A 115,343-nucleotide genomic window follows, 5' to 3' on the forward strand; every position below is an offset into this window, starting at 1 on the left:
ACCCGACAGCGGCCAGATGCGGACGCTGAGGTCGTAGCTGACGCTGACCAGCGTGCGGCCATCGGCCGTAAACGCCACGCCGTTGACGTTCTGCGTATGCTCATCGAGCACGCGCGGCGTGCCGCCTCCGAGCGGCCAGAGCCGCACCGTGTGATCCCACGAGGCCGACGCGAGCGTCGCGCCATCAGGCGATACGGCGAGCGCCACGATCGGCGCCGTGTGGCCTTCGAGCACCGCGTCGGGCTCTGCCTTGCCAAAGGTCCATATGGCGATGCGACCGTCAGCGCCGGCGGTCGCTGCGCGTCCGTCCCCGAGCAGCGCGACCGCGTTGATCGCGTCGGAATGGAAACGAAGCACCTGCTCGGCGGCATTGCGCGTCATCGACCAGCGGATCGCGGTTGAATCGAAACTGCCGGAGATCGCGCTTTGGCCATCGGCCGAGATCGCCAGCGCCCGAACCGGCCCGCCATGCCCGCGCAGTTGCGCGACGGCGGCCGTTGCGCCGATCGGCAACGCGATCAGCACGGCCGCAAGCGCCAGAAGCGCCGACCGGCCTGCCTTGCGACGTGAAGCTTTCGCCGAATCGCTGGATGCCATTCCTGCCGGCCCTCAGCGTACGCCCGGCCTGTCGCGGTCGAGCCCCTTGGCCTGCAGATCGTCGAGGTAGTCCTGAAAGCGCCGCTCGGCATTCTCACCGAGATTGCGCAAAAATGCCCAGGAGTAGATGCCGGTCGCGTGCATGTCGTCGAACCCTATTCTGACGGCATAGTTGCCGACAGGATCGACCGAAAGAATGGTGACATTGCGTTTGCCGCCGACGGTCTTGCGCTCGGCCTCGGAATGCCCCTGCACTTCGGCCGACGGGCTGGTCACCCGAAGCAATTCGGCGGAGAGATCGAATGTGCGCCCATCGTCAAAGGCAACGCGCAACGTGCGGCGATCCTTCGGCAGGCGAATTTCAACCGGCCACGCCAGCGTGACGTCAGGCACGCCCACCGCCGGCGTCAGCCCGGTCCGATCAGATTATGGCCGGGATCGCTGACCCTGGCGCCCGTGGTCGTAAAGGCGACGGAGCTCGACTGCTGAATGTTGTTGAGCACCATCGCGACGCCGACAGCAGCGACGATGGCGAACGCCAGAGCCGCAATAAAGGATCTCATGTCACTTCCTCACGTTTTGCTTGCCCTGACCGGACTATTCGGCCGGTACTGCGCGGGCCGTGCTATCCGATGGAGCTTCGCCCTTTGCCTGCTGTTCCTTGACCCAGATCGCGTGATGCTCCTTGGCCCAGTTGAGATCGACCTCACCGGTTCCCATTGCATCAAACGCCCCCTCCATGCCGATCGAGCCGATATAGATGTGCGCCAGCATGGCGGCGATGAAGAGCATGGCGATCACGGCGTGGATCACGGTCCAGAACTGGAGCGCCGTGACGTTACCCGGCAGATACGGGAATAGCAGGAACCAGCCTGACACCGACATCAGCACGCCGCCGATGATCACGATCCAGAAAATTCCCTTTTGACCGGCATTGAAGCGCTTGGCTGGCGTGTGGTGCCCTCCCTTTGAGAAAAGACCGCCACCCTGCTTGATCCACTCAATGTCCAGCTTTCCAGGGATATTATCCTTGATCCAGATCACGAACATGATCGCAAGACCCAGCATGAATGGGAATGCCAGGTAGTTGTGCGCGAGCTTGGCCCAGGCCGACATCGCCGCAAACGCGTCCGGGCCGAACAGCGGCAGGACCAGGGTGCGTCCGAAGCTGACGTTCAGACCCGAGAGCGCCAGGATGATGAAACAGCTTGCCGTCAGCCAGTGGATGAAGCGTTCGAAGCTGGCAAACCGCAGCATCGTCTTGCCCGAAAACCCGTCCTCGACGCGAATTCGGCCGCGCACCATCAGGAAGATCGCGAGCGCAGCCAGCATTCCGAGAATGGAGATGCCGCCGATCCAGGGCAGCTTGCTGCGCTGGAAGTCGCGCCAGTCGCGCCCCGCAGGCTGGATCAGATTGGCCGCAGTTCTGTCGGGGATCGATACGCGCCCGGTGATCTTGTCGCCTTCCTTCAGCGCGTTCAGAAGCTTCTCTTCCTGAACGGCCTCGGCGGTCGGCTTGAAGGAAATCTGTGCGGCCGCGGGATGCGCGAATACGAACAACAGCGCGAGCGCGGCAAGCAGCGGCTTGAGAACCGCGAATTTGAGATTTGAAAGAGAGCCTGGCATTTGCACAACGCCTTTCGGTTATCGGAATTACCCTGATGCCGCCGCGCCGAAGCGCGGCGGCCGTTGCATCAGCCGGTCGGTGAATCGCTGTAGGCGGTCTTCCAGCCCCACATGCCGGAGCCATAGCCGCGCTTCATCACCCGCTCCTTGTAGATCTCGGCGATGATCGCGCCGTCCCCGGCAAGCAGTGATTTGGTCGAGCACATCTCGGCACAAATCGGCAGCTTGCCTTCGGCCAGGCGGTTGGCGCCGTATTTGGCGTATTCGGCCGGCGTGGAGTCGGCTTCCGGTCCGCCCGCGCAATAGGTGCACTTGTCCATCTTGCCGCGCGAACCGAAGTTGCCGACCTTCGGATATTGCGGCGCGCCGAACGGACAGGCGTAGAAGCAGTAGCCGCACCCGATGCACAGATCCTTGGAGTGCAGCACGACGCCGTCGGCCGTGGTGTAGAAGCACGACACCGGGCAGACCGCGGCGCACGGCGCATCCGTGCAATGCATGCAGGCCATGGAGACCGAGCGTTCGCCGGGCTTGCCGTCATTGATGGTGACGACGCGACGGCGATTGATGCCCCACGGCACTTCATGTTCGTTCTTGCAGGCCGTCACGCAGGCATTGCACTCGATGCAACGGTCGGCATCACAAAGAAATTTGACGCGAGCCATGATCTATTCTCCTCTCACGCCGCTTGGATCTGGCACAGGGTCACCTTGCCCTCGTGCATGCCGGTGACCGGGTCGTAGCCGTAGGACGTGATCGTGTTGACGCTTTCGCCGAGCACGATCGGGTCTGAGCCCTTCGGATATTTGCCGCGTTGGTCGACGCCCTGGAACCAGCCGGAGAAGTGGAATGGCATGAAAGCCACCCCCTTGCCGACGCGGTCGGTGACCAGCGCCTTGACGCGGGCCTTCGAGCTGTTTTCCGGACCGTAAACCCAAACCCAGCCGCCATCCTTGATGCCGCGCTCGGCGGCATCCGAGGTGTTGACCTCCACGAACATGTCCTGCTGCAATTCCGCGAGCCATTTGTTGGATCGGGTTTCTTCGCCGCCGCCTTCGTATTCAACGAGGCGTCCCGAAGTCAGGATGATCGGGAATTGCTTGGCGAGCCCCTTCTCCACCGCGGCCTTCTGGATCGAGAAGCCCACATTGGCCATGCGGAACTGACGCCCGTCCGGACGCGTCGGATATTTCGCGACGAGATCGGGCCGCGCCGTGTAGATCGGCTCGCGATGCACCGGCACGGGATCCGGCAGATTCCACGCCACCGCGCGGGCCTTGCCGTTACCATACGCCATCACGCCATGCTCCAGCGTGACGCGAATGATGCCGCCCGACAGATCGACCGCCCAGCCGACGCCGTCAGGATTGTTGCCGCCGATCTTGTTGATGGTCGCAAGCTCGTCCGCGGTCAGGTCCTTGTCCCAACCGAGCTTCTTGAGCACGCCATAGGTGAACTCGGGATAGCCGTCGGTGAGCTCCGACCCCTTGCTGTAGGAGCCTTCGGACAACAGGTTGACCTTCTTCACCGAGCCGTCCGGCTGCTTCTCCTCGTAGACCACGCCGAAGCGCGCGCGGAACGTGCCGCCGCCATCCTTGGCGTGCAGGTTGGTGTTGTAGAGCGTATGCGTGCCCGGATGCCGGATCTGCGGCGTGCCCCAGCACGGCCACGGCAGGCCGTAATAGTCGCCGCCGATCTCCGGCTCGTCGGCCTTGGCGCGCAGGGTCACCAGGTCGAACTTGCCCTGGTTCTTCATGTGCGCCTTCAGCCGCTCCGGCGACTGGCCGGAATAGCCGGTCGAGAAGCCGCCGCGGTTGATTTCGCGGAGCAGGTCTTCGGCAGACGGATGATTGTTTTCCACCTTGATGTTCTTGAACATCGGATCCGCGAAGCCGAGCTTCTTGGAGAGCAGGTAGATGATCTCGTAGTCGTCCTTCGATTCGAAGATCGGCTTGACGATCTGCTCGCCCCACTGCAGCGAACGGTTGGACGCCGTGCGCGAGCCGGAAGTTTCGAACTGGGTGCAGGCCGGCAGCAGGTAGGTGCCGTTCTTGCGCTCGGAGATGGCGGCAAAGGTTGTCGGATGCGGATCGGCGACCACGAGCAGCTCGAGCTTCTCGAGACCCTTCACCATTTCCGTCATGCGCGGCACGGTATTGCCGCCGTGCCCCATGATGACCACGCCCTTCACGGCGTCGCGCTGATCGACGTCATCAGGGTTGGAGAGCGTCGCATCGAACCAGCGGGTCCACGGGATGCCCGGCAGCTCCATGTTCTGCTTGCGGGTGCGCGCCGGACGGCCCGCCTTCGCCGGGACTTCGTCGAAGCGCGACTGCAGGTAGTCGTATTCGACCTCCCAGACCCGCGCCCAGTGCTTCCAGGCACCTTCGACCAGCCCGTAATAGAGCGGCAGCGTCACGATATCGAGGCCGATATCTGTCGCGCCCTGCACGTTGCAATGGCCGCGGAAGATGTTGGCGCCACTGCCGAAGCCGCCGACATTGCCCGTCGCCAGCAGCAGGTTGCAGTAGGCGCGGACGTTGGCGGTGCCGACCGTGTGCTGCGTGCCGCCCATGCACCAGACGAAGGCCGACGGCTTCTGCTTGGCGAAGGTCTCGGCGACCTTCTTCAACTGCTCGCCCGGAATGCCGGTGACGCGCTCGACCTCTTCCGGCGTCCACTTCGCGACTTCGGCGCGGATCTGGTCCATGCCGTACACGCGCTGCTTGATGAATTCCTTATCTTCCCAGCCATTGTTGAAGATGTGGTGCAACATGCCCCAGATGACCGCGATGTCGGTGCCGCCGCGGAAGCGGACATATTCGGTGGCATGCGCCGCGGTGCGGGTGAAGCGCGGATCGAGCACGAACACGTTGGCGCGGTTCAGCTCCTTGCCGGAAAGGATGTGCTGCAACGAAACCGGGTGGGCTTCGGCGGCGTTCGATCCCATGAAGACGATGGTCTTCGAGTTGCGCATGTCGTTGTAGGAATTCGTCATCGCGCCGTAGCCCCAGGTATTGGCGACGCCGGCGACGGTGGTCGAATGACAGATGCGGGCCTGGTGGTCGATCGAATTGGTGCCCCAGAACGCCGCGAACTTGCGGAACAGATAGCCGCCCTCGTTTGAGAACTTCGCAGAGCCGAGCAGATAGACCGAATCGGCGCCCGACTTGGCACGGATCTCGAGCATCTTGTCGCCGATCTCGTTGATGGCCTGGTCCCACGAGATCTTCTGCCACTCGCCATTGACCAGCTTCATCGGATATTTCAGCCGGCGGTCGCCATGGACGAGTTCGCGCACGGCTGCGCCCTTGGCGCAATGCGAGCCGCGGTTGATCGGGCTGTCCCACGCCGGCTCCTGGCCGACCCAGACGCCGTTCTGCACTTCGGCGATCACGGTGCAACCGACCGAGCAATGCGTGCAGATGTTCTTTCTGATTTCGGTCGGCGCGCCGACCTTCTCAGGCCCCGCCTGCGCCTTGCGCACCGAGCCGAGCGGCATCAGGCCGATCGCGGCGCCCGCGCCGGCCGCCAAACCGGACCGCCGCAGAAACGTACGGCGGTCGAGAACTCCCGACGCGAGGCCGGCGGCGATACCCTGCAAACGCGCCTTGCCCGCGGATCCGTCTCTTCGCTTCATCAACATGTGCGTGGTCCCATCAGTAGCGGTTGACGCGATAGAAATTCTTGACGTGATCGCTTTCCTTGTAGCGCGCCTTGACGCGCTCGGCCTGCGACTCGTCCGCAGCCGCCTCGCTGCCCGCAAGCGGCACAACGGCTGCTGCAGCGACCGCCGAACCGCCCATCAGAAACAGGCTGCGCCGATCCACTCCAGTGGTCCGTGACTTACCGTCAGATGGCTTGCTCATTGCGTTCTCCCCTTGTCACGTTGCCTCTTCGCCGTCACTCGGACAGCGTGAAGGCCTCAGATTCCAATTCCATGAAGACACGGCCGGTGCGGCCGACGGCGCGGTAGAAGCGCGCCGATTGCAACATTTCCAGATCGGCGAACATCCGCGCCGCCCACGGCTTGAGATGACGCTCGAAAAAGCGCGCCTGCTCGGCGAACTCGGCTTCGAAGTCGCCGCGTGCGAGGCCCGCCATGACCTCGAGCAGGATAGCGATATGGTCTTCCGGCTCCCGCGAGGTGCCCGCGCGCTCGATTCCGAGCGCACGCAGATCCTCGCGCACCCGCGCCAGCGGACGCTCGTGAAGAAAGCCGGTCAGATAGTAGGAGGCATAGGGCAGCAGTTCGCCGCGGCCGAGCCCGATGAAGAGATCGAAGAACTCCTTGCTGACGGCGCGATCATCCGTCGCCGCAGCGGCAGATGCGAGTTCGACATGCGCCATGCCGAGATCGGATCCGTCGCCCTTCAGCGTTGCAACCCGTTGCAGCGTTTCCGCATCCGGCGCCTTGCCGAGCAGCAACGACAACAGCCCGTATTCCGCGGCACGCAGTTGATCGATCTCGTCGATTTCGGATTTCGATGTCACCTGATCCTCGGACGATCCGTAGAGATCGGGACGCAGAGCGAAACGGTCCACCTGCGTCAGCGTCTCGACCGCGAGAACCCGCTCGGCGGGAATACGCGACCATGCGGAAACGGAAGGCTGCGCAATGCCGAGCCCTCGCGCCAGCGACCCGACGCCGCCTGCTGCCTTGATTGCTAGTTCCAGCCCGGCATCACGCATGGTGCTACCGAATTCTCCCCGCCCGCCTGTGTGCCTCTTATTCAGGCACACACTTTAGAACTGGAATTATTCCAGGGAGAAAATTAGTAGCATAGGCCTCGCCTATGTCCGCAATACTTTTGTCTAAACGATTGGTTTTGCTGTGCCATGACGTCGCAGCGGCTGCTGCGGTGCAGCAGGTCTCGTCGACCCGGGCTCGTGGGTCGACGCGGGTTCCTCGACATGGTTTTTCGCCTTTGCAGCGCCTTCCATTTCCGCTGCCGCTCCCTCAGACCGTCTCAGAGACCCCTCCGGGAGGTCCTTCTGCGGTTTGGCTGGCAGGTCGCTTTCGAACGGGTCCACCGCAGAACCTGCCACCTCGGTTCCGGAATTTGCGTCGGAACTGGTTGTTTCGGCCCTGGGTTCGCCCATGATTTGCGCGACCAGCCGCGCCACGTCGACGCCTGCGCCGAGCTCGCCGCCGCCGGGCACTCCGCCCGGCGTGTTCCAGTCATAGGCATATTCGAGCGCCGGGCTGACATAGTTGCGAATCGCGGGATCCAGCGCCCAGGATTTTCGCAAAGCCGCATTCCGCAGATGTTCGGGAACGCCTTTGCGAAGGAAGGCGGTAATATCGCTGGTCTCCGTCAGTTCCTCGAGGTTTGGCAGCGTCGAAAGATCGAACTCCGGCACAACCTCTTCGGGCTGCGCTGAAGGTGGAGCTGACGAATCGCCGCTTTCGGCAGCCGGCGTATCCCGCTTCGGCTCGGTCTGCTTGGCTTCCTGCTTGCGCTGCGACCATCGCGCCAGAAAGCCCTTGTCCCGATCGGCTTCGTCCGGCCCACTCATTTGCGACCCATCTTCTCGTCCGGCCCGCCGCCCGGCACGCGCGGCCGATCGCCGCTGGCGCGATCCCGCTTGCGCTTGTGAAACACGCGCTCGACATGGAATCGATCGACGAAGGCGGCAATCCATGACGCGATCTCAGGCGGCATCGGCACGGTGCCGATCACGTCGCAGCCGCTTTCGAACATCGCCTCCCCTTCGGTCGGGTCGGCGGTCACTTTCGTCAGCTCAAGCTCAGGGCCACCGTCCTGGCGCCGCAACGCGACCCAGATTCGCGGCTCGCCGTCGGCAAGGTTGTCGCGATAATTCGCCGTCTCCGAGCTGAACAGATCGATGCTGGCCGAGCCCGCGTAATAAATCGTCGCATCGGCTTCGGTGGACAGCGCAGTCCAGGGTGCGGTCGCGGGTACCTCATCCAGGATCATTGCCGGCGACCACAACTGGTCGATCCAGGGATTGTCGATCGAACGGCGCCGCACCACCACGCCGACCTCGCGGGATGCTTCCGTCATCGCCATGTCCCATCCTCCATTCGGTGGATCATGTGGCATTCGCGGCCGCGGCCAGCGGCAACCCCGCGACCAGATTTTGCGGCTTTAGTCTCACAACCTTGTCCGCGCCCATGGCGAGGATGAGGTAGACCGGCTTGTCGCCAACCCTCTCGTCCACCAGCCGCGTATCTTCGAATCTCAGGCGCATCAGCGCTACGATGCGTTCGGCAATACCGCCCTCCAGCCGCTCGCCGCGCCACAGCGCATTGCCGATCCGCGTCGCCTCGCTGTCGAGGCCGATGAACCAGCGCCAGTCGCGATCCTCGATCGCGGCGATGGTTTCGACGCTGACGGCGATGCCGAGCAGATGAGCGATCCACCGCTCGATGACACGGCAAAGCCCGGCCCGCGCTTTCTTGTTGCCGCCGATGTTCATCACCATCGCATGCGCATCCGACCGCGACCAGTAGGTCCAGGCGTTTTCGTCGTCCATGACGTCCATCTCGCCGAACGACTTCGGCTGCTGCAGCATGGCCGTGAGCGGCGATGAATGCAGGTCGTGCTGGGCATGCTGCTCCGCTTCGATGACTTCCGCATCGGCCAGCAGCAACGTGCCTTCGTGAACGGCGGCCAGTTGGCCGCGATAGAACAGCTCCGCGGCACGCAACATATAAGGGTCGTTGCAGCCTTCGAGCGCGTTGCGCAGGATCAGGTGGCACAATTGCGACAGAAAGATCGGCGGCAGATCGCCGGCCCCCTTGCGGGCGAGCGCGACATAGACCGCCTCCAGCGACGGCGCCGCCATCAGCCGGTCGCGGAAATTCATCATGAAGGACCAGTTTTCGCGCGCATCGGCATCGGCGAGCGCGGCGATATCTGCGTTCGAGACCGGGCGCAGCGGATCGGCCATCAGACTCGCATGCAGATGGCGCTCGGCCTCGCAGGCATCGGCCGGCGGCATCAATTCGGGCCGCGCCAGATAGGCCATGATGAGTTCGGGCGTCGCGACCAGTCCGCCGTGATCGGCGCGGCGCGTGAGATGATGGCCTGAGGCGACCCAAAATTCTCTCATGTACGATCCGTCGTCCTGGCGTCGGTCCTGATCAGCCCGAGAAGATCGACCTCTTCGGCAGGTTCAACATCGCCTTCGACTTCATGGAAGGTAAAGGCGCTGGCATGGGCGTGCAACCGGTCGGCATCCGCGGCAGCCGGGCGGGCTTTAAGGGTACGAAAGCGTTCGCGGATTTCGCCGTTTTCGATGCTGCGCTGAACGGCAAGCAGCGTCTGCGGCGGATGTTCGCACAAGGAAGCTGCGAACGCGATCTCTTCCTCGGCGGCAAGACGCGCGGCATCCGCATCGGGCGCCCCGAATTTCTCCAGCAACTGGCTTGCAAGCCGCCCGATCATCGCCTCCCGTTCCGCTTCGCTCGCTTCGGTGACGACGGCAAGGGTCGACCATCCGAGACTGTCGATCCCGAGAAAGCCGGAACGCAGCGCCACACGCTGCTTTTGGCCGAGCGTGGCTGGATCCCGGTTCCAAAAAACGAACGCGCCGGAAACCGCCCATTCCCCGGGTTCCGCCGCCCGTTCGAAGACGAAGGTATCTGACGGGTCCAGCCTGATGGTTCGCGGAAATTTCAGCATGTCCGCCTCATCCGAATTTCGGACCGCGCGCCTGCGGATCATACCAACTGGCTCTTGCCAGCGCATCCACAAGACTGCTCCGCTCCGGCGCTCCGCCGCCGGCCGGCATGCTGACCAGAAGATCGCCGTTAACGTCGATGCCCCGGCGCTCGCCGGCCTTCCTCTTGGGAAGCCGCTCCAGATAATCCCGCGCGATCGCCTCGAAGCCGCGCTCTTTCCAGCTATCGAACGCGGTCATCAGGTGCCTGGTGAAGCTTTCGATGATCGCATCGGTATCGACCATCTCGAAACCTTCGCTCAGCAGGGACACGCCCGAGGCCGCCTGCACTTCCGGAACATGCGCCATGGCGGCCGCGCGCAGGATCACGCCGAAAACGAGCCACGACGGTGTGTCGTCTTCGGTGCATTCAACGGGCCAGCCGAGCCGCCCGCCGCCAAGTAATCCCGCGTCAAACCGGATCGCGTCGGGCCAGTCGAAACTGACCTCTCGTTCCGGCGGACAATGAGCCGCAATCGCATCCGCCAGCGCATTCATGCCGGCAAAGAACGCCCGCCGCGCCGACCTGAGCGGCTCGTCGGGTTCAAGCACCACCGCGAACTCGACCAGATCGTAGCGGCGTACCCATACCAGCGTTCCGGCCCCCGCCTCCGCCGCGATCTCGCGAGCATGGGCAAAGGCGTCGCCGAGCTCGCGCAACGCGACCAAAGTATAACCGGGTGGCAAATCGAGCGTCTGTTCCATATCTCTTGGACGAACGATCACGAGCGGCTAATCCCTAATTGCTCCACGAGCCGCTTGTGTATGCTATTCCGTGCAAGTTGGCCACGCGAGCGGCCTTTGTATCTTGCAGATATCCATCCGAGCGGTTACCGCAGAACCGTAGGATGAAGCAACAACCCGCTTGATGCTCCGGGTTCAAGGTATTTCAAAATGAGTGCGGCGAAGTCGCGCCTCCTGATTTGCAGTTGCGAGAAGACCATGCCGCTCGATGCGGATGCGATCGGTCGCGGCTGCACGGGCAAGATCACGCAGGCAAACCAGCTTTGCGGGCTCGACCTCGACCGCTTCAAGGAGGCGCTCGCCGAGGGCGCGCCCATTACGGTTGCCTGCACCCAGGAAGCGCCGCTGTTTCGGGAAGTGGCGGAGAACACCCCGCAAGCACAGCTCACCTTCGTCAACATCCGCGAAACCGGCGGCTGGTCGAAGGATGCCGCGGCGGCCGGTCCGAAAGCAGCCGCACTGATTGCTGCGGCGGGCGAAGACATGCCGCCGCTCTCGCTGGTGACGCTCGAGAGCAGCGGCGTTGCCCTGATCTACGGCCGCGACGAAATCGCCATCGAGGCGGCGCAGCGTCTCGCCGATCGTTTGGACATTACCGTGCTGCTGACAAAGCCCGGCGATGTGATCCCACGCCGCACGAATGAATTTCCGGTGCTCAAAGGCACGATCCGCAACGCCCGCGGCCATCTCGGCCAGTTCGAGCTTGCGATCGACGACTACGCGCTACCATTGCCCTCCTCGCGCGCAAAGCTCTTGTTCGGATCCTCGCGCAATGGCGCGACCTCGACCTGCGATCTGATCCTCGATCTCTCCGGCGGCACACCGCTGTTCCCCGCGCATGAACTACGCCCCGGCTATCTGCGCGCCGATCCGCGCGACAAGGCCGCCGTCGAGCGCGCGATCGCGGATGCCAGCGGCCTGGTCGGCACCTTCGACAAGCCGCGCTTTGTCAATTTCGAGCCGTCGCTCTGCGCGCATTCCCGATCGTCCATTACCGGATGCACGCGCTGTCTTGACCTCTGTCCGACCGGCGCGATCACGCCGAACGGGAACGCGGTTGCGATCGATGCCAATGTCTGCGCCGGCTGCGGCTCCTGCGCGTCGGTATGTCCGACTGGTGCTGCGTCCTATGCATTGCCGAGCGCGGACGCGCTGATGCGGCGGCTGCGAACGCTGCTGCAGACCTACCGCAAGGCCGGCGGCAGCGACGCCGTGGTCTTGTTTCATGACGGCGAGCATGGCGAGGACATCATCGATGCGCTGGCGCGGTTCGGCGAGGGCTTGCCGGCCAACGTACTGCCGCTGCGCGTCAACGAAGTAACGCAGGTCGGACCGGAGACCATCGCTTCCGTCTTCGCCTATGGCGGCAGCGGCGTCGCGTTGCTAACGCGAGCCAAACCCCGCCACGACATCACGGCGCTTCGCCGCGCGGTCGAGACGTCCGATCGGATCATTGCCGCGTTGGGTTTCGGTGCCGGGATCATCCAGATCATCGAGACTGACGATCCGGACCAACTGCGCGCCATGCTGGATGCTGCCCCTCGCGGGATAGCAACGCAAAAGCCGGCCGGCTTTGTGCCGCGCGGTGCGAAACGCGGCGTGCTCGAAACGACTTTTCGCGAGCTGTACCTCGCGGCCCCCACGCCCGTCGAGGCCGTGCCGCTGGCGCCAGGCGCTCCCTTCGGCACCGTGAACCTGAATGTCGAAGGCTGCACGCTCTGCCATGCCTGCGTCACCGCCTGCCCGACTGGCGCGCTATCAGATAACCCCGATCGCGCGATGCTGCGCTTTACCGAAAGCCTCTGCGTGCAGTGCGGGCTCTGCCAATCCACCTGCCCGGAAAAGGTCATCAGCATCGAACCGCGTCTCGACTTCCAGGCCTGGAACACGCCGCAGCGCGTGCTGAAGGAGGAAGAGCCGTTCAACTGCATTGCTTGCGGCAAACCGTTCGGCACCAAGAGCTCGATCGATCGCGTGCTGGCCAAGCTCGGCGGCGAGCGGCACTGGATGTTCCAGGGCGCCAACGCCAGGCGCCTCGACGTCATCAAGATGTGTGCGGATTGCCGCGTCGAAGCGGTAGTGAACGAGAGTTTCGACCCGCATGCGGTGCCGCAGCGCCCGCCGGTCATGTCGACCGAAGATTATCTGCGCGCGCGCGAAGTGAAGAAGGACGATCCGCTTGGATCGTGAGCAGCAAGTGTCCGCCACCCCTTCAGATCTCAAGGCCCGCGCGACGTCGAAGGCATCAGGCATTCCCGGCGTCAAGCACGTCATCGCCGTCGCCTCCGGCAAGGGCGGCGTCGGAAAGTCCACTACCTCGTGCAATCTCGCGCTCGGCTTCGCCGCGCTCGGGCTGAGAACCGGCATTCTCGATGCTGACATCTACGGTCCGTCGCAACAAAAACTGTTCGGACTGCGCGGCAAGCCGCGGCAACTCGGCCCCCGCATGCTGGAGCCGTTGGAGCGCTTCGGCGTCAAGGTGATGTCGATCGGCTTTCTGGTCGAGGAAGACAACGCCATGATCTGGCGCGGGCCGATGGTGATCTCGGCGATCACGCAGATGCTGCGCGAAGTCGCATGGGACGACCTCGATATTCTCGTCGTCGACCTGCCGCCCGGCACCGGCGACGCGCAGCTCACCATGGCGCAACAGGCGCCGCTCGCCGGCGCGATCATCGTCTCGACGCCACAGGACCTCGCGCTGATCGACGCGCGGCGCGGCATCGCCATGTTTCAGAAGGTGAGCATTCCGATCCTGGGCCTGATCGAGAACATGTCGAGCTTCTGCTGCCCGACCTGCAACCACGTCACACCGATCTTCGGCCACGGCGGCGCGCGGGCGGAAGCCGAACGCCGCGGCGTTCCCTATCTCGGCGAGATACCGCTGGATATGCAGATTCGCCAGACCTCCGACGATGGCCGGCCGATCGTCGCCGTCGAGCCCGACGGCGTTCACGCCAAGCATTATGTGAGTATTGCGCGTGAAGTCTGGACCGCGATCGTAACCGGCGCGGCGCACCGGCCACCGCCGCGCATCGTCATCGAATAGGCGCAGCCTGGCAGCTCACGGGCTCATAAAGGTCGCGTCGATCCGCTCTGCGCCGCCGGCAAGGCCGAGCGCATGCAATTCGTCGCGATACAGATCGACGATGAGAATCGACAGCACCACGAAAAGAACGGTGGCGACCAACACCAGAACCCGCGAGACCGTTGTATCGGTTGCCTCGCGTTGCGCGGCCGTCCGATCCCGAGATCTGCTCCAGAGCGGTGCCATGAGAGCCAGCAAGGCATAGAGCATTGCGATCTCTCCTCTCTGCGTCGCGCTTCCGAAGCGTAAACCGGCCGCAGACCAATGTCGACAATTGTCCGGTACGAGATCGCCTGCAAGCAGGTGTAGCGGGAGACGCGTGCGCTGACTAACGCGCCTCTTCGAAGCCGCCGAGTACAGCCGTGAGATTGGCGCCGAGAATATCCGAGAGATAACCGCCCTCCTGAACGAAAACCGTCGGCAGGCCGAGCCGGGCGATCGCGGCGCCGATGCGACGGAAGCCGGCCGTGGTGACCGCAAGACCGGCGAGCGGATCGTGCTCCGAGGCATCTAGGCCGAGCGCTACCACCAGCGCGCCGGGCGCAAACGCGCGGATGGTTTTTTCGGCGTCGCCGAGCGCCCTGATGTAATCGTCATCCCCGGTGCCCTTCGGCAGCGGGATATTCAAATTGGCGCCGAGGCCTGGACCGGCGCCGCGCTCATGCGCATATCCCCACACGAACGGATAGAAGAAGACGGGATCGGCGTGGATCGACACCGTCAGCACGTCGGAGCGCTCGTAGAAGATGCCCTGCGTGCCGTTGCCGTGATGCACGTCGACGTCGAGGATTGCGACGCGCTCATGCTGCAGCCGAAGCTGCGCCGCTGCCACCGCGCTGTTATTGAAGAAACAGAAGCCGCCCGACATGTCCGCATAGGCGTGATGGCCCGGCGGCCGGCACAGCGCATAGACAGCGTCTTCGCCGTCCATGACGAGTTGCGCCGCAGTCGTGGCGACATCGGTGGCGGCACAGGCGGCGGCGTAGGTGCCCTTGCCGATCGGAGCTGCCGTATCCGCCGCGTGCCAGCCGAGGCGGCCGACGATATGGGTTGGGTATGTGGCGCCGTAGCGAACCGGGTGGATGTTGGCGATCATCTCCGAACCGGAATCGCCGAGTGCGACCCAGGCGTCCCAGGCTTCCTCCAGAAAACGCAGATATTCCACGCTGTGAACGCGCGCCCGCGGGCCCTGGCCGAACACCGTCGGCTCGACGAGGCTGTGCTTGCCGGCCTTAAGTCCCGCCAGCAACCGGTCGGCACGCTCGGGCTGCTCGGTGGTGCGCTTGATCACGCCGCGCACCAGGAAGAATTGCGGATCGTGGCTTCGATGCAGTTCGGTGTAGACGGCCTTCACGCGGACACTCCGTTGGTTGGAAACAGGATGCTGCTCGGCTCGGCGGCATTGCCGAGCGGCGTGAGCTCTCGCACCAGCCTGCCGACTTCGCGCCAGGCGTGGCCGATATGGTAGTCGACATGCGCGGTGATGCGCTCGGGATGACCGGCTTCGATCGCCGCCAGCAGCGGCTCGTGGGTTCGCGCGATCTCATGCGGGTCGTCGTAAAGGCGGCCGATCAGGCCGATGACCATGCGCAGCTCTGCTGCGAGATCATCGAACAATCGCAAAAGGCGGCGGTTATCGGCGATTTCAAAAATCAGCCGGTGAAAGCGATAATCCTCTTCCACCTGCCGGGCCGGATCGTCGAGATCGGCGGTCCGGTGCAGAACATCAATTTGCCGCCGTAACATATCGCGCGACTCCGGAGTGAGCCGCCGCGCCGCCAGCACACTGGCGTGCCGTTCGATGCACAGACGCAGATCGTAGATCTCGTCGATATTTCTGATTTCGAGTTTGCGGACGAAAAAGCCGCGTCGCGGGCTCGCGACCAGCAGCCCCTGTTTCTCCAGAAGGCGCGCCGCCTCGCGCACAGGCGCACGGCTGACGCCTAATTCCCGGGCAACCCCTGCCTCCACAACTTTGGAACCAGGAGGCAGCCGCCCCTGAACAATGGCCTGCATCAAAATTCGAGCGATCTGGCCGACCAGATCGCTGTCCGCAAGTGCCGGTAATCCAACCGGAAGAGACATAGGCCGCATCGGCTAAACCCGCGCCAGTCCGTGGTTATTTTTTAATCGTCGATTGTCGACACTTTAATCTTGCCCAGATGCTGCCCCGCACGCAAGCTGAAAAACTTGAAAATGGACAAGGCGGAAATGACAAGCGCAGCCCACCACACCCCGAAGGCCTGGCCGGCGGTGGATGACCAGACCCAGCAAATCCGGATCGACCTCGCGGCGGCCTACCGGCTGATTCACCGGCTCGGTCTCGACGACAGTATCTACACCCACATCTCCGTCCGCCTTCCCGGCCGGCAGGACCGTTTTCTCATCAACCCCTACGGCCTGCGCTTCGAGGAAGTCACGGCGTCCAACCTGGTGACGGTCGACCTCGACGGAAACGTTATCGACGATCCCACAGGGCTCGGCATCAACCCGGCCGGTTTCACCATTCACAGTGCGATCCATGCCGCGCGCCATGATGCCATCTGCGTCCTGCACACGCACACGGTCGCGGGCATCGCCGTTGCCTGCCAGAAGCAGGGGTTACTGCCGCTCAATCAATGGTCGCTGCAGTTTACTGATGGCCTCGCCTATCACGACTACGAAGGCATCGCGCTCGATCTCGACGAGCGGTCGCGCCTGGTCGCCAATCTCGGCGACAAGTTCGTGATGGTGTTGCGCAACCACGGCATGCTGACCTGCGGGCGCTCCGTCGCCGAAGCCTTCAAGCTGATGCACAATCTGGAGCGCTCCTGCCGCGCCCAACTGGCAATCCAGTCATCGGGTGCCGAGGTCATCGAACTATCCGCAGCCGTCGCCCGCAAGACGGCCGGCCAATACGCAAGCTTCTACGACGCGATCGAAACAAATGGCGTGCCCGACAGCGAATGGGCCGCCTTCAAGCGGATGCTCGAGCGGACCGATCCCGACTTTGCGAACTGACGGACCCGCCCTCGCCGAAGTGAGAGCGCCAAATCCTTTTTTCTTTAAAACGAGGTATGCGATGTCCAAGCGTAAGATTTTGATGAGCTTTGCTGCGATGTGCATGCTGAGCACCGCGGCGGTGGCCGAGGGGCCGAAAGCAGGCGGCGTTGTCAACGCCGTGATCCAGCCCGAGCCACCGAGCCTGATGATGGGTCTGGTGCAAAACGGCCCGACGCAGATGGTGGCCGGCAATATCTATGAAGGCCTCTTGCGCTACAGCCCCAAGCTCGATCCCCTTCCCGGCCTCGCCGAAAGCTGGTCGATCAGTGAGGACGGCAAGGTCTACACGTTCAAGCTCGTGAAGGGCGTGACCTGGCATGACGGCAAGCCGTTCACCTCGGCCGACGTGCTGTTCTCGATCGAATTCCTGAAGCAGACCCACGCACGTGCCCGCGGCAATCTCGTGCAGCTCGAAAAAGTGGAAGCGCCGGACGAATCCACCGTTGTCTTCACGCTGAAGCAGCCGTTCGGCCCCTTCATCGGCATTTTCGAGGTCGGCTCGCTGCCGATGATCCCGAAGCACATCTATGAAGGCACCGACTTCAAGACTAATCCGGCCAACAACACCCCTGTTGGTACCGGCCCCTTCATGTTTAGGGAATGGCAGAAGGGCTCGTTCATCCGCCTCGTCAAGAATCCGAACTACCACGTCAAGGGCAAGCCCAACATCGACGAGATCTATTGGCACGTCATTCCGGACGCCGCCGCGCGCTCGGTCGCCTATGAGACCGGCAAGGTCGACGTGCTGCCGGGCGGCTCGGTGGAGAATTTCGACGTGCCGCGCTTGAGCAAGTTGAAGAACACCTGCGTCACCGGGGCGGGCTGGGAATTCTTCAGCCCGCATTCCTGGCTCTGGCTCAACAACCGCTCAGGTCCAACAGCGAACAAGAAATTCCGCCAGGCGCTGATGTTTGCGATCGATCGCAACATGGCCAAGGACGTGGTCTGGAACGGCCTCGGCAGGATCGCGACCGGTCCGTCAGGCTCGGCGATCAAGTACTACACGAGTGCGGTACCGAAATACGACTACGATCCGGCCAAGGCCAAGGCCCTGCTCAAGGAATCCGGCTATAAGGGCGAGAAGCTTCGCATGCTGCCGCTGCCCTATGGCGAGACGTGGCAGCGCTGGGCCGAGATGGTCCGCCAGAACCTGCAGGACGTCGGGATCAACGTCGAGATGATCGCGACCGACGTCCCCGGCTGGAATCAGAAAGTCAGCGAGTGGGACTACGACATCGCGTTCACTTATCTCTACCAGTACGGCGATCCCGCGCTTGGCGTCGGCCGCAACTATGTCTCGAGCCAGATCGCCAAGGGCTCGCCGTTCAACAACGTCGAAGGCTATTCCAATCCCGAGATCGACAAGCTGTTCGCCGACGGCGCGGTCGCCTTCCCCGATTCAGCGCGTGAAGAGATCTATGCCAAGGCGCAGAAGATCCTCGTCGAGGACGTACCGGTCGCTTGGATGCTCGAGCTGCAATTCCCCACCATCACCCGCTGCAGCGTCAAGAACCTGATCACGACCGGCATCGGCGTCAACGACGGTTTCCGCGACGCCTGGATCGAGAAGTAATCGCCGCCTCGTCGGGTGTCAGGGTCTCAATCCTGACGCCCGGGGTACCCGCGCCTCCAACGCAAGCGACAGCCCATGATCTCCTTCATCGCCCAGCGGATCGCGAAAGCTATCGTCGTTCTTCTCGCGCTTGTCGTCATGAACTTTTTCCTGATCCGGATGGCGCCGGGCGATCCGGCGGTGGTGATGGCGGGCGAAGCCGGCGCGGGCGACCAGCTCTTCATCGCCCAGCTCCGCGAGAAGTTCGGCCTCGACCAGCCGCTGCCGGTGCAACTATTCCTGTATGTCAAAGGCATCGTCAGCCTCGATCTCGGATTTTCGTTTCGCCAGCAGATGCCGGTCTCGAAGCTGATCCTCGATCGCCTGCCGGCGACGCTGTTGCTGACGGGCACCGCATTCGCCATCTCGCTCGCGCTTGGGATCCTGTTCGGCGCATTGGCCGCGCGCTTTGCTGGCACCTGGGCGGATACCGCGATCACGGTCGCAGCGCTGATCTTCTACGCCACCCCGCTGTTCTGGGTCGCGCTGATGGCGATCCTGTTGTTTTCGGTCACGATGGATTGGCTGCCGAGTTTTGGTTACGAGACGGTCGGCGCAGGCTACACCGGCCTTGCGCATGTCCTCGACGTCGCCGCCCATCTGATCCTGCCGGCGACGACGATCGGGCTGTTCTTCATGGCGACCTACGCCCGCATGACGCGCGCGTCGATGCTGGAGGTTAGCCGGCTCGACTTCGTCAAGACCGCGCGCGCCAAGGGCCTGTCTGATACCGTGATCCAGCGCCGTCACGTGCTGCGCAACGCGCTGTTGCCGGTTGTCACTTTGGCCGGCCTGCAGGCCGGCACGCTGGTCGGCGGCGCCGTGCTGACCGAAACCGTGTTCGCCTGGCCCGGCATCGGCCGACTGATGTACGAGGCGCTACTGCAGCGCGACTACAATCTGTTGCTCGGCGTCTTCGTCGTCTGCTCGGCCATGGTGCTGGCCTTCAACCTGATCACGGACCTCGTCTATCGCTCCGTCGATCCCCGCATCGAGTTCGCCGCATGAAACAGGTTTCGCGAATGCTGTTGCGCAATCCCGGCGGCATGATCGGCATCATGATCCTCATCGTTGCGGTGACTGTCGCCCTGATTGGCCCGCTGCTGTTTCCGACCTCGCCGTGGCGCATGGTGCAGCGGCCGTTCCTGCCGCCGTTCACGCTTGCCGGCTTTCCGCTCGGCACCGATGCGCTCGGCCGCGACGTGATGGCCGGCATCATCTATGGCGCGCGCGTCTCGCTGCTGGTCGGCCTGATCTCGACGCTGGCCTCGCTCGCGGTCGGCATTCCGCTCGGCGCGGTGGCCGGATACTTCGGCGGCAAGATCGACGATGCCCTGATGCGGTTCACCGAGTTCTTCCAGACCGTTCCGAGCTTTGCACTGGCGATCGTGCTCGTCGCGATCATGCAACCGTCCATCGTCTCGATCGTGGCGGCGATTGCCATCGTGAGCTGGCCGCCGGTAGCGCGGCTGGTGCGCGGCGAAGTGCTGTCGCTGCGCACGCGCGAATACGTCCAGGCGGCCGTGGTGACCGGCCAGACCAATTGGTGGATCATCTGGCGCGAGATCCTGCCCAACGCGCTGTCGCCCGTCATCGTGCTGGCCTCGCTGATGGTTGCAACCGCGATCCTCCTGGAGTCCTCGCTCTCCTTCCTCGGCCTCGGCGACCCCAACCTGATGTCGTGGGGCTACATGGTTGGCGCCGGCCGCACCGTGATCCGTCAGGCCTGGTGGATCACGGTATTCCCCGGCATCGCCATTCTGGTTTCGGTGCTGGCGCTGAACCTGATCGGCGAAGGCCTCAACGACGCGCTCAACCCTCGCCTCGCCAAGGGAGGGCGCTGAGCATGACCGTCGTCGTCAAGAACCTGAAGCTGGCGCTGCCGCCGGGCGGCGACCGTGCCCACGCCGTGGACGACGTTTCGTTCGATCTCACCGCCGGAAAAATCCTCTGCGTGGTCGGTGAATCCGGCTCCGGCAAATCGATGTGCGCCCATGCGCTGATGGGACTGCTGCCGGATACGGTGACGGCGGAATCCGGAGAGATTCTGTTCGAGGGAAAGAACCTCTTGGCGCTCAGCCCGGCGGAATGGCTGGCGTTCCGCGGCCGCGGCATCGCGATGGTGTTCCAGGAGCCGATGACGGCACTCAATCCATTGATGCGCATCGGCGAGCAGATCGCCGAGATGTTCGAGGCGCATGGCCTATTGACGCCGAAGGAGCGGCAGCAGAAAGCCTTCGCCTTGATCCGCGAAGTCGGCCTGCCCGATCCTGAGCGCGCGGTGCGCGCCTATCCCCATCAACTGTCCGGCGGCCAGCGCCAGCGCGCGATGATCGCGATGGCGCTGGCGCTCGAGCCGGCCGTACTGGTCGCCGACGAGCCGACGACGGCGCTCGATGTCACGACGCAGGCGCAGATCCTCAAACTGATCCGCGACCTGCAGCGCCGCCGCAACATGGCGGTGATGTTCATCACCCACGATTTCGGCGTCGTCGCCGAGATTGCCGATCGCGTGGTCGTGCTTCAGCACGGCAAGGTCGTCGAGCAAGGCACTGCCGACGATGTGCTGCTCCGCGCGCAACATCCCTATACCCGTGCGCTGCTCGCCGCCGTTCCCACGCTGCAGCCGCCGCAGCGGGCGCTTCTGCTCGACCGCAGCAAGGCGGTGGAAGTGATCGGCCTCGGCAAAACCTATGTCAGCGGCGGCGGCTGGTTCCGCAGCGAGCGCCGCGTGCAGGCGGCCAAGGACGTCAGCTTCGACATTTTTCGCGGCGAGACGCTCGGCCTGGTCGGCGAATCCGGTTCGGGAAAATCGTCCGTCGCCCGGCTCGTGATGCGCCTGATCGAACCGGACGCCGGCACCGTGCGTATTGGCGACGTCGATCTCACCCGGATCGGCGGCAAGGCTTTGCGCGAGCAGCGCCGCCGCATCCAGATGGTGTTTCAGGATCCGTTCGCTTCCCTCAATCCGCGCCGCAAAGTCGGCAACATCATCACCGATGGGCCGATTGCGCATGGCGTCGATCCAGCGGTAGCGCGAAAACGCGCCGGCGAGTTGCTCAGCCTCGTCGGGCTCAATGCGGGCGCGATGGAACGATTTCCGCACGAATTCTCCGGCGGGCAGCGCCAGCGCATCGGAATTGCGCGGGCGCTCGCGCTCGACCCGGAAATCCTGGTCGCCGACGAGGCCGTTTCGGCTCTCGACGTCTCCGTTCAGGCGCAGGTCTTGGACCTCCTGGAAGATCTGAAGGCCCGCCTTGGCCTGTCGATGCTGTTCATTACTCACGACCTGCGCGGGGCCGCGCAGATCTGCGACCGCATCGCCGTGATGCAGCAAGGCGCGATCGTCGAGCTCAAATCCGCATCGCTCCTGTTCGCGGCCCCCGAGCACGCCTACACGCGCGAGCTGCTTTCCGCGGTACCCGGGCAAACGTCGTCTTCCAAGGCCGCATGAACAAGGCCGCTTGAACGATGCGTTGTGTTCTCGTCAGCAAGAGCCTCGATCTCCGCTGCTATCTCGGCCCGCAATTCATGCGCGCCGCAGAACGCATCGAAATCGTCAGCCACCCCCACGATGGTTCGGCAACGGACGTGCGGCTGGCGGTGGCCTGGCATCCGCCCGACGACGCCTTCGAGCGCTACCCCAACCTGCAGGCGGTGTGCTCGATCGGCGCCGGCGTCGACAACATTTTGGCGTGTCCCAGCCTGCGGCCCGACGTGGACGTGATCCGTGTCGTCGATCCGGCGCAGGCGCAGATGATGTCGGGCTTTGTTGCCTGGCACGTGATCGGCCATCAGCGGCGCTTTGCAACCTATCAGGCACAGCAGCGTGAGGAACGCTGGCAGCGTCTCGGCCAGCGCCGGGCGCAGGACGTGGCGGTCGGCATTTTGGGTTTTGGCGAAATCGGCCGCCGCGTCGCCGCCGACCTCGCTTTGCTCGGTTTTCCGGTGATGGCGTGGAGCCGGACTGCGAAGCCGACGCCGCAGGGCGTGCGCAGCTTCCAAGGCGCCGCGGGCCTCGATGCCATGCTCGGCCAGACGGAGGTTCTCGTAAACCTGCTGCCGCTGACGCCGGAGACAAAAGGCATTCTCAACCGCAAGACATTCGCCCGAATGTATCGCGGCGGCTACCTGATCCAGGTCGGACGCGGCGAGCATCTGGTCGAAGCCGACCTGCTCGCTGCGCTGAAGGACGGGCAATTGGCCGGCGCTGCGCTCGACGTCTTCGCAACCGAGCCACTGGCGCCGCGCCATCCGTTCTGGCGGCATCCCCGCATCGTCGTCACACCGCACGATGCCTGCGAGGTGAGCGTGGAAGCGATCGGCGCGACGTTTCGCGCGACGGCGGAAGCGATACGGGCCGGCCGCCGGCCGCCGCACTCCATCGATCGCGAACGGGGCTATTGAGGACCTGTTCGTCCAGCGCCTCGATCGGGCGCTGACAGCGTTAGACGTGATTTCGGAGCAGCAAAGGACGCCCGCGCCTCAAGCGCCGGCGGACGGCAGGCTGGCGGCGGCAATGGCCACGATCTGTGAAAGCCGGCGCCCGATCCGGGAGGACGCCCTGCTCAGCAATGAACGAACCTGTCGCATCTCTTCGTCTTTCCCTGTGCGCCGGGGGCAAGGCGCACAGGGAAAATGGTCCCAAGCGGCAAACCAGTCGAGACGTCAGGGAAAATAGCAATGCCCGCTTCGTCCGGAGGCCGTCCGGCAGTGGAATTATTGCCGCGATCGACCCGCCGGCGGATGAAATTTTCTCCCCGTATTCTGACGTCAGAGCCCGGTGATTCCGCTATCGACCGCCAGCGCAGCCTCTGGCGCCCCGAGAAACCGTCGCAGCGACGCCAGAACCACATCGAGCCGGTCATGGTGCAACCAGTGCCCGGCGCCCGCGATCTTCTCCAGTTCGGCGCTCTTGAAGTGCGCGAGCAGGCCGGCGGCTTCGGGATCGGACAAAAAGCTTTCGTCGCCCCACATCAACAGCGTTGGACAGGTGATGCGCGTCCACAAGGCAACGTAGTCCTCCGGCGACAGCCGGTATGGCGCCCGCGCCCGCTGATAATGATCGAACTTCCAGCGATAGAGTCCGTCGGCGCCTTTCCGAACGCCATAGCTGGCAAGATGGAGCGCCAACGCCGATGTCAGCCGCTTGTTGCGCGTCGACAACCGCTTCGCCGCCTCCTCGATCGTCCGGAACGTGCTCTCTTGATGCTCCGAGATGCGGTCGAGCTGGTCGATCCAGCGCGACATCTGCTCGTGAATCGGCGCAGGCTGCGAGCCCGACAGGAAAGCGCCATCCAGCACGATGAGGCGCGAAACCTTTTCCGGATAGGTGCCGGCATAGGCCAATGCGACCATGCCGCCCATCGAATGACCGACAAACGCCGCGTCCTGCAGCCCCGCAAACTGCATCAGCCGGGTCATGTCATAGACGTTGTCCGTCAGGCTGTAGCTGCTTCCTTTCGCCCATTCGGAATCACCGTGGCCGCGCAGGTCCGGCGCCATGATATGGAAATGCGGCTGCAATTCGCGCGCGATCGCATCCCAATTGCGGCAATGATCGAGCCCGCCATGGACCAGGATCAGAGGCGGCGCGGATTCATTGCCCCAGTCGACATAATGCAACTGTAGCCCCTGGGACTCGTAAAAGCGGTCTTCCGGCTCGGCCATCGTGGATCGTCCCTCGCGGAGGTGATGGCCTATTTCGGCGCAAATCCGAACGTCCGCTCGAAGCGCTTGGCGTAGTCGGGCCACACCTCGGGATTGACGATGCGCGGCGGCCGCTTGCCGTCGAGCGCATCGAGAATTTGTTCGGCGGCGATCCGGCCCATGTTGATGCGCGCTTCCCTGGTCACGCCGGCCGTGTGCGGGCTCGCCAGCACATTGTCGAACTGCAGCAGCGGGTGCTCCGGCGGGGGCGGCTCCTTGTCCCAGACGTCGAGGCCGGCTCCAGCAATGCGTTTGTCGCGCAACGCCTCGTACAGCGCCTCCTCATCGTGAATGAAGCCGCGCGCCGTGGTGATGAAGAAGGCGTGCGGTTGCATCAGCGCGAACTCGCGGGCGCCGATCATGCGGCGATTGTCCTTGGTCAGGGGACAGGAGATAGAGACGAAATCCGAGCGGCGCATCAGATCGTGAAGCTCGACCTTTTCGCCACCGCGGGCGGCGATTTCTTCCGCGGTCAGATAGGGATCGTAAGCGATCACCTTCATATGCAAAAGGCCGTTGCAGAGCTCGGCGATACGGCGGCCGACATTGCCGATCCCGACGATGCCCACCGTCTTGCCCTGCACTTCGTTGCCGATCAGCGCGTTCCGATTGACATTGGCCTGGCGGCGCAGCGCGCGGTCGGATTCGAGGATGCGCTTGGACAGCGTCAGCATCATCCCCAGCGCATGTTCGGCGACCGAATTGGCGTTGCCGCCGGACTGGTTGACGACGAGCACGCCGGCCGCTGTGCAGGCGTCAACGTCGACGGGATCGAAGCCCGCGCCGTTCGAGGAGACGATCAGGAGGTTCGGCGCCCGCCGCAACAAATCCTGGTCGACATGGAAATGCCTGGCGATTTCGTCGCGCGCCGCTCCGACCTGATAGGCATGTGCCGCCGACAATATCGGCGCTGCGATGGCATCCGGGGTTTCGTTCTCAAGCCGATCGAGCCGCACGTCGGCGCGGGCTCTCAGGATATCGATATAGATCTCGTGGGCGAGATATTTGACGTAGAACACGCGCTTGTTGTTGACGGTCATGTTTCTTGGCAACTTTCAGTTCGGGAAACCGTAGAGTTTGGCGGGATTGGCGACGAGGATGCGGTGCTGCGTCGCCATATCAGGCGTCCACGTCTGAAACAACTCGAGCAGATGCCCGGCGTCGGGCATTTCGCCCTCGACACGCGGATGCGGCCAGTCGCCGCCCCACACCAGCCGCTCCGGATTGGCCTTCACCAGCGCTTCATGAAACGGCCGCGCATCGGGGTAATCAGGCGCGTTCTGGCTGAGGCGATGCGCGCCCGACAGCTTGGCCCAGCACCAGCCTTCGCCGACGCAGCGAAGCAAACTCTGAAAACCTTCGGTGCCGGTACCGGCGCGGGCGTCGGTGCGGCCCATATGGTCGATCACGACCGGCAGCCGCAGCGTTTTCAGTAGCGGTATCGTCTGCGGCAAATCCTTGACGTCGATCCACAACTGCAGATGCCAGCCGAGTTCGGCCATGAGCGGCGCAAGTTTCTCCGCTTCGCTCAACGGAACGCCGCCGCGATAATGCAACTGCCCACCGCGAAAGAAGTGATTGAAGCGCAAGCCACGGACGCCCAGCGCATTCCACGCGCGCAGATCGCCTGGCGATATTTCGGCGTCGGCCACCGCGACGCCGCGCAGGCGCTGCGGTTGCCGCTTCAGCGCGTCGAGCATCGCCGAATTGTCGCGGCCGTGCGCACTGCCCTGCACCAGCACGCCGCGCGCAAAGCCGATCGCATCGAGCATGCCGAGGTATTTTTCCAGCGGCGCGTCCGGCGGCGTGTAGCTGCGATCGTCCGCATAGGGGAAACGATCCGCCGGTCCGAACACATGGGCGTGCGTGTCGCAGGCGCCTGGCGGCAACGGCACGCGCGGACGGGTGACTTCGCGTGGCGGCAGGCAGGCGGGAATTATTGGAGGCGCCACGGTGTTATTCCGCTTTCATTCCGGCGGCCTTGATGATCGGCCCCCATTTCTCGTAGTCGGCACGGATTTTGGCGTCGAATTGTTGCGGCGTACTGCCGATCGGCTGGGCGCCGAGCTTGGCCAGCCGCTGCTTGACGGCGTCCGTATTCAGCGCCGCGACGAAATCCTGCGAGAGTTTGGCCAGCACATCGGATGGCATTCCGGCCGGTCCGAGCAGGCCCCACCAGACGCCGGTGTCATAGCCCGGCACAGTCTCGGACATCGCGGGTACGTCAGGCAGGAACGGCGCGCGGGCAGCCGTGGTAACCGCGAGCGCGCGAAGCGTGCCGGCCTGGAGCTGTCCGACCGATTCCGGACCGTTGTTGAACGACATCGGAACCTGTCCGCCGAGCAGATCATTGATCGCAGGCGCGCCGCCCTTGTAGGGGATGGCGGTGAGATCGACCTTGGCCAGGTTTTTCAAGAGCTCGCCGGCGAGATGCGTCGACGTACCGTTACCGGCATGCGCAAACGACAGGCTTCCAGGTTTGGCTTTTGCCGCCGCTATCATCTCGGCCAGCGTCTTAAAGGGAGAGTCCGCTCTCACCAGCAGGATATTGGGTGACGACGCCAGCAGCGAGATCGGCGTGAAATCCTTGAACGTGTCATAGGGGATCTTGGAATACAGGAACGGATTGGTGGCGTGGCCGCTCGCCACCATGATCAGGGTGTAACCATCAGGCGGAGCGGTTGCGACCGCCTGCGAGGCAATCACGCCACCGGCACCCGGACGGTTCTCCACCACAACCGACTGCCCCCATTGCTTGGAGACGACATCGCCAAGCGTGCGCGTCAGGACATCGACGCCGCCACCGGCGGGATAAGGCACGAAAACATGCACGGGCCTGGACGGAAACGTCTGGGCGAATGCGCCGCCGCATACGACATGCATGGCCGCCGCAACAGCAGCGATCCGGAACCACCTGCCCATAGCGTCCCCTCCCGATATTTTTCTTACTTATCTCACATCGTCGCATGCCGAGTGTAGCGCCGCGCGGCGCAGAGCCGGATACGATCGGGACATGTTGACAATCCCGCCGATGACGTCAAGTTTCGCCGCTCCAGGGATGAGCGCGAACGAAAGACGTCGCGGGCTAAGGAGACTAAAATGGCGGTAGCAGAGGAAAAAACCTCGCCCGAAACCTCTGAGAAGAGCTGGCACGGTATCGTGCTGCAATCCCTCAAGCGCAACGATATCCGCCTCGTCCCCTACGTGCCCGACCGTGTCCTGACGACGCTGATCAAGAACCTGCACGCCGATCCCTTCTTCACGACCTTCCCCGCGGCACGCGAAGAGGAAGCGGTCGGCATCGTCTCCGGCGCCTGGATGGGCGGCATGCGCGGCGCGGTGCTGATGCAGACTTCGGGATTCGCCACTCTGGCAAACGTGCTGGCGTCGCTGGCGATCCCCTATCAGATCCCGCTGATCATGTTCGTGTCCGAACGCGGCACGCTCGGCGAATTCAACTACGGCCAGTCGCTGGTGTGCCGCACCATGCGGCCGGTGCTGGACTCCCTTGCGATGGAGCATCACACCGCGACAAGGCTCGACGAGTTCGAATTCATCGTTGACCGCTCCATCAAGCAGGCCATCAGCACACAGGCGCCGGTGGCGCTGATCCTCTCGCCGCTTCTGACCGGCGGCAAAGTCTTCGACAAGTGAGCGACTCATGAACAGCGCCAACGATACCCCTGCCCGCAATACCAAGGTCATGAACCGCTTCGACCTCACCTCGCGGCTGATTGCGAAGTTGAAGAACGAGGAAGCCGTGATCGGCGGCATCGGCAACACCAATTTCGACCTGTGGGCCGCCGGCCACCGGCCGCAGAATTTCTACATGCTCGGCAGCATGGGTCTCGCCTTCCCGATCGCGCTCGGCGTCGCGCTCGCGCAACCGAATCGACGCGTGTTCGCGCTGGAGGGGGACGGCTCGCTGTTGATGCAACTGGGATCGCTCTCGACGATCGCGACATTGGCGCCCAAAAATCTCACCATGATCGTGATGGACAACGGCATCTACCAGATCACCGGCGCACAACCGACGCCGGGTGCCGCCGTGGCCGACATCGTCGCCATCGCGGTCGCGAGCGGCCTCGCCAACAGCGCCTGGGCGGCGGACGAGGAGGACTTCGAGCGCCTGATCGAGCAGTCCATGTCGGCCGCGGGCCCGGCGCTGATCGGCGTGCGCATCGACGACAAGCCAGGCGTCGGCACCACCCGCCGCGATCCCGTACAGATCCGGGAGCGCTTCATGCACGGTATGGGCGTACGGGAGCCGCTCTGAGGGGCGATTAACCACAGACATCGCCAATGCCGTGTGCATGGGATGGCCGGCACGGAAATCGTGCTATGCCATTCCGATGACGATCATCCTTCGACTATTCGCCTGGGGCCTTGCCGCGGCAATCGCCTTCGCAACACTCGGTCCGGCGGAACAACGGCCGCATTCAAACCTCGGGCAGAACGGGGAGCATGCGCTTGCCTTTGTGCTGCTCGGACTCGCCTTCGGATTAGCCCACACGCGCAACCGGTTGCACACGGCGGCCTTCGTCATCGCTTACACCGGCCTGGTCGAGATCCTGCAGCTCTGGGCGCCTGGCCGGCACGCCCGCCTGGAAGACTTTGTGGTCGACGCGCTGGCGGCATCCGTCGGGCTTGCGGCTAGTATGGTTCTCGACTGGAAGATCAGGCGATCGCGCCATAGCGCATCCTGACAAGAAAAATCCTCGCGGGACGATCGCCCGCGAGGATGGCTCAGTAAGAGCTGCGTTCTTTAGTCGAGGATCCTGACGATCCTGCGCGTGCGCGGCTCCACGATCACGCGGCGATCGTTGACCACCGCATAGCGGTATTCGGTGTATCGCGGCACCGGACGCAGTTGGACGGTCGGCGGCAGCGGCTCGCCCACCACCACCTGCTCACGAACCACGACAGAACGGTCTCGCGGGACCGAATTGATCACGGCGTTCGGAATTTCCACGGCCGCGCCGAGCGCAGCACCCACCGTGCCGCCGACGATCGCGCCGACCGGGCCACCGACTTCAGCGCCCGCGGCGGCGCCGTCCGCGGCGCCTTGCGCGGTTGTCGATTGAGCGAATGCCGCGCCAGAGGTCAGCAACGAAGCCGCAATCAGTGAAACGGCCAAACGACTATTCATCACATTCTCCAGTAAATTGATGACGCGTCTCAACCACCGGAGGCGTGAGAAGGTTCCGGTTCCAATGCGGCAGCAAAAAGGGCCGCGCCGAAATTTCGGCGCGGTTCCAGTCACAGGGAGAAACAGAGATCAGGCTTGCGCGATTTCGTGGCTTGCCATCATTTCCAGCGCGCGCACCATTCCCGAATGGTCCCATGCCTTGCCGCCATGCGCGGTGCAGGCGCTGAACAATTGCTGGGCTAGCGCCGTGCTCGGCAAGGAAAGGCCAAGCGCTCGCGCGCCCTCCAGCGCCAGGTTGAGATCCTTCTGGTGCAGCTCGATACGAAAGCCCGGATCGAAGTTGCGCTTCACCATGCGCTCGCCATGCACCTCGAGAATTCGTGACGATGCGAAGCCGCCCATCAGCGCCTTGCGCACCAGCGCCGGATCCGCGCCGGCCTTCGATGCAAACAATAGCGCCTCGCCGACCGCCTCGATCGTCAGCGCGACGACGATCTGGTTGGCGACCTTGGTGGTCTGCCCGTCGCCATTGGCGCCGACGAGGGTGACGTTCTTGCCCATCTTGTCGAACACCGGCTTCATCGCGTTGAACGCGCGCTCCGGTCCGCCGACCATGATGGTGAGGCTCGCCGCCTTGGCGCCCACCTCGCCACCGGAGACTGGTGCGTCGAGATAATCGGCGCCGAGCGCCTCCACCTTCTTGGCAAACTCCTTGGTGGCGAGCGGCGAGATCGAACTCATGTCGACAACGATCTGCCCCTTGGAGAGCCCCTCGGCGACGCCGCCCGGCCCGAACAGGACCGCCTCCACATGCGGCGTATCAGGCACCATGATAATGACAACGTCGGCCTTCTCGGCGACTTCCTTGCCCGATTTGCAGACCTCGCCGCCTGCTGCAACAAGCTCTGGTGCAATGGGTCCGACATCGTGCAGGAACAGGCGATGGCCGGCGGCCTGGAGATGGCCCGCCATCGGGCGCCCCATGGTGCCGAGGCCGATAAAGCCGATATCGATCATTTCAACTCCCCTTACTTCGTTTCTTGTTTAGGTATCGGCCGTCAGCGCCGCGTGCCAACCAAGGCCCTCGACCGTCGTCGTCCTCGGCTTGTATTCGCAGCCGATCCAGCCGCGATAACCAATAGCGTCGAGATGGCGGAACAGGAAGGGATAGTTGATCTCGCCGGTGCCCGGTTCATTGCGGCCGGGATTATCGGCGAGTTGCACATGGGCGATGCGCGGCAGATGCTTTTGCAGGCTTCGCGCGATGTCGCCTTCCATCACCTGCATGTGGTAGATGTCGTATTGCACGAACAGATTGCTCGAGCGCACATCGGCCATGAGCTGAAGCGCCTGTGCGGTCTTGTTCAGGAAAAAGCCGGGGATGTCGATGGTGTTGATCGGCTCGATCAGGAGTTTGATCTCCTGCTTGGCGAGCGCATCCGCCGCAAAGCGCAGATTGCCGATCAATGTCTCGTTGAGATCGGTCGCATCAGCATCGTCAGGCGTGATGCCGACCAGGCAATTGAGCTGGCGGCAATCGAGCGCCTTGGCGTAATCGATGGCGCGTCCGACGCCGTCGCGAAATTCGTCGACGCGATCAGGCAGGATGGCGATGCCGCGCTCGCCGGCTGCCCAGTTGCCGGCGGGGAGATTGTGCAGCACCTGGGTCAGGCCGTGCTGGTGCAACTGCTCGCGCAGATCGGCCTTCTCGAAATCATACGGGAATAGATATTCGACCCCGTTGAATCCTGCCGCCTTGGCGGCCGCAAAGCGATCGAGGAACGGCTGCTCGCCGAACAGCATGGTGAGATTGGCGGCAAATTTCGGCACGATTCATTCTCCTCGCGTTAAACTAGCCTTAGTGCGTCATAAGTCCCTCATGGTGAGGAGCGCGAAGCGCGTCTCGAACCATGAGGCCCGTCTGTGGCCTACATCCTTCGAGACGCCCGCTCTGCGGGCTCCTCAGGATGAGGGGATGAGCAGCTATGACGCAGTGGAACTATGCCGGCAGCAGCTTGCCGGCTTGCGGCGCGCTCGGTTTGGCCGGCGTGTCGTCCAGCGGCAGATCGAGCACTTCCTCGAATTCGACGATGTTGTCGATCTCGGTGCCCATCGAGATGTTGGTGACCCGCTCGAGAATGAACTCGACCACGACAGGCACCTTGAATTCCGCCATCCATTCGCGTGCGGTGGCGAACGCCGCCTGCGCATGGTTCGGATCGGTGACGCGGATCGCCTTGCAGCCGAGCCCCTCGGCGACCGTGACATGGTCCACGCCATAGACCCCGATCTCGGGTGCGTTGATGTTCTCGAAGGAAAGCTGGACGTGATAGTCCATGTCGAACCCGCGCTGCGCCTGGCGGATCAGCCCGAGATAGGAGTTGTTCACGACGACGTGGATGTAGGGCAGCTTGAACTGCGCGCCTACCGCAAGCTCCTCGATCAGGAACTGGAAATCGTAATCGCCCGACAGCGCGACGATCTGGCGCGACGGATCGGCCGCACGCACGCCCAGCGCCGCCGGCAATGTCCAGCCGAGCGGGCCGGCCTGCCCCGCATTGATCCAGTTGCGCGGGCCGTAGACACCGAGGAATTGCGCGCCGGCGATCTGCGACAATCCGATCACGCTGACGTAGCAGGTATCGCGTCCGAACGCCTTGCTCATCTCCTCATAGACACGCTGCGGCTTGATCGGCATGTCGTCGAAATGGCTCCTGCGCAGCATCGTGCGCTTGCGGTCCTGGCATGCCGCCGGCCATGCCTGCCGCTCCCTCAGCTTACCGGCCTTGCGCCACTCTCTGGCGACCGAGACGAACAATTCCAGCGCCGCCTTGGCGTCGGAGACGATGCCGAAATCGGGATTGAACACGCGTCCGATCTGCGTCGGCTCGATATCGACATGCACAAATTTGCGGCCCTTGGTGTAGGTCTCGATCGAGCCGGTGTGCCGGTTGGCCCAGCGGTTGCCGATGCCGAGCACGAAGTCGGACTGCAGCATGGTCGCGTTGCCGTAGCGGTGGCTGGTCTGCAAGCCGACCATGCCTGCCATCAGCACGTGATCGTCGGGAATAGCGCCCCACCCCATCAGCGTCGGCACCACCGGAACGTTGACCGTCTCGGCGAACTGGACCAGCAGCTCGGACGCGTCGGCATTGATGACGCCGCCGCCCGCCACGATCAGCGGCCGCTCCGCCGCATTGAGCATCTCAAGCGCCTTCTCGATCTGCTTGCGGGTCGCCGTGGGCTTGTAGACCGGCAGCGGCTCATAGGTCTCGTCGTCGAATTCGATCTCCGCAAGCTGCACGTCTAGCGGCAGGTCGATCAGCACCGGCCCCGGACGCCCGGAACGCATGATGTGAAACGCCTGGCTGAACACGCGCGGCACCAGCGCCGGCTCGCGCACGGTGACCGCCCATTTCGTCACCGGCTTGGCAATCGATTCGATATCGATTGCCTGAAAGTCTTCCTTGTAGAGCCGCGCCCGCGGCGCCTGCCCGGTGATGCACAGGATCGGGATCGAATCCGCGATCGCCGAATAAAGCCCGGTGATCATGTCGGTGCCGGCCGGACCCGAGGTACCGATGCAGACGCCGATATTGCCCGCCTTGGCGCGGGTATAACCCTCGGCCATGTGCGAAGCGCCCTCGACATGGCGCGCCAGGATGTGCCCGATCGAGCCGCGCTTCTTCAGCGCGGAGTAAAGCGGATTGATCGCGGCGCCCGGAACGCCGAAGGCGATGGTCACGCCTTCCTTCTCCAGGATCCGCACAGCTGCATCGATCGCCCGCATCTTCGCCATGTCGCGCCTCGCTCAAACAGTGTTGGCTCTGGCGGCGATCTTCGTGGCGACGAGACGCAATCTCAACGCGGGCGATTTTATTTCCCGCGGAGTGGGAGGGAGTTAGAAAATACGCGACAAATCAGGCGCTTGGTTCACGAACGTGGTGGAAAGCCTGTGAGGCCGCCGTTGCGAGAAGGATTTACGTCCGGAACTCAGTCCAGATTCTTCCGCTTCAACTTCATTTGCATATCGAACTTGAGGTCATATTTCTTGCCGTCTGCGCAGACGGCGTCATCGACCTCAAACTGCTGGTCGTCTTCATCCATCTCGAACTTGCCCCCTGAACATCCCTCGACCTGAACCGCAGCGACAAGCTTCGCGCGCTCGTCTTCGGTGACCGCGCGATCGGCGAGCGCAGGAAGCGCCGATAGGACCAGTATCGCCGTTGATGTGATCAATCGCATATCAAGCCCTCCCGAGATCCGCTCCGACCAGCCAATTGAATGCCTGCGGCCGGCAATGGTTCCGGCTTTCAGCCAATTCGCACCGCCGAACCCCAGGCAGAATTATTGCACAAGGCCTTCAACTCCCAGTAGACTGCGCTGGCGCCACCGATAAAAAGGACGTGCGACGATGACCGATGTCCCCATGAACGCCGGTGCTCAATCTATCGCCGCCGAACCGAGCCTTCGTAGGGTCATGGGCCCCTGGCTGCTCTTGCTGTTCATCGTCGGCGATATTCTCGGCACCGGAATCTATGCGCTCACAGGCCAGGTGGCGAAGCAGGTCGGCGGTGTCGTATGGCTGCCTTTTGTGGTTGCGTTTGTGGTCGCCCTTGTGACCGCGTTCAGCTATCTCGAGCTGGTCACGAAATATCCGAGGGCTGCGGGCGCGGCCCTCTACACTCACAAGGCTTTTGGCATCCATTTTGTCACGTTCATCGTTGCATTTGCGGTGATGTGCTCAGGTATCACCTCGGCATCGACCGCTTCCCGGGCTTTCGCCGCGAACATGTCGAACGCAATGGGCCTCAACCTATCGGCCTTTGCCATCACGATTACCGGTCTCGCTTTCATGGCAGTCGTTGCTGCAGTCAATTTCCGCGGTGTTGGCGAAAGTCTGAAAGCTAATGTCGTTCTCACCTGTGTGGAGCTGACGGGACTGCTGATCATCATCGTGATCGGCCTTTGGGCGATCGGGTTGGGCCAGGGCGATGTCTCGCGTGTCATTCAGTTTCGTTCGACCGCTGACGGCGGCATGTTCTGGCCGGTGATTGCCGCGACCACGCTCGCATTCTTTGCCATGGTAGGCTTCGAGGATTCGGTCAACATGGCCGAGGAATGCAAGGATCCAAGCCGTCACTTTCCAAAGGTGCTGCTTGTAGGCCTTGTGATTACCTGTCTCATCTATGTCCTTGTCTCGGTCTCGGCAATCACCCTGGTGGCGCCGGAGCAATTGGGCGAAGGCGAAACACCGCTTCTGAAGGTCGTCCAACAGGGCGCGCCAAATTTTCCGATTTGGATCTTTGGATTCATCACGATGTTTGCCGTGGCCAATACCGCTCTCATCAATATGCTCATGGCCAGCCGCCTTGTGTATGGCATGAGCCGCGAGCATGTGCTTCCGCCAGCTCTCGGGAGAGTACACAGGATGCGGCGGACGCCCTATGTCGCCATCGGCTTCACGACCTTGCTGGCGTTTGCCCTGATCACGTTCGTCGGTGAGGTGCCGGCACTCGGAGGCACCACCGCGCTTCTTTTGCTATGCGTTTTCACGGTGGTTAACGTTGCGGTGCTGGTGCTTCGGCGCGATTCTGTAAGTCATCAGCACTTTCGCACGCCGACCATTCTGCCGATCCTGGGCGCTGTGTTTTGCGCTTTCCTCGCCAGTCCCTGGACCGGCCGTGACCCCGTTCAGTACCGGGTCGCCGGTGTCCTGATCGGAGTGGGCATCGTTCTGTGGCTCATCACGATCATGCTCAACCGGATGACCGGGATAGCGAGAATAGAGCCGGATATGGAACATTTAGGTCGCGGCGGGCCCATCAACTAGAGCGTTTTCCAGCGAAGTGGACACCGGTTCGCGTCAAGAAAACGCATCAAAACAAGAATCTAGAGCCCGGTTCTGATTCAATCAGAACCGACGGGCTCTAGACGAGGCTCAGTTCATCCGCAGTTCCGTAATGTGCCGCGAATCGGGGCTGAGCTCACCACGCTCGACGCGCTTGACGATATCGGTCAGCGCGGCGTTTGCGGTGCAGGCGATGCCGAGCTTCTCGCCCTCGCGCACGACAAAGCCGTTGAGGAACTCGATCTCCGTGCGACGGCCCTTCTGCATGTCCTGACCCATCGACGGGCGCTGCTGGGAAGACGTGCGCTTGCTGTCCTTGAAGCGCTGCTCGTCGCAGATGCGCATCGCTTCCTCGTCGCCCTCACCGGCCCGCGCGATCATCTCCGGCGGCAGATGCAATATCTCTTCAAGCTGATAGCCGTGCGCCTGCCCGACGCGGATCGCTTCGCTGCCGAGCCGGGTGGAGAACCGGCGCAGCGGATCGCTTTGCAGGATTTCGGCGCCCGGCAAGCCGGTGCAGGCCGAGAGCCCGTTGCCCATGACGTTGGCGACCAGCTTCGACCAGCGCTCGCCCCAGAGATTCTCCGTCACCTTGGCGCTGTCGGAATAGCCGACCAGGCGGCAGACTTCCTCCGCCCGCGGTGTGATACGGCCGTGCACCTCGCCGGCGCGAAACACCGTGTGCGCCGCCCCGCCCTTGCCGGCGCCGCGGTGGATGTGGCCGGGCTCCGGCAGGTTCACCGTGATGCTGCTGGCAATGCAGCCCAGCGTCTTGCCCCAGCCGACGATGCCGGCAATCGTCTCCTCGTTCATGCAGTTCTGCAGCGATACCACGTACCCGTCCGGCGCCAGATATTGCTGGATCAGCATGGTGGCCCAGGCGGTGTCGTAGGATTTCATGCAGACGAAGGCGATGTCGATCGGCCTCTCCTTGGCGAGCCGCTGCGCGTCCGTGACGTGGAGCGCGTGCACGGGCACCGAGAATTCCGCGACATCCATGGCGTGGGTGACGCGCAGCCCGTGCTTCCTCATATGCTCGACATGCTCGGGCCAGGGATCGATGAACGTAACGTCCTCGCCCGCCTGCACCATATGGGCGCCGGCATACCCGCCGACGGCGCCCGCTCCGACGATCGCGATCTTCCGGCCCATGCTTTCTCCCCTTGCATTTTCTTGCGTTGAATTGTTCAGCTTCCCGGGCAAATGTCCACGGCCGGTCAAATTGGCATCCGGCATATTCTTCTGTACGTATTCTTTACGTACTTCATCTGGTCTGCGTAGGAACGAATGCCGTAGCAGTAGCCAACCAGCAGCATCCGGACGTTGCGATTTCTTGAGCGTCCTCGTGGCCGTCTGTAGGCGGTTATGTCAGGTTGAAAACGATCATGCACCCTGGAGTTTGTCGGCCGACGCAAAATGCGGGCGCGACCCCACGGCTTCATGGGGGACGATCCGATCGGTTGCACAACGTATGATGTCGTAGCATTCACAGGTAGCTTCCTCGAGCCGCGCCCTGTCGATTTCGACCAAGCCCCGCCGAGCGGATCTGATGGCGCCTAAGGCGCGGAGTTTTGCAATCACCTGCGTCACGGTCGTTCGTCGGACCCCGAGCAACTGCGAAAGCGTCCCCTGCGTTAATGATAGGATGTTGTTGTCCTCCGTTCGATCGTGGAGGTGAAGCAGCCACCGGGCCATGCGGGCCTCGACCGAGTGCAGTCCGTTGCAGGCTGAGACGTGCTGGAACTGCATGAGTATCGACCTCGTGTGCGCCTCGACCACATGTCTGATGGCGCCGCTCTCCATGTAGGCTGCATGAAACCGCGACACGGAGATTTGCGATGCGGTGCCGCCCACCCGCACGACCGCGGTCACGGACGACAAGAAAGAGGGTCCCAGCACCGATAATGCGCCGATCGCTCCCTCGCGCCCGATTACCGCGGTTGCAATGGTTTCGCCGTTCGGAAGGCCGAGCATGAAGGAGATGGCCCCGCTATGGGGAAAGTAAACATGTTGGCGTCGATCTCCCGCTCGTATCACCACGGCGCCCTGTTCAAGCGACACCTTCTGGAGATGAGGGGCGAGCAACGCGAGGTCTGCCGGCGGCAACGCGGTGAGGAGACGATTACCGGCGCTCGCCGGACGTCCCATCACGAGAGACTTCCTCCGTCAGAAGAACACGCAGCTCTCCTGGAAAGTCTTTGGCAGGAACGCCTTCTGCGCTGCGCCGACACTAACTCCACTTTCATCCGGCTCTGAACTGCCTTCTTGGATACGATACTTGCTGGGTACCTTAACGTGCCGCGCCGGTAAAGGTAAGGCGAACCCTTGACGGGCGTCGCAGGTGATCGGGGAACCGCTCGGACACTACCCTCAGGACCGCTGGTGAGTTCCGCCAAGCGGCCTGCCACCGGTTCTGGATGCGCGCTCCCTTGGATGAAGGAAAGTCCCTGCAAAGACCGCTTCGAAGCTATTGTTTTCTTGCTTCGAAAATCGTTTCCGTCCCGTTTTGTTCACGGTCGTTTCAGCCAGCCCTCGCCGCCGGCATCACGCCGCCGAGCGCCACCGTCAACTCCGCCGCCACTTCCCGCACCGTCTGGCCGAGCGACGGCAGGCGTTCGTCGGTCAGCCGGCTGGTCATGCCGGAGACGGAGATTGCAGCCAGCGGCTCGGCGCAGTCGTTGTAGACCACGGCGGCGATGCAGCGCAGGCCCATGCAGGCCTCCTCGTCGTCGATCGCAAAACCCTGGCGGCGGATTTTTTCGAGTTCCTTGAACAAATCGCTCGGCCGCACGATCGATTTTTCGGTCAGCCGCGGCATGCCGTGATGATGGATGATCGCGCTGACGTCCTCGTTGGAATAGGTCGCCAGCACCGCCTTGCCGACGCCGGAGGCGACCATCGCGACGCGACCGCCGACCTTGGTCAGCGAACGCATGATTTCGCGGCTTTCCATACGGGTCAGCACGATGATGAATTCGTCGTCGACGACGGCGAGATTCGCTGTCTCCCGCGTCAGGTCGCGCAGCTTGCGCAAATAAGGCATCGCCTGTGCCGTGAAATTGCGGCGGCGGGCGAAGGTTGCTCCCACCGTGAAGGCGCGCGTACCGACATGCCATTTCGATTCGGTGCGATCGAACTGCACGAAGCGGCGGCTTTCCAGCGTCCCGAGCAGGCGATGCACGGTGGAGGTGGAAAGGCCGGTGCGGATGGCGAGATCGCTCAGGCGATAGCCTTCGTCGTCTTCAGCAAGCGTTTCAATGATGGAGAGTGCGCGATCGACGGACTGGACGCCGCCGTCACGGGCGTTCTCGTCCTGGTCCGCACCGGATTTCGGCTCGATCGCCTTGCGCCGGATCACGTCTCTCTTCATCGCGACCTGCATCCATCCGTCGGTTGGATCAATACCGCGTATCCGTGGCCTCGTGGTTCGAGACGCGCGGCTTCGCCGCGCTCCTCACCATGAGGGTTTCAGACCTCATCCTGAGGAGCCACGCGCAAGCGTGGCGTCTCGAAGGATGAAGCCACGGAAAATGCTCTAGCGCGTAGATCGGCAAGTTCCGTTTCTAATAATTCGTCAGATGAAAATGCCGCTTCGGAGAGCTTCCGAAGCGGCATTTATCGTTGATAAGCTCAGAGCAAGCCCGCGCCGCGCGCCCACTTGTACTTGGCCCCTAACACCTCGACCGGCAGTTCGGTCGAATAGGCATAGGCCGGGATGCCGTTCTGGTAGAGATATTCGGCGGCCTCCTCGACCTCGACGTCGCCGGCGAGCGAGGCGACGATCGGCTTCACAAAGCCCTTGGCCTCCATCTCCTTCTTCACCTCGACCATGTTGCGGGCGAATACCATCGGCGGCGTCACGATCGTGTGCCAGTAGCCGAGGATCAGCGAATGGATGCGCTCATCCGACAGGCCGAGCTTCACGGTGTTGACATAGGTGATCGGCGGCTCACCGCCGGTGATATCCACAGGATTTCCGGCCGCGCCGAACGGTGGGATGAATTTTCGGAACGCCGCGTCGAGATCCGGCGGCATCTGCATCAGTGACAGGCCGTTATCCACACAGGAGTCCGATAGCAGCACGCCCGAACCACCGGCACCGGTGATGATCAGCACGTTTTCGCCCTTCGGCGTCGGCAACACCGGCACGCCGCGCGCAAACTCGAGCAATTGCCGCAAGGACCGGGCGCGGATCACGCCCGATTGCTTGAACACGTCCTCGTAGATCTTATCGTTGCCGGCGAGCGCGCCCGTGTGCGACGAGGCCGCCTTGGCGCCGGCCGAGGTGCGGCCCGCCTTCAGCACCACCACCGGCTTCTTCTTGGAGACGCGCTTGGCGGCTTCCGCAAAGGCGCGGCCGTCCTTCAGGTCCTCGCAGTGCTGGGCGATCAGGTTGGTGTTGGGGTCCTGCTCGAAGAACGCCAGCAGATCGTCCTCGTCGATGTCGGACTTGTTGCCGAGACCGACGATCGCCGACACACCCATTTTCGCCGAGCGCGAAAAACCGATGATCGCCATGCCGATGCCGCCGGACTGCGACGACAAAGCCGCATGGCCCTTGACGTCGTAGGCGGTGCAGAACGTCGCGCAGAGATTCGACCACGTATAGTAGAAGCCGTAGATGTTCGGCCCCATCAGGCGGACGTTGTACTTCTTGCCGACCTCGACGATTTCGGCCTGCAATTCAGGCGCGCCGGCTTCGGCAAAGCCCGACGGAATCAGCACGGCGCCTGGAATTTTCTTTTCGCCGCATTCGGCGAGTGCGCCTGCGACGAACTTCGCAGGGATCGCGAACACCGCTGTGTCGATCACGCCCGGCACGTCCTTGACGCTCTTGTAGGCCTTATAGCCCAGGATGTCGGCGGCCTTCGGGTGGATCGGATAGATCTCGCCCTTGTAGCCGCCGTTGATCAGGTTCTTCATGACGGAGTTGCCGATCTTGCCGTCCTCGGCGGAGGCGCCGATCACGGCAACGCCCTTCGGCTGCATGATGCGGTTCATCGCAGTGACGATTTCTTCGGTCGGGCGCGGCGCCGGACGCGGCTTGTAATCGAAATCGACGACGATGCGCACGTCGGCTGCAATCGCATCTTTCTTGGTGGCGAATACCGGATTGAGATCGAGTTCGACGATTTCGGGAAAATCGCTGACGAGCTGCGAGACCTTGACGATGACGTCAGCCAGCGCATCGCGGCTGACCGGATCGCCACCGCGCACGCCCTTCAGCATGTCATGGGCCTGGATGCCGTCGAGCATCGACAGCGCATCGTCCTTGGTCGCGGGCGCGAGGCGGAAGGTGATGTCTTTCAGCACCTCGACCAGCACGCCGCCGAGGCCGAAGGCGACAAGCTTGCCGAACGAACCATCGGTAATGGAGCCGACGATGACCTCGGTGCCGCCCGCCAGCATCTGCTGGACCTGGATGCCCTCGATCTTGGCATCGGCCTTGTACTTCTTCGCATTGGCGAGAATGGTGTCATAGGCCTTCTCGGCATCGGCCGCGGTCTTCACCCCGACCATGACGCCGCCGGCTTCGGTCTTGTGGAGAATGTCCGGCGAGACGATCTTCATCACCACCGGGAAGCCCATGCTGGATGCGATCTTGGATGCATCAGCGGCAGACTTGGCCACGCCCTCTTTGGGAACCGGGATGCCATAGGCATCGCACACCACCTTGCCCTCCGGCGCGGTAAGGCTCGTGCGCTTCTCGGCTTTCACCGTATCGAGCACCCGGCGGACAGCCTCTTGGGCGCTGGGCTCGGCGATCTTGCGGGCCGCATCTGCAGAATTTGACATTGGCTTCCTCCTAGGGCTAGTTTTATGGCATTTGGTATGCCAGAGATTAGATTGTCAAGACAAACTATCGCGCGGAAACAGCGAAAACACGGGCATCTTGACATCCTGGTATTTGGTATGCCAAAAATCTTCGGGTGTTTCTTCTGCTAAGAAGACGTCTCCAAAACAGGGAGGAGACGAGTCGTGCCCGCACGTAAACAAACCAAGGCGCCGCCTGTCATGGCTGAGGCAGATATCGCAATCGTTCGGATTGCGCCTGAGACGAGCTTCAAGAACAAGGCCTACGAGGCCTTGAAGGAAGCTATTCTCAAGATGGATATCTATGCGACTCCCGAGCAAGTGATGCTCGACGAGCGCGCGCTGTCCGAACGCCTCGGCGTCAGCCGTACCCCTATTCGCGAAGCCATCGCGATGCTCGAACAGGATGGCTTCGTCAAGACCGTGCCGCGTCGCGGCATCGTCGTGGTCCGCCGCACCAAGACCGAGATCGTCGACATGATCCGCGCCTGGGCCGCACTCGAGAGCATGGCCGCGCGCCTGATCACGACCACCGCGCGCAAGAAGGACATCACCGCGCTGCGCGATTTCTTCAAGGATTTTGGCAAAGACCGGCTGCCGCAGGATCATGTCGAGGAATACTCCAAGGCGAACATCGCGTTCCATCAGGCGCTGATCTCGCTTTCGGAATCGCCGGTGCTGGTCGATCTGACCAACGATCTCCTCCTGCATGTGCGCGGCTATCGGCAATTGACCATCGGACGGAAAGACCGCACCGCGACCTCGCTGCCCGAACATCTTGGCATCATCGAAGCGCTGGAGGCACGCGATACCGAACTCGCCGAGAAGCGCGCACGCGACCACACGCTGGGCCTTGCCGCCTACGTCGAAGCGCACGGGCAGGAACTTTTTAGCTAGACGAACCTTCGCACCAGAAGACGACGAAAAATCGTCCGAACCAAAACGATCAGGGAGATGAAGCCCATGCTGAATACCGCGACCAAGTCCGAAGCACCGGGCACCGAGCAAGAGCTGACGGATGGCTTTCATCTCGTCATCGATGCGCTCAAGCTCAACGGCATCAATACTATCTATGGTGTGCCGGGCATCCCGATCACCGACCTCGGACGCATGATGCAGGCCGCGGGCATGCGCGTATTGTCGTTCCGCCACGAGCAGAACGCCGGCTATGCGGCCTCGATCGCCGGCTTTCTCACCAAAAAACCGGGCGTCTGCCTCACGGTCTCGGCGCCCGGCTTTCTCAACGGCCTCACCGCGCTGGCCCACGCCACGACCAACTGCTTCCCGATGATCCTGATCTCGGGTTCCTCCGAGCGCGAGATCGTCGACCTGCAGCAGGGCGACTATGAAGAGATGGACCAGCTTGCGATCGCCAAGCCGCTCTGCAAGGCAGCATTCCGCGTGCTGCATGCCGCCGACATCGGCATCGGTCTCGCCCGCGCGATCCGCGCCGCGGTGTCGGGACGTCCGGGCGGCGTCTATCTCGACCTGCCGGCGAAGCTTTTCGGCCAGGTGATGGACGCCGGCGCCGGCGCGAAGTCGCTGGTGAAGGTGATCGACGCAGCCCCCGCCCAGATCCCTGCCCCGTCGGCCGTCAAGCGCGCGCTCGACGTGTTCAAGGGCGCCAAGCGCCCCCTCATCATTCTCGGCAAGGGCGCGGCTTACGCGCAGGCCGACAACGAGATCCGCGCCTTTGTCGAAAAGACCGGCGCGCCGTTCCTGCAGATGAGCATGGCCAAGGGCCTGCTGCCGGATACGCATGCGCAGTCGGCCGGTGCCGCGCGCTCGACCGTGCTGAAGGACGCCGACGTCGTGATGCTGATCGGCGCCCGCCTCAACTGGCTGTTGTCGCACGGCAAGGGCAAGACCTGGGGCGACGCGCCGAAGAAATTCATCCAGGTCGACATCGAGCCGAAGGAGATGGATTCCAATGTCGAGATCGCGGCCCCCGTGGTCGGCGATATCGGCTCCTGCGTATCCGCTCTGCTCGAGGGCATGGGCGGCAACTGGCCGGCCGCGCCGGCCGACTGGGTCTCGACCGTCAACAAGAAGCGTGACGACAACGTCGCCAAGATGGCGCCGAAGCTGATGAGCAACGCTTCCCCGATGGATTATCACGGCGCACTCGGCGCACTGCGCACAATCATCAAGGAGCGGCCGGATGCCATCCTCGTCAACGAAGGCGCCAACACGCTCGACCTCGCCCGCGGCGTCATCGACATGTACAAGCCGCGCAAGCGGCTCGACGTCGGCACCTGGGGCGTGATGGGCATCGGCATGGGCTATTCGATTGCGGCCGCGGTCGAAACCGGCAAGCCGGTGCTCGCGGTCGAAGGCGACTCGGCGTTCGGCTTCTCCGGCATGGAGATCGAGACCATCTGCCGCTACCAGCTTCCGGTCTGCATCGTCATCTTCAACAATGACGGCATCTACCGCGGCACCGACGTCAATACGGGCGGTTCAGATCCGGCGACGACGGTGTTCGTCAAGGGTTCGCGCTACGACAAGATGATGGAAGCCTTCGGCGGCGTCGGCATCAACGCCACCTCGCCCGACGAATTGAAGCGTGCCGTTAACGCGGCGATGGATTCCGGCAAGCCGACGCTGATCAACGCCGTGATCGATCCGGCGGCAGGCTCGGAGAGCGGCCGCATCGGCAACCTCAATCCGCAGAGCGTCCTGAAAAAGAAGTAACCGACTTCCATCCATTCAATCTGCATCACGCAGTACAGACACAGTACGGAGCAATAACGATGACAAAGGCGCTCACGGGCGTTCGAATTCTCGATTTCACCCACGTTCAGTCGGGTCCGACCTGCACGCAATTGCTGGCGTGGTTCGGCGCCGACGTGATCAAGGTCGAGCGCCCCGGCGTCGGCGACATCACGCGCGGCCAGTTGCAGGACATCCCGAACGTGGACAGCCTGTATTTCACCATGCTGAACCACAACAAGCGTTCGATCACGCTCGACACCAAGAACCCGAAGGGCAAGGAAGTCCTCACCGCGCTGATCAAGAGCTGCGACGTGCTGGTGGAAAACTTCGGCCCCGGCGTGCTCGACCGCATGGGCTTCCCCTGGGAGAAGATCCACAGCCTCAACCCGAAGATGATCGTGGCCTCGATCAAGGGCTTTGGCCCCGGCCCCTACGAAGACTGCAAGGTGTATGAGAACGTAGCCCAGTGCACCGGCGGCGCCGCCTCGACCACCGGCTTCCGCGACGGTTTGCCGCTCGTCACCGGCGCGCAGATCGGCGACAGCGGCACCGGCTTGCATCTGGCGCTCGGCATCGTCACCGCGCTCTATCAGCGCACGCACTCGGGCAAAGGCCAGCGCGTTACCGCAGCGATGCAGGACGGCGTATTGAATCTTGCGCGCGTAAAGCTGCGCGACCAGCAGCGCCTCGCCCATGGCCCGCTGAAGGAATACAGCCAGTATGGCGAAGGCATTCCGTTCGGCGACGCCGTGCCGCGCGCCGGCAACGATTCCGGCGGCGGTCAGCCCGGCCGCATCGTCAAGTGCAAAGGCTGGGAGACCGATCCCAACGCCTACCTCTATTTCATCACCCAGGCGCCGGTGTGGGAGAAGATCTGCGACGTGATCGGCGAACCGGGCTGGAAGACCCATCCCGATTACGCCAAGCCGCCTGCCCGACTGTCGCGCCTCAACGAGATTTTTGCGCGCATCGAACAATGGACCATGACCAAGACCAAGTTCGAGGCGATGGAAATCCTCAACAAGGACGATATCCCGTGCGGCCCGATCCTTTCGATGAAGGAGATCATCGAGGACCAGTCGCTGCGCGCCACCGGCACCGTGGTCGAGGTCGATCACCCGACCCGCGGCAAGTACATCTCGGTCGGCAACCCGATCAAACTGTCGGACTCACCGAGCGAAGTGACCCGCTCGCCGCTGCTCGGCGAGCACACCGACGAAATCCTGCGCCAGGTGCTCGGCTTCACCGATCACCAGGTCGCCGAAATCCACGACTCCGGCGCGCTTGAGCCGCCGCGGAAGCAGGCGGCGGAATAGCGACGCCATCCGAACAGCACGAAAGGCCGCCGGTTTTCGGCGGCCTTTTCATTTGGGCGAGAGGAAGTCAGGTTGAATCGCTACGGCGGCCACCCGCTGCAGCTCTCCCGGCCAATGAGAGTCACCTCCGCAATGCAATAGCGCAGGCGAAAGCCAGCGCCCCGCCGAAGGCTAAAGTGCAAAAAGCCAGCCCCCACGATACAGAAGCGGGCGTCATGTCAAGCGCCATGCCGAACACAATGGGCGACACGGACCCCGCCCCAACGCCCAAGATTGATCGCAGGCCAAGCGCCCGGCCCAGTTGCGATGCCGGTACTGCGTCAGTCATGGCGGACGAAAGCACCGACGAGTCGCCAATGATCGCGAAGCCGTAGATCCCGACCACAGCAAGCAGCAGCGCGACATTTAGCTCATTCAGCCAGCCTACGACGAGGGAACACACGGCACCCACCAACGCGAAGCCCACCAGGACCGGTTTCGCGCCGAAGCGATCGGCTGCGTACCCGGACAGGAAAGAGCCAAAGAAGCCCGAAACGTGGAGCGTGACCGCTATCCAAAGGCCAATCTCCACGCCGGTCATTCGACCTTGTGATAGCAACGACGCGGTCAGGAACGCAGGGATCCATGCCCACGCTCCGAGCAGCTCCCACGTATGTCCAATATATCCGAGGGTAAGTAGCCGAGCCTGACGCTTCCAAGGACTGTCAGACGACGTCTTGCCCGGGTCAATTTGCACGACCTGATCGCGTGCATTCCAAGTGGCGGCGATGCTGAGCGCCGAGCCTACAACCGCGACGCCGGCTGTTACGGCAAAAGCCAGTCGGTAGTCTGCGGTCGCAAGCATCGCGTTCGCAAGAACGATGGACAGCACGTAGCCGGCCGACATGCCTGCGAGGACCCACCCGACGGCCGAAGCCTTGCGATCCGGTGGCGCGTTGGTTGAAACAAGCATGATGGCAGGTGTGTAGGTGGCCCCCTGCGCCAGCCCCAGAAGCGCCATGCATACAAGCGCACTCTCGAAGGATCGTGCGAACGCAGCAAAGAGGAGAGCGGACGCAGCGCACGAAATAGCTGCCCAGGCGAACACGCTCTTTGCGCCGAACCTGTCACACAGAAAGGAGACGACGAGTAAGGAGACGGCAAACGAAGCTGTAAATGCACCCTGAACCAAACCGGCCCGGGTTGCTGTCATTTGCCAAACGTCCATGAGCCAACTCAGACACGCGGGATAAGTCATGAATACCGCGGTCGTGCATGCCCGAGCCAGGACAAGCAACGGCATGTTCACGGAAGACGGTGGCCCCGGCCGGAACGGTTCGGGTTCATAGGTCATGGATGCTTAAAGCCGAACGGCCCGGTCAGGATCAATTGTGAGTTTCGCGGCTCTCGCTCGCCGCTGAACAAACCGACGAGATCCTCCGCCAGGTGCTCGGCTTCACCGATCACCAGGTCGCCGAAAATCCACGATTCCGGCGCGCTCGATCCACCGCGCAAGCAGGCGGCGGAGTAAGCGGCCTGGGATTCTGGAATGCAACGGCCGCCGGTTTCCGGCGGCCTTTTTCATTCTGGAGTGCCAGCACATCGACCCCGTTGCTGCAATGCAAACGCCCGATTGCTGCCATGCAAACAAGGCCGTTGCCGGTGGTATCTGGTATACATAACTTGTTCCCGTATCACGAAAGCGGAGCTGCTCCGCTACTTCAGAAAGGGGACATCCATGTCCAAGACTGCATCCATCGGCCTCCTGCCCTCCCCCACCCTGTTCGGCCGCCTGATGGCTTCCATCGATCGTCTGCTGATCGCGAGCAGCCGCATTGCGGTCCGCAACGGCGACCTCCCCCCTTTCGGGCTCTGATGCTTCTACAATAAGGGCTTTTTTGCGCGATACTTCGCGAAGACCCACAGCAATCATCGGTTGTATTTCGATCAACGGCCCCGGTTTCCGGGGCCGTTTTCGTTATCCACTCACCGATTGCCTGTTTGGGCGCCACCTGCGACAAATTGGCCTAGGCTTCTATCAAAACCAAAAACCATTTGCGTTGTGGCATATCATATACAACAATTCTTAGAACGCTCATACCAGAACAAGGGCGCATACTAGGGGGGAGCTAGGCCGTGCAGTCCGCAAGGGACAGCGAAGGCGATATCGCAAGGAACAGGCAGCGTGAGCGCGCCTTCCCCTCTTCTTGCGCGTCTCAGACTCACAATTGGCCGAAAGGAGCGGATGCCGCCCGATCAGGCCCCTCGTACAATTCGAACCTGCGGGAGTCGCGTTGAGGCAACCATTGCGGCGCGACGATCATGGGTGCATGAAGACCCGAACGTTTGATCGGGGATGAACTTAATAAGCCGGCAAAGAACGGCGTAACCACAGTTCGACGGGAGTGAAACACATGAGGCGTTCTACACAACTTGCGTTAGGGACGATTGCAGCGCTGTGCGCAAGCAGCGTCACGGCTCCTGCAATTGCAGCGTGGGAACCGGTGCGGCCTGTCGAATTTATTATTCCCGCCGGCACAGGCGGCGGCGCCGATCAGATGGCGCGCACGATCCAGGGCATCGTCACCAAGCACAATCTGATGAAGCAGCCGCTGGTCGTCATTAACAAGTCCGGCGGCGCCGGCGGCGAAGGCTTCCTCGACGTCAAGGGATCGGGCGGAAATCCGCACAAGATCATCATCACGCTCTCCAATCTCTTCACCACTCCGCTTGCCACCGGAATTCCGTTTAGCTGGAAAGATCTCACTCCGGTCGCGATGCTGGCACTGGATGAATTTGTGCTGTGGGTGAACGCCGACAAGCCGTACAAGACGGCGAAGGAGTACATCGATGCCGTGAAGGCCGCGCCCGCCGGCTCGATCAAGATGGGCGGCACCGGCTCGAAGCAGGAAGATCAGATCATCACCGTCGCCGTGGAAAAAGCCGTCAGCACCAAGTTCACCTACATTCCCTACAAGGGCGGCGGCGAAGTCGCCGTTCAACTCGTCGGCAACCACGTCGATTCGACCGTCAACAATCCGATCGAGGCGGTCGCGCAATGGCGCGGCGGCAAGCTGCGCCCCCTCTGCGTTTTTGATGCAAAGCCGATGGCCTACGACGAGCCGATCGCGGACGGCAAGGCCTGGAAGGACATTCCGACCTGTAAGTCGGCAGGTCTCGACATGGAATATCTGATGCTGCGCGGCATCTTCATGGCGCCCAGGGCCACCAAGGACCAGGTCGAGTATTATGTCGAACTGTTCAAGAAAGTTCGCGCCACTCCTGAGTGGCAGGAATTCATGAAGAGCGGCGCCTTCAACACGACCTTCCTGACCGGCGCAGAATACGCCAAATGGGTCGAGGCCGAGGACAAGCGTCATCAGGCTCTGATGAAAGAGGCCGGTTTCCTCGCTCCGAGCAACTGACCGAGAAGCACTTATCGATTGGGGTAGCAACGCAGACGGCGGGCTCGGTTTCCGCGGGCTTGATTGCGCATGGAGTTTCGATGACAACAGGCAGTTCGAGCAACACCGGCCCGACCCACAAGCTCGTGGAAGCAGGCGTCACCCTACTGATCGCTCTGTTCGGAGTGATCGTGATCGCTGGCAGCCTCAAGGCGGGGATCAATTGGGGCGCTGAGGGCCCCCGCGCCGGGTTCTTCCCGTTCTATATCGGGCTCTTCATCGTCGCTTCCAGCGGGATCAATCTGTGGCACGGGCTGCGCGAAGACAATGACGGGCTGTTCGCGGAATGGGGACAGCTTCGTCAGGTTCTGAGCGTGGTCATTCCCACCGCCATTTATGTCGGCTCGATGCCGTTCATCGGGCTGTACGTCGCTTCGATGATCTTCATCGCATGGTTCATGCGATGGCTGGGCAAATACAACTGGATCACCGTCCTGGCGGTGGCAATCGGCATGCCCCTCGTCACCTATTTGATTTTCGAGCGCTGGTTCATGGTCCCGCTGCCAAAGGGACCCGTGGAAGAGTGGCTCGACCTGTAAACAACGACGCACAGTCAGGATTGGATTATCGGGATGGAAGAACTCGTCAATCTTTTTCACGGCTTTGCGGTCGCACTGCAGCCGTACAATATCATGCTGATGGTTATCGGCATCGTGCTCGGTGTCATCATCGGCGTGCTGCCGGGACTGGGCGGCGCCAATGGCGTCGCCATCCTGCTGCCGCTGACATTCAGCATGTCGCCGACGTCGGCCATCATCATGTTGTCCTGTATTTACTGGGGCGCGCTGTTCGGCGGAGCGATCACCTCGATTCTCTTCAACATACCGGGCGAACCATGGTCGGTGGCCACGACGTTCGACGGCTATCCGATGGCGCAGCAGGGCAAGGCCGGCGAGGCACTGACCGCCGCCTTCACCTCCTCCTTCGTCGGCGCGCTGTTCGCCGTGGTCATGATCACGCTGGTCGCTCCCCTGGTCGCCAGCTTTGCGCTGCAATTCGGGCCTGCGGAAAAGTTCGCGGTGTATTTCCTCGCATTCTGCAGCTTCGTGGGCCTGAGCAAGGAGCCGCCGTTCAAGACCATTGCGGCCATGATGATCGGCTTTGCGCTCGCCGCGGTCGGACTTGATTCCATCACCGGGCAGTTGCGGCTGACGTTCGGCGTCACCCACCTGCTCAACGGCTTCGACTTCCTGATCGCCGTGATCGGACTGTTCGGCATCGGCGAAATCCTGCTGACGATGGAAGAAGGGCTGGCCTTCCGCGGCGGCAACGCCAAGATCAACTTGCGCGTGGTGCTCCAGACCTGGAAGGAACTGCCCGCATACTGGATGACCTCGCTGCGTTCCTGCTTCATCGGCTGCTGGATGGGCATCACGCCGGCGGGTGCAACGCCAGCCTCGTTCATGAGCTACGGCATTGCCAAGCGCGTCGCGAAGAAAGGCAACAATTTCGGCAAGGGCGAGATCGAAGGCGTCGTTGCGCCGGAGACCGCGGCGCACGCCGCGGGTACGGCGGCCCTGCTGCCGATGCTCTCGCTCGGCGTGCCGGGCTCTCCGACGGCTGCAGTGTTGCTCGGCGGCCTCTTGATCTGGGGCCTGCAGCCCGGACCGATGCTGTTTGTCGAACAGAAGGAATTCGTCTGGGGCCTGATCGCCTCGATGTATCTCGGCAATATTGTCGGCCTGCTCGTCGTGCTCACCTGCGTACCGATTTTCGCAGCTATCCTGCGCGTGCCTTTCAGCATCATTGCACCCCTTATTCTGGTGCTATGCGCGATCGGTGCCTATTCGGTCCATAGCAGCACGTTTGACGTCATGCTGATGCTGGTGTTCGGCGTGATCGGTTATCTGCTCAAGAAGTGCAACTATCCCCTCGCCCCGCTGGTGCTGGCGATCGTGCTCGGCGACAAGGCCGAAGAGGCCTTCCGCCAATCGCTTCTGGGATCCCAGGGCTCGTTTGGGGTGTTCCTTTCCAATCCGCTGGTCAGCACGATCATGATCCTGGGATTGATCGCGCTGTTTTGGTCGGTCATCCAGGAAGGATATAGCCGCCTGCGATCCGCGGCGACCGCATGATTAAGCTCTAAGCAAAGCAATAGCTTAAGACGCTTCCGACGATTGGGCCGCGCAACCGCGCGGCCCTTTTTGTTTGTGCAGCTTTTTCACCGGCGCGGGGAATTCTTAGAACACCTGCAATTTTTCCCTTGTCTACTGGCATAACATATACCACACTCGCGCCGAGCTGTCGGGCAACGATAGAACAGCAGCCCTTTGGAGGAAAAATGACGGATACAGTGCACGGAGCAGCCCCCGTCGCGGAGGCGCGAGTGAGCGATGCCTATCGCTGGACTCAATTGGCCATCGGCGTCGCCGCGATGGTGATGATCGCGAACTACCAATATGGTTGGACGTTCTTCGTCCCCGACATCCAGCAGAAATTCGGATGGGATCGCGCCTCGATCCAGTGGGCATTTACGCTGTTCGTGCTGTTCGAGACCTGGCTGGTGCCAGTCGAGGGATGGTTCGTCGACAAATACGGCCCGCGCCTCGTCGTTCTGATCGGCGGCATCCTCTGCGCCATCGGATGGGCGATCAACGCCCATGCGACCACGCTCAACGGCTTCTATCTCGGCATGATCATCGCAGGCATCGGCGCGGGTGGCGTGTACGGCACCTGCGTCGGCAACGCGCTGAAATGGTTTCCCGACAAGCGCGGCCTTGCCGCCGGCATCACCGCTGCCGGTTTCGGCGCGGGCTCGGCGCTGACGGTTGCGCCGATCCAGGCGATGATCAAGGACTCCGGCTTCCAGACCACCTTCCTCTATTTCGGTCTCGGCCAAGGCATCATCATCGTCATTCTCGCCTTCCTGATGTTCTCGCCGAAGGCGGGACAGGTGCCGACGGTGCAGAACAGCAACGTGATCCAGACCCGGCGCAACTATCAACCCACCGAAGTGATCCGTCAGCCGATCTTCTGGCTGATGTATTTCATGTTCGTGATCGTCGGCGCCGGCGGATTGATGGTGACCGCCAACCTCAAGCCGATCGCCGTCGACTGGAAGGTCGACAGCGTGCCGGTGACGCTGATGGCGGTGACGATGACGGCCGTGACGTTCGCAGCCACTATCGATCGCGTCCTCAACGGTCTGACGCGTCCGTTCTTCGGCTGGATTTCGGACATGATCGGCCGTGAGAACACGATGTTCATCGCCTTCGGCATGGAGGGCATCGGCATCTGGGGCCTCTACATGCTGGGCCACGACCCCGTCTGGTTCGTGCTACTGTCGGGCTTCGTGTTCTTCGCCTGGGGCGAGATCTACTCCCTCTTCCCATCGACCTGCACCGACACCTTCGGCGCAAAGTTCGCCGCCACCAATGCCGGCCTGCTCTACACGGCAAAGGGCACCGCGGCGCTGTTGGTGCCGGTGGCGAACTACATGCAGCAATCGTCAGGCACCTGGGACACCGTGTTCATCGTCGCGGCCGGCGCGAATATCCTGGCCTCGCTGCTGGCGATCGCTGTGCTAAAACCCTGGCGCAAGATGGTGGTCGCCAAATCGCAGATTGCCGCCTGATCCCAAGATATCGACTGCACGAACAAGGCGCGCTCACCCTCCGGGGTGGGCGCGTTTTCTTTTGGCGATCAGGAGCTCTGGCATACCTGACGCCCATCTGAGGCCGACAAATCCGGGGCCCCTCTTCCTGGAGTGTCACGGCGCCACGCCAGAAACGTCAATAATACTGCCTATTTATCGCGATTTCGACTGCGAGAATTCCACGTTCCGCGTGTTGACAATTGGCATTATGTATACCAGACTTGGGATCAATAATTCACCCAAGGAGGTTGCCATGCAAGTCGGAGATATCCTGCGCAAGAAAGCCGCCCGTGTCGCAACGGTCCGCATGAACGAGACCGTCGCCATTGCCGCGCAACTGATGCGCTCCGGCAATATCAGCGCGCTGGTCGTCAAGGATGTCGTCCGCACCGAAGGCAACACGGCGGTCGGCATGTTCACCGAGCGCGACGTGGTTCGCGCGATTGCCGAACATGGCGCGGCCGGCGTGAACATGCGCGTCTCGCAATTCATTTCGGTGCAGCAGCTCGTCTCCTGCACCTCCGCGGATACGCTCGAGCATGTCCGTCACCTCATGAGCAAGCATCACATCCGCCACGTGCCGGTGATCGACAATTACAGCCTGATCGGCGTCATCAGCATTCGCGACATCACGACCGCATTCGACGACGAAGCAACGCCCTACAAGCTGGTCGCGTCGGCCTGACCGGCCGCTTCGAACTCCGCCGGCATTTTCTGGGCGCACTCCCAGGGAAGCCGGCGGTATCGCACCGAAAAATTCGGCTTAACTCCTGTCGCAAAGCAGGCGCTTGCAAATTGCGCCGGAGGTGTGGCGCGCCGGAAAGCAACATCTGTGGGGGGCGCATGGCGCGTAACATTCTGATCCTTGGAGCCTCGTATGGCTCATTGCTGGCGACAAAGCTTTTGATGGCGGGTCACAACGTGACCCTGGTTTGCCGGAAGCAGACGGCAGAACTCATCAATCGCGACGGCACCGAAGTTCGCATCAAGCTGCGCGACGAGGCGGCGCACCGGCCGATCTTCTCGCGCGACCTGCCCGGGATCCTGGACGCGGTCGAGCCCGCCGGCGTCGATCCTTCCCGTTATGATCTGGTTGGTCTTGCCATGCAGGAGCCGCAATACACCAACCATGCGATCCTGGCTCTGATGATCAAGATCGCCGAGGCGAAGCTGCCTTGCCTTTCGATCATGAACATGCCGCCCTTGCCCTATCTCAAACGGATCCCGACGCTTGCGAAAATGGAGCTGGAGGAGGCCTATACCAACGCCGCGGTATGGGAACGATTCGAGCCGGGCCTGGTGTCGCTCTGCTCCCCCGATCCGCAGGCCTTCCGTCCACCGGAAGAGGCGGCGAATGTTCTTCATGTCGGCCTGCCGACAAATTTCAAGGCAGCGTCATTTGCGGATGAGAAACATAACTTGCTGCTTCGGGAGCTGGAAGCCGACGTCGATGCAGTGAGGCTGGATGGCCAGGACGTTCCGGTGAAGCTCAAAGTGTTCGATTCGATGTTCGTCCCTCTGGCCAAATGGTCGATGCTGTTGACGGGGAATTACCGCTGCATCACGCCGCAGGAGCCGCAATCGATCCGCGACGCGGTGCACGGCGATATCAATCTCTCGCAGTCGATCTACGACCATGTCGATGCCATCGCCCAGCGTCTGGGCGCCGATCCCACCGATCAGGTACCTTTCGAGAAATACGCCAAAGCAGCCGAAAGCCTTCTCAAGCCCTCGTCGGCGGCCCGGGCGGTCGCTGGCGGCGCGCCTTCCATCGAGCGCGTCGACCTGCTGGTGAAGCTGATTTCGCATCAGCTTGGCGTACCCAATGCTGAAATCGACCGCACGGTCCAGATCGTCAATCAGAAACTGAATGAGAGCGTCGTGGCGGAAGCATCCGACGCGCCGCGAGGTGCTCCAATCTCAGTGACGTAGGGCCCGATCGGTTCTGATGAAGGGGCTCTAGTCTCTTATTTCGACGTTTTCTTTACGCGAACGGTCCCTGCTTCGCTCAAAACGCGCTCGATCATTGGCCGCCGACAGGCCAATTCGAGCCCATCCCCGCATTGCGCACGGGTCCGCCGCCGCGGCGCGGGATGGACGTTTAGCAACAGTTAAGACTTTTGCGCAAATGATAGACAACCAGCGCAACATTCTAGATCGCCGCAAGAATTGCGAGCGGACCTCAGGCCCCTTTTATGAGGGATTAGCATGAGAACGCTTCTCATTGGTGTTCTGGCTGCGACCCTGGTTGGCTGTAGCTGCCTTTTACCGCCGCAAGCAAGCATGGAGGCGTGCACGGACACGAGTGGGTCCGGCTGTCTCAACGGGATGGCGGCCAGTCGGCCGATTGAACCGGCGCCTACGTCATCCAAGACCAATTCCGCGACAACAAAAGCCAAGTCCACGATCGCGACGAAGACGGAAAAGCCGTCGGTTGCCGACGTCCGCGACAGGCCTCAGCCCGCTGAGAAAAGGACGAAATCCACCACGATCGAAGCGAAAGTCGAAGCTCCTGGTCGGCCCGCCGAGACGTCCGATCCGGTCATGATCAAGGCGAAGACCACGATTGCGGCGAAGTTGGAGGATCCGGCGTCCGCCGAGTTCGGTGAGATGAAACGGGCCATCCGCAAAAATACGCTTGGGAAGTCTATCGACACCATTTGCGGCCGTGTCAAAGGAAAAGACGCGTCGGGCGAAGATACCGGAGATAGGCCGTTTCTGTATCTCGTAATGGAAGATGAAGCATACGTCGTCAATGGCTCCGCGAATTCGGCGGCGGCGAGTGCATATCGTAATATTTGCAGCTAGCCTGGAACAACAGAACCGCTGCCAAGATCTATTGCGACGGACCAGAAGGTCCGTCACGACGTTGCGAACGAACTCGAAGCTCGGAAGCAACGTCGCGATCAGCAGCAATTCGCTGCAGAGTGTGTGGGGCAGATCCTGCTCCATGGAAAATGGAAATCAAAACTGGTGGAGACAGCTAACCTCTGACTTCGGGGACATCATGGACGATTTTTCTAATCCCGCGGAACTGGCCTTGGCATCACAAAATTCGCCGGTGCTCGTGATCATCGAGCAACATGTCCTGGCGCGTACGTGCATCCTCAATATCCTCAAGAGAGAACTCACTGGATTCGAGATCGTCGAGATGGCAACGACTAGTGGCCTGAACTGGCTATCGGGCAGAGACATCCGCTTGATTGCGCTGAATATCGGGCACAAGCAGATCACTGATCCTTCGATCGAGGAGAGCCTCGCCCTCCTTGCAGAAACCTGCCCGAAAGCCTCCGTTGCTGTGTTGTCAAACCGCGACGACGATGCGACGGCTTCGGCCGCGATGCAACGCGGAGTGCGCGGTTTCTTTCCGACATCGATCCCGGTCGAACTCGCTATTGCCGGATTACGCCTGGTCCTTGCCGGTGGGGTCTACCGACCGTTACCGATCGTGGGGCAAAACGGAGCATCGAGCCACAAGGCGATATCGGGATGCCCCGATACGTCCGAGCTATTCGGAACTAACGAGGGCAACGGCGACACCAGGATTGTGCCGGAGAAGGCGATGGTCGACCTTACGCCGCGCGAACAACATGTGCTCGAGGCGCTGCAGCTTGGCCTTCCGAACAAGTTGATTGCCGTCAGGCTCAACCTATCGGAAAACACCGTAAAAATGCATATTCAACGTATCATGCGAAAATGCTCCGCGCATAACCGCACCGAGGCGGTCGTTCGCTGGAGCCGGCGAGCCAACGGTCATGCCTAGAGCATGATGATTTTTGGTTAGATCGATTTGGCCGCAGACGCGCTTCACCTCTCCCGCTTGCGGGGGAGGTCGGCGCGAAGCGCCGGGTGGGGGCTCTCTCCACTCGGGCAGTGTCGCCCGCGGAGACACCCCCACCCCAGCCCTCCCCCGCAAGCGCAGGGCTGTCCGGGGAAAATCAGCCATAGCAGAACTCCATCTGGTCTGGGGATGGTGATTTGCGACGGCTGGGATTGATGGGCGGGGGCTTGTCGATGGTGGCGATGGATCGACGGCTGAACAGGAACTGGCTGACGAGTTCAGCCAGCCTGAGCGGGAGCATGGCGATGGAGTTGGCACGCGCGGCGATGCGCAGCAGCAGGTAAGCAATCATTGCCGCGAGGACCTGCAGGCGGACCGCATTGTCGCTGGTGCCGAGGAATTTGCGGATGTCGAGGTGCTGCTTGATCCATCGGAACAGCAGCTCGATTTGCCAGCGGCTCTTATAGAGGGCGGCGATCTCGACGGCGGTTCGGGCAAGATCGTTGGTCAGAAGCGTGATCACGCCGCCGGTCTCGCGCCTGACCTTGATCCGCCGCAGTGGGATGGGCAGTCGGGAGTCGCCCTTGCTGGTGAGCTTTACCTCGTCATCGGCGATGATCTTGAAGCCATCGCCGTTGCGCTTGCGAATGGTTCGCCCCTTGGTCTTGCGAAGACGCATGGTCGTCTTCGGCCGAGTAACGAAGAAGGCCTTGCGATCATTGATCTTCTGCCACCAGTCGAAACGGCAATATCCCTTGTCGAACACGTAGGTTGTGCCAGCCTGGATAGGAACCTGACGACCGACCTCGATGTCATTGACGTTCGCAGCCGTCACCTCGACGCAGCTCGGGACATCGGCGAGGTGATCGTAGACGACGTGCAGCTTCATCCCGCGAATCCGGCCGTTCCACCTCGCCCAATTGCAAACCTTGCCCAGCGGGACCGGACTGGCGTCGATCAGGCGAACCATCGCCATCCCTTCGCGCCGGATCTGCCGGCCTGCCATCGCCGACAAGGTCGCAAAGGTTTGAGCAAAAATGCCGACCGGACGGCGCATTGGCGTCCGACAGCGTCGAGCGGGACAGCTTGCCGGTCCCCAGATGATAGTGGTGCTGAGGATTGGCGTTGAAGCCTGTCACCACCCCGCGCAAACTGTCGCTGCCGCTCAGTTGCGCGTAGATCAGCGCGACCAGATGATCCCAGCTCTTGAACGACTTGTCGTAGGCGTCCCCATCCAAACGATCCACAGTCGTTTGAAACTGCCGCCGATTGATCGGTTCAAGCAGCCTTCCAAAAATGCTATCGCCAAATCGCATGCTCGGCCTTCTGTGTCTCGACAACCAGAAAACGCCGATTTGCCTCGGTCTCGCCGAGCATGCACCGCGACATAGTGAATCATTCCCCGGACAGCCCTGCCGCAAGCGGGAGAGGGAGTGCACCTTCTTCGTGGTCGCTATCAAGCCAAATTTCATCATGCTCTGGCTCACGCGTGCGATCATCTTGAGACGTGCGATCATCTTGAGAGCTGCCCGAGCTCGCCGTTCGGGTCGCAGCTTAGTCCTCACGGAACGCGCCGTGGAAGCTGTCGAGCAGAGGCCTGAGAGCGTAGAGCGCCACGGTGCCGCGACCCGTCTTGATGAATACCTGGGCCGGCATTCCCGGAATGATCTGGACACTATCGATCCCGGCGCCGACCAGATCCTGAACTCGAATCTTCGCTGCGTAGTACGGCTGATCAGTGCGCTTATCGATTAGACGGTCGGCAGAAACGTGCGTCACAGTCCCATGGAGCCGTGGTACGCGGCGCTGATTGTAGGGCAGAAGATTCACCTCGGCGCTCAGTCCGGGACGGACCACATCGATGTCTTCGGGCCTGACGCGCGCAATCACGATGAGCCGATCCTGCCGGGGAACCAGATCCATGAGAGGTGCCCCGGCGCCGATAACGCCGCCTGGCGTATGGATCTTCAGGTCGGTTACCACGCCGTCCTCGGGCGCCTTGACTGTCGTTCGCGAGAGTTGGTCACTGGCCGCCTGCAGTCGTTCCCATATCTGAAAGATCTGGTTCTGTACCTCGCGCAGCGACTGCGCGATCTCGTTTTGACGGTCATGCTCCAGTTTGAGGAGAACTGCCTCGGATTCACTGATAACCTGCCCCGCGCGCGATATCTGCGCGACAATCTCCCCCCGCCTTCCCTCGATGTCAGCGATCTCCCGCTCGAGGTTCAGAAGGCGCGGGCGCCGCTCAAGTCCCTTGCTGACGAGCGTGGCCACCGTTGCCGCTTCCTCGCGGACGATGTCGATGCGCCTTGCGGCCGCGCTTTCCTGCGCCCTGAGGCCCTCGATCTCTTTTTCCACCTGCGACCTTTTCTCCCGGTTTACGGCCGCTTGCGATTGAAAGACCTGTCGGCGCGTTTCGAAGATGGCTTGCTGACCCGCAAGGACATCCGCGACTGAGGGACTCGCCATCTGCGCCATCTCCAACCTGGCCGGAAACGACACCCGCTCCTCTCCGCGCTGTTCCGCCTGCAGCCGTGCTTCGCGTGCCGTCGCCTCCCACAACTGGCCTTGCAGGCTCTGCGCGTCGGCACGGGCCTTGGTATCCTCGAGCGAGATCAGCGTTTGTCCGGCACGGACAATGTCCCCGTCCGCGACCAGAATTTCCCTGATGATGCCCCCCTCAAGATGCTGAATCGTCTTGCGGCTCGACTCGGATTCGACGGTGCCGACAGCAATCGCGGCACTCTCGAGGGGGGCGTAAGTCGACCAGGCTCCGAGACCAATGACGAAGCCGCAAACCAGCAGATTTCCAGTCCAGGTGACGCCGCGCAGCCGGTCGCGGAGCGCCGGCGGCGCCGATCTCAGCCCCCGTGGGACCTCCCAGATATCTGCGCGAGCGAATGCAATTTTCAGACGATTCCACCCCGGTCGGGCTAAGAGACGGTGAAGACGTTTGATGCGGATCCAGGTGACACCAAGCAGCCGGTCGCGAAGTGCCGCCGACAATCTCAGCCACCGTGCAACATTCTGAACGTCGGCGTGAGCGAATGAAATCTTCATGAGGCAAATCCGCGCGAAGCAACTTGGGGTCTTGCCAAACACCTTTCGAAAACTTCCCTGCTTTCGCCGAATGCGCTGACCGTGCCGCCGTGCATGATGGCAAGCTTGTCCGTCGCGCCGAGGATCCCGATCCGATGGGTGATGATGATCACCGTCGTATTGGCCGCCTTCATCCGCTCAATGGCATCGAAGAGCATGCGCTCGCCGAGTGCGTCCAGGCTGGAGTTCGGCTCGTCGAGGACCACGAGATGCGGGTCGCCAAAGAACGCCCGTGCGAGGCCGAGGCGCTGGCGAAACCCGCGTGGGAGATTGGCCGCTGCGCCATTGACGACCGTATCGTATGCCTGCGGGAGACGAATGATCGTTTCGTGAAGGCCGGCCAGCTTCGCTGCTTCAATGATCTTCTGCAGATCGGCGTCGTCCAGCCGTGCAATGATGTCCTTTACTGTTTCTCCAACGAGATCGATGTCCTGCGGCAGATATCCGAGGCGCCGGCCGCCGCGCGAATCGTGCAGGGCTAGAATATCGATGCCGTCGAGCAGGACCGAACCTGCTGTCGGCGCGGAGATTCCGGTGATGATCCTGCCGAGCGTGGATTTGCCGGAGCCGGATGGACCAATGATGCCCAGGCATTCACCGGGTGCGAGACTGAATGACACATCCTTCAGCACCCAATGGTCCGATCCTGGCACGGCGACGCCAACATTGTTGACGATGAGGCTGCCCTTCGGCCTCTCCGCGAGGACTCGGACGTTCGCAACCGTGGTGACAGCGGACATGACGTCGTTGAGCCGGCCGTAGGCCGCCATGGCCATCGCGAATGCCTTCCAGCCCGCAACCGCCCCTTCAACGGGCGCGAGCGCGCGTCCGAACAAAAGCGTCGTGGCAAAGATGATGGCGGGACTTCGGCTTTGTTCCAGCACGAGCCAGGCGGCAGTGCCCATGATCAGGACCTGCGCCAGCGCCCGCGCGGGTTTGGAAATCAGCATGATGGTTTCATGGCGGCGCTGGACCACCTCTTGCTCGCTCCTCGCATCCTGCGCAGTCTGGCCGATCAGGCGCGCGGCGCCGTCGAGCATTCCCATGGCCCTGATCACGTGGAGGTTTCCGACGGTCATGCCGAACCATCCCTGGCTCCTCGTCAGCGCGGCAGCCGACCGCGCCCGTGGTGCTTCCGTGAGCCTGTCTTCGGCAAGCCCGAGCCCAAGCAGGAAGAGCACGCTGAGCACACCTATCGCTCCGAGCAAGGGATGCACGAGGAAGAGAACGCCGAGGAAGAGCGGCGTCCAGAGCGCATCAAACAGCGTAGAGCAGGCTCCGGACTGGGCGAGCTGACGCAGGATCGCAAGATCGCGATAGGCTTCCGAAGCCCGCGGCCGATCAGCATGGGCGCATTTGAGGCATGCGGAGAGCGCTGCCGGATGGAGTTCTTCTTCCAGCCACTCGCCCATCCGGCCCAATGCGGCGCGGCGCAGCGCATCAAGCACTCCGCCGACCACGACGGTAAACGCGACGATGAGCGTCAGCATCAGGAGCGTATCGCCGCTGCGGCTCGACAGCACGCGATCATAGATCTGAAGCAGATAGATGGAAGGCGCGAGAAGAAGGAGATTGTAGCTGCAGCTATACGCGAAAACGAGTCCGAACGACCCCGCGCAGGCCCGCAACGCCGACTTCAACGGCGTACGCGGCGGCGACGTTGTCTGCAGTTGGAGCGGTGGCATCAGCATTGCGGTCCCGCCAGATCTGAAGTCCGAACCTTCCGCCCACTCCTCGTCGACTCCGCGACGAATTGAGAACCGGCGGCATTGCGCCGCCGGCCTCACCCCTCGCAGGCATCGATCAGTTGAACATGCCTGAATCGTCGATATGGAAGTACTTGGAATCGTTAAGCACGTCGTTCAGGTTCGCGGATTCGATGCTGGCCTTGAAGTAAATATCTCCGCCTTCGGCCTTGTTGTTGTTTCCGCCGTCGCCGCCGACGCCGGCCATCACGGTTTGACTCTGGTCCGCAGCGAGCCAATTGTCCTGATAGGCCTTCGTGTTGGCATCCACATCGGATTTGTTATGGCCGCTGTCGGATTTCTGGTCGCCATTCGAGACGGCCTTGCCGCCCTCTGCCTTGGAATGCTTCTCCGCCTTCGCATTCGCGCCCCCGGCGTCCCAGTATGCCTTCTGATAAACGTCATCGCCATTCTTGACGTGGACGTCGGCGCCTTCGGCCTTGTTGGTCGGGTTGAAGTGGATACTCGGGTTGCTGATGATATTACCCTCGTTGTAACCGTCTCCGCCGTTCCCTGCGCTGTTGCCGCCGGTCGACGCCTTGAACACGATCGTGTCGGAAGGAAATGATGCCTTTGCCATGTGAGACTCCCTGACTTGGTTTGTGCACTGTGCGTCCCAATGTGGACAGCAATGATCTTGGATTTGGACACCGGAGCGGTCTAGCCGCCAAAGCTGATGCCACCCAGTGGCAACGGTGTACGCCCGAAATGCTACCGTCGCGCCGCCGAGATCTGGGCAGCTCCAGTGCTGCTCGAGTGTTTTCGAGTGAAGCGAAGAGGTTCGCGCCGGGAAGATGCGTCAAATCAAAAACCTGGAATCGCGTTTCGATTCTATCGAAACGGAAAAGGCTCTATCTAGGCATGATCCAGCAAGTGAAGGTCCGACAACAGATGCATGGCGAAATCGCCGCCAAGCGCAGCATTGCCGTGGCCGCCGTCGCCACCGATTCCGGCAATCTGGATCACGCTCTGGTCGAACACGACATTGTTGCTCTGATGAGCCTCGGCTGTTGAATTGTAGCCGGCGACCGCAATGTTGATCGGGGCGTAGATCGCCACGTCGATGTCGACCATGCTTCCCGAGAAGTGGCCATTGCCGCCGTTGCCAGCGCTGTTGTTGCCGGTCGCTATTACGTCAGAGCCGATCAATTCGAAGATGGAAGAAAACAGGTCTGCAGTTCCGCCAATCGCGGCATTGCCGTTCCCACCATCACCACCGACGCCGGCCATCTGAAAAGCGGATTGATCGAACATCACATTGTTTGTCTGCTCCGCGTTGGCACTGGAATTATATCCCGCCACCGCGATGTTGATCGGATAGTAAAACGCGAAGGTCGCGTGAACGATGCCCCCGTAGGCGTATCCGTCGCCACCATTGCCGGCGCTGTTGTCGCCGGTGCCTGTCGCGCCAGAGCCGGTAGACCCGATCGCACTGACATTTCCGCCTGATGCGGCATTTCCGTTGCCGCCATCGCCGCCAACTCCCGCGATCTGGGTCGCGGATTGATCGAACACCACGTTGTTCGTCTGATGGGCGTCGGCTGTCGCATGGGAACCCGCCACCGCAATGTTGATCGGGCTATAGACCGCGACAGGAGCATGCACCATTGTTCCGGAGAAGTAGCCATCGCCACCATTGCCGGCACTGTTGCCGCCGGTGGCGATCACGCCAGGGCCGGCAGGCCCGAGCGCGCCGACGCTTCCGCCCGATGCGGCGTTCCAATTGCCGCCATCACCGCCAACTCCCGCGATCTGGCTTGCGGACTGATCAAAATAGGCGACGTTCGTCTGATGGGCGAGGGCTGGCGCATGGACGCCCGGCCACGCCACATTGAGCGGCTCGAAACCAGCGTAGCTGCCATGGATCAGGCTCCCGGCAAAATGACCTTCGCCGCCATTGCCGGCGTTGTTATCTCCCGTGTGGGTCAGGAAGCGTGGCGATGAATCCGCTAGCCACCACCGGTCTGGCAGATCGTGCCCGAGCAGATCCTTGCGGTCGAGGGGAACGCGGTGAACAGGGTCCGGTACACTCCGATGATGCATGACTGTTGCCCTACCGCAATTGTTTCGCGGCGTCCGGACGGACGCCTCCCTCACTCAAGAGAGAATGTCACCTCGGCAAGCCAAAAGCCGAGTCGTCAATTCGGATCGCAAACGTTCGGGCGATAGACACGATATCAGTTACACCCGTTCGGGTATGGGTGGGTACCTTGCGTGAATCCAGACACCGCCGCGGAAATGAATTGTACCGGGCAGACAGGATCAAGACGCGATTCACCGAGCTCGTCGGCGCCCGATCGTCCAGGGCGGCATGAACTGATTATCCTATCACTTCTGGCATGATCAATACGGTGATCATGATCCCGGCTACCGGATGAGCCCGAGCTTTTCGAGAAGGTCATTTGCGGAACCTAAAGGAACCTCGGACGTTCTGGTTCGCGGATGAGCAGCGCCGTCGCCCCGGCGCAGCAAGCGCAGACGCCGAGGCGTTGCGCTGCGCTGGTCGGAGGAAACGCTCATGAGACTCACTCTTTCGGTCATCAAGGCTGACATAGGCTCCGTCGGCGGCCACACGAAACCGTCTACACGCATGATGGCGGCTGTCGAGGGCGAGGTCGCGAAGGCAATCTGCGATGGCCTGCTGATCGACGCTTTCGTCTGCCACACCGGCGACGACATTGCGATCATCATGACGCACACACGGGGCGAAGGGAGCTCCGAGGTGCATCAACTTGCCTGGAAGGCGTTCCTCGCGGCCACCTCGGTCGCGAAAACCTCCGGGCTCTATGGCGCCGGCCAGGATCTTCTGGTCGACGCACCGTCCGGAAACGTCCGCGGCGCCGGCCCGGGCGTCGCCGAGCTCAGCTTCGACCACAGCCTCTCGGGTAAGAGACCTGCGGAGTCCTTCATGGTGTTCGCCGCCGACAAATGCGGCCCCGGCGCCTACAACCTGCCGCTCTACCTCGCCTTTGCCGATCCGATGTATTGCGCCGGGCTGATGCTGCCCCCGATGATCAAGGGATTCCGTTTCCATGTCATCGACATGGACAACACGGCCGGCGACAGCGTGATCGAACTCGACGCGCCCGCGGATGGCTACCACATTGCCGCGCTGCTCCGCGACAACGAGCGCTTTGGCATTGATCGCATCGTTTCCCGGACCCATGGCGAGGTCGCCGTCGCCGTTTCGGCGCAGCGTCTTCACGCGATCGCAGGCAAGTACACCGGCAAGGACGATCCGGTCGCGATCATCAGGAACCAGGGGATTTTCCCGGCGCCTGAAGAAATCGTCTCGCCGTTCGCGAAGGCGCACTTCGTAGGCGGCGATGCGCGCGGCTCGCACGTGATGCCGCTCATGCCGGTGCCAATTAACACACCGGTGACAGGCATGTACTGCCTCCCGATCGTTTCCTGCGCCGGCTTTTCGATCGACAAGGATGGCCGCTTCTCGGAGTCCTACACCGATTTCTTCGACAACCCGGCGTGGGACGAGGTCCGCCAGCGCGCCCAGCGCAAGGCAATCGAGATGCGCAGCCAGGGCTGGTCCGGCGCCGCGATGCTGCCCTACTCCGAGTTGGAGTATGGTGGCTTCCGCGACACCGTGTCCTCACTGCTGAAGCGCTTTCAGGTGCGCAAGGAGCGCAAGCCGGAAGCGGCCGAGTAAGGAACCGCCTGCGAGGTGGGTATGGCAAAAAGACGCATCGGCATTCTCACGGGCGGCGGCGACGTTCCCGGCCTCAACGCAGTCATCAAGAGCGTGACATATCGCGGCAGCGAGAACGACATCGAGGTCGTCGGCCTCCGCCGTGGTTGGGAGGCCCTCACGCACGTGAACCTCGAGGACCCCGCCAGCAGGTCCCACTACATCATCCCGCTAAACCGTGACAACACGCGCACCATAGACCGGAGCGGCGGCACCATGCTGCACTCGAGTCGCACCAACCCGTCCAAGATGAAGAAGCTGCCGGATCATCTCGTCAGCAACGACTTTCCAGCCTCGCTCAGCACCAAGGGCGGCATCGCAACCAGGACGTGGGACGTCACCGGCCAGGTGCTGGCGAACCTCTCGGGGCTCGGCATCGAACATCTGATCGCCATCGGCGGCGACGACACGCTCAGTTACGCAGCCAAGCTCAACGACCTCGGCGTCAAGATCATCGCCATCCCGAAGACGATGGACAACGACGTCCGCAACACCGAGTACTGCATCGGCTTCTCGACCGCGATCACCCGCGCCAGCGACGCCATCCAGCGGCAGCGCACCACTGTCGGATCGCACGAGCGTATCGGCATTTTCCGCGTCTTTGGCCGCGATGCCGGATTTACAGCGCTCTACACCGCGTACGCCACCTCGATCCGGTGCGTCATACCGGAGTACAAGTTCGATCTCGACAAACTGATCCAGTTGCTCGTCGAGGAGAAGCGCGCCAACCCAAGCAACTACGCGCTGGTCGTGCTCAGCGAGGGCGCCGCGTGGGAGGGCTACGAGGTGCAGGAATACGGTGAACCTGATGCCTACGGTCATCGCAAGAAAGCGAGCGTGGCGGAATCGTTCGCCGACGAGATCAAGCGACGCGTCGGCGAGGAGACGATCACCTCCGATCTCACCTACGACCTGCGATCGGGCAATCCGGACTTCATCGACAAGCTCGTGGCCCTGACTTTCGGTAACATGGCCTACGATGCCATCCTGGAAGGCAAGACCGGCCGCATGTCGGCGCTGGTGGAAGGGCGCTACGACCTCGTGCCCATCCCTGACGCCAAGCTCGGGCCGCGCAAGTTGGACGTCGCCAGCACGTACAACACGGAGCGCTACCGCCCCATCTACGGCAATAAGCGAGGGCTGCCGATCTTTCTCACCCGCGCGTCATAGGGTGGCAGTGGTAATCCTAAGGGCGGTCTGCTGCGGGCGATCTCGAAAATGCCGGACTCCATGCGGAATTGTTCGCACTGCGGAAACAAGCCGCGCTTTTGCATGATGGCGTTGCCCCGACTGCCGCCCGCCCCTGGTAGACTTTTGCGGGGGGTAACGGCATCCTGCCCTTAAATCTCACAAGGGCGCGCGGGCATCCCGCGCCGGGAAACCAGAGGGCAGGACATGATCAAGACGCGATTCACCGAGCTCGTCGGCGTCGAGCACCCGATCGTCCAGGGCGGCATGCAATGGGTCGGCCGCGCCGAGCTGGTCGCGGCCGTTGCCAATGCCGGCGCGCTCGGGCTGATCACCGCGCTGACGCAGCCGACGCCGGAGGATCTCACCAAGGAAATTGCGCGCTGCCGCGACCTGACCGACAAGCCGTTCGGCGTCAACCTCACCATTCTGCCCGCGATCAAGCCGCCGCCTTACGCCGAATACCGCCAGGCCATCATCGAGGCCGGCATCAAGATCGTCGAGACCGCCGGCAACAAGCCGCAGGAACACGTCACCGAGTTCAAGAAGCACGGCATCAAGATCATCCACAAATGCACCAGCGTCCGCCACGCGCTGTCGGCGGAGCGGATGGGCGTCGATGCCATCTCGATCGACGGTTTTGAATGCGCCGGTCATCCCGGCGAGGACGATACGCCCGGCCTGATCCTGATCCCGGTCGCCGCCGACAAGGTGAAGATACCGATGATCGCCTCCGGCGGTTTCGGCGACGGCCGCGGCCTGGTTGCCGCGCTCGCGCTCGGCGCCGAGGGCATCAACATGGGCACGCGCTTCATGTGCACCAGGGAAAGCCCGATCCATCAGCTCGTGAAGGAGCGCATCGTCGCCAATGACGAACGCGAGACCGAATTGATCTTCCGCACCATGCGCAACACATCGCGCGTCGCCAAGAACACGATCTCGACCAAGGTGGTGGCGATGGAAAGGGAAGGCGCGAAATTCGAGGACGTGCGCGAGCTCGTCGCCGGCGCCCGCGGCAAGATGGTCTACGCCACCGGCGACGCCGATGAAGGCATCTGGTCGGCGGGCCAGGTCCAGGGCCTGATCCACGACATCCCGACCTGCGCCGAACTGATCTCGCGCATCATGCGCGACGCGGAAGCGATCATCCGCAGCCGGTTCGAAGGCATGTTGTCGGGTGCGCAGCGGCAGGCAGCAGAATAGGCGGCCTATGCGCGCCGCAACCTCGCTTCACCTCTCCCGCTTGCGGGGGAGGTCGGATCGCGTCGGAAGATGCGATCCGGGTGGGGGCTCTCTCCACACGAACAGTGTAACTCGCGGCGACACCCCCACCCCATCCCTCCCCCGCAAGCGGGAGAGGGAGCAGAAAACGAGAAGAGCCCATGAAAGCCTATGTCTACGGCGCCAACGGCGCCGAAATATCAGAGGTCGCAAAACCTTCGCCGAAGGGTACGCAGGTGCTGGTCAAGGTCCATGCCTGCGGCCTCAACCGCGCCGACCTCGGCATGACCAAGGGCCATGTGCATGGCGCGGCCGGCGGCGTCGGCACCGTGCTCGGCATGGAATGGGCGGGCGAAGTCGCCGAGCTCGGGCCGGACGCAAAAGGCGTCAACGTCGGCGACAAGATCATGGGCTCCGGCGGCGCGGCGTTTGCCGAGTATACGCTGGCCGACCATGGCCGGCTGTTCCGCGCGCCCTCGAACATGAACTTCGAGGAAGCCGCCACCCTCCCCGTCGCGCTCGCCACCATGCACAACGCCGTCGTCACCAACGGCGCGCTGCAGCCGGGCCAGAGCGTCCTGATCCAGGGCGCCAGCTCCGGCGTCGGCCTGATGGCGATGCAGATTGCAAAACTGAAGGGCGCCAAACTCGTGATCGGCTCCTCGACGGACGCGATGCGCCGCGGCCGCTTGAAGGAGTTCGGCGCCGATCTCGCGATCGATTCCAGCGACCCCGGCTGGGTCGATCAGGTGCTCAACTCAACGAACGGCGAAGGCGTCGACCTGATCGTCGACCAAGTGTCCGGCAAGGTCGCCAACCAGAACCTCGCCGCCACCAAGGTCAAGGGCCGCATCGTCAATGTCGGCCGGCTCGGCGGCACCCACGCCGATTTCAATTTCGACCTCCACGCCGCCCGCCGCATCCACTATATCGGCGTCACCTTCCGCACCCGCACGATCGAGGAAATTCGCGAAATCTTCGACGAGGTCCGCAAAGACATCTGGCCGGCGGTGGAATCGCGAAAACTGCAACTGCCGATCGACAAGGTCTATCCCTTCGCCGAGATCGGCAAGGCGTTCGAGCACATGGAAGCCAACAAGCACCTCGGGAAGATCGTGGTGGCGTTCTAACGTGTCCCGGACGCGGTGCAGCGTAAGCGCTGCTCCGCAGAGCCGGGACCCATGCGCCGGTGGACACCGGATTGGCAGTGCTTCATCCGGCGCTAGGCATCCGAATGTTCGCGCTCGCGGGCTGGATGCTGAATGGCGAGGATGACGATTTCCTCGGCCTCGTTGTCAGCAGTGTAGTAGACCAGATATGGATATCGCCGCGTCACCAGCTTGCGCACGCCCTCGACATTCTGTTGCCGTCCAACATGCGGAAATAAAGCCAAACTTTGGAGCGATTCAAGAATCGCGGCCTGCACGCGAAGCGCAGCCCGCGGGCTGTGTTCGCGGACATAGTCCGCTATCTCGGCGAGATCCCGAGCCGCACGCGTCGTAAAACGGAGCTTCATTGCTCGAAGCGGCGGAACGCGGCTTCGACCTCGGCATCGGTTGCGAATTGGCGGCGCTCGGCTTGCGCAAGCCCTTCCAACACGGCAGGAAGATGCGCTGGATCGATCTCCTCTGGCTCTCCCTCTTGGCCGCTCAGAGTCAGCATGGCAAGCGCTATTTCATCCTGGCTGTCAGGTGGCAAGCGCCGCACGGCTTCCAGGGCCTTTTCGAGCAGTTTGGTCATGTGAGAAAGATATGGCCGAACCACCCAAAATGGAAGGGTGTTGATAACCATCTGCAAACCGCAAATTATCCTACGGCAGCGACCCTCTCAGGTCTGCGACACCAATATCGAGAGTTGCTCGGCCACCGTTCTCGGTGCGCGCGCCCACCTTACTGCGTTCGGACACAGCAGTGACACGGCCACCTTTCTCAGCCAGTCCGAAACTTTGAACGACGATCGCGCCAAGCACGAGCAGCGCGACCATAACCAGCCCACTCAGGGCGGGAGTTAGATGTAGATTGGACCCAAAGCGCATCATTGCTGCACCCACGCGCATCGCCCGCAGCCCGCTGCAATAGCGTCGTTGAGTCGTTAGGCGATTTGGTGACGCGGCGATGGCGATCCGGCGTTCACTCTCTTGCGCGCACCGTACGCTTCAACCGAAGCGTTCGCATGGATGAGGCCGAGCACCGACGCCGGCTCGGACGGGAGTCCGCATCCTGTTACGGACGTGATCGAGACGTTGCGCGCGATTGAGCAAGGCGAGAAGGAGTGCCCGACGGCGACGTGACCTTGGCCTCAAGGAATTCGCAATCTTGTTCCGGCTTACCGAACCCGCAATATCGGCCGGGCAACGCGCGCGCCGCTGCTACCCGACGCGACTGCGTTGCTCAATATTGGCCGCCGGTCCTCCCGCGCGGACATGGCGATTACCGGATGGCAGCGTTTGCGAGCCGGCAATACTTTTCCACGGACTAATCGTTTCGACGATGATGTTGATTCCGGCCAACGCGCTGTCGATTTGGCGCTGCACGTTGTTGACCTCGGCCTGCAGGAAATCCTGCATTTTTTGGAGTTCCGAAGCCAGCCCCTGAAGTTCGCCTATCGAGTTTGAGGTCAGCCGGGCGACGGAGGAGTTGATCCGTTCGGCGCTGATCTCCAGCTCGCTGGAGGGCTGCGACTTCTCTTGCGTTTCCGATTTGCTGAGTTGTGTCGCCAAAGCCTCCGACGGAGGCGTTTTTTCGTCGGGTGCGGCAGACGTTCGGGTATCCATCAGGTACTCCCTTGGTGCCGGTTGGTCGCGACGCCAATCCCGAACCAGATTGGTTAATAATCCGTTAAACCTGATGCAGATTGGTTAATAATTCGGTAAGGGGCAGCCGAGACCGTCGTTTTCGATCATCGCGCCTCGCCAGCAAACGCCTGCCGCAATTCCGACAGCCGATCGAGCGCGGCCTGCGGCAGCGGGCCCTTCTCCACCGCGGCGAGTGCATCCTCGAACTGTTGCGGCGTCGCCATGCCGACCAGGATCGTGCCCATCGCCGGATGCGAGATCGCAAACCGCGTCGCGGCCTCCGTCAGGCTGCCGGCAAATCCGCCCTCCACCAGCGGCATCAGCCGGCGCGCGCGATCGACATCGGCATCGTAGCTCATGGCAGAGCCGATCGGCTCCGGCGCGGCGCCCGCAATCGGATGCCGCTCCGCCGAACCCGACAGCGCCCCGCCGGCCAGCACGCGGATGCCGACGACACCAACACCGGCCGCCTCCGTGTGGTCAAACAGCCGTCCATAATCCTGCGCCGGATAGCGCGCCGGCAATTCGCCGGCCGCAGACGGATTGAGCATGTTGTAGACGACCTGCGCGCTGTCGAAGACGCCAGCATCGATCACCTGATGCAGCGCCGCCGTGTCGCCGAGCGCCGTGATCCCGAGAAACCGGATCTTCCCCTCTCGCCGCAGCCGCTCGAACGCCGGCACCACCTCGTCGAGCACCTGCCGCACGCCGAGCGCCGGCCCGCCGCCCTGCGCGGTAATCGGATTGTGCAGATGAAGGATGTCGACCCGCTCAAGCCGCAGCCGCGCCAGACTGCCTTCGAGCGATAGCCGCACCGCCTCATCAATCCGGCCACGATCATCAGGCGGTAACCGAACCTTAGTGGCGACGACGACGTTGGCCGGTTTCAGCGTCTGCAAAACGCGGCCAAGGTTCCTTTCCGACTCGCCATCGCCGTACTGCACCGCCGTGTCGAAGTAATTGACGCCGGCCGCAATCGCCCGCGCGATGGCGCGCTCCTGATCGGCCGCATCGCCGCGGACCATCAGACCGCCGACTGCGCCGCAGCCGAAGCCGAGGATCGAGAGCCGCATCCCGGTGCGGCCAAAGGTCCGAAATTCCATCGCGTTTCCTCCTGAGGTGGATGACCTGCGCGCTAGCCTTTTTTCGGCGACCAGCCATAAGCCTTGATGCAAGCGCCGCCCATCAGCATGGCCCGCTCGCTCTCGCTCAGGCGGCTGGTCCTGACGAACGGCTCGACCGCCTGCTCGTAGTTCACGACCGCGAACGCGCGCGTCCAGTCCGTGCCCCACAGGCAGCGCTCAAAACCCCAGGCATCGAACACGCGCCCGAGCGGGTCCCAAATATCAGGGAAAGGGTACGGTTCGCGGGACAGCGTGCAGGCACCGCTGACCTTGATCACGGCGTTCGCCCGCATGGCGAGTTCCAGCACCTTCGGAAGCTCGGCCCAGGGTTCGGGCGGCGCCGGCGGCACGCGTGGCTGCAGGATCCCCAGATGGTCGATGATGAACCGCGTGTCGGGATGGCGATCGATCAGCGCCCTGCCCGCGTCGAGATTGTCCCAGCACAGGATGTTGACCGGAAAATCATGGCGAACCGCCGCGCGCGCAATCCGGTCGAGGCCGGGATCATCAGGCGCGCGCCGCGCCTCCTTCGTCAGCATGATGCGGATTCCGACCGCGCCCGGCGTCCTCTTCCAGTCGGCGACGACATTGGCCACATCAGGGTCATCTGGATCGACCGGCTTGACGATCGCAAGCCGGCCGGGATGGGCCCGCTGCACTTCCACGGCATAGCTGGCGTCGTAACGGTACAGTGAAAAGGCGGAGATGAAGATCGCCCCGTCGACGCCAACCTTGTCCATCGCCGCCACCATCTCGTCGCCCGTAACGTGATCGGGCCAGTTCGGCACACTGTGCCAGGGCCGCATCGGACTGTTCGCCTCATAGGCATGGACCTGGGAATCGATGATCGGCATCGGGGCGGTTCCTCTGTACCGAGATTTTGGACAATGCCGCAGGCTCGTGTCCAGAGCGCAAAGGCGAGGGCCAACAGCGGAACTGAGGCGGCCTGTTCGATCACCTCGGCTCTGTCGCGCCCGCAATAACGTGGTGGCGCATTTTTTGTCGGGAAAAAAGCGCAGCGCCCTTTGAGCGCCGTATTTTGAAGCGTAACTTGGGACGCCAAGAAATAAGAAAAATCGATCGTGGGAGGCACGCCAATGTGCAGCACGAAAAGTTTCGTTTGGGCATCCCTCGCTTGTTTCCCTCGACTGACCGCGCATTTGCAGGATAGCCCTTCGGCCGAGACATAGCCGATGACCGCGACAGCGACATCAGGTGCTGATGGCGCACGTCCTGATCGCGGCGGCCGGATTACGTTTCTTGTGTTCGGACTGGTTGCTGTTGGACTTTGGCTGACGGGCGGGCTCGCCACGGCAGGTGAAGGGCTGCAAGTGACGAACGCCCGGGTGCCTGCGTCCGATCAGATCGGTATCGATCTCCCGCTTGTGATGACGATCAGGAACGATGCGGCCGAAGCCGACGCCCTGTTGCGCATCCGCTGTCCGTTCGCGAATTTCGCCGTAAAGCACACGGTCGATCGCGGCGAAGGCGCGCCAGCCATGCGCGAGATCAAGTCGATTCCAATCCCGGAGAGCAAGACGACCGAACTCAAGCACGACGGATATCACGTGATGCTGCTGCAGACGCGGCAGAAGCTTGTCGACGGCGAGACGTTTACATGTGCCGTCGTTTTCCAGAAAGGTGGAACCAAAGAAACGGAGGTGCAGGTTTCGCGAACGCCCTGATCGCGACAGCGGACCGGTGAGCCGCTGAACGAGGCTTCTCAGCTGAACGCCCGGATGTGCCGGACGCTCGATTCAACATGAACTGCCAAAGGAGGGCATTACTCATGGAGCGATTTTCAGGTCACACAAGAATCTCCACGCGAGCGCGCCTGCTCGCCGTTGCAATCGCTGCCGCGGGCATGACGGCCGCACTGCCGGCATCCGCCGCCGACGAGGTCAATCAGGAACGGCTACTCAATGTCGAGAAGGAGCCGGGCAACTGGCTTCATCATCATCAGAATTACGCGGCTCACCGGTTCTCCACTCTGAAGGAGATCAACCGCGATAACGTGAAGAACCTGAAGGTCGCCTGGACCATGCACCTCGGCGGCATCGAGGGCGGCGGCATCTGGAGCCATGGCGGGCTGGAAGGAACTCCGATTGCCGAGAACGGCTTTCTCTACGTCACCGATGGATGGGGTTCGGTCTACAAGATCGATGCACATGGTGGCCGCGGCGTGCTGGTCTGGAAGATGGATCCCAAGACGGACCGTGACTGGGCTGGCGCCGTGGCGTGCTGCGGCGTCGACAACCGCGGCGTCGCATTGTGGGGTGATCTCGTCATTTCCCATACGCTTGATGGCCGGCTGATCGCGACCAACAAGGAAACCGGCCAGGTCGCCTGGCAGCGCACGGTGGCCGATCCGGACAAGGGCGAGGTGATCACCGGCGCGCCGTTGATCGTCAAGAACATGGCGATCACGGGCGTCGCCGGCGCGGAATACGGCATCCGTGGCTGGATCGCCGCCACCGACCTTGCGACCCAGAAGGAGGTCTGGCGCACCCACACAATCCCGGGCAAGGGCGAGCCCGGCAGCGAGACCTGGAAAGACAGTAACAACGCGGCTGCCGCCGGCGGCGGTTCGACGTGGGTAACAGGCACCTACGATCCCGCGACCGACACCATCATCTGGGGCATCGGCAATCCCGGGCCGGACTGGGATAATGAATATCGGCCAGGCGACAACCTTTACACCGATAGTTCGCTGGCCCTTGATGCCACGACCGGCAAGATCAAGTGGCATTATCAGCACACGCCAAACGACCCCTACGACTATGACAGCGTGGCAGAGAACGTGCTGGTCGATGTCCCCGGGCCTGGTGGTCCGCGGAAGCTCGCGCTCGAAGCGGACCGCAACGGGTTCGCCTATGCGATCGATCGCACCACCGGCAAGTTCGTCTGGGGCCTGCCGTTCGTCAAGAAAGTCACATGGACCAAAGGGCTCGACCCCGAGAGCGGCAAGCCGATCGAGTACGACCCGAACAAGGCCGTGCAGACCTATATCGCGTCGGTGACGCCAAGCCGCACCAATATGGAAACCGATATCTGCCCCGGCAACATGGGCGGCAAGAACTGGCCGCCGACGGCCTACAATCCGGATTTGAAGCTCTGGTACATCCCGGTGATCGAGAGCTGCAACCGCATCAAGGTTGAGGTGATGACGCGGGACAAGCTGAAACCGCGGGAGTTCTGGACCGGCGGCGGCCCGAGCCAGCCATTCAGGATCACCGGCAGCGTGACTGCGATCGATGTGACGACGGGCAAGATCGCCGAAAAAATGGAAACGCCGTTTCCCAATTTGGGCGGCATGCTTGCGACTCCCGACCTCGTCTTCACCGGTCAGCCATCCGGCGAAGTGATGGCGCTCGACGCCAAGTCATTGCAGAAGCTCTGGGAGTTCAACACGGGCGGCGGCGTCAACGCACCGCCGATGACCTTTATGGTCGATGGCAAACAGTACGTTGCCATTCTGGTTGGCCTGGGCGGCGCCTGGGACAAGTGGTTCATCGATTCGACGCCCGAACTGAAGAAGATACAGCCGGGATCGATGCTCTACGTATTCGCACTCTGACATCCCAAAAAACGGAGGGTCCGCCAACCGCGGGCCCTCCCCTTCGTCGACAAGAGACGCAATGATGATCTTCAACAGCTTCCCGGCGGCGCCAAGCATGCTGCTCGCGAGCGTCGTCGCCCTGAATTTTTTGATTGGTACGACAGCTTTCGGTCAGTCGGCGCAAGCGCCAGCTTCGGATCCGACCAATGCCGGCAAGGCCGTTTTCAGTAAGGCCAATTGCGTGGGCTGCCACAAATGGCACGGCAATGGCGGCGGCGGCTACGGCGGTGATGCGCTGTCGCTGCGCAAGACCGAGCTGACGCGCGATCAGATCATTGAAATCGTCGGCTGCGGGCGGCCGGGCACCGGGATGCCGTTCTTTATGCGCGGCGCCTACGATGAGGTGAAATGCCACGGCATGAACCGCCAGGACGCGGCGGCACAGATGCCGCCCGAGGGCGGAACGTTTCTGCGCCCGAAGGATATTGAAGCCGTCGCCGACTACGTGATCGCCCACATCAAGGGAGCCGGCGAACCCACTTACGCGGAATGCGTCACCTTCTTCTCAAACACCTCGCGGGTATGCGACGTCTACAAGACCCCGGCGCAGAAGCCAGATGATGCGACCGCCAGCACCGGGAAGGGCCAGTGATGCGCAGACTGAAGCTGCCGGGCGTTCTTGCTGCGGGCCTGCTTGCCTGGCAGGCCGTCGTGCTTGCGAGCTCTCCGGCTGATGCGGAAGAATTCAGCGGCAACGATCTGCGGGACATTCGCCTCGGAATGGCTGCGGCCGAGTTGGCGGATACCGGTTACGTCGACCTCTACTGCGCGGCGGATCCGAAGCGCACATTGGCTGGCTGGCAAAACTGGCGTGACTGCCCCGCCGACGCAAATGGTACACGGGCGATCCGATTTGGTTACGATCCATCGACCAGCCGCGACGGCACGATGGTGGCGGGTCATCCGGCGATCCTCACCCTTCTGATCGACGATACCGCGCATGTTGCCGGTTTGCAGATCGAGACCGATCCGAAGGCGCGTCTCTATATCCGGAAGAAGGCGTTTCTCCTGGGGCTGCAGGCCAAATCGCGCTACGGCTCGGACGGCTGGGCATGCACCGAGGGCCAGCCTGATGCAGGAGACCAGCCAGTGGGAGGCATCTACCTCAAGGAGCGCTGCACCAAGACGATCAGTGGCCGTTCACTCATTGTCGAACGCAACCTCTTCCGCCGGTCCGATCAGGACAGCAAGAATTTTGTCGACGAATCCCGAATCAGCATCCTGCGAGCCAAGAACTAGCAGCTCTCGATGATGCAGGTGCGGTGCTGAACTTGCGGCGTTCGTCGCCAAGTAAGTGACCTTACTTTTCCACTATGCGATGCTGTCTGGACTTCCGAGCGCGCACCATCGCTGCGCATGCCCGTTTCGTGTGCCTTTCAGCCTACGGATACACCTGCCTTTGCCCGGCTTATTCCGAGGGCCAGAATGCGATGCAGCAGGTCCGGGTAATCTAGGCGGTCATGCCGAGCCGCTGTAGCGAACTCCTGGCTCTTTGCGATTTCGGGATTGGGGTTCGCTTCAATGAAATACGGTGTGCCGTCGGCAGAGAGGCGAAAGTCGATGCGCGCGTATCCATCGAGCCCCAGCGTTCGGTAGATACGTTTTGCTATTCGCTGAATACGGGCGTGTACCTCCGGCAGGAGATTCTTGGCCGGCCCATCTTCAATTCCGACCCGCTCCTGATAACTGGGATCGTGTTTGACCTTCTCGGTGGCTATGTGCCGTGCACCCTGGCCGCCCATGCTGCCGAATTTCAATTCCCAGACCGGCAGAGCCCGCAATCTATTGTTGCCGAGTACGCCGACGTAGAGCTCACGTCCTTCGATATATTGCTCGGCGATGGCGGCAGTTCCGACCCGCTCGTGAATGAAAGCGACGCGCTCTGCGAGCTTCTCGTCCGTATCGACGATCGATGCTTGCGAGATCCCGAAGGATCCATCCTCGTTCAGGCTCTTGACGATCAGCGGCAGCGCCAAGCGCGCTGGCCGTTTGACCTTGCGGCGCATCGGAAACACGGCGAAGGCCGGCACCGCGATCCGGCGATGGTGCACCAAGGTCTTGGATAGATCCTTGCCGCGCGCCAAGATCAGGCCACGCGGATTGCACCCGGTATATGGGATCTGCATAAGCTCGAGATAGCTTGGAATGTGCTGGTCATACACGGGCTCATGGTGAAACTGCTCGAGCAAGTTGAATACCACATGCGGCTTGAAACCTTCGATCTCGTCGCGCACCGGCCTGATTTCCTCCTGCACGCCGAGCGGGCGCACTTCATGGCCAGCCGCACGCAAAGTGCTCACGACGTCGAATTCTGTTTTCCATTCATTGATTTGCCGCGCGGTGTATCCGTCGGTAGAATCCGGGGGCACGAAGTCCGGATGCATCAGCACTAGAATGCGCAGGCGTCTCATAGCGCAATCCACTTGCGCCGCGAGGGGCCGAACAGCGCGTGCATGGTTTTGGCGGTCAACAGTATACTGAAATTGATCACTAGCTTCTGTTTAGAGCCGGCGGCACGCAGATTAAGCTCGCGGCAGCGGGAGATCATATCGTCAAGTACAGCATCAAGCGTAAGTTGGTTCTCGCCCGTCCACCGGGCAACCAGCTGCCTGATTTGGGCGCGGTGTCGCCTGATGAAGAGGGAAGCCGGTTGCTCCCGGCGATGCCGTGGATCGGCGGAAAAGAGCCGGGAGAGGTCGCGGTCGTAAGTCTTCGGTGGCTTGAATGCGTAGAACGCCTGCTTTTTCTGATAGTGGTCGCCAAGCGTCTGACTGAGCTCATGCAGCGGATCGACACGCTCCCGCGTCGTAATTGGCGGCCGCTTCCCGGCGATTTCGTCCATCAGTTCGTCGACATATTCGAGCTTCTTCAGCGCTGGCCAACCGGCATAGCGCGTCCGCCAGTTCGAACGCGGCCGCAGCCACACCGCGAAGGTTTCGGCAAAATCCTCGTCCGGATGGCTTTGCGCGTACCAGAGCCGAAGATGCTGGACATAACTCCGGCTGGCCGGATTGGGCCGGTAGTAACGCGGGTAGTGCTTCGAGGACGGGCCGAACAGCTGCTGCCAACGCCGACGACGTTGCAGCTGATACGCGTGCTGCACGGCATGGCCTGCCTCATGACGGAGAATGGCCATGCACTCGGACCAAGTGCCGCCCTCGACGTCGAGCATCATCTTCTTCTCGATTTTCATCAGGCGGGGATGGGTAAGATAGAATGGGATGGCAATACCGGGCACATCTGCCGGGCTAAACCATTCGCTCGATACCCATGCGTGTGGCCGCAGCCGGATGGCCCGCCCTTCGAGCTCTTCATAGAGAGTGCTGAGACAATCCTCGAGCCAAGTTCCTTCGACCGAAACCTTCAGACTACTGAGAGGTTGCTTGAGCAACTGTTCGTCCGATAGCTTTTCCCAAGGATATTTCCGACGTGGCATAGGCATCCAGAAGCATAAGAACTCGGTACTTGGATGGTGTCATAGGATACGGCTGGCAACAACCGTCGACCCTTCGCGGCGTGCCGCTGTTGGCCAGCGTCGGCTTTGGGCCTAGCTACCAACTCCTGCAGCACAGCATTGTAAGTTGGCGTCAGCTCCTGTGCGCGGCCGACGTTCCTCGGTGCGCCACCCTGGTTCTATTCGTTCAGACGCCAGCATTCTGTCCTGTCTCCAGGCAAATAACTCGCGTCGCAAAAAATCGATTTTTCTTGAATAATCTATTTTCCATAACAACTTCAACGTGATTTGCCCCGTGCAGTCGTCGCATCAAAAATATTCCGCTTCGCCGCACAAATCCCGCCGTCCCGTCCCGACAAGAGGGGCGTTGGCCATCGTCACGAACGTGGGGCGGGATGCGGTGGACGCGGCAGCGTCGGCGCGAGAGGTTGTTCGCAGGGCGGCTACGGCCGTGAGCGGACACGGCGCGCAGGACGTACGGCGCTGAAGCGTACGGCAAAACCGTGTGGTCCTGGCACCCGTGGCTGGTGTCAAGCTGACGGAGGTGCGTTGAACCCAACCGGGTTCGACAAGCCTTCAATCCGTCAGCGATGGAGGCAAGAGGAATTCGTCTCCAGGGAGAGCACGGTATAAGCCGTAAAGCCACTGCGCAGGGAATGCCGGAGTGCCTCGGCTGTACCTGTATGCTCGTGTGCGCATCTCTTTGCGCTACTTGCACACGAGACCGCGGGTGCAGCAAGCACCCGGCATTCCCTGCGCCCTCTTCCTGTAGGGCGAATGAATTTGCAAAGCTCGGGCGGATCGCGCCGCGGGAACGTAGACACATACCTGGTTGTCATCACCCGCGCAGGCGGGTGACCAAGTATTCCAGAGGCAGCAGTGATTGAACCGACAAGCCGCGGCGTACTGGATCCCCCGCATGCGCGGGGACGACGATCGAGTTTGCGTCGCTTTCTCTGCGTCATTGCGAGCGCAGGTCGACAACAACAATGCGCTCCTGCAAGTGAGTTGCGATAGCACCTCAAACCCTCGCCTTTCATGTTAACTGCCCCCCTGCTAAACCGCCGGCCATGACCACTATCCCCACCATAAAAACCAACGTCGCCGCGATCTCGATCTTCGCCAGCGCCGGCATGGCTGCGGCGAAGTTCGCGGTCGGCATCGCGATCGGCTCGCTCGCGCTGATCTCGGAGGCGCTGCATTCCTCCGTCGACGTGATAGCCACCATCATCACCTGGCTCGTGGTGCGGGTGTCCGACCAGCCGGCCGACGAGGAACATCACTATGGCCACGGCAAGTTCGAGAGCCTGTCGGCGCTGTTCGTTATCGCGCTGCTCTATGTGCTGGCCGGCGGCATCCTGGTCGAATCCTGGAGCCGGCTGCGCGAAGGTGCGCCGCCGCCGACGGTATCGGCTGTCCCCTTCGTCGTGCTGGTGATCGATATCGCGGTCAATTTCTGGCGCGCGCGGGCGCTGCATCGCACGGCGCGGCAGACGCGAAGCCAGGCGCTGGCGGCGGACGCGCTGCATTTTGCTTCCGACGTGCTCGGCTCCCTCGCCGTCATCGCCGGCCTCGCGCTCACCGGGCTCGGCTATGCCTGGGGCGACTCGGTTGCCGCCATCGCCGTCGCCGTCATGATCTCGATTCTCGGCCTGCGGCTCGGTCGCTCCACCGTCGAAACCCTGCTCGACCGTGCACCCGCAGGCGCGTCCGAAAAAGCGACCGCCGCCATCCGCGCGGTGCCCGGCGCGGTCGGCGTCGAACGCGTGCGCGTGCGCATGGTCGGGCCGACGCATTTCATCGACGCCATCGTCAAAGTGCCGCGCACCTACCCGATCGACCGGGTCGAGGCGATCAAGAAAACCGCGCAAGTCGCGGTCACGCAAGCGCTCGGCGACGCCGACCTCACCTTCACCGCGGTGCCGGTTGCGCGCGACAATGAGAGCGTGCGCGAGCGCATCATGGTGATCGCCCGCAATGCCGGTCTCGCCGTTCACCATGTCACCGTGCACGATCTCGGCGCACGACTGATTGTCGGCATCGACCTCGAAGTCGATGGCGACATGGAACTCACCGCCGCGCACGCCATCGCCCACGACCTGGAGCGCAGCATTCGTGAGGAATTTGGCGAGGACGTCGAGGTCGACACCCACATCGAGCCGCTCGAGCCGGAGCTACCGCACGGCACCGACGCCGCGCCTGAGCGCGTCGAAACCATCAAGGCCGCGCTGTCGCGCTTTGCCGGCAGCAACGGCGCGATCCATGACATTCACAATGTGCGGGTCCGTGACACCGATGCGGGCGAAATCGTCAACTTCCATTGCCGCGCTGCGCCGTCGATGAGCGTCATCAAGGTGCATGAGAATGTCGACGAGATCGAGCGCGCGCTGCGCCGCGCGTTCCCTTCGATCAAGCGCGTCATCAGCCATGCCGAACCGCCGCGCGCGTAGGTTTGCGGGCCCGTTCCCGTTTCGGACTCGCATCGAGCGTGCCTTAATTCGCGTTGGACAAGATTTATTTCTAATTAACGAATCGTTGACTCTCGACAGCCCGAAAAAAGTGGATTCAAATCGGCATGATTCGGAAGTAATGGGGTGCTTCCGGACAATGTGCAAAAGAGCCTTCGGCGGGGGTCTAAAGCATGGCGCGCGCGCATGCGGCGAATGCGGCGAACGCGTGTGTCCAATCCGATTCGATCAAAGGATTGGCGCAGTCGATCGCAAAACCTGCCTACCACCGGCTGCTCACCGCAGAGCCGGCGCTTCGCCGCGCCGTGCCCACGCTCATCATCGCCTTTCTGATCACGATCTGCCTCGGCGCCTTCGTGCAGGTGATCGACCAGAGCCGGCAGAAGCGCGCCGCCATGAAGCGCGACCTCTCCGCGCTCACCGAACTCCTGGCCGAACGCCTCGACCGCTTCGCTTCGGTCCGGCAGGATCGCGCCGCCAATATCGAGCGGCTGCAGAGCCTGCTGCCCGACCTGATCCCGGCCTGGGGCGTTGCGAGCGGCCGCCACGTCATCATCACCGGCGCCGATCACCGGATTATGGCCCGTGTTCCCGTCGAAGGCAGCCTTGGCGGCGATCGCATCCTCGACGTCATCAGCACGGCGCAACTGCTCGCCACGCCCGGCCAGCAGGGCGTCGTCAGCGACATGACGCTGCCGAACGGCAACGGCGCCATGGCGATCTCGCGGCTGGTCAAATCGCTGCCGGGCATGGTCATCGTCATCCAGGAACGGAACGAGCCGCTGTGGGGTTCGGATGCGGCCTTGTCGGTGACGCTGTCGGCCACCACGGGCTTCGTCGTGCTGATCCTCGGCTTCGCCTTCCACTGGCAATCGACCCGCGCCCGCGAGGGCGACCTGATCAACGACGCGGTGCGAGGCCGGATCGATACCGCGCTCAACCGCGGCCGCTGCGGATTGTGGGACTGGGACCTCTCGCGCGGCCGGATCTTCTGGTCGGCATCGATGTTCACGATGCTCGGCCTCGACTCCCGCAACGATCTCCTCACCTTCGGCGAGGTCAACGCGCTGGTGAAATCCGACGACATCGACCTGTTCGCGATCGCCGACCAGATGATCGCCGGCAAAATCACCCACATCGACCAGAGCTTCCGCATGCAGCACACCGGCGGCCACTGGATCTGGCTGCGCGTGCGCTGCGAGCTCAGTCACACCTCGGCCGACGGCGGGTTGCATCTGATCGGCATCGCGGTCGACATCACCGAGCAGAAGAGCCTCGCCGAGAAGACAGTGGAAGCCGACCTCAGGCTGCGCGACGCGATCGAAACCATTCCGGAAGCCTTCGTGCTGTGGGATGCGGAAGATCGCCTCGTGCTCTGCAACTCGCATTTCCAGCGCCTGCACAAATTGCCCGATACGGCGGTGACCCCCGGCACGTCGTACGAGACCGTGATCGAGGTCGGCAGCATGCCGGAGGTTCGCACCAGGCTGCAGGAGACCGGCGCGCAAGCGCCGGGAGCCCGCACCTTCGAGGCGCAGCTCGACGACGGAAGCTGGCTGCATATCAGCGAGCGCCGCACCAAGGACGGCGGCTACGTCTCGGTCGGCACCGACATCACCCGGATCAAGGAACACGAGCAGAAGCTGATCGAAAACGACGCCCGCATGCGCGCCAACGTGCTCGACCTGAAGCGCTCGAAGGCGGAACTGGCCGATCTGGCGGAAAAATATTCGCAGGAGAAGAACCGCGCCGAGGAGGCCAACCAGGCGAAGTCGAAATTCCTCGCCAATATGAGCCACGAGCTGCGCACGCCCTTGAACGCCATCATCGGCTTCTCCGAGATCATGGGCAGCGGCATGTTCGGCGTGCTCGGCTCCGACAAGTATCAGGAGTACTGCCACGACATCCTGACCAGCGGCAAATACCTGCTCGAAGTCATCAACGACATCCTCGACATGTCGAAGATCGAGGCCGGCCGCATGAAGCTCGACATGGAGCAGCTCGACCTGTCGAAGATCCTGGCGGAGTCGCTGCGCGTGGTGTCCGGGCGCGCCGAGGACAAGAACCTGACGCTGGACGCCGATATCGAAAGCACCATCTCCGTGGTGGCCGATCGCCGCGCGGTCAAGCAGATCTTCGTCAACCTGCTGTCCAATGCCGTGAAGTTCACCCCCGACGACGGCAAGGTCACCGTGCGCAGCCACGTGCTGCCCAACTCGATCGTGCTGATGATCGCCGATACCGGCATCGGCATCGCGCCCGCTTCGCTGCGGCGGCTGGGCAAGCCGTTCGAGCAGGTCGAGAGCCAGCTCACCAAGACCTACCAGGGCTCGGGCCTTGGGCTTGCCATCGCGCGGTCGCTGACCAGCCTGCATGGCGGCACGATGCGGCTGCGCTCCAAGCTCGGCACCGGCACCGTCGTCCGCATCGTGCTGCCGCGCGAACCGCAGCAGCCGAGTCCGACAGCAAGGGCGGAGGCCGAGGCGGCCTGATCTTACGCCAGCGTCGGCGCCACTTCGCGGGCGACCTGCACCAGCGCCGCGATCAGCGGCGTCATCGGATCGCGCTGCGGGATCACCATGCCGATGCTGTAGTCGACGACGGGATCGACGATCGGGATGCTGCGGACGGAGTCGGCGAGCCCCAGCGTCTCCGCAAGCTTGGCCGGCATCACGCTCGCCCAGCGCCCGGTCTTCACATGCGTGTAGAGCACCAACAGCGAGTTCGAGGTCAGCGTCGGCGTGGCCTCGGCTCCGACGGACGCCAGCGCGCGATCGATGATGCGGCGGTTCTGCATGTCCGGCGTCAACAGGCACAACGGCACCTGCCCGACCTCCTTCCAGGTGACCTGCTTGCGGTCGCCGAACATGGCGTCGGGCGCCGTCAGCAGACGATAGCTTTCGTTGTAGAGCGGAATGGTGCGAACCTTGCCGATCGGCTCGTTCTCGATATAGGTCAGCCCGGCGTCGACCTCGAGATTTTCGAGAAGACCCAGCACGTCGGCCGACGTGCAGGACTGGATGCGAAAGCGCACGTCCGGGTAGCGCGCGCGGTACGGCGTCGTGAGCTGCGCCACCATGCCGAGCACGGTCGGGATCGCGGCGATCCTGATTTCGCCGGAGAGCTTGTCCTTGAGGCTGTTGATCTCCTGCCGCATGGCACGCGCGTCGCCGACGATGCGCCGCGCCCAGTCGAGCGTGCGCTCGCCCTCCGGCGTAAAGCCCTGAAAGCGGGAGCCGCGCTGTACCAGCATGACGCCGAGAATTTCCTCGAGCTGCTTGAGGCTGGTCGACATGGTCGGCTGGGTGACGCCGCAGGCTTCCGCAGCCCGCCCAAAATGCCGTTCCTTTGCCAGCGCCAGCAGAAGTTCAAGCTTGTCGATCAAGGAGGAAATCCCGGGAAAATATGGTGACAAAAAGGGCAATTGCCCGGTTGCCATAAATAGCACGGACGGGCGGGTACCAATACTTCAAAAACGGCGTCCGATACCTGCGAATTCAATATAATATAATGTTGATCGTGCTCGACCCTGGCGCGGGATGCGCCAGGGTCGAGGCACCAGACAGCAGGAATCCGCTACATGCCCATAAGCGCGATATCCTTCACCGTACCGCTGACGCCGGCGATTTTTGCGGCCTCGGTGGCTTTTCCGGTAGCGAGGTCGACGCTGTAGAGCGTGCCGTCCGCCATTAGCCAGGCTTCGTTCTTGCCGGCACCGTCGGACCAGATGTCAAATGCGACGGTACCCGCCTTGATCCCGAGCTTGCCGATCGCGCCGAGCGCGCCGTCATTCGGCGGCGCCTGCTTGATCAATCCGCCGATGGTCGCATCGATGTTGAACAAGGCAGTCTCCTTGGCCCCTTTCACCGAATTGGTGTAAGCGCCGGCAACGATGTTCGGCTTCTCGCCCTTGTGCATGTCGCTCTCGGCATATTTGTGATCGCCGTCCTTGGTCACCTTGCCGTCATCGACATTCGCCCGCAGGTTCATTCCGTCGGCGCCCATCACGCGCAGGCGGTCCGCCGCCGGGTTGAAATCGACAGTTGCGGCCACGCCCTTGGCCAGCATGGTGTCAAGCTTGGACTTCATCGTGGCCTTGCCGTCCATCGCAATGGTCACGACAGTTCCATCATCGACCAGCCCATAGAGCATGCCGTCGGCCGGACGTACGTCGATGCCGACCAGCGCCCCGGAAATGCCGGTGACCTTGACCGAACCGGTCGCTTTTTTCTGCGCGGTATCGACCACGGCAATGGTGTCACCGCCGATCAGCGCGGCAATCTGCGCGGCGTTGGCGGCAGCGGACGACAGCAAGAGTGCGGCCGAAGCGGCGAAAATCGAGCGAAAATTCATCGTAAAGTCTCCCTGTGTTCCTACGATCCTCTCGGGACCGACACAGCGGGTACCGGCGGCACGGCGAAACGGATGCAGCACACTGAAAATAATTTTCGGCACATGCATCCAAATGCCGCATCTCACGGTAGAACAACTATGCAAGGGCATAGACATGACCGGAAATGGCACGATCACGGCTGGCTGGCGCAACCTCGCCGTTCTCGATCAGGAGCGCGAGTCGCAGCTTGCCGCCGCATTGGCGCGTTGTGCAGCCGGCGACCGTGCTGCGTTGCAGATGATCTACAATAGCGAGGCGCCGCGCATGGTCGGCGTCGCTCGCCGCATTCTGTTTCGGCAGGATCTTGCGGAAGAAGCGGTCCACGATGCCTTTATACGGATCTGGCGCGGTGCAGCCGGGTTCGACCCGCATCGCGGCAGCGCGCGCGGCTGGCTCTATGCGGTGGTGCGCAACCGCGCCCTGAGCATTCATCGCAATGAGCACCGCTATGATACGTCAGACGAAAACGCCCAAAATATCGACTGCGAAGCCACCCTGTCGCGAATGCCGGAAACCAGCGCGCTGCGCCGATGCCTCGAGCGGATCGACCGCCCGCGCCGTGATGTCGTGGTGCTGGCCTACGTTCACGGGATGAGCCACGGAGAGTTGGCGGGAAGACTCAGGGTTCCGCTCGGCACGGTCAAGAGCTGGGTACGGCGCAGCCTGTTTGCGTTGCAGGAGTGCATGGGATGAACCAGCCCGATGCAGATGCCGATGACGCAATGGCCGCCGATTATGTCATGGGCCTGCTGGATGACGCCGAGCACGCCGCGGCCGAACGGCGCATCGAGACCGACGACGGCTTTGCCCGGGCCGTCAGCGCGTGGCGGGAACGGCTTGCAGACCTCGATTCCACCGCCGAGGAAACGCCGCCCAGCCCGGCGCTTTGGCAGCGCATCGCGGATGCAACCAAAATCGCGCCGATCGACGCCCTGCCCTCCGCACGCGCTGCGCTGCGCGGCGCCACGCTGTGGGACAACATCCGGTTCTGGCGCGGCCTCGGTATCGGCGGCGCGCTCGCCGCGCTGCTGTTTGCGGTGATCATGGTCGGCGCGTTGACAACGTCGCGTCACCTTCGCAACGACCTGATTGCGCTGGCGCAGAGCAAGCCCGTCTACGTCGCCGTGCTGGTGAACGATGCGACCCAAGAGGCCGGAGCCATCGTCAACGCATTTTCAAATGGCCGGGTCGAGCTCATTCCGCTACGTCCGATCGAGGTTCCCGCCGGCCGCACGCTGCAGGTCTGGACGCTGTGGGATCGCGCCGTCGGCCCGAAATCAATCGGCCTCACCGGTCAGTCGCGCACGCTGCAGCTGAATTTGGAGTCGTTGCCGGAGACCGTGCAAAATCAGCTGTTCGAGATCACGCTGGAGCCTGAAGGCGGCTCTCCCATCGGACGACCGACAGGCCCAATCCTGTTCAAGGGTAACGCGGCGCGAACCTTGTAATGGTCGAGCCGTGCCGCTCGTACGTGACGGCAGCGGTTCAGTTTCAGCACCAGCCCTTCTTCCAGTGACCGGGCGGGCAGCCACGGCCGCGCCAACCGACCTTCCGGCCGCGGCTCCAACCAAACGGACGGTAACCATGCCCGCGGCCCCAACCATGCCCGCGGCCGTGCCCGCCCTTTACTTCGATCAGATCGCCCTTGACCAAGGAGTCGTGGATCAACGGGTAGCCGCGGGGCATCGCCGTTGCCGGGGACATAAAAGCCATTGGTAGTGTGAGCACGATTCCAAACAGTAGTTTGCGCATGGGCCATCCCGTTCCAAGGTTGAAGACACCGCTCTCAAGCAGGAAAAAGCGGCAATAGTTCCGCGCGATTGAGGCGGACTCCCGAAAGCCGCCATTGGCGCACCGTTCCCGTCAAAAATCAGGAGGGCCGTCGATCGGCGGGCCAAGCCATTCTTTCGCCCGCAACCGAAAAGATCGGGAACGATATCCATCGTCCGGCGTTCCAGATTAGAGCAGGTAGTTCAGGAAGGAGAAATCCACCGGAATTATCAGCTCAAAAGCCCCGTCAGTTATTTAGATAGCTGGCGGGGTTTTGATTGGGGGAGAGGTTTGTGCCCTACGCGCTGTTCGCCGACGACAGGCAGATCGGTCCTGGCCTGCCGACTGAGGCAGAGGTCTGGAAGCAGGCCCTCGACGCTTCCCTGATTTCCGATCTTCCCGTTACTGACGAAGCAGGCGGGGCGGTTCTGTTGACCCGCTATCACGTGAAGGAAATCAGGGAAGAGTGTTGCGCGCCGGATCCGGCCTGGAGGCTTCCGGACGAAATTTCCTGACGCCGCCTTGCCAGGGCTTCACGCAGATCCCTCTTGTGCCTGCTTGACGAAGGTCAGACCGCTCACGGTCAGCCGTTCCTCGTTGGTTTCGCCTTCGGCCACCAGCCTTTCAAGATAGGTTTCGAGTTCCGGCAGCTTGCGGTCGAAATCGGCGCCAAGGCCCATCAGCTCGCAGGCTTTCCTGATGCGCTCGATGGGTTTGTCGAAAATATTGATCTCGGTATGCATCCCGGCCTCCTATTCCCGCGACAATTCATAGTGGCCCCAGGAGTTCCAAAGCGCTGCCCAAGTGTGCTACAATCCAACGGTCATGCTGAAGCAACTAATTATATGCGCACTGCAAGCCGCGATCGTCCTGATCGTGCTTTCAATCGCGCCTTCTGTTGCCCAAGCCCATGTCGGCCATGCGCACCATGCTGCCGCTGATATCCACGGCGCCCCTGGTCATGCCGCCTTAAATCCATCCGAACGGGCGGTGACGCAAATAGTGTTGCAACAGGCTCAACGGGGACAAACCGAGACACCCGCCTCTTCTGACCGGAATTGCGTCGGCGCCTGCTGCACCTTGACATGCGCCGCTTGCTGTGCGGCCGGGTTGCCGAGCTTTGTGCAACTCGTCTCTCTCCCCCGGTCGACAACACGTGTGGCATTTGTCCCGTCCCCGATAAGGCCAGACCGCGCGCCTGATTCCCTCAGGCGCCCTCCCAAAATACTTCATCTGAACGCAAACGATCAGTGAATTTGCGCGGCCCGCGTTACGGCCGGCGGCTGACGGTCATTCAGACTGAAGGATTCTTGGTATGCTTTCCTATTTCGGGCGCGCCCTGCGTGCTCTCGCGGCAGTCGCAGCTCTGTGCGCTGCGATCGCTCCCGCTTCCGCCCATGAGGGTCATGACCATGGCGAACAACCTGCCGTCTCGGCAGGCGCGTTGCCGCGTGGCGAGGCCGATTCCAACGCATTCGAGATCGTTGCCGTCGCCCGCGGCGACCATCTTGAGATCCATCTCGATCGGTTCGCTACGAACGACCCGGTGACCGGTGCAGTACTTGAAGTTGAAACTCCCGGCGGCCCCGCAAGGGCTACCGAGAATGCCGACGGCACATACCGACTAGCGGCGCCGTGGCTGGCAAAGAACGGACGTACCGAACTCATTTTTACCGTTACGGTGGGAGACGCCACCGACATTTTGCCGATGACGATTCAGACTGCGCGTGAGACGGCGCAAAGTGCCTTGCCAGGTGCAGCGACTCATGGCGAACGCATTGGCCAGACTTCGATCCTTCTCGCTCTGGGCGGCCTGGTGGCGGGCGCGCTGCTAACGGCCGTGGCGCTCCGTGGGCGACGAGCGGCGGCCATCATCGCCATCCTTGCTGCGCTCACCGGGGTCCGCGAGACGAAAGCGCATGAAGGCCACGGCCATGAGGAAGACAAGGCGCAAGTCGCGATCAGCGCCGTTTCAGGAGAACGCGCCCAGCGCCTGTCGGATGGGACGGTGTTCGTGCCCAAGACGGTGCAGCGGATATTTGCGCTGCGGACGCTCGTCGCCGAACAGGCGAAGCACAGGAAGGTCACCGAACTTCCAGGCAGGATCATTCCCGATCCCAATGCCAGCGGGTATGTGCAATCCGCCGTGGGCGGCCGGCTTTCCGCGCCGGCGGAGGGTTTTCCTCGACTGGGCACACGGGTCAAACAGGGCGACATCCTGGGCTACGTCACGCCACCGATTCAGGCGATCGATATTTCCGACATGCGGCAGCGCCAAGGTGAACTCGATCAGCAAATCTCGATCGTGGAACGCAGGTTCGCACGTTACGAACAACTCGCGCCGTCGGGCGCTATTTCCCGGACCCAACTCGAGGACACGCGGCTGGAGCTGGAAGGACTGCGCGAGCGGCGCGCATCGATTGAAAAATCGCGCCGCGACCCCGAACCGCTGATTGCCCCGGTCGCGGGCGTCATCGCTGAAGGCAGCGCCGTGGCCGGCCAAATCGTCCAGCCAAGCTCCGTGGTCTTCAACATCATCGATCCCGCGCGGCTTTGGGTCGAGGCGCTCAGCTTCGAGACCGTCGAACCATCGCAGGGTGCACGGGCGTCGACCTATACGGGCAGAAATTACGACCTCACCTATCGCGGTACCGGCTTCGCCGATCGCAGCCAGTCGGTGCCGGTGCATTTTGCCGTAACGGGCAACACGGCGGGGCTCAGGGCCGGCCAGTTCCTGACCGTGCTGGTCGCCACCGACGAAACAAAGGAAGGCCTCGCGGTGCCGCGCAGCAGTGTCGTGCGCGGGTCGAATGGCCAGGATTTCGTGTATGAGCACGTCGCGCCTGAGCGGTTCGTGGCAAGGAGCGTGCGCACGGAGCCGCTCGACGGCGACCGGGTGCTGATCGTGTCCGGTTTCTCTCCGGGCAAGCGGGTGGTGTCGCAAGGCGCGGACCTGCTCGATCACGTGCGCTGAAGGAACACGTTCATGTTCACATTCCTGGTCAGCGCCTCCCTCCGCAACCGCCTCCTCATTCTTGCGATCGCGGGCATCCTCGTTGTGCTCGGCGCCTATACCGCGCGCCGGCTGCCGGTCGACGTGTTCCCCGACCTCAATCGTCCGACCGTCACGATCATGACGGAGTCGGAAGGCTACGCGCCGCCGGAAGTCGAGCAGCTCGTCAGCTTCCCGATCGAAACCCAGATGAATGGCGTGCCGGGTGTCAGTCGCGTGCGCTCGGTCTCAGGCATCGGGCTTTCGATCGTCTACGTGGAGTTCGACTGGGGAACCGATATTTACCGCAACCGTCAACTGGTCGCGGAACGTCTCGCACAGGTGCAGAGCCAACTGCCTTTGAACGTCACCTCGCAGATCGGCCCCATCAGTTCGATTATGGGTCAAATTCTGCTGGTCGCGGTGACGTCGAAGACGGCCTCCCCGATGGAGGTGCGCGAGATCGCCGATTTCACGATCAGGCCGCGGCTGCTCGCCATACCCGGCGTCGCGCAGGTGATCCCGATCGGCGGCGAGGTCCGCCAGTACCGGATTGCGCCGCTGCCTTCTGCGTTGCGCGCACTCGGTGTGAGCTATGAGCAGGTCGAGTTGGCGCTGAGGCAGTTCGGCACCAATACCGGCGGTGGATTCACCGATCAGAACGCCCGCGAATATCTGATCCGGAATATCGGGCGCACCACGAGCCTGGAAGACCTGCGTAACATCGTCGTTACTACCATCGAGGGACGCCCTATCCTGCTGCGGCAGGTGGCGAACGTCGACTTTGCGCCCAAGGTCAAACGCGGCGATGCAGGCTATATGAGCAGGCCCGCTGTGATCGTCTCGGTCGAGAAGCAGCCTAACGTCGATACAGTGCGGCTGACGCAACAGATCACGCAGGCGCTCGCCGAGCTGGAGCCCAGCCTGCCGTCCGGCGTGAAAGCCAATGAAATCATCTTCCGGCAGGCTGACTTCGTTGAAAACTCGATCCAGAACCTCGAACGGGTATTGCTCGAAGCAGCGCTCGTCGTAGCGGCCATCCTGTTCGCATTTCTCCTCAACTGGCGCACCACGGCAATCTCGCTTACGGCGATCCCGGTCTCGATCCTGACCACAGCCATCATCTTCACGCTGCTCGGTCTCTCGATCAATACGATGACCCTGGGAGGACTCGCTATCGCCATCGGCGAACTGGTCGACGACGCCGTCGTCGATGTCGAGAACATCTTCCGCCGACTGCGCGAGAACAGGGAGCAAGGCAATCCCCGTTCAGTTTTCGACGTGGTGGTTTCGGCATCCAACGAAGTGCGATCGGGAATTGTTTATGCCACGATGATCATCGTCCTCGTGTTCGTGCCGCTGTTTGCGCTCTCGGGCATCGAGGGACGACTGTTCGCACCGCTGGGCCACGCCTACATCATCTCGATCCTCGCAAGCCTGCTGGTTTCGATCACGCTGACGCCCGTGTTGGCCTACTACCTGCTACCGGGGATGAAGCGGCTAACGGAACGGGAGAGCTGGCTTGTTCGCAAGCTCAAGTCCGCCAACCATGCCGCGCTCCGGTTCGCTTTCGCCCGCAAAGGATTGCTGCTTAGCCTGACTGCGCTCGCCGTGTTGGGCGCCGGCGCGGGCGCATTCGCCTTGAAGCGCGCGTTCCTGCCGGCTTTCAATGAGGGTACTTTCACGATCAACATTGCGTTCGCCCCGGGAGTTTCGCTCTCGGAATCCGGCCGGGTGGGATCGATCGCGGAACGCCTGCTGCTCGATGTGCCGGAAGTAATCAGTGTTGGGCGGCGGACAGGGCGCGCTGAGCTGGACGAGCACGCTGAAGGCGTCCATTCCTCGGATCTTGAAGTCGATCTCAAGCCCTCGCGGCGGCCAAAATCCGAGATCGTCGCGGATATTCGTTCCCGGCTTTCGGTGCTGCCGCTCTCGATCAATGTCGGGCAGCCGATCTCGCACCGGCTCGATCACCTGCTCTCGGGCGTTCGTGCCGAACTCGCCCTCAAACTGTTCGGCGACGACCTCGACACGCTGCGAAACAGCGCAGAGGAACTCCGTGCACGGCTCGCCAAGATTGACGGCATCCAGGACCTCCAGGTCGAAAAGCAGGTGCGTATTCCGCAACTCGAAGTCCGCGTCGATTATACGCGGGCGGCATTGTATGGCGTGCAGCCCGGTGCCGTTACGGAACAATTATCGCGGCTATCGAGTGGGCGCGTCATCTCGCGCGTGGTCGATGGCTACAAACGCCACGACGTGGTCATGAGGCTGCCCGAGCGGCTGCGCACCACCGAGAAGCTTGGCGAGCTCCTGATCAAGACCCCCTCCGGCTGGATACCGGCACGTCAGATCGCGGACGTGAAGGAAACGGATGGGCCGAACCAAATCCTGAGAGAGAACGGCCGCAGACGCATTGTCGTGCTGGCGAACTCCGACGGCAAAACCGACATGGCGGAGATCGTGCGCCGCATTCGCGCCGAATTGCAGGCGACGAGCCTGCCGCAGGGCGTCACCGCGAACCTTGAAGGCACATTCCAGGCTCAGGAGGAAGCCAGCCTCAGAATCGGTGTCCTTTCAGCCATTTCTCTCGCGCTGATCTTTGCGATTCTCTATAGCCGCTATCGCTCCGCCGTGCTGGCCTTGATCATCATGGGTGGCGTCCCGCTCGCGCTGGTCGGCTCGGTTGCGGCGCTGGCGCTGACCGACCAGCCGCTATCCGTCGCCAGCATGGTCGGATTCATCACACTGACGGGAATCGCGACACGCAACGGGATTCTGAAGATAAGCCACTACATCAATCTTGCTTTGCAGGAACGGATGCCGTTCGGGCCGGAGCTTGTGATCCGCGGAAGCCTCGAGCGCATGACGCCTGTGCTGATGACCGCGCTTTCCGCGGGGCTTGCGCTGTTGCCGCTGCTTATCGCGGCGGACGAGCCGGGGAAGGAAATCCTGCACCCCGTCGCGGTGACGATCTTCGGTGGGCTTATCAGCGCGACCCTGCTCGATGCGCTGATTACGCCGGTCCTGTTTCTCATGTTCGGCAAAAAGCCGCTGATGCGGCTGATGCAGCGGCAGTCCGACGAGTCTCTCGGGAAACATGCTGCCTCACATTCCTATTGATCGCTCAAGTCTTGAAAGGAGACCGCCCATGAAGTTCAGATATCTCGCTCTCGGCGCCGCCCTGCTGGCGGGGATTCCGGCATACGCACACGAGCCGAAAGCGTCCCATGGCGGGCGTCTCGCCGAAGCCGGTCCATACCATGTGGAACTTGTCTTGAAGGACAAGGCGATTGAAATCTTCCTCATTGGCGAAAACGACAAGCCGGTTGACCCGAAGGGCTTCAAGGGCGTTGCCATTTTCAATCTTGGAGGAAAGGCCGAACGCATAACGCTCGCTCCTTCGGAAAGGAACAACCTGAGTGGAACAGCGGCCACGGCCCTACCGGCCAATCCCAAGGGTGCGGTTCAACTCACAGCGCCCGACGGCAAGACTGCAACGGCACGATTTGACTGACGCGCCCGTCGCGGCCATGGGCGCGCCAGTAACCTAGCCCCCGCCCATCAGTGCCTGAAAAATCCGCCTCACCTCGGCCTGGGTTTCACGTAGCCGCGCTTCCAGCGTCGAGAAATCCGGCGTGTCGCCGGCGCGCGCCATGACGCGCAAGAGGTTCTCACCCGACGTCTCCGGCTTGAATTTGCCGGTGACGCAAAGCCGGAGGATCTGCGTCAGGTCGTGATAGAGTCGCGCCGCCGAACGCAAAATCTCGGCGTCGGATGGCGGCAGCACGCCGAGGCGTGCGGCGTTATCAAGCACCTGCAGCGTGGAGACGCTGAGGATCTCGGGCTTCTCCGAGGCGTGAACGAGCTGCAAATACTGCGCGATGAAATCGATGTCGACCAGGCCGCCGGCGGCCTGCTTGAGGTTCCAGATGTCGTCCTCGCCCTTCTCCAGCGCAATCGCCCGGCGCATGTCGGCGACGTCGCCGGCGGTAGAGGCCGCATCGCGCGGCCGCGTCAGCACGTTGCGGATCGCGTCCTCGATCTCTTTCCGAAACGCCGGTGAAGCCGAGATCACTCGCGCCCGCGTCAGCGCCATGTGCTCCCAGGTCCAGGCTTCGCGTTCCTGATAGTCGGAAAAGGAATCGATCCGCGACGCCAGCGGCCCGGCGCGGCCCGACGGCCGCAGCCGCATATCGACCTCATAGAGTACGCCGTAATTGGTCCGCGTCGTAAACGCCGAGATCAACCGCTGGGTCAGCCGCGTAAAATATTGCGCGCCGTGCAGCGATCGTTCGCCGTCGGAATCGGGATTGTCCGTGTCGAAATCATACAGCAGGATCAGGTCGAGATCGGAAGATGCCGTCATCTCGCGGCTGCCGAGCCGGCCCATCGCGACGATCGCGGTCTCCTGTCCCTTGATGCGGCCGTACTGGGTCGCGAACTGGTCTCTCACCAGGCCGTGCACGGTATGCACGATGCCCTCGGCGACGTCGGCAAAGGCGACGCCGGCGTGCTGGGCGGAAACCGTGCCGGACAGGATCCGCGTGCCGATCAAAAACAGGCTCTCCTGCCCGAACAGCCGCAGGCGATCGAGAAAGTCTTCGTAAGAGTCCGCGTCCTTCAGCGTCGCCGCCAGCCGCGCCGACAATTCCTTTCGGTCCGGCATCGCGCCGAAGAAACGGGGATCGATCAAGCCGTCCATGATCTGCGGCTGGCGCGCCAGCATGTCGCCGAGCCGCGGCGCGGCGCCGAGGATCAAGGCCACCAGCGCGACCAGGTCGCGGTTCTGGCTCAACAGTGAAATCAGCCGGCCGCCGCGCTGCAATGCGCCGAGAAAGCGATCGAACGTGGTCACGGCGTCGTCGGGGTCTTCGGCATGCGCGAGACCGTGGATCAGGCCGGGCACGAATTCGATGAAGGCAGCCTTGGTCGCCTCGTTGCGGAGCGCGCGATAGTTGCCCTGCATCCAGTGCTGCAGGGTGCCAGCCACCGCGACGGGCTTCTTGAAGCCGAGCATCGTCAGGTGATCGAGCAGACGCGCATCCTCAGGCCCACCTGCATAATTGAGCTGCGGCAGCTTCACCGTGCCGGTCGGATCGCCTTCGAACAACTTGCCGTAATGTCCCTGCACGATGTTGAGATGGCCTAGCAAGTCCTTCGCAAAGGCCGCCCGGCTCTCATAGCCGAAGAAGTTTGCAAAGCGCTCCACGGCCTCGGCATCCTCGGGCAGCGCATGGGTCTGCTCGTCCGAGATCATCTGCAGCCGGTGCTCGACGCGGCGCAGGAACTCATAGGCCGCGGTCAACTCGTCGTGGGCCTGAAAGCTGATCCAGTTGCTGGTCGCCAGCACCTGCAACGCATGGAGCGTGGGGCGCACCCGCAGTTCCGGATGGCGGCCGCCGGCAATGAGCTGTTGCGTCTGCGCGAAGAACTCGATCTCACGGATGCCGCCGCGGCCGACCTTAACGTTATGACCTTCGACCGCGATCTCGCTCTGGCCGCGATAGGTCTGCATCTGCCGCTTCATGTCGTGGACGTCGGCGAGCGCGGCAAAATCCAGATGCTTGCGCCAGACGAACGGCGACAGTTCCGCGATCAGCGCCTCGCCCGCCTTGGCGTCGCCGGCGCAAACGCGCGCCTTGATCATCGCGGCGCGTTCCCAGGTCCGCCCTTCCCGCTCGTAATAGTGAAGCGCCGCCTCGGTCGATATCGCCACCTGCGTCGAGGCCGGATCGGGGCGCAGGCGCAGATCGACGCGGAACACGTAACCCTCGCCGGAGCGCTGCTGCAGCAGGCGGGCGAGCGCCTGCGTCACCCGCACGAAGAACGGCGCAGGCTCGATGTCTGCTACCAGCGAGGTGCGGGTGGGATCGAAAAACACGATCAGGTCGATGTCGCTGGAGTAGTTCAATTCGCCCGCGCCCATCTTGCCCATCGCGAGCACGATCAATCCGCTGTCCTCCTCCGGTCGATCATGATTGAGCGCGGTCATGCGGCCGCGCGTGACCTCCTGACGTAGCAGAAAGCGCAGCGCCGTCTGCACGGACACGGTTGCAAGATCGGTCAGCGCCGCCGTCACGCGCATCACCGGCCAGACCCCGCCGATATCGCACAGCGCGATCAATAACGCGGCCTCCGATTTCATGCGGCGAAGCAGATGCATCACGTCGGCCTCGCCCGCGGCAGCGAGTACGTCGCGCGTGCCTTTCTCGATCAGCGAGGTGAGATGTGGTTCCGGGTCGCATGCCAGCAAGCGCAGCAGCCGAGCGGCGTCAGCCCGGATCAGGTCGAACAGGTATGGCGAGAACTCGGCGATGCCAAGCAGGATGGTCCTGGCGAGCGGGCGATCCAGCCACGCCTTGATCTCAGCCGATTGCTCCGGCTCCAGTTCGGCGAGCCAGTCTCCCAGGCGTCGTTCGGCATTACTGCTGGCTGCGATATGCGGCCCGCTGACGAACCGCGCGGCCAAGGCGGAGGAATTCATGCCACCTTCTGTGGCACATCCTGCGTTTGAGCCGCAAGCCTGTCGGCCGCGGCAGATAGCGCCGGGACGACCAGCGTCGCAGTCAGGCCGGGACGGGAATCGCCGAGCCTGAGTTCGCCGCCATGCAAGGTCGCCACCGCGGACGCCAGGCTGAGCCCGAGGCCGGAACCCGGCAGCGTGCGGCTCGCCTCAAGCCGCACGAATCGCTCGACCGCGTGCTTGCGATCGCCTTCGGGAATGCCGGGTCCATGATCGGTGACGCTGAGCAGCACGTGGTCGCCTTCGCGTCGCGCCTCGATCAGGATCTCCCGGGTGCGCGCCGCGGCGGCAGGGTCCAGCGGTTGCACCACCGGCGAGGGCTTGCCGTACTTGATGGCGTTCTCGACCAGATTGGCAAGTGCCTGGCTGATCAGTTCGCGGTTGCCATGCAGCCGCGCGGTCGCGGTTTTGACGCGGAGCGTCATGCCGTCGTCCTCGGCCAGCGGTTCATACAATTCGTGGATGCCCCTGGCGACGTCGGCTGCGTCGAAATCATCCATGTTGCCGCGCGCCTGCCCGGACTCGGCGCGCGCGATCATCAACAGCGCGTTGAAGGTGCGGATCAGGCCGTCGGATTCCTCGATGGTCCGCTCCAGCGCCGCGCGGTATTCGGCCTCGCTGCCCGAACTCGCCAGCGCCTCCTCGGCGCGGTTGCGCAAGCGCGTTAACGGCGTCTTGAGGTCATGGGCGATGTTGTCGGAGACTTCCTTCAGCCCCATCATGAGGGTCTCGATGCGCTCCAGCATGGCGTTGAGGTTTTCCGCGAGACGGTCGAGCTCGTCGCCGGAGCGGCCGACTGGCAGCCGCCCCGAGAGGTCGCCCGCCATGATGCGCCTTGTGGTGCCGGTCATGGCGTCGATCCGTTGCAGCACCCGCCGCGCCACGAAGATACCGCCGCCGATGCCGAGCACGATGACGACCAGCAGCGACCACTGCGCGGCGTTGGCGACGATGCCGAACAGCCGGCGGCGCTCCTCCAGGTCGCGGCCGACCAGGAGACGAAAACCGTTGGTGAGTTCGGTGACACGCACCAGCGCGCGGTGATCCGCGGTGTCCTGCTCGTCGAGCCGGCGATAGCCGGTCTCCGACCAGCCGGTCGAGGCCATCACGCCCGGCGCCAGCGCGCCGACATTGCCGCCGATCGCCTTCCCTTCCGGCGTGGTGACGAGATAGAGGTTGGCGCCCGGCCGCAGTGCCCGGTTGCCAAGCGTGAAGACGAGGCCGCGCAGGCCGCGACGCGTATAGATGTCGGTAATCTCCGCGGTTTCGGCGTTCACCGTGGCGGTGATCTGCTCGTTGATCAGCCGCCGCGTATTCCAGGCGAAATAGCCAAGCAGCGACGCCGCAAACAGCGCGAACAAAAACAGATAGACCAGCGTCAGCCGAAACGCCGTGGTCCGGACCAGTTTACCGAAGGCCGTCACGGATCATGTATCCGGCGCCGCGGATCGTGTGCAGCAAGGGCCGATCAAAGCCCTTGTCGATCTTGGAGCGCAGCCGCGAAATGTGCACGTCGATGACATTGGTCTGCGGATCGAAATGATAATCCCAGACGTTTTCCAGAAGCATGGTGCGGGTCACCACCTGGCCGGCATGCTTCATCAGATATTCGAGCAGGCGAAACTCGCGCGGCTGCAGCGTCAGCTCGTCCTTGCCGCGGGCGACACGATGAGAAAGACGGTCGAGCTCGAGATCGCCGACGCGGTAGGTGGTCTCTTCGGCCGGGCCGACATTGCGGCGCGACAGCACTTCGACGCGGGCCTGCAATTCGGCGAATGAATAGGGCTTTGGCAGATAGTCGTCGCCGCCGGCGCGCAGGCCCTTGATGCGGTCGTCGACCTGGCCGAGCGCGGAGAGGATCAGAACCGGCGTGCGATTGCCCTTCTCGCGCAAGCTCCCGATCACGGACAGGCCGTCGCGCTTGGGCAACATGCGGTCGACCACCAGCACGTCGTAATCGCCGCTCTCGGCCATCGATAGTCCCTCCTCGCCATCGCTGGCGAGATCGGCGACATAGCCGACTTCACGGAACGCCTTGACCAGATAGTCAGCGGACTCGCGGTCGTCTTCGATGATCAACAGGCGCATCTGAGTGACGGGTGTGGGGATTGCTGCGGGGGCGCTCACAGGATTTGGTTCCTCTCACCATGGCGCGACCGCCCTGCACATGCAAGGCGACCGCGCGTTATCGCAATCAAGTGAAAAGAGCGGGCGATGAGGCTGGGGGACCTCACCGCCCTTAGGCCCTTCCGACGGAGGGGGGCGTATTCCGAAGGAAGGTTGCCAGAGGGAGCGAGTTTTGCACCCGCTCCCCGGAAGGAGACGTCGGCGGGGGCGACGAATGCCGGCGTGACCCTCCATCTGGTATCTAGTCCTCGTTTAGCCCTTTGCCAGCGGCACCGCGACGAAGCGCGACGAACCGCCGCTCTTCACGCGCATGAGAACGCTGTTCTTGTTCTCGGTCCGCGCGGCGTCGATTGCCTCACGGACTTCGCTCGGGCTGCCGACGGTCTTGCCGGCGACCTCAAGAATGACGTCGCCTTCCTTGAAGCCGCGCTCGGCCGCCGCACTCTTCGGGTCCACCTCGGTAACCACGACGCCTTCCCTGCCGGCGCCGGCCACGCTGTTGGCGGGCGCCACGGTCAAGCCGAGCTTCGGCACGTCAGTTCCCTTGGTCGCGCCGCCCTTGTCTTCCTTGCCGATGTCGGCCTTGGTCTCGACCGTGTTCGGCAACTGGCCGAGCGTGAGGTTGACGACCTTGTCCTGGCCCTTTTGCAGCACGTTGAGCTTGACCGCGGTGCCGGGTGCGAGACCGCCGATGGTGCGGGCGAGTTCCCTGGCATCCTTGACCGGCTCGCCATTGACGGCGGTGATGACGTCACCGGACTGGATGCCGGCCTTGGCCGCCGGACCATTCTGCTGCGGTTCCGCCACCAGCGCGCCTTGGGCCTTCTTCATGCCGAGACTGTCGGCGATGTCGGAGGTCACCGGCTGGATCTGGACGCCGATCCACCCGCGGCTGACCGAGCCCTTGTCCTTGAGCTGGGCGACTACCGACTTCACCGTCGAGGCAGGGATCGAGAACGCGATGCCGACGCTGCCGCCGGACGGCGAATAGATCGCGGTGTTGACGCCCATCACCTCGCCATTGGTGTCGAATGCCGGACCGCCGGAGTTACCCTTGTTCACGGGCGCATCGATCTGGATGAAATCGTCGTACGGACCGTTGCCGATGTCGCGGCCGGAGGCCGAGACGATGCCGGCGGTCACAGTGCCGCCAAGGCCGAACGGGTTGCCGACCGCGAGCACCCAGTCGCCGATCCGCGGCTTGCTATCGGACAGCTTGGCGAACGGGAAATCGGTGCGGCCCTCGACCTTGATCAGCGCCAGATCAGTGCGCTGATCGGTGCCGATCACCTTCGCGGTGTAGGTCTTGCCGTCTTCCATCGTGATTTCGACCTTGTCGGCGCCGTCAACCACGTGGTTGTTGGTCACGGCATAGCCGTCAGGCGAGATGAAGAAGCCGGAACCCTGACCCGTTACCGGGCCACGAGGGCCACGCGGTCCGCCACGCAGGCCCGGGGGCAAGCCATCCGGACCACCGAAGCGACGGAAGAAACGCTCCATCGGCGAGCCCGGCGGGAACGGCGAGTCATCGTCCTTGTTGGCGCTATCGTCCTTGGAACTCTTGTCCGCGATGTTGATCTTCACCGAAATCACCGACGGCTTCACGCGCTCGACAATGTCGGCAAAACCGATCGGCCGCTCGACCTTGCGGACCTCGGTATTGACCTGCGCGTGCGCCGCGCCGGCAAAGATATCAGCCGGGCCCTGTTGCGGCGAGAAGCCATACACGGCGGCGCCAAGGCCGGCGACAACGGAGGCCATCAGCGCGAACTTGCGGGCGGAGAACAGCGAACGGCGGGCTGCGCCGTTGGACGGTAGCGAGGAAAGATCGACGGGACGTTCGGTCATGTTTCTAAAATCTCCAGAGCGAGAATTCTTCACTTCTACGGTGCGGGGGTGGGGCACCTGTCACATCGGAAGATGGGGCCTGCTGCCTTACCGCGCGCTGGCTAGGGAATTAAACTTTGGTAATGCGGCGGCTTATGGATGCGGCGGAATAGCGCAGGCAATCAATGGGTTAGCGGTGAGTGAAAGGGCCCCAGAGGGCGAACGGCTGCCCTTCCCCAGGCCGCAAGGAGCTAGCGGTCAAAGAGTTCATAAATCTTACGTTAAGCCGCTCCATGCCACAACCTCTGCACGAACAGTGAGAGCGATTGCGGGTCGCCGAAGGCGAGCTTCAATCGCCGCCGTCAACGACAATGATCGGGAAGAAAACCATGGTCAGCGCCGTTTCCAGCCAGGCCCCCACATTGAATCCCCTCGCCTATACGGTTCTCGACGGGGACGACAACTCCAGACAGCCCGCATCGAACGCGACGCCGAACGACAGCGACCGTGGCCCCGCCACGCAGGTATCGTTGTCGCAGGACGCACTGAATCGCGTGAAGGCAGCATTCAAGCAGGGCCCGGACGCCGCGCAGCAAGCTCTGTCTGCCTATTCGCAGACAGCCGAGGATCGTTTCCAAGCACACATAAATGCCATGCATCGCCGGGCGGAGTTGGCCAAGATCAACCACGAGCTCAGAATGCTCGACTGGCGGGAAGAGACAAACAACTCTTTGGCGTCCACGATCAAGTCTATGCAAGAATCTGCCATCAAATGGCAAAATACGACGCCGGTGCCGGCGGTACAGCTGTCGGATGCCGAGATCAGCGCGATTCTGAAGAAGGTCGCGCCGCGCGGCATCGATCCATCCAAGATCGGTGGCGCCGACACCTACTCTTTCGGTGACGATGGAAAAATTTACACCTTCCTGAAGGATGGAACGGCTTGGGTGAATGAGAGCGGGGTGCCCACCTCCGAGGAGCAGAAGCAACGAGGCTATCAGGCCTTCCAAGATACGATGCTGTATTTGTCCACCAGGATTGAATATCCCAGCGTCTCGCGTGCTGACCTGATCGCCAAACGCGACGCACTGACCGATCAATACTGACCGATCAATAACGGCATCAGATCGTTACGGGGACTCGCAACAATCGCACCCCTCGCCCGAAGACCCGCCTCAGCTCTTCTTCATCTTCAGCCGGCCCATGAAATCGCGCTTGCCGAGCGGCACGCCGTTGGTGCGCAGGATGTCGTAGGCGGTGGTGGCGTGGAAATAGAAATTGGGCAGCGAGAACGACATCAGGAAGCCTTCCGCGGTGAAGGGCAGCTTGTGATCGCCGAGGTGAAAGACGACGTCCCGGCCGCCGAGCGCGTTGACTGCCTCCGGAGTCCAACTCTCCAGAGCCTCGCGGGTTTGCGCGACCAGTCCCTGCAATCCCGCATAATCGTACGGCGTCTTGGACGCGGGCGGACGAAACTCTCCGCTTTGCACACCCTCGATGGCGCCGCGCGAATGTTGAGCGACGGAGATGATCTGGAAACGCAACGGCAGCATGTCGGGCGCCAGCCGCGCCTCGACCATGCTATCCGGATCGATGTTGTTGTCGCGGAAATGAACGAGGCCGCGCTCGAGGAAACCGCTGACCGCGCCAAGGGTCTGCAGATAATTCGCCACGCTGGCGTCATAGAGTGAAAAGGCCATGTCGGGTTTCCCCCTTGGTTATGCTTATTTTGACAGGGGATTCATAGCTGAAGCCAGCCCGCTTGCAATGGTGGGCTTAAGCCTTCTTGTCCGGCGCATCGGCTGCGAGCAAGCGCTCCAGCCTCGCCTGTTCCTCTTCCGTCAGATGCAACAGCGAAGGGTCGGTCGCGCTGCCGGTATTCGAACGGCGGCGGCTGTAGAACCAGAGCGCCAGCCCGCCTCCGGCCAAGGCGAGCGGCGGCAGCAGCCACAGCAGCAGCGTATGCGGCGTGAAGCGCGGCTTCAGCAGCACGAACTCGCCATAGCGCGCGACCAGAAAGTCGATCACCTGGCTGTCGCTGTCGCCGGACGCGATCCGCTCGCGCACCAACAGCCGCAGGTCGCGCGCCAGCGGGGCGTCGGAATCGTCGATCGACTGGTTCTGGCACACCATGCAGCGCAGCTCGCGCGACAGGTCGCGCGCACGCGCTTCCTTTGCCGGATCGGCCATGATCTCGTCGGGCTGCACGGCGTGAGCCGGCCCGCAGAGCGTCGCGGCGACAACAAGCACACATGCTGCAATGAGGCGCTTCAAGGCCCTACTCCGCAGGCTGCAGCGCGCGGGCGGCCTTGGCCGGCTTCGGCGCGCCGACGCGCAGGCGGCGATCCGAGAGCGACAGCAGGCCGCCGAACGCCATCAGGACAGGGCCCCACCAGATCAGGAGCACCAGCGGCTTGTGGTAGATGCGCACCGCGATGGCGCCCTCCGCATTGGTGTCGCCGAGCGAAACGTAGAGCTGGCTGGCGCCGCGGGTCAGCAGCGCGGCCTCGGTCGTCGACGAGCCCCGCGTGGTGAAATTGCGCTTCGACGGCGTCATCACCTGGAGCGTTTCGCCGTCGTGGCTGACCGTAAACTGCGCGATCATCTCACGGAAGTTCGGTCCCTGCCGTTGCGTGATGTCGTCGAGCTTCAACTGATAGCCGGCGACGCTCGCGACATCGCGCGGCTTCATCGTGCCGATATATTCGCTGTTCCAGGTGGTCTCGCAGACGATGCCGATCAGCGCGACGCCAATGCCGGCATGCGCGAACGCGGTGCCCCAGGTCGCGCGCGGTAGCCCACGCGCACGGGCCATCGCAGTGGCCAAGGGAACGCGGAACAGCGCCATGCGTTCGGCGAGATCACTCAAGGCGCCGCCAATCACGAATATCGCAAGCCCGATCGCCAGCGGGGCGAGCGTGGCCCCGCCATGGGTCCATGCAAACAGCACCGCAATCGCGACCAGCGCCGCGATGCCGGCCGCGGTCAGCCGCTGCGCCGCGCCGAGGAGATCGCCGCGCTTCCAGGCCAGTAGCGGCGCAAACGGCATGGCGACCAGGAGCGGCACGAACAGCGGCCCAAAGGTCAGATTGAAGAACGGCGCACCGACCGAAATCTTGTCGCCGGTCAGCACTTCCAGCGCCAGCGGATACAGCGTTCCGATAAACACGGTGGCGCAGGCGGAGGTGAGAAAGAGATTGTTGAGCACCAGCGCGCCCTCGCGCGAAACCGGCGCGAACAGCCCGCCCTGCTTCAGCGCAGACGCGCGCCAGGCATAGAGCGTAAGACTGCCGCCGATGAACAGGCACAGGATCAGCAGGATGAACACGCCGCGCGAGGGATCGGTCGCGAATGCGTGCACCGATGTCAGCACGCCCGAGCGCACCAGGAAGGTGCCAAGCAGCGACAGCGAAAACGTCAGGATCGACAGCAGGATGGTCCAGACCTTCAGCGCGTTGCGCTTTTCCATCACGACGGCGGAATGCAACAGCGCGGTGCCGGCGAGCCAGGGCATCAGCGAAGCGTTCTCGACCGGATCCCAGAACCACCAGCCGCCCCAGCCCAGCTCATAATAGGCCCAGTAAGAACCCATCGCGATGCCGAGCGTGAGGAATATCCACGCCACAAGCGTCCACGGCCGCACCCAGCGCGCCCAGGCCGCGTCGATCCGGCCTTCGATCAAGGCGGCGATCGCGAACGAGAACGAGATCGAAAATCCGACATAGCCGAGATAGAGCATCGGCGGATGCACGGCCAGCCCAATGTCCTGCAGCACCGGATTGAGGTCGCGGCCCTCGATCGGCGGGCTCGCGATACGCAGGAATGGATTCGAGGTGACCAGGATGAACAGATAGAACGCAGCCGCGATCCAGCCCTGCACGGCCAGCACATGGGCGCGCAGCGATAGCGGCAAATTGTTGCCGAATGCGGCAACCAGGCCGCCGAACAGCGCCAGGATCGACACCCACAGCAGCATCGATCCTTCGTGATTGCCCCACACGCCGGTGATCTTGTAGAGCAACGGCTTCATCGAGTGCGAGTTCTCGAACACGTTGACGACGGAAAAATCCGAGTTGACGTGCAGCATCACCAGCGCCGTGAACGAGGCCGCCACGAACAGCAATTGCGCCAGGGCCGTGGAGCGCGCGACATTCATCAGCGCAGGATCGCCCCAGCGCGCGCCCAGCATCGGCACCGTGGACTGGATCAGCGCAAGCGCGAGCGCCAGCACCAGCGCGTAATGCCCGGCTTCCGCGATCACTTCGCGGTCCCCTGCACCGGCGCTGATGCGGCCGTGGCGCCGGGCTTTGCGCCATAGTCGTCCTTCCAGTGCCCCTGCTTCTTCAGGGCATCGGCGACGTCCCTGGGCATATAGGTTTCGTCATGCTTGGCCAGCACGGTATCGGCCTTGAACACGCCTGACGCATCGAGCGCGCCCTCGGCGACGACGCCCTGCCCTTCGCGGAACAGGTCCGGCAACATTCCCTTATAGGCGACCGGCAACGTGGCGCTGCCGTCGGCGATGCTGAAGTTCACGGCGAGGTTGTCGCCGCGCACCAGCGAGCCCGGCTGCACCAGGCCGCCGAGGCGGAACCGCTTGCCGGGCGGAATCTGCTTTTCCGCCGCCATGGTCGGTGTGGAAAAGAACACGATGGAATCGCGCATCGCGTTCAGCACCAGCCCCGCCGCGACCGCAAGCACCGCGAGCGAACCGCAGATCATGGTCAAACGCCGCTGCTTGCGCGTCATCAATATCCCCTGCCTTCGTGTTTGGGTTCCGCCATTCGGCCCTACCCATCAAGCCCGAGATTTTTCAGGCCTTCATTGAGCTGGCGCAAGCGTTCGGTATCGCCCGCGACCGCCTGGCGCGCTTCGGTGCGCGCGCTCGTCGCCTTGTCGCGTTCGCCCATCACCATATAGGCCCGCACCAGCCGCAACCAACCCTCGACATCGCTGCCGTCCTGCTTCAGCCGCGCCGCCAGCCGATCGACCATGCCGCGGACCATCGTCCCGCGTTCGGCCTCGTTCATGTCCCTGGCGGCGGCCATTGCATCATCGGAGAGCGCCGGCGCGACGGGGGCGCCGACCCGGGTCAGCGCCGCCTCGATCAGCGGCCGCCACGGCGCGTCGGCCGGCGCCTTTGACAGCATCGCCCGCCAGATCGCCGCAGCGTCCGCCTTCCGGCCGTCCTGTTCGGCAGCGAGCCCGAGGAAATAGCTGGCCTTGGGATCGTCGGCGTTTTGCGCAACCGCGCGCTCGAATTCGGCCTTGGCCTCCGCCGTGACGACGCCGCCCGCGCTGCCAACCAGCGCCTCACCGAGATCGGAGCGGCGTTCGGCGCTGTCGCCGGCATGTTGAATCGCGTTGCGGTAGGCCCGGATCGAGTCATCGAAGCGACCGAGCCGCGCCAGCACCGGCGCCAGCACGGTCCAGCCGCGACCGTCGGTCGGATTCTTCTCCAGATGCGCTTCGACCTGCGCCACCATGTTTTCGAGCGGCTGGCTGGCGTCCGCCATACGGGTGCGCGAGGCGAGCGGGAAATCACCGAGACGCGGCGATCCAACCGCGAGGTAGAACGTCACTGCCGCGATCGGCAACCCCACCAGCGCGACGACGGCCGAGGCGCGGCGCAAGCCAAGGTTGGCGCGCGCCGGCAGGTTGCGCTCCCCGTCCGCGGCGGCGAGCAGGCGGCGGCCGATTTCGACACGCGCCGCCTCGGCTTCGGACGAGCCGATCAGTCCGGCCGCGACATCGCGGTCGATCTCGGCGAGCTGATCCTTGTAGACGACAGCCTCGCTGCCGCCGGGTTGTGCAGGCGAGCTGCGGCTCAACGGCCAGAGCACGGCAAAAATCGCCGCGACCGTCATCAGCGCGAACACAAACCACAGCGTCATCAAGTAGTTCCCGGGGGCGGAACGGCGCCTTCCCAAGCCAGCGCCGATGCGCCGCTTTACACCACCGGCGGCAACCCCGGCAATTGACAATTGCGGCAGAAAAGCCGGGAGACCGGCCTGCCACGGCCAGCGATCCGGAGTTCCTCGGCGCAGTTCGCCCTGGCTTCTCCGCCGGATCGCGGCTCGCAAATCCATCAACGGGAAATTGCGGCGGAATTTTCATGCACCATCGAGACCTCGTGCCCCGGCCTATAGCGTTTGCACCAAGACGTAGGCGATGCTACACAATGGGGCTGAGACATTAATTGCGTGCAGAGGCAGATCGATGCGATCCTGGAAAGCATTTCGACGTGGCGCTGTTCCGTCCAACCCTGTCAAAACTCCATTTGGCCTGAAACTCCGCCGCAGCGTTCCGCTTCTGTCACTTCCGCTTCTGTCACTTCCGCTGCTATTGCTGTCATTTCCGGCCGCCGCCCAGGACGCAACGGAAAGGACAGTGATCGCGGCTGCAGCGCTGCCCCGCGATCTCAGCCCCTGGGGCATGTTCATGCAGGCCGACGTCGTCGTCAAAGCGGTGATGATCGGTCTGGCCTTTGCGACCGCGGTCACCTGGACGGTGTGGCTCGCCAAGACGATCGAGCTGATCAAGGCGCGACGGAATGCCCGACACGCCCTGCGCGAGCTCGCCAACGTCCGGAACGTCGAAGACGCCGTGCGGCAGGTCCCCGAAGGCGCGGTTGCCCAGTTGCTCGACGGGGCCCTGGCAGAATTGAGATTGAGCACCGATCGAATGGACAAGGAGGGGATCAAGGCAAGGATCGCTTCCCGGCTGCAGCAGATCGAGGCGGCGGCAAGCAGGCGCATCGGACTAGGCACCGGCGTGCTTGCGACCATCGGATCGACCGGCCCCTTCGTCGGACTGTTCGGCACGGTCTGGGGAATCATGAACAGCTTCATCGGAATATCGAAGTCGCAAACCACCAATCTCGCCGTGGTCGCGCCTGGAATTGCCGAGGCGCTGCTGGCGACGGCGCTCGGGCTGGTGGCGGCGATTCCCGCGGTGATGATTTATAATCTCTTTGCACGCCAGATCGCCTCATACCGGGCGCTACTCGGGGACGGATCCGCAGAGATCACGCGACTGGTCGGCCGCGACCTCGATAGCGGCACCGTGCTGGTGCGGCGGCACCTCGCAGCGGCGGAATAGCAGCCATGGCCGCCAGTCTGAACCAAGGCAACGGCGATCTCGCCGAAGTCCATGAGATCAACGTGACGCCGTTCATCGACGTCATCCTCGTTCTGCTCATCATCTTCATGGTTGCCGCCCCGCTTGCGACCGTCGATATCGCCGTCGATCTTCCGGCGTCGAACGCGCAGCCGCAGCCGCGGCCGGACAAGCCGGTCTATCTGACGGTGAAGCCGGACCTGTCGCTTTCCGTCGGGAACGAAACCGTGGGGCGTAACGCACTGCCCGGCGCGCTCGATGCGAGCACCAGCGGCCAGAAGGATACCCGCATTTTCCTGCGCGCCGACAAGCTCGTCCCCTATGGCGAGGTGATGCAGGTCATGAACATGTTGCGGGCCGCCGGCTACCTCAAGGTCGCCCTGGTCGGGATGGAGCAGGCCTCATCGCCATGATGCAGCTTGCGGCCGAAGATCGTTCCGACCTTCGACGATGGACGTTCAGCAGCCTCGCGGTGCTGTGCGTCTACGCCGGATTGACTGCCACGCTCGCCACCTGGCGCGACGCGGACGACACCGTGGCTGCCGAACCTTCGGGCGCGATCGTGGTCGACCTGGCACCGTTGGCCGCAGCACCAGCGACGACGCCGACCGACATTGCGCCCGGTCCGGAGCAGGTGATGTCGGAGGCGCAGCCGGTGGCGAAGCCCGAGGAGACGCCACCCGATGAAACGCACGAGTTGCCGCCCGCTCCCAATCCGGACGCGGCTGTGGCTTTGCAGAGCAAGCCGCAGCCTGACGTAACGCCGCAGCAGCAGGCGGCAGCCACGACATCAGCACCGCCCGCGATCAACGAGCGGATCGCACCGGTCGCCGTTGCGCCGACCCAGGGTGTGCCGAATGACAAAAATTCGGAGGCCGTCGTGACATGGCGAACCCAGGTCCTCGCTTTGGTTGAAAAGAACAAGCGATATCCGGAAGCCGCGCGGTCGCGGCGCGAGCAAGGGACGGCGCAGGTGTCCTTTACGCTTGATCGCAAGGGAATGGTTGTCAGCGCGCGTGTAACTCAAAGTTCGGGATCCGGCGCCCTTGACGAGGAAGCGCTCGCGCTCCTCAAGCGCGCGCAGCCCTTCCCTTCGCCGCCCGCAATGTTTCCCGGCGAATTCGTTGTCGTGAGGCAGCCGATCCGCTTCACGGTCAAATAGAGGCGCCGACCGCGGCACCTGGTCGCCTGGTCGCGGGCTTCAGTTCGACGACTCAATTAATCCGCAACGATCGCGCCGCCGCCGAATCGGTAGTTCATTCCGATCCTGACACCATCACTGGTCACACGCGTGTTGGCGTCGAACGCAACCGCGGTATTGACCGCCACAGGCGGCGTCGAACGCACCGAGCCGAAATCCATGTGGAGATATTCGAGCTTTGCGGTCCAGTTGCCTGTAAGGCGCGTCTCGAAACCGGCGCCGACAGCCCAGCCGAACCGATACAAGTGCCGATCCAGAGACGCCGTCGTCGCGACACCCGCATTGTCGAAACCTGCAACAGCCGTTGACGTCGTTATCTTGCCGAACGGAACGCCCGCAGTGGCGTAGGCAAGCAGGTCCGGCGTCACAAGCGTTCCGATGCGCCCGCGAACCGAAGCCGCCCACCCCAGACGATAGTCCAGGCTCGCCGTCACGGTGGCATCGAGCGGAGCGAGCGCCGGGTTGCAGATATTACCGGGGCAAGCGGTGGCGCTGCTTCCGCGCTGGTTGCGATATTCAAAATCGCCTTCAATGCCTGCCAGCATCCTGCCCGACGTCCAGTTATAGCCGGCCTGTCCGCCAATACTGGCGGTGTCGTGCGTGGACGACAGGCGGGCTCCGGCAAGCGAGGCACCGGTTGCAACGTCGTTGAACGCAGCGTTGGTAACGCCCTCGCCCCTCAAATATCCAACATTGCCGCCGGCATAGATGCCCGCCCAGTGCCAGGCCGCCGCTTCGAGCACGGGGCTCTTGTAGTAACCGTTGCCGGCGGGCCGTCTCGCCGTGCCGATCCAGGTGCCGGGCGGGCCGCCTGGCCGGTCGACACCGTATTTGACGTTGAGAAAGAGCTTGAAGCCACGACCCGGCTGCAGGATCTCGTCCTTGTGGAATTGAACGGAGTTGCGAATGTTGGCGTTGAGCAGATTGTCGCCGACGACCCCGGTCGCGACCTCAACCGCGCCCCACGGAGAATCCTTCCAGAATTTCCGATGCTCGAGTTGTACCTTCACCAAATCATATCCGGCGGTCGGCGTGTCGAATTGCGGAATGTCGTTCTGCGCAAACGCGTGCAACACGCCGACGCGCGCGAACCAATTGTCGTTGCGCCAGTAGACGCCGCCGCCGAGGCGCATCGGAGGAATGCGCGGCACGTTGCTGCCGTCGGTGAAGGTCGCCCGCACCACATCATATTGCCCGTCGAAACCAAGGATGCCGTTAGCTAATTGCGCGGCGTCCCACTGCCACGCCAGTTCGCCGCCGCGGAAAGTCGCGTCACGCTGATCGTAGTTGACCTGGATGTAATCGGTGCCGGCTCCGCATGAAGCAAACGTTTCCTGACAAAAGATGCCGGTGGCGCGCGAGAAAATGAACTTGTCGTACGACGTGTAGTAGGCATTTGCGGCGAACCTGAAATCGCCATCCGTACGTTTCAAGCCGATTTCCGCGGTCTGCGCGGTCTCAATACCGAGGTCCGGGTTGCCGATCTTGAACGTCTTCTCCGAACCGTCGGGACCCTGGGCGAACAGTTCGAGCGCGCGCGGCGCACGTTCGATCCGTTGCAGCGTCAGGCTGGCGACCAGCGAGGATGGAAGATCCTTGATGATGCCGAAGCTGACGCTCTTCGGCATGAAGTCGAGCTTGGCGGCGGCCCTGCCCGGCTCATCCGGTGGTGGGAGAAAACTCGGCGGAAAGGTGAACGCCGTTCCCGCGACATTGACTCCCTCGATGCGGCCCGCCAATTGCGTGCGCAGCGTGTCCGTGTGCCTGACTTCATTGAGGAAGTACGCCGCCGCCGTTCTGGTCTGGGCCGGAAGCAGGATCGCCTGCCCTGCCGTATCCAGTTGCTGGTAGGCGCCTTGCGCGCCAAAAATGCTGGTCAGCGGACCTAACGGCGTGGCGAACGGCGCAAGTTCGAACTCGAGCTTGCCTTCGGTCTGCCGGTTCTTGAAGGTGGCGGTAATCTCCTGGAAGCCGGTGGTGGCGAGCACCGTCTCGTCGTGCCGGTACTCCGAATATCCGGTCCAGTACCTGATCGCGGCAAGCGCGCTTGCGTCCGGGCGATATTCGCCCTTGGAGCTGATCTTGGTTTGCTCGAGGTCGTTGTGCTGGCGGGCTTCCGCGGTCGCAATACCGGGGACGTAGTAGTCGCTGGTGAAGCGGGAGACGGCGATGCCGGCATAACCGCCGTCGAAAAGCCAGGAGCCGCCGACTGCTGCGCCTGCGCTTTGCGAAGCGGAATTCGGCTGCTTGCCGTTGAAGGCAGGCGCAGGGATTGGCGGGACCAGGTACGGGTAACTCGGGACGCTGTAATCGCTGGAGGAGCGCCCGTAGATGTCGGCATGAACGGCGGCGTTGCGGCCGCCGGCATCCAGCAACAGGCCGCTCTCCCATCCCTTGTTGACGCTCGTCACGCCCGATCTCAGTTCTGCCGCCACTCCCCCGAGCGGCGCAGCGGTCGGAATCCGGTTGTTGTTGACGTCGACGACGCCGCCGACGGCTTGCGAGCCGAAGCGGAGCGCACCCGGTCCGCGAATGACGTCGACCTTCTGGATGGCAAGAGGATCGATCGGCACCGCGTGGTCCTGCGCGATGTCAGACACGTCGACCGCGCCGACGCCGTTCTCCTGAATGCGGACCTTTGCATCCGACAGGCCACGCAAGATCGGGCGCGACGATTCCGTGGCAAGCCCCGCCGACGTTGTGCCGGGCATGTTGGTGAACAGGCTGCCGAACCCACCGTTGCTGCTGCCGGTCTGGATCTGGCTGCTCCCGATCGTCGATAGCGGCGCGAATGGCTGATTGAAGGGTGACGTGGGCGCGGGCGCGGGCGCGGGCGTTGGGCCCGGCAGCGGTGCCGCCACGGTCGTCGAACGCCGACCGGGCTCGCTGCGCGCGGCCCGCCGCGCGGGTTTAGGCTGACGCCCCTCGACAGTCACTTGCGGCATGTCGATTTCCGCCGGCGCGCCCGGCGTGGCTTGCGGTCCGGCCGCCGGGGCCGGCGCGGTCTGCGACGGAGCCGGCTCCGCCGGGGCTTGCCCCGCTGCCGGCGGCGCCGGAGCGGCTGGTTCGGCAGACGGCGCGGCCTGGGGCGTCGGTGGCGCGGGCGCCGCGGTTTGCGCGAGCGCCGCGGCGTGGCTCAACCAAACCACGGCCAGTGCCGATGTGCCTGCAAGGGCCATTCGCGTCGCGCGCATATTCATCCCCAACCGATCGCGCTTCAGCAACAGCCACTTGATAAGCCGCAACACCAAAACGTAGGTAAGGCTACATGTTAATGCTGGACCGTTAACTGTCAAGATGCTGCGAACGAGTCGCAAATTCCAGGCGCCGGCCTGTTGCAGATCGGCGACAAGCCGCCAACTTGCAATGTGGTCGGCAGCACGCCATGGTCGCGCCTCGTCTGGATGGATTCGCCTGGAAGGTGCAGTGGTGCGCAAGCCCTCGACAAATCGGGCCAAACCGATGCAGCCGCTGCCCGCGGAACAAACGCAGGCGCGTCGTTTCGGAAAGGCACGATCGGCGCGATCGACCGCGGTTCTGGAAGACTATGTCGAATTGATCTCTGATCTGCTCGGCACGACCGGCGAGGCGCGCCCGACCGACATCGCGCGCAGGCTGGGCGTGTCGCATCCAACGGCGATCGACACCATTGCGCGGTTGAAGCGCGAAGACCTGGTTACGGCCCGTCCCTATCGCGGGGTGTTCCTGACCGAAAAGGGTGAGACCCTCGCCAAGCGCGTCCGCGCCCGTCACCGTCTGGTGGTCGACGTCTTGCTGGCGCTGGGCGTTCCGCAGGAAGCCGCGGAGGCCGACGCCGAGGGCATCGAACATCATGTTTCCGATGTGACGCTGAAGGCCTTCGCCGAATTTCTTCGCCACGCCAAGGATCGACGCAAGGCATGACGCGATAGATCGAGAGGCGGCGCTAGCCGGCTTTGGTCGTTTTCCGCTCGCCGGTCACGGCATTTTCGGCCGCCCGGTTCATCAGCGACGCGTAGTCATGGCCGAACAGGATTTCGCAGAAGCGGATCGCCGCCTTGGCCTGCATCTGCCGGTAGGCGCGCGCCCTGGTGTCGGCACCGCGCAGCGCCTGCACCAGGCTCTCGGTGGAATGCTCGACGTAATGCTGCAGGTCGGAATAGGTCCGCAGGGTGACTTCGTTGATGGCGAGTTCGCTGGCATAGGTGCGGCACACCGCCACGAAGTCGATCAGGGCGGCGATCTCTTCGATCTCCGCGGCGTCGATCTTCGGCGCCGAAGCGATATCCTTGTCGGCGCGCTGACGCAGGATGCGGCGGACCCGGCCGGGCACGCTCTCGATCTCAGACTGCAGCGAATTGGAAATATCGGCGCGGATCGACGTGAGCTGGCGGCCCCACGCGGAATCGTTGCGCAGATCGAGCTCGGTGCGCAAGCCCCGCACGCCATCGTGCAGGATTTTCAGTTGGTCGCCGACATTGTCGAAATGGCCGCGCCTGATGTCCGTGCGCAGGCAGGCCGTGAGAAACGAGAGATCGTGCAGCGCGATCGTGACGGCGATGCCGTATGGCGTGGCCGCCACGCGAATCTCGTCGTCGGAGGCCGCCATCTTGACCGCGAGACGGATGATCTGCCACGGCGCCGCCAATCGCTGCATGATCAGCGACAGCGCGAACGGCAGCAATTGCGGCGTCTGCAACGACGGCACGTTGAGCGCCGACGTCGCCGTCTCGAGCTGGGAGGGCGTCAGCGCCCGAATCTGGCCGGGAAGCCGACTGCCGAGCGTCTCCATCGCCTCACGGGCCCGCAGCACCGCGCCGATCGACAATAAATCCTCGACAACGTTCGGCGGACCGATCCGGGAGAGCGCACGATGCCTGTCCTCGCCCTGCACCGGAGTGGCGATCTTGACGATCGCCTCGGCTGCGGCGAGTTGGAACTTGCGGGTCGCGGCTTCGAGACCTGCGGTGGAGCCGCTCAGCCTGATTTCGCTGAGCGTCGTTTCGAATGCGCGCACGGCCTCGGGCGCGCCGTCGCGGCCCAGCCATTGCCAGACCGGCAGCAGCGACGCGCGCCGGATCTGCCCGGCGCGCACCGGAAAATTGCCCTCGATGAGAAATGGCTCGAGCGGACCGTACAACAGCCGCGCCGGATCGTCGGTGCGCGGACGCGCCTCATCGTCCTCCTCGGTCCCGCGCACGACCTTGCGCAACTGCTCAAGCACGAAATTGGCGACGGCGAGGTCTTCCCCACGCTCGATGGCGCGCTCGAACTCCCGCATCAGCAGCGCCTGCGATTGAGGCGGGAGCTGGGCGAGATAGTCCCTCAGCCGCTCTGTCGATGTCTGGCTCATTCGCCTGGTGTGGATATGTTTGTGTCACGCGGACGGCAAAGCGCGTCCACCGCCGATTTTAGAAGTGTGCGCGTTAAGAAGCCGTTTAGGAATAACGAAATCGCCCGGGCAGTGCCGGGTGCCGCCCCTTCAACCCCAGGTACTTGAGGACGTTCATATCCCCGGCAATACCAGCTCTGCCCGCAGCCCGCCGATCGGGGCGTCGCTCAGGACGAGGCTACCGCCATAGAGGCCGGCGAGATCGACCACGATCGAAAGCCCAAGCCCGGAGCCCGGCTTGGATTCGTCCAGGCGCTGGCCGCGCCGGGATACCTGCGCGCGCTCGGCAGCGGATAATCCGCGGCCATCGTCATCGACAATGAGCCGCAGCCGCGGCCCGGTGCCGGGCTCGGCCGGCGATTCCGCCCGCACCTCGATGAATACCTGCGAGGCCGCCCACTTGCAGGCATTGTCGACCAGATTGCCGGCCATCTCCTCAAGATCCTGACGCTCGCCGCGAAACTTTGCCTGCGGGTCCGCCTTGACTGCGATCTTGACGCCACGATCCCGGTGGATCTTTTCCATGGTCCGCCGCAGCGCCTCGATGGCGGGCGCGACCTCGGTGACGGTGCCGACGATGGTGACGCGGGCGGCGATACGTGCGCGCTCGAGGTGATGCGCGACCTGATCCCGCATCACAAAAGCCTGCTCCAAAACCTTGTTCGCAAAGGGATCCACCGTGTGGGCGGTGGCCTCGTTGACGATCACGGACAGCGGCGTCTTGATGGCATGGGCAAGGTTGCCGACATGGGTGCGGGCGCGCTCGACGATCTCGCGGTTGGCGTCGATCAGCGCGTTGGTTTCGCGCGCCAGCGGCGCGATCTCGACCGGAAATTGGCCCTCAAGCCGTTCGGCGCGTCCGGAGCGGATGTCGGCGATCGATTCCGAAATGCGCTTGAGCGGCGCCAGCCCGAAGCGGACCTGGAAGATCGTGGTCAGGAGCAGCACGATCCCGAGCGCTGCGAAGGTGCCGCCGAGGTAATAATCGAAGGCGCGGATTTCGTCGAAAATCTCGGATGCGTCGCCGGCCACGCTGACCAGAAACTTGCCGTCGGCGCCGAGGTCGACCGGCCGCTCGACCACCCTCAGATCCTGGCCCTCCGGACCGTCGACGTAGCCGAGACGGATTCCGGCCGGGGTCAGCTCCGCGCCGATATCCTCGAGCTTCGGCAGCTTCTTGTCCCACAGCGAACGCGAAGCTTTTGTTTCGGCCTTCTCGTCGGTCCGGACGATCTGCCAGTACCAGCCGGACAAGGGCAGTTCGAACAGCGGTTCGCCGAGCGACTGGAACTGCTGCTCAGGCGGTTCGTCCGGCGTTGCGACTTCAGCGATCAGGGTGCGGAGGTAGAGGTTGAGGCGGCGGTCGAAGGCGCGCTCGGTCGCGTTCCGGTAGACCGATGACAGGATCACGCCGGTGATAACCAGGATCACGACCACCCACGCGGTCGCCGACAGGAACAACCGCGTGGCGAGCGAACTTCCGCGCATCAGAACAAGATCCCGAAAAGCGTATCCCCAGGCTCCAATCCTGCGGATGGAGACCGGCCTTCGGATAAGATCATGCTCGAATAAAAGAGCAAGGCTCATCAGGCGCCCGGTGACGGCGGCGTCAAGAGATAGCCGAGCCCACGCACGGTCTGGATGATGTCGACGTCGAGCTTCTTGCGGATGCGGCCGACGAAGACCTCGATGGTATTGGAGTCGCGGTCGAAGTCCTGGTCGTAGAGGTGCTCGACCAGCTCGGTGCGCGACACCACGCGCCCGGTGTGATGCATCAGATAGGCCAGCAGCCGGTATTCGTGCGAGGTCATCTTGACCGGATTGCCTGAGA

General features: G+C 62.8%; 102 protein-coding genes and 1 pseudogene (2 of these 103 only partly in view). 45 read left to right on the forward strand and 58 right to left on the reverse strand.

Translation table 11 applies throughout. The features are described 5' to 3' along the window. The 13 genes from V1292_RS30890 to V1292_RS30950 form a co-directional block, all read right to left on the reverse strand. Positions 1-597 carry the beginning of a c-type cytochrome gene (locus tag V1292_RS30890; RefSeq protein WP_334376313.1) on the reverse strand. Its footprint begins 738 nt before the window's first position, so 597 of the gene's 1,335 nt are visible here — the first part of the coding sequence; its start codon is at positions 595-597; the stop codon falls past the left edge of the window. 12 nt (positions 598-609) lie between these two features. Next, positions 610-990, reverse strand: coding sequence for a DUF971 domain-containing protein (locus tag V1292_RS30895; protein ID WP_334376314.1), 381 nt, complete (start codon positions 988-990; stop codon positions 610-612). 14 nt (positions 991-1,004) lie between these two features. Further along, positions 1,005-1,160 carry a hypothetical protein gene (locus V1292_RS30900; RefSeq protein ID WP_334376315.1) on the reverse strand — a complete coding sequence of 52 codons (156 nt, stop codon included), beginning with the start codon at positions 1,158-1,160 and terminating at the stop codon, positions 1,005-1,007. 34 nt (positions 1,161-1,194) lie between these two features. Continuing rightward, the gene (locus V1292_RS30905; RefSeq protein ID WP_334376316.1) at positions 1,195-2,223 is read right to left on the reverse strand and encodes a formate dehydrogenase subunit gamma; all 1,029 of its coding nucleotides are present in this window, start codon (positions 2,221-2,223) and stop codon (positions 1,195-1,197) included. 68 nt (positions 2,224-2,291) lie between these two features. Beyond that, positions 2,292-2,888, reverse strand: a complete 597-nt coding sequence (gene fdh3B / locus V1292_RS30910) for a formate dehydrogenase FDH3 subunit beta (RefSeq protein WP_028348819.1) — start codon at positions 2,886-2,888, stop codon at positions 2,292-2,294. 14 nt (positions 2,889-2,902) lie between these two features. Then, positions 2,903-5,869, reverse strand: a complete 2,967-nt coding sequence (locus tag V1292_RS30915; protein ID WP_334376317.1) for a formate dehydrogenase subunit alpha — start codon at positions 5,867-5,869, stop codon at positions 2,903-2,905. A gap of 13 nt (positions 5,870-5,882) precedes the next feature. Continuing rightward, positions 5,883-6,092 carry a hypothetical protein gene (locus tag V1292_RS30920; RefSeq protein ID WP_334376319.1) on the reverse strand — a complete coding sequence of 70 codons (210 nt, stop codon included), beginning with the start codon at positions 6,090-6,092 and terminating at the stop codon, positions 5,883-5,885. 34 nt (positions 6,093-6,126) lie between these two features. Then, positions 6,127-6,915, reverse strand: coding sequence for a molecular chaperone TorD family protein (locus V1292_RS30925; RefSeq protein ID WP_334376320.1), 789 nt, complete (start codon positions 6,913-6,915; stop codon positions 6,127-6,129). A 123-nt stretch (positions 6,916-7,038) separates the two neighbouring features. Further along, a complete protein-coding gene (locus V1292_RS30930; protein ID WP_334376321.1) occupies positions 7,039-7,743 on the reverse strand; it encodes a DUF3306 domain-containing protein in 705 nt (234 codons plus the stop codon). Beyond that, positions 7,740-8,252 carry a DUF3305 domain-containing protein gene (locus V1292_RS30935; RefSeq protein ID WP_028348823.1) on the reverse strand — a complete coding sequence of 171 codons (513 nt, stop codon included), beginning with the start codon at positions 8,250-8,252 and terminating at the stop codon, positions 7,740-7,742. The genes V1292_RS30930 and V1292_RS30935 overlap by 4 nt, the downstream gene beginning before the upstream one ends. Positions 8,253-8,280: 28 nt before the next feature. Continuing rightward, complete coding sequence (locus V1292_RS30940) at positions 8,281-9,303, reverse strand: DUF6352 family protein (protein WP_334376322.1); 1,023 nt, start codon at positions 9,301-9,303, stop codon at positions 8,281-8,283. After that, positions 9,300-9,875, reverse strand: coding sequence for a DUF6505 family protein (locus V1292_RS30945; RefSeq protein ID WP_334376323.1), 576 nt, complete (start codon positions 9,873-9,875; stop codon positions 9,300-9,302). The genes V1292_RS30940 and V1292_RS30945 overlap by 4 nt, the downstream gene beginning before the upstream one ends. Positions 9,876-9,882: 7 nt before the next feature. Continuing rightward, positions 9,883-10,617 carry a biotin/lipoate--protein ligase family protein gene (locus V1292_RS30950; RefSeq protein WP_334377216.1) on the reverse strand — a complete coding sequence of 245 codons (735 nt, stop codon included), beginning with the start codon at positions 10,615-10,617 and terminating at the stop codon, positions 9,883-9,885. A gap of 237 nt (positions 10,618-10,854) precedes the next feature. Here V1292_RS30950 and V1292_RS30955 point away from each other — a divergent pair, with 237 nt between their 5' ends. After that, on the forward strand, positions 10,855-12,846 hold the full coding sequence (locus V1292_RS30955; RefSeq protein WP_334376324.1) for a 4Fe-4S binding protein: 1,992 nt from the start codon (positions 10,855-10,857) through the stop codon (positions 12,844-12,846). 7 nt (positions 12,847-12,853) lie between these two features. Next, on the forward strand, positions 12,854-13,705 hold the full coding sequence (locus V1292_RS30960; RefSeq protein ID WP_442895578.1) for an Mrp/NBP35 family ATP-binding protein: 852 nt from the start codon (positions 12,854-12,856) through the stop codon (positions 13,703-13,705). A gap of 15 nt (positions 13,706-13,720) precedes the next feature. On the opposite strand, the gene V1292_RS30965 is transcribed toward V1292_RS30960, so the two are convergent. From V1292_RS30965 to V1292_RS30975, 3 genes are all read right to left on the reverse strand, one after another. Next, entirely contained in the window at positions 13,721-13,954 is a 234-nt protein-coding gene (locus V1292_RS30965; protein ID WP_334376325.1) for a hypothetical protein, read from the reverse strand. A gap of 118 nt (positions 13,955-14,072) precedes the next feature. Next, positions 14,073-15,098 (reverse strand): histone deacetylase family protein, encoded by a 1,026-nt coding sequence (locus tag V1292_RS30970; protein WP_334376326.1) that lies wholly within the window; start codon positions 15,096-15,098, stop codon positions 14,073-14,075. Beyond that, entirely contained in the window at positions 15,095-15,829 is a 735-nt protein-coding gene (locus V1292_RS30975) for a GntR family transcriptional regulator (RefSeq protein ID WP_334376327.1), read from the reverse strand. Before V1292_RS30975 ends, V1292_RS30970 begins: the two co-directional genes overlap by 4 nt. A gap of 126 nt (positions 15,830-15,955) precedes the next feature. Here V1292_RS30975 and V1292_RS30980 point away from each other — a divergent pair, with 126 nt between their 5' ends. The 6 genes from V1292_RS30980 to V1292_RS31005 all read left to right on the forward strand — a co-directional run bounded on the left by V1292_RS30980 (position 15,956) and on the right by V1292_RS31005 (position 22,805). After that, positions 15,956-16,744, forward strand: coding sequence for a class II aldolase/adducin family protein (locus V1292_RS30980; protein ID WP_334376328.1), 789 nt, complete (start codon positions 15,956-15,958; stop codon positions 16,742-16,744). A gap of 61 nt (positions 16,745-16,805) precedes the next feature. Further along, complete coding sequence (locus V1292_RS30985) at positions 16,806-18,359, forward strand: ABC transporter substrate-binding protein (RefSeq protein WP_334376329.1); 1,554 nt, start codon at positions 16,806-16,808, stop codon at positions 18,357-18,359. A 75-nt stretch (positions 18,360-18,434) separates the two neighbouring features. Beyond that, on the forward strand, positions 18,435-19,406 hold the full coding sequence (locus V1292_RS30990; protein ID WP_334376330.1) for an ABC transporter permease: 972 nt from the start codon (positions 18,435-18,437) through the stop codon (positions 19,404-19,406). Next, positions 19,403-20,242: an ABC transporter permease gene (locus V1292_RS30995; RefSeq protein WP_334376331.1), complete on the forward strand. Its 840-nt coding sequence runs from the start codon at positions 19,403-19,405 to the stop codon at positions 20,240-20,242. The genes V1292_RS30990 and V1292_RS30995 overlap by 4 nt, the downstream gene beginning before the upstream one ends. Positions 20,243-20,244: 2 nt before the next feature. After that, positions 20,245-21,852, forward strand: a complete 1,608-nt coding sequence (locus V1292_RS31000) for an ABC transporter ATP-binding protein (RefSeq protein WP_334376332.1) — start codon at positions 20,245-20,247, stop codon at positions 21,850-21,852. Between the two features lie 17 nt (positions 21,853-21,869). Beyond that, positions 21,870-22,805, forward strand: a complete 936-nt coding sequence (locus tag V1292_RS31005; RefSeq protein ID WP_334376333.1) for a 2-hydroxyacid dehydrogenase — start codon at positions 21,870-21,872, stop codon at positions 22,803-22,805. Positions 22,806-23,171: 366 nt separating this feature from the next. Here the strand turns inward: V1292_RS31005 and V1292_RS31010 are convergent, their stop codons facing one another. Genes V1292_RS31010 through V1292_RS31025 form a run of 4 tightly spaced genes read right to left on the reverse strand, consistent with a single transcriptional unit; the run spans position 23,172 to position 27,029 of the window. Further along, the gene (locus V1292_RS31010) at positions 23,172-24,068 is read right to left on the reverse strand and encodes an alpha/beta fold hydrolase (protein ID WP_334376334.1); all 897 of its coding nucleotides are present in this window, start codon (positions 24,066-24,068) and stop codon (positions 23,172-23,174) included. Between the two features lie 29 nt (positions 24,069-24,097). Beyond that, on the reverse strand, positions 24,098-25,147 hold the full coding sequence (locus tag V1292_RS31015; protein ID WP_334376335.1) for a hydroxyacid dehydrogenase: 1,050 nt from the start codon (positions 25,145-25,147) through the stop codon (positions 24,098-24,100). A 15-nt stretch (positions 25,148-25,162) separates the two neighbouring features. Next, positions 25,163-26,059, reverse strand: a complete 897-nt coding sequence (locus V1292_RS31020; RefSeq protein WP_334376336.1) for an amidohydrolase family protein — start codon at positions 26,057-26,059, stop codon at positions 25,163-25,165. 4 nt (positions 26,060-26,063) lie between these two features. Next, positions 26,064-27,029, reverse strand: coding sequence for a Bug family tripartite tricarboxylate transporter substrate binding protein (locus V1292_RS31025; protein WP_334376337.1), 966 nt, complete (start codon positions 27,027-27,029; stop codon positions 26,064-26,066). Positions 27,030-27,206: 177 nt separating this feature from the next. On the opposite strand from V1292_RS31025, the gene V1292_RS31030 reads away from it, so the two are divergent. The 3 genes from V1292_RS31030 to V1292_RS31040 all read left to right on the forward strand — a co-directional run bounded on the left by V1292_RS31030 (position 27,207) and on the right by V1292_RS31040 (position 28,813). Beyond that, a complete protein-coding gene (locus tag V1292_RS31030; RefSeq protein ID WP_334376338.1) occupies positions 27,207-27,761 on the forward strand; it encodes a decarboxylase in 555 nt (184 codons plus the stop codon). Between the two features lie 7 nt (positions 27,762-27,768). Further along, complete coding sequence (locus V1292_RS31035; RefSeq protein WP_334376339.1) at positions 27,769-28,383, forward strand: thiamine pyrophosphate-dependent enzyme; 615 nt, start codon at positions 27,769-27,771, stop codon at positions 28,381-28,383. Positions 28,384-28,459: 76 nt separating this feature from the next. Continuing rightward, complete coding sequence (locus tag V1292_RS31040; RefSeq protein WP_334376340.1) at positions 28,460-28,813, forward strand: VanZ family protein; 354 nt, start codon at positions 28,460-28,462, stop codon at positions 28,811-28,813. A gap of 59 nt (positions 28,814-28,872) precedes the next feature. Here the strand turns inward: V1292_RS31040 and V1292_RS31045 are convergent, their stop codons facing one another. From V1292_RS31045 to V1292_RS31065, 5 genes are all read right to left on the reverse strand, one after another. Continuing rightward, positions 28,873-29,256: a DUF1236 domain-containing protein gene (locus tag V1292_RS31045; protein WP_334376341.1), complete on the reverse strand. Its 384-nt coding sequence runs from the start codon at positions 29,254-29,256 to the stop codon at positions 28,873-28,875. A 129-nt stretch (positions 29,257-29,385) separates the two neighbouring features. Beyond that, positions 29,386-30,273: a 2-hydroxy-3-oxopropionate reductase gene (locus V1292_RS31050; protein ID WP_334376342.1), complete on the reverse strand. Its 888-nt coding sequence runs from the start codon at positions 30,271-30,273 to the stop codon at positions 29,386-29,388. 27 nt (positions 30,274-30,300) lie between these two features. Beyond that, entirely contained in the window at positions 30,301-31,086 is a 786-nt protein-coding gene (hyi, locus tag V1292_RS31055; RefSeq protein ID WP_334376343.1) for a hydroxypyruvate isomerase, read from the reverse strand. Positions 31,087-31,255: 169 nt separating this feature from the next. Further along, on the reverse strand, positions 31,256-33,055 hold the full coding sequence (gene gcl / locus V1292_RS31060; protein ID WP_334376344.1) for a glyoxylate carboligase: 1,800 nt from the start codon (positions 33,053-33,055) through the stop codon (positions 31,256-31,258). Positions 33,056-33,249: 194 nt separating this feature from the next. After that, complete coding sequence (locus V1292_RS31065) at positions 33,250-33,501, reverse strand: PepSY domain-containing protein (protein ID WP_334376345.1); 252 nt, start codon at positions 33,499-33,501, stop codon at positions 33,250-33,252. A gap of 169 nt (positions 33,502-33,670) precedes the next feature. Here V1292_RS31065 and V1292_RS31070 point away from each other — a divergent pair, with 169 nt between their 5' ends. Then, the gene (locus tag V1292_RS31070; protein WP_334376346.1) at positions 33,671-35,089 is read left to right on the forward strand and encodes an APC family permease; all 1,419 of its coding nucleotides are present in this window, start codon (positions 33,671-33,673) and stop codon (positions 35,087-35,089) included. Positions 35,090-35,197: 108 nt separating this feature from the next. Here the strand turns inward: V1292_RS31070 and V1292_RS31075 are convergent, their stop codons facing one another. The 4 genes from V1292_RS31075 to V1292_RS31090 form a co-directional block, all read right to left on the reverse strand. After that, a complete protein-coding gene (locus tag V1292_RS31075) occupies positions 35,198-36,259 on the reverse strand; it encodes a ketopantoate reductase family protein (RefSeq protein ID WP_334376347.1) in 1,062 nt (353 codons plus the stop codon). A 231-nt stretch (positions 36,260-36,490) separates the two neighbouring features. Continuing rightward, a complete protein-coding gene (locus V1292_RS31080) occupies positions 36,491-37,255 on the reverse strand; it encodes a Crp/Fnr family transcriptional regulator (RefSeq protein ID WP_334376348.1) in 765 nt (254 codons plus the stop codon). 373 nt (positions 37,256-37,628) lie between these two features. Then, complete coding sequence (locus tag V1292_RS31085) at positions 37,629-38,477, reverse strand: IclR family transcriptional regulator (RefSeq protein WP_334376349.1); 849 nt, start codon at positions 38,475-38,477, stop codon at positions 37,629-37,631. 260 nt (positions 38,478-38,737) lie between these two features. Next, the gene (locus V1292_RS31090; RefSeq protein ID WP_334376350.1) at positions 38,738-40,903 is read right to left on the reverse strand and encodes an acetate--CoA ligase family protein; all 2,166 of its coding nucleotides are present in this window, start codon (positions 40,901-40,903) and stop codon (positions 38,738-38,740) included. A 219-nt stretch (positions 40,904-41,122) separates the two neighbouring features. Here V1292_RS31090 and V1292_RS31095 point away from each other — a divergent pair, with 219 nt between their 5' ends. From V1292_RS31095 to frc, 3 genes are all read left to right on the forward strand, one after another. Then, entirely contained in the window at positions 41,123-41,818 is a 696-nt protein-coding gene (locus V1292_RS31095) for a GntR family transcriptional regulator (RefSeq protein ID WP_051379524.1), read from the forward strand. 66 nt (positions 41,819-41,884) lie between these two features. Further along, the gene (gene oxc / locus V1292_RS31100; protein WP_065748613.1) at positions 41,885-43,615 is read left to right on the forward strand and encodes an oxalyl-CoA decarboxylase; all 1,731 of its coding nucleotides are present in this window, start codon (positions 41,885-41,887) and stop codon (positions 43,613-43,615) included. A 59-nt stretch (positions 43,616-43,674) separates the two neighbouring features. Continuing rightward, positions 43,675-44,952, forward strand: a complete 1,278-nt coding sequence (frc, locus tag V1292_RS31105) for a formyl-CoA transferase (RefSeq protein WP_334376351.1) — start codon at positions 43,675-43,677, stop codon at positions 44,950-44,952. 121 nt (positions 44,953-45,073) lie between these two features. Here the strand turns inward: frc and V1292_RS31110 are convergent, their stop codons facing one another. Further along, complete coding sequence (locus tag V1292_RS31110) at positions 45,074-46,285, reverse strand: MFS transporter (protein WP_334376352.1); 1,212 nt, start codon at positions 46,283-46,285, stop codon at positions 45,074-45,076. A 384-nt stretch (positions 46,286-46,669) separates the two neighbouring features. Here V1292_RS31110 and V1292_RS31120 point away from each other — a divergent pair, with 384 nt between their 5' ends. The 9 genes from V1292_RS31120 (at position 46,670) to V1292_RS31160 (ending at position 55,753) form a co-directional block, all read left to right on the forward strand. Next, positions 46,670-46,807: a hypothetical protein gene (locus V1292_RS31120; RefSeq protein WP_198028056.1), complete on the forward strand. Its 138-nt coding sequence runs from the start codon at positions 46,670-46,672 to the stop codon at positions 46,805-46,807. Positions 46,808-47,345: 538 nt separating this feature from the next. Beyond that, positions 47,346-48,356, forward strand: a complete 1,011-nt coding sequence (locus tag V1292_RS31125) for a Bug family tripartite tricarboxylate transporter substrate binding protein (RefSeq protein WP_334376353.1) — start codon at positions 47,346-47,348, stop codon at positions 48,354-48,356. An 80-nt stretch (positions 48,357-48,436) separates the two neighbouring features. Further along, entirely contained in the window at positions 48,437-48,934 is a 498-nt protein-coding gene (locus V1292_RS31130) for a tripartite tricarboxylate transporter TctB family protein (RefSeq protein ID WP_334376354.1), read from the forward strand. A 33-nt stretch (positions 48,935-48,967) separates the two neighbouring features. Next, entirely contained in the window at positions 48,968-50,470 is a 1,503-nt protein-coding gene (locus V1292_RS31135; RefSeq protein WP_334376355.1) for a tripartite tricarboxylate transporter permease, read from the forward strand. Between the two features lie 206 nt (positions 50,471-50,676). Next, positions 50,677-51,969 carry an oxalate/formate MFS antiporter gene (gene oxlT, locus V1292_RS31140; protein ID WP_065748323.1) on the forward strand — a complete coding sequence of 431 codons (1,293 nt, stop codon included), beginning with the start codon at positions 50,677-50,679 and terminating at the stop codon, positions 51,967-51,969. Positions 51,970-52,243: 274 nt separating this feature from the next. Further along, a complete protein-coding gene (locus V1292_RS31145) occupies positions 52,244-52,675 on the forward strand; it encodes a CBS domain-containing protein (RefSeq protein WP_065748322.1) in 432 nt (143 codons plus the stop codon). A 158-nt stretch (positions 52,676-52,833) separates the two neighbouring features. Beyond that, positions 52,834-53,922 carry a ketopantoate reductase family protein gene (locus tag V1292_RS31150; RefSeq protein ID WP_334376356.1) on the forward strand — a complete coding sequence of 363 codons (1,089 nt, stop codon included), beginning with the start codon at positions 52,834-52,836 and terminating at the stop codon, positions 53,920-53,922. Between the two features lie 276 nt (positions 53,923-54,198). Then, the gene (locus V1292_RS31155) at positions 54,199-54,798 is read left to right on the forward strand and encodes a hypothetical protein (protein WP_334376357.1); all 600 of its coding nucleotides are present in this window, start codon (positions 54,199-54,201) and stop codon (positions 54,796-54,798) included. 199 nt (positions 54,799-54,997) lie between these two features. Next, the gene (locus tag V1292_RS31160; RefSeq protein WP_334376358.1) at positions 54,998-55,753 is read left to right on the forward strand and encodes a response regulator transcription factor; all 756 of its coding nucleotides are present in this window, start codon (positions 54,998-55,000) and stop codon (positions 55,751-55,753) included. 175 nt (positions 55,754-55,928) lie between these two features. Here the strand turns inward: V1292_RS31160 and V1292_RS31165 are convergent. From V1292_RS31165 to V1292_RS31185, 5 genes and pseudogenes are all read right to left on the reverse strand, one after another. Next, positions 55,929-57,087, reverse strand: a pseudogene (locus V1292_RS31165) (IS4 family transposase). A 238-nt stretch (positions 57,088-57,325) separates the two neighbouring features. Then, positions 57,326-58,831 (reverse strand): HlyD family type I secretion periplasmic adaptor subunit, encoded by a 1,506-nt coding sequence (locus V1292_RS31170; protein WP_334376359.1) that lies wholly within the window; start codon positions 58,829-58,831, stop codon positions 57,326-57,328. Further along, positions 58,828-60,561, reverse strand: coding sequence for a type I secretion system permease/ATPase (locus V1292_RS31175; RefSeq protein ID WP_334376360.1), 1,734 nt, complete (start codon positions 60,559-60,561; stop codon positions 58,828-58,830). The genes V1292_RS31170 and V1292_RS31175 overlap by 4 nt, the downstream gene beginning before the upstream one ends. Before the next feature lie 112 nt (positions 60,562-60,673). Beyond that, entirely contained in the window at positions 60,674-61,195 is a 522-nt protein-coding gene (locus V1292_RS31180) for a hypothetical protein (RefSeq protein ID WP_063830306.1), read from the reverse strand. A 275-nt stretch (positions 61,196-61,470) separates the two neighbouring features. Further along, a complete protein-coding gene (locus tag V1292_RS31185; RefSeq protein ID WP_334376361.1) occupies positions 61,471-62,658 on the reverse strand; it encodes a hypothetical protein in 1,188 nt (395 codons plus the stop codon). Between the two features lie 475 nt (positions 62,659-63,133). On the opposite strand from V1292_RS31185, the gene V1292_RS31190 reads away from it, so the two are divergent. From V1292_RS31190 to V1292_RS31205, 4 genes are all read left to right on the forward strand, one after another. Continuing rightward, entirely contained in the window at positions 63,134-64,279 is a 1,146-nt protein-coding gene (locus tag V1292_RS31190) for a fructose-1,6-bisphosphatase (protein ID WP_334376362.1), read from the forward strand. A 21-nt stretch (positions 64,280-64,300) separates the two neighbouring features. Further along, entirely contained in the window at positions 64,301-65,488 is a 1,188-nt protein-coding gene (locus tag V1292_RS31195) for a 6-phosphofructokinase (protein WP_334376363.1), read from the forward strand. A 225-nt stretch (positions 65,489-65,713) separates the two neighbouring features. Then, a complete protein-coding gene (locus tag V1292_RS31200) occupies positions 65,714-66,709 on the forward strand; it encodes an NAD(P)H-dependent flavin oxidoreductase (RefSeq protein WP_334376364.1) in 996 nt (331 codons plus the stop codon). Between the two features lie 179 nt (positions 66,710-66,888). Further along, complete coding sequence (locus tag V1292_RS31205) at positions 66,889-67,857, forward strand: zinc-binding dehydrogenase (protein WP_334376365.1); 969 nt, start codon at positions 66,889-66,891, stop codon at positions 67,855-67,857. Between the two features lie 92 nt (positions 67,858-67,949). Here the strand turns inward: V1292_RS31205 and V1292_RS31210 are convergent, their stop codons facing one another. The 5 genes from V1292_RS31210 to V1292_RS31230 all read right to left on the reverse strand — a co-directional run bounded on the left by V1292_RS31210 (position 67,950) and on the right by V1292_RS31230 (position 71,499). Further along, positions 67,950-68,243 carry a type II toxin-antitoxin system RelE/ParE family toxin gene (locus V1292_RS31210; protein ID WP_334376366.1) on the reverse strand — a complete coding sequence of 98 codons (294 nt, stop codon included), beginning with the start codon at positions 68,241-68,243 and terminating at the stop codon, positions 67,950-67,952. Continuing rightward, complete coding sequence (locus V1292_RS31215; RefSeq protein WP_334377217.1) at positions 68,240-68,518, reverse strand: hypothetical protein; 279 nt, start codon at positions 68,516-68,518, stop codon at positions 68,240-68,242. The genes V1292_RS31210 and V1292_RS31215 overlap by 4 nt, the downstream gene beginning before the upstream one ends. 577 nt (positions 68,519-69,095) lie before the next feature. Further along, on the reverse strand, positions 69,096-69,500 hold the full coding sequence (locus V1292_RS31220; RefSeq protein WP_334376367.1) for a hypothetical protein: 405 nt from the start codon (positions 69,498-69,500) through the stop codon (positions 69,096-69,098). A 125-nt stretch (positions 69,501-69,625) separates the two neighbouring features. Next, positions 69,626-70,624: an aldo/keto reductase gene (locus V1292_RS31225; RefSeq protein WP_334376368.1), complete on the reverse strand. Its 999-nt coding sequence runs from the start codon at positions 70,622-70,624 to the stop codon at positions 69,626-69,628. 32 nt (positions 70,625-70,656) lie between these two features. Further along, entirely contained in the window at positions 70,657-71,499 is an 843-nt protein-coding gene (locus V1292_RS31230; RefSeq protein ID WP_334376369.1) for an amidohydrolase family protein, read from the reverse strand. 339 nt (positions 71,500-71,838) lie between these two features. Between V1292_RS31230 and V1292_RS31235 the strand changes: the two genes are divergently transcribed. The 4 genes from V1292_RS31235 to V1292_RS31250 all read left to right on the forward strand — a co-directional run bounded on the left by V1292_RS31235 (position 71,839) and on the right by V1292_RS31250 (position 75,503). Beyond that, on the forward strand, positions 71,839-72,330 hold the full coding sequence (locus V1292_RS31235) for a copper chaperone PCu(A)C (protein WP_334376370.1): 492 nt from the start codon (positions 71,839-71,841) through the stop codon (positions 72,328-72,330). 104 nt (positions 72,331-72,434) lie between these two features. Next, positions 72,435-74,222, forward strand: a complete 1,788-nt coding sequence (locus V1292_RS31240) for a PQQ-dependent dehydrogenase, methanol/ethanol family (protein ID WP_334376371.1) — start codon at positions 72,435-72,437, stop codon at positions 74,220-74,222. A 61-nt stretch (positions 74,223-74,283) separates the two neighbouring features. Continuing rightward, positions 74,284-74,856: a c-type cytochrome gene (locus tag V1292_RS31245; RefSeq protein ID WP_442895579.1), complete on the forward strand. Its 573-nt coding sequence runs from the start codon at positions 74,284-74,286 to the stop codon at positions 74,854-74,856. Then, the gene (locus V1292_RS31250) at positions 74,856-75,503 is read left to right on the forward strand and encodes a hypothetical protein (RefSeq protein WP_334376372.1); all 648 of its coding nucleotides are present in this window, start codon (positions 74,856-74,858) and stop codon (positions 75,501-75,503) included. Before V1292_RS31245 ends, V1292_RS31250 begins: the two co-directional genes overlap by 1 nt. 137 nt (positions 75,504-75,640) lie before the next feature. Here V1292_RS31250 and V1292_RS31255 read toward each other — a convergent pair whose 3' ends face one another. Both V1292_RS31255 and V1292_RS31260 read right to left on the reverse strand, forming a co-directional pair. Beyond that, the gene (locus V1292_RS31255; protein WP_334376373.1) at positions 75,641-76,675 is read right to left on the reverse strand and encodes a D-alanine--D-alanine ligase family protein; all 1,035 of its coding nucleotides are present in this window, start codon (positions 76,673-76,675) and stop codon (positions 75,641-75,643) included. Next, positions 76,672-77,655 carry a putative zinc-binding metallopeptidase gene (locus tag V1292_RS31260; RefSeq protein ID WP_334376374.1) on the reverse strand — a complete coding sequence of 328 codons (984 nt, stop codon included), beginning with the start codon at positions 77,653-77,655 and terminating at the stop codon, positions 76,672-76,674. The genes V1292_RS31255 and V1292_RS31260 overlap by 4 nt, the downstream gene beginning before the upstream one ends. A gap of 1,133 nt (positions 77,656-78,788) precedes the next feature. Here V1292_RS31260 and V1292_RS31265 point away from each other — a divergent pair. Both V1292_RS31265 and V1292_RS31270 read left to right on the forward strand, forming a co-directional pair. Continuing rightward, positions 78,789-80,168 (forward strand): cation-efflux pump, encoded by a 1,380-nt coding sequence (locus V1292_RS31265; protein WP_334376375.1) that lies wholly within the window; start codon positions 78,789-78,791, stop codon positions 80,166-80,168. 191 nt (positions 80,169-80,359) lie between these two features. Further along, positions 80,360-82,678 carry a PAS domain-containing sensor histidine kinase gene (locus V1292_RS31270; RefSeq protein WP_334376376.1) on the forward strand — a complete coding sequence of 773 codons (2,319 nt, stop codon included), beginning with the start codon at positions 80,360-80,362 and terminating at the stop codon, positions 82,676-82,678. A gap of 2 nt (positions 82,679-82,680) precedes the next feature. Here the strand turns inward: V1292_RS31270 and V1292_RS31275 are convergent, their stop codons facing one another. Both V1292_RS31275 and V1292_RS31280 read right to left on the reverse strand, forming a co-directional pair. Further along, complete coding sequence (locus V1292_RS31275) at positions 82,681-83,571, reverse strand: LysR family transcriptional regulator (RefSeq protein ID WP_057847652.1); 891 nt, start codon at positions 83,569-83,571, stop codon at positions 82,681-82,683. Positions 83,572-83,762: 191 nt separating this feature from the next. Continuing rightward, entirely contained in the window at positions 83,763-84,539 is a 777-nt protein-coding gene (locus V1292_RS31280; protein WP_334376377.1) for a DUF4394 domain-containing protein, read from the reverse strand. A 112-nt stretch (positions 84,540-84,651) separates the two neighbouring features. On the opposite strand from V1292_RS31280, the gene V1292_RS31285 reads away from it, so the two are divergent. From V1292_RS31285 to V1292_RS31295, 3 genes are all read left to right on the forward strand, one after another. Continuing rightward, entirely contained in the window at positions 84,652-85,272 is a 621-nt protein-coding gene (locus tag V1292_RS31285) for a sigma-70 family RNA polymerase sigma factor (RefSeq protein WP_334376378.1), read from the forward strand. Next, positions 85,269-86,027 (forward strand): anti-sigma factor, encoded by a 759-nt coding sequence (locus tag V1292_RS31290; protein WP_334376379.1) that lies wholly within the window; start codon positions 85,269-85,271, stop codon positions 86,025-86,027. The genes V1292_RS31285 and V1292_RS31290 overlap by 4 nt, the downstream gene beginning before the upstream one ends. 615 nt (positions 86,028-86,642) lie before the next feature. Beyond that, entirely contained in the window at positions 86,643-86,864 is a 222-nt protein-coding gene (locus V1292_RS31295; protein ID WP_334376380.1) for a hypothetical protein, read from the forward strand. An 18-nt stretch (positions 86,865-86,882) separates the two neighbouring features. Here the strand turns inward: V1292_RS31295 and V1292_RS31300 are convergent, their stop codons facing one another. Then, complete coding sequence (locus V1292_RS31300; RefSeq protein ID WP_334376381.1) at positions 86,883-87,092, reverse strand: hypothetical protein; 210 nt, start codon at positions 87,090-87,092, stop codon at positions 86,883-86,885. A gap of 701 nt (positions 87,093-87,793) precedes the next feature. Here V1292_RS31300 and V1292_RS31305 point away from each other — a divergent pair. Genes V1292_RS31305 through V1292_RS31315 form a run of 3 tightly spaced genes read left to right on the forward strand, consistent with a single transcriptional unit; the run spans position 87,794 to position 92,858 of the window. Continuing rightward, a complete protein-coding gene (locus V1292_RS31305) occupies positions 87,794-89,323 on the forward strand; it encodes an efflux RND transporter periplasmic adaptor subunit (protein ID WP_442895580.1) in 1,530 nt (509 codons plus the stop codon). A 12-nt stretch (positions 89,324-89,335) separates the two neighbouring features. Beyond that, positions 89,336-92,464 carry an efflux RND transporter permease subunit gene (locus V1292_RS31310; RefSeq protein WP_334376383.1) on the forward strand — a complete coding sequence of 1,043 codons (3,129 nt, stop codon included), beginning with the start codon at positions 89,336-89,338 and terminating at the stop codon, positions 92,462-92,464. Beyond that, complete coding sequence (locus V1292_RS31315; RefSeq protein WP_334376384.1) at positions 92,442-92,858, forward strand: hypothetical protein; 417 nt, start codon at positions 92,442-92,444, stop codon at positions 92,856-92,858. Before V1292_RS31310 ends, V1292_RS31315 begins: the two co-directional genes overlap by 23 nt. A gap of 33 nt (positions 92,859-92,891) precedes the next feature. On the opposite strand, the gene V1292_RS31320 is transcribed toward V1292_RS31315, so the two are convergent. The 4 genes from V1292_RS31320 to V1292_RS31335 form a co-directional block, all read right to left on the reverse strand. Next, positions 92,892-95,828, reverse strand: a complete 2,937-nt coding sequence (locus tag V1292_RS31320) for a bifunctional [glutamine synthetase] adenylyltransferase/[glutamine synthetase]-adenylyl-L-tyrosine phosphorylase (RefSeq protein WP_334376385.1) — start codon at positions 95,826-95,828, stop codon at positions 92,892-92,894. After that, complete coding sequence (locus tag V1292_RS31325; protein WP_334376386.1) at positions 95,825-97,291, reverse strand: sensor histidine kinase; 1,467 nt, start codon at positions 97,289-97,291, stop codon at positions 95,825-95,827. The genes V1292_RS31320 and V1292_RS31325 overlap by 4 nt, the downstream gene beginning before the upstream one ends. Further along, positions 97,275-97,955 carry a response regulator transcription factor gene (locus V1292_RS31330; RefSeq protein ID WP_334377219.1) on the reverse strand — a complete coding sequence of 227 codons (681 nt, stop codon included), beginning with the start codon at positions 97,953-97,955 and terminating at the stop codon, positions 97,275-97,277. Before V1292_RS31330 ends, V1292_RS31325 begins: the two co-directional genes overlap by 17 nt. Before the next feature lie 291 nt (positions 97,956-98,246). Beyond that, positions 98,247-99,842 carry a Do family serine endopeptidase gene (locus tag V1292_RS31335; RefSeq protein WP_334376387.1) on the reverse strand — a complete coding sequence of 532 codons (1,596 nt, stop codon included), beginning with the start codon at positions 99,840-99,842 and terminating at the stop codon, positions 98,247-98,249. A 305-nt stretch (positions 99,843-100,147) separates the two neighbouring features. Here V1292_RS31335 and V1292_RS31340 point away from each other — a divergent pair, with 305 nt between their 5' ends. Then, positions 100,148-100,927 (forward strand): hypothetical protein, encoded by a 780-nt coding sequence (locus tag V1292_RS31340; RefSeq protein ID WP_334376388.1) that lies wholly within the window; start codon positions 100,148-100,150, stop codon positions 100,925-100,927. A gap of 69 nt (positions 100,928-100,996) precedes the next feature. Here the strand turns inward: V1292_RS31340 and V1292_RS31345 are convergent, their stop codons facing one another. The 5 genes from V1292_RS31345 to ccmI all read right to left on the reverse strand — a co-directional run bounded on the left by V1292_RS31345 (position 100,997) and on the right by ccmI (position 105,715). Then, positions 100,997-101,521 (reverse strand): DUF1993 domain-containing protein, encoded by a 525-nt coding sequence (locus tag V1292_RS31345; protein WP_334376389.1) that lies wholly within the window; start codon positions 101,519-101,521, stop codon positions 100,997-100,999. Between the two features lie 76 nt (positions 101,522-101,597). Beyond that, complete coding sequence (locus tag V1292_RS31350; protein WP_334376390.1) at positions 101,598-102,095, reverse strand: cytochrome c-type biogenesis protein; 498 nt, start codon at positions 102,093-102,095, stop codon at positions 101,598-101,600. A gap of 4 nt (positions 102,096-102,099) precedes the next feature. After that, positions 102,100-104,082 (reverse strand): heme lyase CcmF/NrfE family subunit, encoded by a 1,983-nt coding sequence (locus tag V1292_RS31355; protein WP_334376391.1) that lies wholly within the window; start codon positions 104,080-104,082, stop codon positions 102,100-102,102. Further along, positions 104,079-104,570, reverse strand: coding sequence for a cytochrome c maturation protein CcmE (gene ccmE, locus V1292_RS31360; RefSeq protein WP_334376392.1), 492 nt, complete (start codon positions 104,568-104,570; stop codon positions 104,079-104,081). Before ccmE ends, V1292_RS31355 begins: the two co-directional genes overlap by 4 nt. A gap of 41 nt (positions 104,571-104,611) precedes the next feature. Next, positions 104,612-105,715, reverse strand: coding sequence for a c-type cytochrome biogenesis protein CcmI (gene ccmI, locus V1292_RS31365; protein ID WP_334376393.1), 1,104 nt, complete (start codon positions 105,713-105,715; stop codon positions 104,612-104,614). A gap of 325 nt (positions 105,716-106,040) precedes the next feature. Here ccmI and exbB point away from each other — a divergent pair, with 325 nt between their 5' ends. Genes exbB through V1292_RS31380 form a run of 3 tightly spaced genes read left to right on the forward strand, consistent with a single transcriptional unit; the run spans position 106,041 to position 108,102 of the window. Then, complete coding sequence (exbB, locus tag V1292_RS31370; protein ID WP_442895581.1) at positions 106,041-106,922, forward strand: tonB-system energizer ExbB; 882 nt, start codon at positions 106,041-106,043, stop codon at positions 106,920-106,922. A 5-nt stretch (positions 106,923-106,927) separates the two neighbouring features. Further along, the gene (gene exbD / locus V1292_RS31375; protein ID WP_334376395.1) at positions 106,928-107,353 is read left to right on the forward strand and encodes a TonB system transport protein ExbD; all 426 of its coding nucleotides are present in this window, start codon (positions 106,928-106,930) and stop codon (positions 107,351-107,353) included. Then, on the forward strand, positions 107,350-108,102 hold the full coding sequence (locus tag V1292_RS31380; protein ID WP_334376396.1) for an energy transducer TonB: 753 nt from the start codon (positions 107,350-107,352) through the stop codon (positions 108,100-108,102). Before exbD ends, V1292_RS31380 begins: the two co-directional genes overlap by 4 nt. 56 nt (positions 108,103-108,158) lie before the next feature. On the opposite strand, the gene V1292_RS31385 is transcribed toward V1292_RS31380, so the two are convergent. Beyond that, positions 108,159-111,335 carry a TonB-dependent receptor domain-containing protein gene (locus V1292_RS31385; RefSeq protein WP_334376397.1) on the reverse strand — a complete coding sequence of 1,059 codons (3,177 nt, stop codon included), beginning with the start codon at positions 111,333-111,335 and terminating at the stop codon, positions 108,159-108,161. Positions 111,336-111,555: 220 nt separating this feature from the next. On the opposite strand from V1292_RS31385, the gene mntR reads away from it, so the two are divergent. Further along, positions 111,556-112,044, forward strand: coding sequence for a manganese-binding transcriptional regulator MntR (gene mntR, locus V1292_RS31390; protein ID WP_442895640.1), 489 nt, complete (start codon positions 111,556-111,558; stop codon positions 112,042-112,044). Between the two features lie 22 nt (positions 112,045-112,066). On the opposite strand, the gene V1292_RS31395 is transcribed toward mntR, so the two are convergent. The 3 genes from V1292_RS31395 to V1292_RS31405 form a co-directional block, all read right to left on the reverse strand. Further along, complete coding sequence (locus V1292_RS31395; RefSeq protein ID WP_334376399.1) at positions 112,067-113,473, reverse strand: hypothetical protein; 1,407 nt, start codon at positions 113,471-113,473, stop codon at positions 112,067-112,069. Positions 113,474-113,626: 153 nt separating this feature from the next. Next, on the reverse strand, positions 113,627-115,000 hold the full coding sequence (locus V1292_RS31400; protein ID WP_334376400.1) for an ATP-binding protein: 1,374 nt from the start codon (positions 114,998-115,000) through the stop codon (positions 113,627-113,629). 98 nt (positions 115,001-115,098) lie between these two features. Next, positions 115,099-115,343, reverse strand: partial view of a response regulator transcription factor gene (locus V1292_RS31405; protein WP_028348898.1) — the final stretch only. It continues 427 nt past the right edge of the window; only the last 245 of its 672 coding nucleotides appear in the window; its start codon lies off the right edge, out of view — the gene reads right to left on this strand; its stop codon occupies positions 115,099-115,101.

The organism is Bradyrhizobium sp. AZCC 1719, from assembly GCF_036924525.1.
Classification (GTDB): Bacteria; Pseudomonadota; Alphaproteobacteria; order Rhizobiales; family Xanthobacteraceae; genus Bradyrhizobium.

Excerpts from the sequence above, each read along its gene's own strand:
- V1292_RS31010 (WP_334376334.1), bottom strand. The coding sequence starts at position 24,068 with ATGGCCGAGCCGGAAGACCGCTTTTACGAGTCCCAGGGGCTACAGTTG.
- V1292_RS31095 (WP_051379524.1), top strand. The coding sequence starts at position 41,123 with ATGGCTGAGGCAGATATCGCAATCGTTCGGATTGCGCCTGAGACGAGC.
- V1292_RS30955 (WP_334376324.1), top strand. The coding sequence starts at position 10,855 with ATGCCGCTCGATGCGGATGCGATCGGTCGCGGCTGCACGGGCAAGATC.
- V1292_RS31080 (WP_334376348.1), bottom strand. The coding sequence starts at position 37,255 with ATGGGACGTCCGGCGAGCGCCGGTAATCGTCTCCTCACCGCGTTGCCG.
- V1292_RS31285 (WP_334376378.1), top strand. The coding sequence starts at position 84,652 with ATGCCGCATCTCACGGTAGAACAACTATGCAAGGGCATAGACATGACC.
- V1292_RS31000 (WP_334376332.1), top strand. The coding sequence starts at position 20,245 with ATGACCGTCGTCGTCAAGAACCTGAAGCTGGCGCTGCCGCCGGGCGGC.
- V1292_RS31110 (WP_334376352.1), bottom strand. The coding sequence starts at position 46,285 with ATGACCTATGAACCCGAACCGTTCCGGCCGGGGCCACCGTCTTCCGTG.
- V1292_RS30900 (WP_334376315.1), bottom strand. The coding sequence starts at position 1,160 with ATGAGATCCTTTATTGCGGCTCTGGCGTTCGCCATCGTCGCTGCTGTC.
- V1292_RS30995 (WP_334376331.1), top strand. The coding sequence starts at position 19,403 with ATGAAACAGGTTTCGCGAATGCTGTTGCGCAATCCCGGCGGCATGATC.
- V1292_RS31230 (WP_334376369.1), bottom strand. The coding sequence starts at position 71,499 with ATGCCGATCATCGATTCCCAGGTCCATGCCTATGAGGCGAACAGTCCG.
- V1292_RS30950 (WP_334377216.1), bottom strand. The coding sequence starts at position 10,617 with ATGGAACAGACGCTCGATTTGCCACCCGGTTATACTTTGGTCGCGTTG.
- exbB (WP_442895581.1), top strand. The coding sequence starts at position 106,041 with ATGCGATCCTGGAAAGCATTTCGACGTGGCGCTGTTCCGTCCAACCCT.
- V1292_RS31015 (WP_334376335.1), bottom strand. The coding sequence starts at position 25,147 with ATGACCGTCAACAACAAGCGCGTGTTCTACGTCAAATATCTCGCCCAC.
- exbD (WP_334376395.1), top strand. The coding sequence starts at position 106,928 with ATGGCCGCCAGTCTGAACCAAGGCAACGGCGATCTCGCCGAAGTCCAT.
- V1292_RS31395 (WP_334376399.1), bottom strand. The coding sequence starts at position 113,473 with ATGAGCCAGACATCGACAGAGCGGCTGAGGGACTATCTCGCCCAGCTC.
- V1292_RS31035 (WP_334376339.1), top strand. The coding sequence starts at position 27,769 with ATGAACAGCGCCAACGATACCCCTGCCCGCAATACCAAGGTCATGAAC.
- oxc (WP_065748613.1), top strand. The coding sequence starts at position 41,885 with ATGCTGAATACCGCGACCAAGTCCGAAGCACCGGGCACCGAGCAAGAG.
- V1292_RS31145 (WP_065748322.1), top strand. The coding sequence starts at position 52,244 with ATGCAAGTCGGAGATATCCTGCGCAAGAAAGCCGCCCGTGTCGCAACG.
- V1292_RS31310 (WP_334376383.1), top strand. The coding sequence starts at position 89,336 with ATGTTCACATTCCTGGTCAGCGCCTCCCTCCGCAACCGCCTCCTCATT.
- V1292_RS31040 (WP_334376340.1), top strand. The coding sequence starts at position 28,460 with ATGACGATCATCCTTCGACTATTCGCCTGGGGCCTTGCCGCGGCAATC.
- gcl (WP_334376344.1), bottom strand. The coding sequence starts at position 33,055 with ATGGCGAAGATGCGGGCGATCGATGCAGCTGTGCGGATCCTGGAGAAG.
- V1292_RS31130 (WP_334376354.1), top strand. The coding sequence starts at position 48,437 with ATGACAACAGGCAGTTCGAGCAACACCGGCCCGACCCACAAGCTCGTG.
- V1292_RS31320 (WP_334376385.1), bottom strand. The coding sequence starts at position 95,828 with ATGAATTCCTCCGCCTTGGCCGCGCGGTTCGTCAGCGGGCCGCATATC.
- V1292_RS31045 (WP_334376341.1), bottom strand. The coding sequence starts at position 29,256 with ATGAATAGTCGTTTGGCCGTTTCACTGATTGCGGCTTCGTTGCTGACC.
- V1292_RS31030 (WP_334376338.1), top strand. The coding sequence starts at position 27,207 with ATGGCGGTAGCAGAGGAAAAAACCTCGCCCGAAACCTCTGAGAAGAGC.
- V1292_RS30935 (WP_028348823.1), bottom strand. The coding sequence starts at position 8,252 with ATGACGGAAGCATCCCGCGAGGTCGGCGTGGTGGTGCGGCGCCGTTCG.
- V1292_RS31025 (WP_334376337.1), bottom strand. The coding sequence starts at position 27,029 with ATGGGCAGGTGGTTCCGGATCGCTGCTGTTGCGGCGGCCATGCATGTC.
- V1292_RS31200 (WP_334376364.1), top strand. The coding sequence starts at position 65,714 with ATGATCAAGACGCGATTCACCGAGCTCGTCGGCGTCGAGCACCCGATC.
- V1292_RS31065 (WP_334376345.1), bottom strand. The coding sequence starts at position 33,501 with ATGCGATTGATCACATCAACGGCGATACTGGTCCTATCGGCGCTTCCT.
- V1292_RS31290 (WP_334376379.1), top strand. The coding sequence starts at position 85,269 with ATGAACCAGCCCGATGCAGATGCCGATGACGCAATGGCCGCCGATTAT.
- V1292_RS31265 (WP_334376375.1), top strand. The coding sequence starts at position 78,789 with ATGACCACTATCCCCACCATAAAAACCAACGTCGCCGCGATCTCGATC.
- V1292_RS30905 (WP_334376316.1), bottom strand. The coding sequence starts at position 2,223 with ATGCCAGGCTCTCTTTCAAATCTCAAATTCGCGGTTCTCAAGCCGCTG.
- V1292_RS31240 (WP_334376371.1), top strand. The coding sequence starts at position 72,435 with ATGGAGCGATTTTCAGGTCACACAAGAATCTCCACGCGAGCGCGCCTG.
- V1292_RS31175 (WP_334376360.1), bottom strand. The coding sequence starts at position 60,561 with ATGCTGATGCCACCGCTCCAACTGCAGACAACGTCGCCGCCGCGTACG.
- V1292_RS30930 (WP_334376321.1), bottom strand. The coding sequence starts at position 7,743 with ATGAGTGGGCCGGACGAAGCCGATCGGGACAAGGGCTTTCTGGCGCGA.
- V1292_RS31280 (WP_334376377.1), bottom strand. The coding sequence starts at position 84,539 with ATGAATTTTCGCTCGATTTTCGCCGCTTCGGCCGCACTCTTGCTGTCG.
- V1292_RS31125 (WP_334376353.1), top strand. The coding sequence starts at position 47,346 with ATGAGGCGTTCTACACAACTTGCGTTAGGGACGATTGCAGCGCTGTGC.
- V1292_RS30975 (WP_334376327.1), bottom strand. The coding sequence starts at position 15,829 with ATGTCTCTTCCGGTTGGATTACCGGCACTTGCGGACAGCGATCTGGTC.
- V1292_RS31155 (WP_334376357.1), top strand. The coding sequence starts at position 54,199 with ATGAGAACGCTTCTCATTGGTGTTCTGGCTGCGACCCTGGTTGGCTGT.
- V1292_RS30940 (WP_334376322.1), bottom strand. The coding sequence starts at position 9,303 with ATGAGAGAATTTTGGGTCGCCTCAGGCCATCATCTCACGCGCCGCGCC.
- V1292_RS30990 (WP_334376330.1), top strand. The coding sequence starts at position 18,435 with ATGATCTCCTTCATCGCCCAGCGGATCGCGAAAGCTATCGTCGTTCTT.
- V1292_RS30945 (WP_334376323.1), bottom strand. The coding sequence starts at position 9,875 with ATGCTGAAATTTCCGCGAACCATCAGGCTGGACCCGTCAGATACCTTC.
- V1292_RS31315 (WP_334376384.1), top strand. The coding sequence starts at position 92,442 with ATGCTGCCTCACATTCCTATTGATCGCTCAAGTCTTGAAAGGAGACCG.
- V1292_RS31005 (WP_334376333.1), top strand. The coding sequence starts at position 21,870 with ATGCGTTGTGTTCTCGTCAGCAAGAGCCTCGATCTCCGCTGCTATCTC.
- V1292_RS31075 (WP_334376347.1), bottom strand. The coding sequence starts at position 36,259 with ATGGGCCGGAAGATCGCGATCGTCGGAGCGGGCGCCGTCGGCGGGTAT.
- V1292_RS30985 (WP_334376329.1), top strand. The coding sequence starts at position 16,806 with ATGTCCAAGCGTAAGATTTTGATGAGCTTTGCTGCGATGTGCATGCTG.
- V1292_RS31380 (WP_334376396.1), top strand. The coding sequence starts at position 107,350 with ATGATGCAGCTTGCGGCCGAAGATCGTTCCGACCTTCGACGATGGACG.
- V1292_RS30915 (WP_334376317.1), bottom strand. The coding sequence starts at position 5,869 with ATGTTGATGAAGCGAAGAGACGGATCCGCGGGCAAGGCGCGTTTGCAG.
- V1292_RS31120 (WP_198028056.1), top strand. The coding sequence starts at position 46,670 with ATGTCCAAGACTGCATCCATCGGCCTCCTGCCCTCCCCCACCCTGTTC.
- V1292_RS31170 (WP_334376359.1), bottom strand. The coding sequence starts at position 58,831 with ATGAAGATTTCATTCGCTCACGCCGACGTTCAGAATGTTGCACGGTGG.
- V1292_RS31150 (WP_334376356.1), top strand. The coding sequence starts at position 52,834 with ATGGCGCGTAACATTCTGATCCTTGGAGCCTCGTATGGCTCATTGCTG.
- V1292_RS31270 (WP_334376376.1), top strand. The coding sequence starts at position 80,360 with ATGGCGCGCGCGCATGCGGCGAATGCGGCGAACGCGTGTGTCCAATCC.
- V1292_RS31400 (WP_334376400.1), bottom strand. The coding sequence starts at position 115,000 with ATGCGCGGAAGTTCGCTCGCCACGCGGTTGTTCCTGTCGGCGACCGCG.
- V1292_RS31210 (WP_334376366.1), bottom strand. The coding sequence starts at position 68,243 with ATGAAGCTCCGTTTTACGACGCGTGCGGCTCGGGATCTCGCCGAGATA.
- fdh3B (WP_028348819.1), bottom strand. The coding sequence starts at position 2,888 with ATGGCTCGCGTCAAATTTCTTTGTGATGCCGACCGTTGCATCGAGTGC.
- V1292_RS31050 (WP_334376342.1), bottom strand. The coding sequence starts at position 30,273 with ATGATCGATATCGGCTTTATCGGCCTCGGCACCATGGGGCGCCCGATG.
- V1292_RS31205 (WP_334376365.1), top strand. The coding sequence starts at position 66,889 with ATGAAAGCCTATGTCTACGGCGCCAACGGCGCCGAAATATCAGAGGTC.
- V1292_RS31385 (WP_334376397.1), bottom strand. The coding sequence starts at position 111,335 with ATGCGCGCGACGCGAATGGCCCTTGCAGGCACATCGGCACTGGCCGTG.
- V1292_RS31235 (WP_334376370.1), top strand. The coding sequence starts at position 71,839 with ATGACCGCGACAGCGACATCAGGTGCTGATGGCGCACGTCCTGATCGC.
- V1292_RS31190 (WP_334376362.1), top strand. The coding sequence starts at position 63,134 with ATGAGACTCACTCTTTCGGTCATCAAGGCTGACATAGGCTCCGTCGGC.
- V1292_RS31255 (WP_334376373.1), bottom strand. The coding sequence starts at position 76,675 with ATGAGACGCCTGCGCATTCTAGTGCTGATGCATCCGGACTTCGTGCCC.
- V1292_RS31225 (WP_334376368.1), bottom strand. The coding sequence starts at position 70,624 with ATGGAATTTCGGACCTTTGGCCGCACCGGGATGCGGCTCTCGATCCTC.
- V1292_RS31220 (WP_334376367.1), bottom strand. The coding sequence starts at position 69,500 with ATGGATACCCGAACGTCTGCCGCACCCGACGAAAAAACGCCTCCGTCG.
- V1292_RS31085 (WP_334376349.1), bottom strand. The coding sequence starts at position 38,477 with ATGAAGAGAGACGTGATCCGGCGCAAGGCGATCGAGCCGAAATCCGGT.
- V1292_RS30925 (WP_334376320.1), bottom strand. The coding sequence starts at position 6,915 with ATGCGTGATGCCGGGCTGGAACTAGCAATCAAGGCAGCAGGCGGCGTC.
- V1292_RS31245 (WP_442895579.1), top strand. The coding sequence starts at position 74,284 with ATGATGATCTTCAACAGCTTCCCGGCGGCGCCAAGCATGCTGCTCGCG.
- ccmE (WP_334376392.1), bottom strand. The coding sequence starts at position 104,570 with ATGACGCGCAAGCAGCGGCGTTTGACCATGATCTGCGGTTCGCTCGCG.
- V1292_RS31070 (WP_334376346.1), top strand. The coding sequence starts at position 33,671 with ATGACCGATGTCCCCATGAACGCCGGTGCTCAATCTATCGCCGCCGAA.
- V1292_RS31215 (WP_334377217.1), bottom strand. The coding sequence starts at position 68,518 with ATGGTTATCAACACCCTTCCATTTTGGGTGGTTCGGCCATATCTTTCT.
- V1292_RS30965 (WP_334376325.1), bottom strand. The coding sequence starts at position 13,954 with ATGCTCTATGCCTTGCTGGCTCTCATGGCACCGCTCTGGAGCAGATCT.
- V1292_RS31090 (WP_334376350.1), bottom strand. The coding sequence starts at position 40,903 with ATGTCAAATTCTGCAGATGCGGCCCGCAAGATCGCCGAGCCCAGCGCC.
- V1292_RS30920 (WP_334376319.1), bottom strand. The coding sequence starts at position 6,092 with ATGAGCAAGCCATCTGACGGTAAGTCACGGACCACTGGAGTGGATCGG.
- frc (WP_334376351.1), top strand. The coding sequence starts at position 43,675 with ATGACAAAGGCGCTCACGGGCGTTCGAATTCTCGATTTCACCCACGTT.
- V1292_RS31195 (WP_334376363.1), top strand. The coding sequence starts at position 64,301 with ATGGCAAAAAGACGCATCGGCATTCTCACGGGCGGCGGCGACGTTCCC.
- V1292_RS31250 (WP_334376372.1), top strand. The coding sequence starts at position 74,856 with ATGCGCAGACTGAAGCTGCCGGGCGTTCTTGCTGCGGGCCTGCTTGCC.
- ccmI (WP_334376393.1), bottom strand. The coding sequence starts at position 105,715 with ATGACGCTGTGGTTTGTGTTCGCGCTGATGACGGTCGCGGCGATTTTT.
- V1292_RS31345 (WP_334376389.1), bottom strand. The coding sequence starts at position 101,521 with ATGGCCTTTTCACTCTATGACGCCAGCGTGGCGAATTATCTGCAGACC.
- V1292_RS30980 (WP_334376328.1), top strand. The coding sequence starts at position 15,956 with ATGACAAGCGCAGCCCACCACACCCCGAAGGCCTGGCCGGCGGTGGAT.
- V1292_RS31330 (WP_334377219.1), bottom strand. The coding sequence starts at position 97,955 with ATGCGCCTGTTGATCATCGAAGACGACCGCGAGTCCGCTGACTATCTG.
- V1292_RS31160 (WP_334376358.1), top strand. The coding sequence starts at position 54,998 with ATGGACGATTTTTCTAATCCCGCGGAACTGGCCTTGGCATCACAAAAT.
- V1292_RS31335 (WP_334376387.1), bottom strand. The coding sequence starts at position 99,842 with ATGACCGAACGTCCCGTCGATCTTTCCTCGCTACCGTCCAACGGCGCA.
- V1292_RS31180 (WP_063830306.1), bottom strand. The coding sequence starts at position 61,195 with ATGGCAAAGGCATCATTTCCTTCCGACACGATCGTGTTCAAGGCGTCG.
- oxlT (WP_065748323.1), top strand. The coding sequence starts at position 50,677 with ATGACGGATACAGTGCACGGAGCAGCCCCCGTCGCGGAGGCGCGAGTG.
- V1292_RS31135 (WP_334376355.1), top strand. The coding sequence starts at position 48,968 with ATGGAAGAACTCGTCAATCTTTTTCACGGCTTTGCGGTCGCACTGCAG.
- V1292_RS31300 (WP_334376381.1), bottom strand. The coding sequence starts at position 87,092 with ATGCATACCGAGATCAATATTTTCGACAAACCCATCGAGCGCATCAGG.
- V1292_RS31185 (WP_334376361.1), bottom strand. The coding sequence starts at position 62,658 with ATGCATCATCGGAGTGTACCGGACCCTGTTCACCGCGTTCCCCTCGAC.